This is a genomic window from Clostridium sp. AN503 (assembly GCF_040719375.1).
Classification (GTDB): domain Bacteria; phylum Bacillota; class Clostridia; order Lachnospirales; family Lachnospiraceae; genus Brotaphodocola.
In genome coordinates, this window is sequence record NZ_JBFDTP010000002.1 from 2,592,703 (window position 1) to 2,708,045 (window position 115,343).

The window sequence follows — 115,343 nt, forward strand, 5'->3', positions numbered from 1 at the left end:
TACTTCTGCCAAATCAAAGATATCTTTTCAATACCTCAACTTTATCCATTTTCTCCCACGGCAATTCCAGATCAGTCCTCCCGAAATGTCCATACGCCGCAGTCTGTTTATAGATCGGACGCCGCAGATCCAGCATCTTTATGATCCCCGCCGGTCTTAAATCAAAGTTCTCGCGGATGATCTCCACCAGCCTTTCATTCCCCAACTTCCCGGTTCCAAAGGTATCCACCATGATCGAGGTCGGATGCGCCACGCCGATCGCATAGGACAGCTGGATCTCACACTTGTCAGCCAGACCCGCCGCCACGATATTCTTTGCCACATAACGGGCAGCATAAGCCGCAGACCGGTCTACCTTTGTGCAGTCCTTCCCGGAGAACGCGCCGCCGCCGTGACGGGCATATCCGCCGTAGGTATCCACAATGATCTTCCGTCCGGTCAGGCCGCTGTCACCATGTGGCCCGCCGATCACAAAACGCCCCGTAGGATTGATAAAGAACTTGGTCTCACCGTCCACCATATCCTCCGGCAGGATCACATCAAAAACATGCTTTTTAATATCCTCATGGATCTGCTCCTGGGTCACATTCTCATCATGCTGAGTGGACAGAACCACTGCATCCAGACGGACCGGTCTGCCTTCAGCGTCATATTCTACCGTAACCTGGGTCTTTCCATCGGGACGCAGATAAGGCAGAGTGCCGTCCTTGCGCACCTTCGTCAGCTGACGTGCCAGCTTATGCGCCAGAGCGATCGGATACGGCATATACTCCTCCGTCTCATTGCTGGCAAATCCGAACATCATACCCTGGTCTCCCGCCCCAATGGCATCCAGCGCATCGTCGTCCATGGTATTCTCCTTCGCCTCCAGCGCCTTGTCCACGCCCAGCGCAATATCAGAAGACTGCTCGTCCAACGCCACGATCACACCGCAGGTATCACAGTCAAAGCCGTATTTGGCACGGTCATATCCAATCTCGCGGACCGTTTCACGCACCAGCTTCTGGATATCCACATATGCATTGGTCGTGATCTCACCCATGACCATCACAAGGCCGGTGGTAACACAGGTCTCACATGCCACACGGCTCATCGGGTCTTTTTCCATCAGCGCATCCAGGATCGCATCGGAAATAGCGTCGCACATCTTGTCCGGATGTCCTTCGGTTACAGACTCAGAAGTAAATAATAATTTCTCCACTTTAAATCCTCCTTCATTTCAAAACAAAAGAAAAGCCCGTAGCAATCATACTGCGGACTTGATCTATTCACTATATCAAATCCTCTTATTGCTCGATTTCTCGCTCAGGTTGGCACCTTCCGCCCGCTCCTGCCGACCTGGTATCGCACCAGGCACGCTGCATTCCGCTCGGGGTTGCCGTGACTTCACAGATCCTTTGTATCTCCATCACTCTGAATAAGGGATTACGCACTTTTCAATTGTTGGTTCTATCGTTGCATGAAATATACTAACAGATAACCCAAAACCTGTCAAGAAAAATATACCTTGGGTTTCCCCGAATATCCATAACGAATTGCCGGAATACTAATGCAGAAACCCAAGAAATCTATGATTGAAACGGAGGACTCCCATGCAAAATGAACCTTTATTTTTGACGGATAAGGAACGAACCACCATCATTGAAGTGATCTGCGGCTCCGCAAACGCCGCTCTCCCCGACTGTTTTAAGCCTTTTGAGCCTTTGACTCCCAATATCTCCGAAGGAGCTGCCGAAAAGCATCTCCCGGTGATCGAGACAGACGGCACCCACGTGACGGTCAAAGTAGGAAGCAATTTCCATCCCATGACGGAGGAGCACAGCATCGACTGGGTGTGCCTGGTGACCAAAGCCGGCTGTGTACAGAGGATCCATTTAAGCCCGGACTGTGAGCCTGTGGCTCATTTTTCCATCGAAAAAGGGGATCAGCCGAAGGCAGCCTATGCTTACTGCAATCTCCACGGCTTCTGGAAAACCGAGGCGTAGAGAGGGATGCGGGCTTAAGAACATGCATCCGCCGGACGTGCTTACAAAATGAAACAGCGTATATTTTGAAAATATACGCTGTTTCATTTTGTCATATCTGCGTTAAATCAAATCCACATCCCATCTGCTTACTGGATCCACACTCCGTTTGCATCCACCCAGTAACCATCCGGTGTCCTGGTGTTGGTCAGCATCGCGCCGCTGTTGGTATCACAGTAGTACCAGGCATTGCCGGACTGGATCCACCCGGTCCGCATATAACCCACGCTGTCAAAGCAATACCAGATGCCGCCAATCTGCAGCCAGCCGTTCGTCGGATAGGAACCATTCGCGTAACGGTACCACCAGCCCACATTGTCCTTGATCCACTGTGCAGTGGAGGTTCCCGGGGTTGAACTGGTGTTGGTGCTGTTATAGTCATTGCTCTTATAATTGTAGGTGCCGGACTGAATCTTGGAAAGCAGCTCATCATCTACATAAAGGTAATCAGACTCGTACCACTCGCCCTTTTTGTTGTTATTATTCACAACACGGACCTTGAAATAATACTCGCCGGTCCTTGTGATCCTGGAAGCGAAATTGTAATATCTGTTGGTGGTCGTCACCGACTCTCCCACGGAACTGCTGCCCCGGTACAAACGCACCTGATAGTTCTTGGCGCCATCCGTTTTCTCCCACTGAGCAATGGGTGTGGTCTCTTCCTCCCAGTAAACCTCGTCGATCTCCAGGCTTCCTTCCAGCGCGTCCAGCGTCAGCTTCACGATCAGGGTGGAACTGCTGTCCTCCCTGCGGGAGCCAGTGTAGCTGGCGTCATCGCCTCTCAGCTTCACCTTGCTGGAACTCATGGAATCAAAATAGTAATCAGAGTCCGCCTCAAGGGTCACTTCTATCTTCGGCTTATCTCCGGCGGTCCATTCACCGTCATCGTTCACAACTTCAACATCCGTCACGCGGTAGTTGCTGCCTTCTGTAGTTACAGACACGTCACCGCTGTCCTCTCCCGGCTGGATATCAGAGTCCACCGTCAGCTCAATTTTGCTGATCTTGGTCCTCTCCTCTTTCGCCATCGCCGATCCGGCAAATGCAGCCGTCATCAGGCCTGCACACATCGCAAGCGCCAATCCTTTTCTCCATAACTTCATATTCTTCTCCTCCTTTGATTCAAACCACCTGTTTTCTTTTTACGTTAACAGAAGCTTTTATTCTATAATAACATATTATCTGGAAATCGTGTCTAAAATATGGCCAGTTTTTAACAATTTGCTTACAGAAAGAATACGAATAATTTAAAAGGGTTGTTTCTCACCAGCAGCCAACACCACCTGTTAAAAAACAACCCTTTGATTCTCCATTTTCATCTGATTGGAAAAAGCCCTGCTAAAAGCAGTCTCAAACTCAGCCTATCTTCAACTTGAATTTCTGCGCTTCCTTCTCGGAATCCACAATCTCAATGGACGCGCCAAGACCCTGCAGCTTCTCCTCAAAGCACTCGTATCCGCGCTGGATATAGCCAATTTCATCCACCACCGTATAACCGCTTGCGGAAAGTCCTGCCAGCACCAGTGCAGCCCCTGCCCGCAGATCAGGTGACTCGACCTGGGCGCCGGTAAATCCCTTCACGCCGTCAATGACTGCAACATTGCCTTCCACCTTGATATTGCCGCCCATGCGGGCAAGCTCGTCAACATATTTAAAACGGTTCTCAAAAATACTCTCTGTGATCATGCTGGTCCCCTCGGCAAGGGCCAGGGTTACCGCCATCTGCGGCTGCATATCCGTAGGAAATCCCGGGTATGGCAGTGTTTTTATATTGGTAGAGCGCTGTTTCGGCCTTCCCACCACACGGACCTCGTCATCTCCCTCCAGCACCTCACAGCCAATCTCGATCAGCTTTGCAGTGATTGCTTCTAAATGCTTCGGTATCACATTCTTTACGGTGACGTCTCCGCGGGTGATCGCTGCGGCACACATAAACGTACCGGCTTCAATCTGGTCCGGAATGATGGAATACTCCGTGCCATGAAGCCTGCGCACGCCGCTGATGCGGATAATATCCGTGCCTGCCCCCTTGATATTGGCGCCCATGCTGTTTAAGAAGTTTGCCACATCAACCACATGCGGCTCCTTCGCTGCGTTCTCTATGGTGGTCTTTCCCTCTGCCAGGGCTGCCGCCATCATGATATTGATCGTAGCGCCTACAGATACCACATCCAGATAAATATGTCCCCCCACCAGATCGATCGCGTGTGCAACTACCGCACCGCGCTCAATATCAATCCTTGCTCCCAGCGCGCGAAAACCTTTCAGATGCTGGTCGATCGGCCTGCTGCCGATATTGCAGCCGCCCGGCAGCGGAACCTCCGCACTCTTGTACTTACCAAGCAGCGCTCCAATAAAATAATAGGATGCACGGATCTTACGGATGTACTCGTCATCCACCGATACTTCGCGGATCGTGGATGCATTGATCTTCGCCGTATGGCGGTCCAGACGCTCCACACTGGCGCCGATCTCCTGGATCGCTTCCAGCAGCACGTTGATATCCCGCACATCCGGAAGGTTCTCAATGATAACGTCATCATCTGTCATAATCGCAGCCGCCAGAATACCCAGCGCAGCATTCTTCGCTCCGCCGATCACTACGTCTCCAACCAGCGGGTTGCCGCCCTTCATAATATATTGATTCATCCCACACCTCAGCCAATTTCTATTCAAAATTTCCCATATATATGAATTTCTTTACAAAATCATTAATTTTCTATTTAAGTTTCTTAATGATTATACCACATATATCTGATTTGTAAAGTAAAACGCGCATTACTGGAGTTGAACCGCGCAGATAAAGTCATTCCCACGGAGCCGGAAAAACTCGGTGCTGTCGTTTAATCCCGCTTTGTAAATCTCACCGGTAGACGGGTTATAGACATTCACATTGTACTGGTCGAAACCACAGAGTATCAGGTATTCCCCCTCTCCCGTGTAGCCCAGCACCGGAATCCCCTGGTCGATGAAATACAGCATCTGCATCATGGAACAGCCCCTGCTGTCCAGAAGCACCACCCCGTCATTATAGGTCCTGCTCGAAGTAAATCCCTCCAGATGACGCTCCAGCGGCGCAAAGGCCGTGAGGGGATCGCGGATATTTTTGATCGTTCCCCGGTTCACCCGGTTCCACAGCATCTGACGGTTAGCATCCGTCACGAACCCCATTTTGTCATAGGCAAGCTGCACAGCCTCAGCAAAATCCATGGTGACCTTTAAAAGATGTCCGCTGCCATAAGCATAAAACTGCATGCCCTGTACCTGGTAATTGGACTTAAGCTCCAGGATATCTGCCTGGTCAAAGCTTACGCGCTTTGGCACTGACAGGCGGATATTCCGGCTGTTTTTCGTCTCCCCGTCCAACTGGACAAAGTACAGCTTTCCTTTATCCTGGGAAGCGTACCAGCCGATGCCGTCCAGCTTCCCCGGCCCCATATCCACGTTGCACACGATCGTATCTTCCTCTGCCTCCACATAGCTCTGCTCAGACAGACGGGTAACCCGCCTTAAATGGATACGGCTCTCTTCCACATGCACGCCGGAAACATAATAACCGCTCTTTTCGTAGCTGGTCTCCTCCTGCATCTGATCGTTTATGATCTTCACACTGTACATCGGCAGGTCTTCCACACGCCCATTGATCAGCCAGGCATCCGTCTCCTTCGCGATCCCGTATACCAGGTCACGTCCAACAAACCCGAGCGTCCTCACATACTCATCGTCAGCTCCGTGTATTTCCCGCTTTTCCCCGGTCTCTAAATCCATCAGATGCACCGTCTTCGACTCATAAAGCTTCCCGCCGTCCTGCCATGCGATCCGCTTTTTATCTGTGCTCACGGCATAGCTGCCCTCCGCGAGAGCGTCCGCCACGACCATATTCTCACGGCTCTTCAGATCAATCCCAAAAACTGCATGATCCACGAACAGATACAGCATATCTGCCTGGGTCCGGTACACCAGTTGTTCCAGATCATCCTCAAGAGCCTCATAGGAGCCTGAAAACGGAATGAAGAAAAGCTCTTCCAGCGCATTCTCCCCGGCATCGTAATGATATCCCACCACGCCTGTGCTGCCCTCATGGTTGCCTCTGTTCATATATCCGTACACCAGAAAATCCACATCTCCGCTGTCTGCAACAGACAGGATCTGCACATCATGCTGATCATAATTGCTGCGTACATCCGCCGTATTCCCGTCACGGAAGGAAAATACCTTGACCGCATGACGCTCATGTCCATCCTGCCGGTAGGTCCACAGATCACGGTTTACGCGATAAGCATACACCTTCCCGTCCAGACTGCGCTTCACTTCCACCCTGTCGTCATTTGTGATCCCCAGAAGGATGCGTTTACCGGAATAATCCGTGCGCTCCCCCTGAAAAACCTGGTTGACTTCCCGCTCATAATCCATCAGGTAGGTGCGAAGCTCATTCCACTTCATGGTAAAGTTCTCTTCCACCTCGTAAGTCTCCATGATGCCTTCCTCGCCCTCCCGGGATGCCAGGAAGTTGAGCTGAACGCTGCACATGATCCCATCCAGCTCCTTTAGCTTTACCTGGACCTCGCCCATCGGCTGCATCTTAAGCCTCCCCCATGTGAGCTGGGAAAAACTGGAGCGTATGGAGGTTTTCCCGAAAGTACTGTTATCCTCCGTGGCATTGGTCTCAAGATAAGTGACCAGATCCCTGGCCTGTTCATAGTTGAAGGTCTTTGCAGAAAAATCCACCGCCAGGTCTATCATGGACTGGATCGTGGCGTCCTCTGTCCACAGGATCCGGGTATAATAATAGACCGGACCATGCTGCTCCGTATTCAGTTCCAGCCGCAGCAGATACTGCCTGTCTCTTGCCAGAAGGTTCTGGATCGGCAGGACTACCCGGAGACCAGACTCTGTCTCCTCCCAGTCATCCAGCCGGGTCCGCTCCACCAGACGCTCCCGGTCCATGCTCCGGATCTCATAGCTGATCCCCAGCACCTTATCGCCTCCGCCGGTGATATCCAGCGCCAGCGCCCGGTCCTCCGGAATGATCGTCAGCACATCTCCCGCCACGGAATTGTCCATCTCACGGCAATATCCTGCCATACGGTTCATGCTCCGCCCGTACATCTCGGCGTTTACCACCGGCAAAGCTGCTTCTCCCATGGCTACATATACTTCATTGGCCTGCCCTTCGTTGTTTCTGGCCGCAAAAAAATATACCAGCAGTGCCGCTGCAAAAATTCCAAATAAAATCCCGACTTTCTTTATTATCTGACTCATATCGTCCGTATCCTTATATTTTCACTTATATATCCTGTTGGTTTCTTCAAATGCAGTTTTCATTTCTGTATGGACAGAATGTCCTGCACTCTCATATTCTATCTGGTTTCCATCGAAACTACAACAAAATCTTTTATTAAATTTATTTTCCGCTTGCACACCAGCCGGAAATCAGCTATAATGATGCTTACCATTTCTGGTATTCGGCATTCACAGGTTATCATTTTTCATCAGAATCATGTTCCCTGCATGTCACGCAACAATCTGATTTTCTACTAAAGGAGGTATACTATGGTATACGAGACATTTCTCACTACGGTCACCAGTCACTTACAGGCAGCTCTGGGAGAGGATTACCACATGACGATCCGCCCGCTTCCCAAAAACAACGGCGTCATACTGGACGGGCTTACGATCTGCGGTCCCGGCATCGATATGGCGCCTACCATCTATTTAAATCCTTATTATGAGCAGTTTAAACTGGGGATGAACATGGAGGAGGTCCTGGCTGACATCCTGAAGCTTTACCGTTCCACACCGGCGCCGGACTGTTTAAAAGAAGCAGACCTTTCGCAGTTTGAAGCCCTGAAATCCCGGATCATGTTCCGGATCGTCCACACTGCCTCCAACCAGAAGCTGTTGTCAGACGTGCCGAACCTGCCCTTTTTGGATCTGTCCATCCTGTTTTATCTTTTTCTGGAACGCAATGATTCCGGCCAGATGACCGCTCTGATCCACAACGACCATGTGAAGCGCTGGAATGTAACGGAGAAAGAATTGTGGAAACTGGCCCTTGAAAACACCCCCCGGGAATATCCTGCCCAGATCCAGAGTATGACCGACATGATGAAGGAGATCGCAAGGGAGAATCTTGCAGACGGCTTTGATGAGGAGCTGATCGAAGCGCTGTTGGATGACGAGGAGGGAGTCTCCCCGCTGTATGTGCTTTCTAATATAAACGGGCTTTATGGAGCCGGATGCATCATATACCAGGACGTATTAAAAAACTTCGCAGATACCCTGGACCGGGATTTGATCATCCTCCCGTCCAGTATCCACGAAGTTCTGATTACCCCGGATCTGTCCGGGACATCTTATGAAGATTTAAGTTATATGGTCACCAGCATCAACCGTCAGGAGGTCCCCATGGAGGACCAGCTTTCCAATCAGGTGTATCTCTACACCCGCGCGGACGACCAGCTCCGCATCGTATCCCACGCTGCCAAAACAGTCGGCGCGGCATCACTGAACTGATGGGATCACTCCCCAGTTCCCTTTATGCTCATAACCTGATTCCGATCTGATATACCAGCACCGCGGCTGTCCATGCCACCAGAAGCTGGAATGCCACCATGCCGAGCGTGAACCTCCAGGATCCTGTTTCACGCTTAATGGTGGCAACTGCCGCCACGCATGGGGAGTACAGCAGGCAGAATACCATGAGGGCATAAGCGCTGGCACTGCCAAAGCCCGCCACCGCAAGACCGGAGGTAAGCTCTGCCATACCGGCTGCGGAGTTGATATTGCTGATCCCATACAGTACGGAAAAGCTGGATACTACCACTTCTTTTGCCGACAGACCGGAGATCAGCGCCACGGCAATCTGCCAGGTTCCCAGTCCCGCCGGGTTCAGCAGCGGAACCAGTGCCTTCCCTACGATGGCAGCAAAGCTCTGGGTCACATCTGATATGTAACCGTGGATGCCAAAATTCATCACAAACCACAGGATAATGGATGCCACAAAGATCGTGGTTCCCGCTTTTGTGAGGTAATCCTTCACCTTATCCCAAACATAGATGAAGACGGTCCGCTTGTTGGGCGTCTTGTACTCCGGCAGCTCTATGAGCAGCGTGTCTTCCGTGCCGGACCTGTCCATCCTGCGGAGGATAAAGGCCACCAGAATGGCTACCGCCAGACCTATCACATACAGGGAATATGCCACCATAAGAGCCTTCCCCGGAAAGAACATCTCCGCAAACAACACATAGATCGGCAGCCTGGCAGAGCAGGACATGAACGGCGTGATCAGTATGGTCCGTCTCCGGTCCCGCTCACTTGCAAGCGCCCGGGATGCCATCACCGCAGGAACCGTGCACCCGAACCCAAGAAGCATAGGCAGGAATGCCTTGCCGGAAAGCCCTACCCGTCCCATGATCTCATTCATCACATAAGCTACACGGGCCATATAACCGCTGTCCTCCAGAAAGGCCAGCGCCAGAAACAGAATAAAAATATTCGGCAGGAAGGTAAGGATTCCGCCCACACCCGCGATGATTCCGTCCACCACCAGTGAGATCAGCCAGCCGGAAACCTGCAGCTGCTCCAACAGATTCAGTGCAGAACCGGAAAACCATTCCAATCCGATCTCAAAATATCCTTTCAGGAAATCGCCCACCGTAAAGGTCAGGAAAAATACCCCTGCCATAATGCCCAGGAAGATGGGGATCCCCCACACAGGATGGGTCAGCCAGCTGTCGATCCGGTCAGTGGCGGCGGCCTTCTCCTCCTTGTTGAACAGGCATTCCTGGATCACTTCCTCGATATAGTCGTATTTCTCGTTGATGATCTTCTTTTCGTAGCTGTTCTCAACAATATGGCTCAAATCCACCGGATGATCATTCATAACCTCCCGGTCTTCTTCTAAAAGCTTGACTGCATGCCACCGCATATTCTCCATCTCGCCGTACTTGGCCTTAAGGATATGCTCGATCCTGGTGATCTTCTGTTCAATCTCCTCATCATAGCGGATCACCACTCCCTGCGGCTCCTCCTCATAATGATGGACCACCGCATGCATCAGCACATCCAGCCCTGTGCGTTTCCGCGCAGACACAGGTACGACCGGAATGTGTCCCAGCATCTCAGGAAGCCGGTGCATATCGATCTCCATGCCGCGCTCCTCTACGATATCCATCATATTCAGCGCCAGGATCACCGGTTTTTTCAGTTCCAAAAGCTGCATGGTCAGATACAGATTGCGTTCTAAGGAGGAGGCGTCCACGACATTGATGATCACATCCACCTCGCCGTCCTCAATACAGCGCCTTGTGACGATCTCCTCTATGGTGTAGGAAGTCAGGCTGTAGATGCCCGGCAGATCGATGACCCGGATGGGGCGTCCCTTGTAGGTGGTAGTTCCCTCCACCCGTTCCACAGTCACTCCCGGCCAGTTTGCAACCTTTAAGTTCGCTCCCGTAAAAGCATTGAACAGGGTCGTCTTGCCGCAGTTGGGATTCCCAACGAAGCCTACGCGGATCTCCTGAGAGTCCGTTCCTCCCTGGATCCGCTGCTGTCTAGCGTCCTGCATCTGCCTGGCCCTCCTCTATCTGGATACCCTCGCTGATCCTCCCGCCTACTGCCAGGCGCGTACCGCGTACCTTAAAGATCACAGAGCCGCTGCCCTTCTTATTCAGAATCGTCACCGGAGTCAGTTCATTGACTCCAAGCGCTTCCAGACGCCTGGTGATCGTATCATCCACAACCACACTTTTCACCAGATAAGTGCAGCCTATCATTCCTTCATTCAGCTTCATCGGTTTCTCCCCTATCTTGATACCTGAGAAAAATATACCCTTATTGACTTCCTTTGTCAATAAGGGTACCCAAAACCATATGAGATAATTTCTCAATAAGCCCGGATGTCTTAAGACTCCACCTCCAGCAGCATCTGCTTCACCTGGAGCATCCGGTCACGCAGCATGGCAGCTTCCTCGAAGTTCAGCTCCGCCGCCGCCTGGTGCATCTTCTTCTGCAGTTCCTTCGCCAGCTTCTTGAGCTCTTTGGCATCCATGGACTCCATATCCTTCTCGTCCGCAGATGCATCCCGCTCCGCCGCCTTAGAGATCGCGATCAGGTCACGGACCGCCTTCTTGATGGTGGTCGGAGTGATCCCGTGTTCTTCATTGTATTTCTGCTGGATCTGCCGTCTGCGGTTGGTTTCGCTGATAGCGACCCGCATGGAATCCGTGATCTTATCCGCATACATAATGACATGTCCCTCAGAGTTCCGGGCCGCACGCCCGATCGTCTGGATCAGGGAGGTCTCCGACCGCAGGAACCCTTCCTTGTCGGCATCCAGGATCGCCACCAGCGTGATCTCCGGAATGTCCAGGCCCTCACGCAGCAGGTTGATCCCCACCAGCACGTCAAACACGTCAAGGCGCATATCCCGAATGATCTCAGCCCGCTCCAGCGTATCGATATCCGAGTGCAGATATTTCACCCGGATGCCGACCTCACGCATATAATCAGTCAGATCCTCTGCCATCCGTTTCGTAAGCGTCGTGATCAGGACCTTATGATGCCCCGCCACCTCCTTATTCACCTCGGAAACCAGATCGTCGATCTGCCCTTCCACCGGACGGACAGAGATCTCCGGGTCCAGAAGTCCGGTCGGCCGGATGATCTGTTCCACGCGCAGCAGTTCATGCTCCGACTCGTAGACATTGGGCGTCGCAGAGACGAACATCATCTGGTCGATCTTGCTCTCGAACTCTGTGAAATTGAGGGGCCGGTTGTCCAGCGCCGACGGCAGGCGGAATCCAAAATCCACCAGCGTAGTCTTTCTGGAGCGGTCCCCGGCATACATCCCTCTTACCTGCGGCAGCGTGATATGAGACTCGTCGATGATCATCAGGAAATCATCCGGGAAATAGTCGATCAGCGTCCACGGTGGTTCTCCCGGCTTCCCAAAAGTCAGATGCCTGGAATAGTTCTCAATGCCGGAACAAAACCCCGTCTCCCGCATCATCTCCACATCAAAATTCGTCCGCTCCGAAATCCGCTGGGCTTCCAGCAGCTTATCCTCGCTCTTGAAATACGCCACACGTTCCTTCAGCTCCTCTAGGATGTTCTCAGTGGCAAGCTGCAGTTTTTCCTTTGGCACTACATAGTGGGATGCCGGGAAGACAGCCAGATGTCCCAGCTGGAGCTTCCCTTCCCCGGTCAATGTGTCAATCTCGGTGATGCGGTCTATCTCATCCCCAAAAAATTCAATGCGGTACGCCTCGCTCCCGGAATACGCCGGAAATACCTCCAGCACATCTCCCCGCACCCGGAAGGTTCCCCGGTGGAAATCCATGTCGTTTCGGGTATACTGGATATCGATGAGCTTGTGTATGATCTCATCCCGGTCTTTCACCATTCCGGGACGCAGGGAGATCACCATCTCCTGGTAGTCAATGGGGCTGCCCAGACCATAGATGCAGGAAACTGATGCTACAATGATCACGTCCCTGCGTTCGGACAAGGCGGCTGTGGCAGAGTGGCGGAGCTTGTCGATCTCGTCATTGATGGCGGAATCCTTCTCAATATAGGTATCCGTGGACGGAACATAGGCCTCGGGCTGGTAGTAGTCATAGTAGGAGACGAAATATTCCACGGCGTTGTTGGGGAAAAATTCTTTGAATTCTCCGTACAGCTGAGCCGCCAGCGTCTTGTTGTGGGCGATGATCAGAGTTGGCTTGTTCAAAGCCTGAATCACGTTCGCCATGGTGAAAGTTTTACCGGAACCAGTGACTCCCAATAAAGTTTCGAACTGGTTACCTTCTTTAAAACCTTTTACCAGTTCAGCGATCGCCTGGGGCTGGTCACCGGTTGGGGCATATTCTGATACTAGTTCAAAATGATCCATACTCCCTACCTCCATTTGTGATTTTGAAGTATTTTTTTAAGCAGTTATTAGGGTGTTGCACCCATGTCATTTAAGCTGTTAAAAATGGCAAAAACTGCTGCGTACAGCGACTTTTATTACTGTCTTTGCTCTAATTTATTTTCTCTATGAATTGCCATGTGCATGTTTTCTTCTAATACTTCTTTGAACGGTATAGATGTGAGATATTGAGCAACTCTAATATCTCCCTGTTCTCCACAAATTATAACACACCCCCACCAAAAAGTATAGCCGCAAATCAGAACATTTGTTCTTTTTTTGCGACTATCTCTTCTGCGCCGGCCTTTCCCTTTTGCCGGCGCTTATGTATTTATTCATGATTCGTTGTCACAAGGCGTTGGTCCCCCTCTTTGCCGCCCCAGCACCCGGCCCAGGGTTCCCAGGAGCCTGGGGATATCGACGGGCTTTGCCACATGGGCATCCATACCGGCATCAAACGCCATCTGGACGTCCTCTGAAAAGGCGTTGGCAGTCATTGCGATGATCGGGATGGAAGCCGCATCCTTCCGTTTGAGGCTTCGGATGGCGCGTGATGCCTCGTAACCGTTCATCACCGGCATCTGGATATCCATCAGCACGGCGTCAAAGGTCCCCGGCCCTTCTGCCTGGAATAGCTCCACCGCCTGCTTTCCGTCCGTCACCACAACCGAATCGGCGCCGTGCATCTTCAGCAGCTCGCAGAGTATTTCCGAATTGATGGAATTGTCCTCCACCACAAGAAAGTGCCGGCCTTCGATCACATTTTCATCATAACCCCCCGTCCCGGCTGTCCGGCCTGGCTGAGCTGCCTGAGCAGCCAGCCGGACCTGCTCCGACATCTCCACAGACAGGTTCCGGGCGTCGTCCTCAAAGGCCGCCTCAAATTCCAGTCTCACCCGGAAGGTTGTCCCCTGTCCAGGCGCGCTCTCCACCGCGATCTCCCCCTCCATCAGATCCACAAGTCCTCTGGTTATGCTGAGACCCAGACCGGTCCCCTCCACATGTGCAGCCTTGCTGCTGCGGGTAAACGGCTCATAGACGTGCTCTAAAAAATCCGCCGACATCCCAATGCCCGTATCGCGTATGGTGAAACAGTAGCACACAACTCCTTCTTTTCCGTCAGGAGAAAGCTCTTCCGCCCAAAATTCTACGTTTCCGCCCGGAGGAGTGAACTTGACCGCATTGCCCAGGATATTGATCAGGATCTGGTTGACGCGCAGGGCATCCCCATAAAACCAGGGATGGCTGATGTTCTTCACGCCGCCCCTGAACTGCAGTCCGGCTTCCCCCGCCTGAGGCGCCATCATGGCTGACAGCTGGTCCACCAGTTCCGGGAGACTGACCAGCTCCCGGTTCAGGGTGATCTTGGCCCGTTCAATCTTACTCATGTCCAGTATATCGTTGATCAGGTTCAGCAGATGCCTGGAGGAATAGGTGATTTTCTGCAGACAGTCCTCCAGCCGTTCGGGATCATTGCGTTTTGCCTGGGCCAGCGAGGTCATCCCTATGATGGCATTCATGGGCGTACGGATATCATGGCTCATGGAGGATAAGAAACTGCTCTTTGCCTGACTGGCCTCCTCTGCCCGGTTCAGCGCCTCTCTAAGCGCCTCCTTCGTCTGGCGTTCTGCAGCCAGCATATCCGTCACATCAGCCCTCACCATACAGATCGTCCTGTGCATCTCGTCTCCCCACAGCACATTGACCTGTTTATACCGCAGTCCGTCCGCAGCCTGGTAAGGCGCCACAAAATCATAACCGGCCGGCTTCTCCTCCAGACGCTCCAGCATGGTTTCCAGAAGGAACTGCTTTTGTGTCTCCTCCCCTTCTCCTGCCAGCACATACGGCTCCGACAGACGTTTCACAGAAACATCCCCGTACTTTTCCACTGTAAACGGCGGCAGGTTCTCCAATACGACCTGGCGTGTGTACAGCATAAGGCTTCCCGTATCTATGTTGATAAATGCAAGCAGGTCGAAGGTATACGCGACCACATTGAGCAGACCCTGCTGTTCTCTCACAGATTCAGTAATATCCGTCCTCACAAGGCAGACCCGTCCAATCCGCAGATCAACCGCCGAAACCGTCATATTTTTCGTGCGGATATTCCCGTGTTCATCTGCCACGGAAAAGGAGAACGTATAAGAGCTGGTCTCTGCCAGCCTCCGGCGCACTTCTGCCGGATCAAGGGCTTTTATGTATTTCTCCCTGTCCTTGGGTAAGATCGCATTCTCGATCATGAACTCCATCTGTCCGGAGTAACTGTTTCCCTTTGGCAGGAAATCAATATTTGTATTCCCCGCCAGGATGTGGAAGCTGTCCTGATCCAAGTCCACATCGATCACAAAATCATAGCTGGAGATCGTGAGCTGATGCAGGATCCTGTCGGCGATCAGCTCTTTTGTAATATCCGTAACGGTCAGTATTCCGGTGATATCTCCTGTATCCGGCTCCTTTACCAGGTTCATCTTAAACTGCACATAACGTCCCCGCCTGTCCCTGGACATCTTAACAAAGCAGTTCTGGACGACTTCCGTGTCTCCCCGTTCAAAGGCTGCAAGAGTCGGCGCGTTCAGATACGTTTCCAAAAAGGCCTTCTTCTCGCTCTCCTCCACAATAAAACCTGAAAGGCCAGTAAAAAACTGTTCCCGCCTCATGCCAAAGGTCTGCAGCAGATGAGCTCCGGTCTGGTCATTGATCTCCTGGATCAGATTCTTTGTGACATTACAATGGCCCAGGATCAGAACATCCGGCCCCGGCGTCTTATAGTGCTGTATGATCAGTTCTTTATACCGGCGGCGCAGCTCCGTCTGTTCTTCCCGCTCCCTTGTGACGTCATGGTAATTTGCATAGATCCTGCTCTCCCCATCGGCGCTGTGTATGACGGAAAGGGTATTTCTGACCCACAGATAATCTCCGCGCCCCTTTCTGATCCTGTATATGATCTCGCCATGGCTGCTTCCGCCTGCCAGGAAATCCGAAAGATACCGCTCCACTAAAGCAGTATCCTCCGGATGAACGCCTGCCAAAACATCCTGCCTGTAAAGCTCCCAGGCTTCCTCCCGCGTCATGCCGGTCATTTTCATAAAACCTTCCGACAAAAATTCCAGCTGCATGCTCCCGTCCTGTTTGCAGCACACCACGGCGGCGCCGCCGGGCAGATTTTTGACCAGCGTCTCAAAATATTGCTCCAGACGCTCCTTCTCTCTGCGGAGCTTCACTTCCTCCGTTACATCCTGAATATATTTCACATAGGCCGGGATACCGTTCCAGTTTGTTTCCCTAAAGCTGGTACTGTAAAACTCTCCGGTCCCCTTCATGTTCATTTCATGGGGCCTGCCGTCCGCCTCGTGAGTCTTCAGCGTACAAAATTCACAGGGTTCCTCTTTTCCATGCAGGGCCTTGTAGCATTTCTGGCCCACACAGCCTGAGGAATTCTGGAACAGGTCCTTTGCCTCATTCACATAGAGCAGGTCATAATTCTCCTTGTCGATCACATAGATCCCATCCGCCATCTCATTGGCGATCCCCTGAAAGAGCAGGGCTTCCGCGGACATCCCGGTAAATACCGCATAAAACCTCATGGTTTCCGTAAGCGGCCCCATCCGCCTGCCATTCAAATGAACCCAGATCAGGCTCCCGTTCTTATGCCGCATCCTGTAGGAGATGTCCAGGGTGTCTCCGCTCTCCACAGCCGCCCTTGCCGCTGTCATTACACGGTCTACATCCGCCTCATATATGACGTCCAACGCATCTGCCTTCACCAGCTCTGCAAATTCCTCCCGGGTATGCCCTGAGAGAGCAAGCACACCGTCGGAATAAAATGTGGGGATGAACTTACCGCCCTCTATCCGGTAACTGGCTATCCCTCCCGGAATGGAATTGACCAGATGATCCAGTTCCAGCCGGGCCTCTTTCGAAGCAGTTATATTATGGAATACACAGTGGAGCAGCGGGCAGCCGCCCTCTTCCCCCAGCCATTTTACCTGTGCACGGACCCAGACGATCTCTCCGTTCCGGTGCTGCTTGCGGAATTCAAAGGTGGAAACACCACGGCCTTCGACCACCTCTTTCGCCTTCTCAGCCACCATCTTTCTGTCTTCCCAATAGACCAATCCCACTGCATCCCGCCTGGCCAGTTCCCGGTACTCCTCCACGGAATATCCGGTAAGCTCCGGCACCCCATCGGAAAAATACTGGGTCTCAAACATATCCGTGACCTTATAGATCGCAACGCCGCCCGGGATGGCATTGATGATATCCTGCATCTTGCTAAAGGTTTCCTTAAGCTCCCGGCTGAGCGCCTTTGTCCTCTCCTCCTCCGCATAGTTTTCTGTGATATCAGAGATATACTCGATATGCGCCTCCCTGCCGTCCCAGTCGATCAGCTTGCCGCTCAGACGGTAAATACGCCCGTTTGTGGGATGACGGAAATCACGGTCAAACAGCTCCGTCCGGTTCATCCGGTCTGCCCTGCAGAACAGGCAGGGCCTGTCAAAGCCTGCCGCCTCGTAACAGGTAATTCCCTGGCTGTAGGGCACAGAGAAGAACAACTCCTGCGCCAGTCTGTTGACATAAAGCAGCTCCCAGCTGTCAGCCGCACAGACATAAACAGCTACGGGAGCATTATCCAGTACAGCGGCAGTCTGGCTGGCTGAGATTGCAGAAAGCGGTCTTTGCTCTGTCATTTCCGTTTCCCTCCTTCTAAAAATAACTCACTATGTCTAATCTATCACGTTTTGCACATTTCAACAACCGGATATCTTGTATTTTATCCCGGTTCTGGTATAATTGGCTGAAACCTGCCGCAAACCTGATATGCAGCGGCGGCAGATAAGGAGGAGCCAATGGAACCATATTACTACGAGCAGATGACAAAACCACAGCAGGCTGTCTACAGGGCCATGAAAAACGGATTAAAGAACCTGGAGCCGTCTTTTTGGGTCCCTCTGTCTGACGGCAGGGAGCTGTCCGATATTTTCTTCCGCCTGCGGCTGGATTGCCCCGAGATCTTCTATGCCAGTGGATTCCGTTACCGGTTCTTTCCTGACGGCACAAACGCGGAGCTGATCCCGGAATACCTCTTTGACAAGAGTAAAATCCAGGAACAGCAAAAGATCATGGAGGCACGAATCAGCAAACTGGCCCGTCCGGCCCTGCACCTTGACGAAAAGGAAAAAGAATTGTATATCCATGATTTTATCTGCGGCAATGTCCGCTATGACAAACTGAAAAAAGCCTACTCTCATGAGATCATCGGCCCGCTGGGGCAGGGAGTAGGCGTCTGCGAGGGGATCGCAAAGACAGTCAAGGTCCTTTGCGACAGGCTGGGGATCTGGTGCATCATCGCCGTTTCCGAAGCTAATCCCCAAAAGAAGATCAAATACCGTCATGCGTGGAATGTGATCCGGACTGGCGGTGCTTACTACCACCTGGATGCAACCTTCGACAACAGTCTTGGCTGTGACAATGAGATCCGGTATGACTATTTCAACCTGGATGACGGGCGTTTTTTCCGGGATCATGAGCCGGTCATATACAAAATCCCCGCCTGCACTGACGGGGAGCACTCCTACTATCGGGAGAAAAAACTGTCTTTCACAAAACAGGAAGAGGTGGCAAAACGTGCGCTCCAGGCCGCAAAGAAGGGGCGCATGTTCACGTTCCACTGGCGCGGCGGTCATCTGACCAGGGAGTCGCTGGAGGAACTTCTGGCGCTGCTTAAACAGGCTGCCATTCAAAAAGAAAAACATGTCCTGGTGCGTTTAAACTGGCCTCAGGCGGTACTCTCCGCCTCTTTTGTAAAGGATTTGCCTTTTGATGAGTGTACCGTGCAGGAAGCCAATGAAGGAGAGCGCACAGGACAGGCGGAGGAATCGCCGGGATCTGCTATTCCGGGTTCTGTCCCCCGATCCGATGCTGCACCGTCCGGTACGCCGCCGTGCTGACCAGGACTGCCACCAGAAACCCCACAAGCACATCGGTCGGGTAGTGGACCCCAAGATAAAGGCGCGAGAAGGCGATCATCGCCGCCAGTACCAGCGCAGAGATCCCATAGCAGCGGGGAAGCATTCTAAAGTAAATGAAGGCTGCCGCAAACGAAGCGCAGGTGTGTCCCGAAGGAAAGGAAGAATCCACCGGCCGGGGGATCAGCGGTATGATTGCCGCCACGGTCTCATAGGGCCTGGTTCTGTCCACCAGGTTTTTCAGGGTCAGATTGGTGATCAGGACTCCTAACAGCAGGGAACAAAGTGCAGTCAATCCCACCCTGCGGGTCTTTTTAAATAAAAACAACAAAACCGACGTCAGGATCCAGAACCAGCCCACATTTCCCAGGGAAGTGACCGCTCTCCAGAAACCATTTAAGGCTTCTGTCCTCATATGTTCCTGTATAAATAATAATATGGCTGTGTCCATATTCTGGATCCATTCTATCAGCATAAGCATTCTCCTTACCAGTCTCTGTCCATCCGTCCTTGCCGGACTTTACACCATAGTATAAATGCTGTCCTGTTTTTCCACAAGTATCCTTTGGAAAATTCAGGTTTGTTAAATTCAGTTCGAAAAATTCGCCCCGGCGGACGTTGCATTTTCCATGATTCTGTTATATGATTTTAAGATACGACGCAGCTGTGAGGGTACCACACGGCTGCGATACGACAACAGGGAGGGAATGTTCCATGATTTACAGTTTTAATAATGATTACAGTGAAGGCGCCCATCCGCGCATCCTTCAGGCGATGATGGAAACCAATTTAGTTCAGAACAACGGATACAGCCTGGATGTGCACAGCGACCGCGCGAAGGAGCTGATCAGGAAAGAGATCCGCCGGGAGGATGCAGACATCCATATGATCGTAGGCGGCACCCAGACCAATCTCCTTGGCATCAGCTGTGCCCTTCGTCCGCACCAGGCAGTGATCTGCGCGGAGACCGGGCATATCAATGTCCATGAGACCGGAGCGATCGAGGCTACCGGGCATAAGGTCCTCGGACAGCCCACACCGGACGGCAAGCTGACTGTGGATGATATCAAAAAGGCGCTTGACTGGCACACGGACGAGCACATGGTACAGCCCAAAATGGTCTATATCTCCAACTCCACCGAGGTAGGCACCCAGTATTCCAAAGCCGAGTTAGAGACGCTCTCTGCTTTCTGTAAGCAGCAGGGACTCTACCTGTTCTTAGACGGCGCGCGTATGGGCGCGGCGCTGACCAGCCGGGTCAATGACTTAACCCTGGCGGATATCGCGCGCCTCACCGATCTATTCTACATCGGCGGCACGAAGAACGGCGCGCTGTTCGGCGAGGCGCTCATCATCAGCCACCCGGACTTGAAGCCTGATTTCCGCTATCTGATCAAACAGAAGGGCGCAATGCTGGCAAAGGGCTGGCTCCTTGGCATCCAGTTTGAAGAGCTGTTCCAGAACAATCTGTTCTATGATATGGCCTCCCACGCCAACGAGATGGCCGACCAGCTCCGCAGAGGGCTTTCAGAGTGCGGCTATCCGTTCCACTGGGATTCCACCACAAACCAGCTGTTCCCGGTGCTTCCAAACGATAAGCTGGAAAAGCTGGCAGTGGACTTTCTGTTTTCCAAACAGGCAGTTATCGACGAAGACCACACCTGCATCCGTCTCGTGACCTCCTGGGCCACCAGGCAGGAGGGCGTGGACGCATTTCTGGATGCACTGAAAAAACTGTAACACCAGTGATCAAAACCTGACAGGCGGTGTGCCGCTCTTTTCTTGATAAGCGGCATACCGGATCTGTTTTCCCTGCCCCTTACTGTTCATCTCCTGACCCGCGAAAACGTGTGATCGCTGCCTCCACTGCAGCTTCCTCTACCTTCGTACTGTATTCCAGGGACAGGATCCTTTTGCGGTCCGAGATCACAAAGAGATCCCGTTCATTGCTGTCCCATTCCTCCATATACATCATATAACCGCTCTCTACCTGATATCGGTAATGTTCCACGGTCACCCCATCTTCCCCCACATGTTTTGACTTCGTGACTTCCCAGACATTGCCGCGGTCGATCGGGTACCTGCGCTTTGACCCTGCTATGATGGCCGGGACAGGGCTTTTATAATAGGTCATGGTCAGATGGCTCTCCTGCCCATCTTCATCCTGGCGCACTCCAGTTTCCGTCTGATAAAAAGCAAGAAAGGTCTCCTCGCTCTCCCTGTGCCATTCTTCTGTCACCTCATAGCCAAGCTCCTCAAAGGTCACCGGAAACGGTTCCTTTCTCACATAAGCTTCCGGTTCTCCCCCGCCTCCGTCTGGCAGGAAACGCTCCATCACCCCCGTTACCAGTGTGAACATCAGAAAAATAATGATAAAAGATCCCACAGCATATCCAGTGGCAGCCTCTCTCCTGTCCCCTGAACCATGCTCCTGGACCCAGGTGAGGACCGCAACTGCGATCAGGACTGCAAGGATCGATGCCCCCAGAAAGATCACTGCCGTCAAAGCAGATATCCCGGAACTCCAGAATATCGATATGATCAGGACAATCGCCGCCAGCGACCAAAGGCCGTTCCGAAGCTTCACTCTCTGCAGGGTCGGCACAGGCACAGGCCGCCCCTGCTCCAGGCAGCGCCTCGCCCTCTTATACCAGAACCATATGTACAGCATTCCCGCCGGAAATATCACCGCCAGCACAAGATGCACGATCATGCTGCGCAGTGTCAGAGGCGACGCAAGGTATCTTCCCGGATCTTTCAAAGCGGAAAGCTCCGAAAGTAAAAACAGGCCCGACAAAGCCAGGACCGCCGCCCATTTGCCCAGGGAGAGGGAATTCCCCTCCTGTGTTGTGAGCTGCAAAAACGGGTCTGTCTCCAGGGGCAGGGGGTTCACTTTCTCACTGTAAAACACCTGCCACAGCGTTCCCCCGTACTGAAGCTTCCACCCTGCCTCCTGGCAGAACTCCCGGAACTGGACCGCCTCCTCCCGGTACGGGCTGTCGAAACCGGAGCTGTCCGGCAGGACCGCCACGGAAAAGGTAAGACGGCGCGGCTCCCCGCGCTCAAAACAGAGAACGCTGTTACTGTAAATCTTCTTTAAGTACCAGCCCTTCCCGGCCATCTCTTCCAAATATTCTGCAAATGCCGCTGTCTCATACTCACGGAACAGCATGAGACGGATCGTTCTCCTCACCTTCATGTCATCACCCTCCTGTCTCTTTCAGATATCTGCTGCCTTCCTCCACCAGCCGGTTCAGCCGCCGGAACTCCTCCTTAAGCATCTCCCTGCCGCGGGGCGTCACCTGATAGTACCGTTTCCTCTTTTCCCGGGCAGTCTCCCGTATCATGCCCTCTGACTCAAACTTCGCCAGCAGTGTATAAAGGGTACCCGGTCCGATCTCCAGCCGTCCGCCGGATATCTCCGACACCTTCTGAGAGGTATCCACGCCGCAACGGGGCTCCAAAAGAGCCAGCAGGATATAGTACATCTGCTCTGTCAGGCTCTGATACGGTTCTCTCGCCATCGTCAACAACTCCTTTTCCTGATTGCGGCAGCCACTGCCCCCATGCCTCTTCCACCCAAATATCAATATTCGATATTTCTAATTTAAGTATACGGAAAAGGCCCGGGAAATACAAGAAGGGAACCATTACAGTTCCCTTACATTTTTCTGACCGTTTTTCCGATGCGGCCTCTGTTACTTGATATATCCCAGCAGCCCCGGCAGCCACAGGGACAGCCCCGGCACGTAGGTCACAAACATCAGCACCGCAAAGATCGCTGCAAAATACCAAAGAAGCGGCCCGACCACTTTCTCGATGCTGGTCTTTCCCACCTTCACGCCCACAAACAGCGTAGTGCCTACAGGCGGCGTGATCGTGCCGATACACAGGTTAAAGATCATCATAATACCGAAATGCACCATGTGCATCCCAAGCTTCTGGCAGACCGGCAGAAAGATCGGCGTAAAGATCAGCGTTGCCGGGGTCATGTCCATAAAGGTCCCCACCACCAACAGGATCACATTGATGATCAGAAAGATCACGATCCGGCTGTCGCTGATGCCGAGCAGCGTATTCGCCACCAGGCCGGGAATTCCGGTAAATGCCATGACCCAGGACATGATGCTGGAAACCCCGATCAGGAATATAATGATCCCGGTCATTTCCGCGCTGTCCAGAAAGATCCCCGGCAGTTCTTTAAAACGGATCGTCTTATAGAAAAACAGCGACAGGATCAGCGTATACACCACTGCGACCACAGATCCTTCTGTGGCGGTGAAGATCCCCCCAATGATCCCTCCGATGACCACCACGATCAAAAACAGGCTCGGCACCGCATCCAGCACCACCTTCCACCGCTCTGACCGCTCAAAGGCGCGTGTACTCAAATAGCCTTTCTTTTTCGCAAAGAAAAAAATGACTGCCATACAGGCAAGTCCCCAGAGGATGCCCGGCACATAACCCGCCATGAAAAGAGCCGCCACTGAGGTCCCTCCGCTGACCAGGGAGTATGTGATCATCACATTGCTGGGCGGGATCAAAAGGCCTGTGGGTGCGGTCGCAATATTTGCCGCAGCCGAGAACTCCCGGTCGTAGCCCTCCTCCTCCTCGATCGGCCCGATGATGGACCCCATGGCAGACGCCGCAGCCGTGCCGGACCCGGAAATGGAGCCAAACAACATATTGGCCACCGCATTGGTATGGGCCAGCGCCCCCGGGATCCGCCCGGTCGCCAGTTTTGCCAGATTGATCAGACGGACTGCGATGCCGCCCCGGTTCATGATATTTCCCGCCAGGATAAAAAACGGGATTGCCAGCAGGCTGAACACAGAGATCCCGGAGAAGATCCGCTGTGCGCCTGTGACCACCGCTGCCCCCCGGTCCAGGATCGGCAGGATAGCCAGGATCGAAGATACCCCCAATGATATGGCGATCGGAACTCCCGCCAGCAGCATGACAAGAAGCACTGCAAAGATGATCAGGCCCGACAATAATGCAATATCCATACGCTTACGCCTCCTTTTCTGAAAAATCATCCGTAAAATTTGCCGCCAGCGTATCCATGGCATTCACCAGACTGAAAAACATAATAAGAAAGCCCGTTACCGGCAGGACCACATATACATAACCCATGGGTATCTGCAGAGATGCGGTCACCTGGGTCATGGTCAGCTTCGTGATCTCCACACCGCCATATGCCATTACCACCGCGGCAAATGCAAAGGAAAACACCTCGCCCAAAAGCTCCAGGAACTTCCGCGCGCCTCCATGAAACTTATTCGCTAAAAATGCCATCCTCATATGCTCCCGCCTGCCAAATACATAAGCGGAGGACAAAAGCGCCATCCAGGCAAAGGAATAGGTCAGAAGCTCCTCCGACACGGTGCTGGGGCTGTTGAACACATACCTGGAAACGATCTGCCAGGTGCCCACCACAGTCATAACTGCAAAGAGGAAAATGGCTGCTGCTCCAAGTATGCGCATCAGACCGTCCCGGACCTTATGAAGTACATTCATTGCTCCACCTCCGTTCCCTGTTCATTTGCTCTCTGTGCCTGCTCATAGATCAGGAGGATTTTTGGATTCTCCCTGATCATTTCATTCTGGAGGGCCTTTACCTTCTTCTGAAAGCTCTCCACATCCACGTCAATAAACGTCACGCCCATATCCTCCGATGCCGTCTTCTTTGCCGCTTCCACAGACTTTTCCCATTCTGTAAGTTCCACCTCCGTAGAAAGCACCGCCGCATCCTTAAATATCTGCAGCTCCTCCTCACTCAATCCCTGCAGGAATTTTAAGTTTCCGATCAGCATATCCGGAACCATCTGGTGCATGTCATAGCTGAAATATTTTGCCACCTCGCCGTGTTTGTTGTTGGTCAGCGCCAGCTCATTGTTCTCCGCCCCATCGATGACCCCCTGCTGGATCGCAGTATACACCTCGCCAAACCCCATGGGAGAAGCCGCCGCGCCAAATGCCCTGACCATGGCCACGCTTGCCGGACTCTGCTGCACGCGGATCTTCATTCCCTTTAAATCCTCCGGGGAGCGGATCGGTTTTTTAGCGTAAAAATTCCGTGTCCCCGCATCGTACCAGGTCAGCACCCGCAGACCCGACTCATCCGTAGACTCATAGACCTTCTCCATGTACTTCCTGTCATTCATAAAATCCTGGTATATTTGCTCAGAACGGAACAGATAAGGCATACTGAATATCTCGTAGGTTTTATCAAACGTCTCCAGGTTCGCCGTCCCCGCCACCACAAAATCGATGGCTCCCGTCTGGGTCAGCTCGATCGCCTTCTGGGCAGAGCCTAACAGCTCGTTGGGATATATCTGGATCTCGTATCTGTCTCCCAGCCGTTCCTCCACATATTCCTTGAATGCCAGCAGCCCGATATGTTCCGGATGCTCCTCCGACTGTCCGTGGGCGATCCGCACGATCCGTTTTCCGGTCACCGCAGTACTGCAGCCTGTCATGGCAGACGCCGCCAGACATGCCGCACACAGAAATGCAATCTGCCGTTTTATTCCCGGACCCTTAAATATTCTCTGAATCTCCATGTCTCTCCTCCTTTACATTTTCCTGTTTAGTATGCCACGGAGATACATTTTTTATGAACAAACAAAAGAAAGCCTGTTTCTGAGTAGAACAAAAACAGGGAAACCGTACAATCCGCAGACTGTACGATTTCCCCATGTTCCAGGCTTTTTAGTTTAAACTAGATCAGGATATACTTCAGGATAAACACCCCTGCCAGCACATAGAGCAGCAGGCTCATCTTCTTCTCCTGTGCTTTCCCGGCAATTAAGTTCATCACCACATAGGAGATGATCCCCATGGCAATGCCTTCTGAAATGCTGTACATAAACGGCATGGCAATGATCGCAATGTAAGCGGGAATTGCCTCCGTATAATCGGAAAAATCAATCTTCGTAACCGAAGTCATCATCAAAAATCCAACCACGATCAATGCGGGCGCCGTTGCAAAGGACGGGATCGCCAGGAAGATCGGTGACAGGAACAAAGACAGTCCAAACAGAATCGCCGCCACAACAGAGGTCAGGCCGGTCCTCCCGCCTTCCGCAACACCGGATGCGCTCTCCACGAATGTGGTCGTCGTGGAAGTACCCAGGACAGCGCCCACAGAGGTTCCGACTGCGTCTGCCATAAGCGCGCCGCGGATGCGGGGAAGCTTGCCGTCCTTATCCAGCATGTCCGCCTTGGATGCAACACCGATCAGCGTCCCAAGAGTATCAAACATATCCACAAACAGGAATGCAAACATCACTACCAGGAAATCCATGGTCAGTAGGAAGGTAAAATCCATCTTCATAAAGGTCGGCATCAGGCTCGGAACGGAGATCCCTTTGGAGAAATCCGGCAGCAGGCTGTAAAATCCGGCTTCCGGATTGATCTGGTACAGTCCGGTGACCTGGCAGATGATCCCCAGCGCCCAGGTGATCAGGATACCCCAAAGGATATTCCCCCGCACGCCCTTTACCAGCAGGATGCCCGTGACCAGGATCCCCACAAGCGCCAGCACTACCGTGATCCCCTCGCTGTGGAACATCCCGTTGGCAACAGAGGTTTTAAAGGAATATACGGAAACCAGGGTTGCGCTGTCCACCACGATCTTGGCGTTCTGCAGGCCGATAAATGCGATAAACAGGCCGATACCCGCAGAGACCGCATATTTTAAATTCACAGGGATCGCATTAAAGATGGCTTCCCGGACATTGGTCAGGGACAGAACGATAAAAATGATGCCTTCCACAAATACCGCTGCCAGCGCCATCTGCCAGGTGTATCCCATCTGCAGGACCACCGTGTAGGCAAAGTAAGCGTTCAGGCCCATACCGGGCGCGAGGACGAACGGATAATTGGAAAACACCGCCATCATCAGCGTCGCGATCAGGGATGCCAGCGCCGTCGCTGTGAACACTGCGCCGCTGTCCATACCTGTTTTCCCCAGAATATCGGGATTGACCGCCAGGATGTATGCCATGGTCATAAATGTTGTGATACCGGCCATGACCTCCGTCTTGACATCCGTGTGGTTCTGTTTCAAGTGAAAAATCTTTTCCAAGCTCATATCTTTCCCTCTTTTCCTAAAAGTAAAAACTTAAAAGTAAAATCGATTTCATTCTATCATCTTTCTTATGATTTTTCCATACAATATTCCTTTTATTTATCATTTTGCAGATATCTTGTGACAGTTCCAGGCAGCGGGAACTATTACCCTATCTTCTCACCTTCTCCGGCATGTCCCCCGCTACCGCCGCACACAGGATAAGAACCGCCCCGGCCATCTGTGCAGTTCCCATGCGCTCATTTAAAAACAGGGCGGACAAAAGGATCGCCGTAACCGGGTCAATGTAGCTGAACAGAGCCACCGTCTGCGCTCGCAGCGCCTTCATGGAGCCAAAGTACATCGCATACCCGATCCCGGTGTGCACCACCCCCACGATGACCAGCAAAAGCCCCACCACCGGCGTCAGGCGAATGGCAGAGATGTCTTCCGTGAACCAGGTGTAAGGAAGCAGTACCACACCGGCAGCGGCAAGCTGCACCACGGTCTTGTCAATGGCAGGAATATCCCTGATCTTTTTGTTCAGGATCATGATCGCCGCATACAGGGCCGCCGCCCCCAGTCCAAGAAGGATCCCCTTCCACTCCGAACTCCCCACTCCCTCTGTGACGTCTGACCCAGCCACTCCGGAGACCAGCACCATACCTGCCAGCGCAGCCGCCACGCAGACCAGCTTTTTTCCAGTAAGCTTCTCTTTCAAAAAAACGGGTGAGACTAAAATGACCAGGACCGGCGCCGTATAGTAACACAGGGTAGCCACCGCCACCGAGGTATACTGGTATGCCTCAAACAGCAGGATCCAGTTGAATCCGATCAGTACCCCCGAAACCAGGAGCGCGGGAAGATTCGCCGTCACAGCTTTCACCGAAGGCCGCGAACCTTTTACAGCCATTAAAAACAGCAAAAACAACGTCCCCAGGACCGCCCGGGCAAGCGCGATCACGCTGGAGGACAGAGGGATCTGCCTCCTGAATATGCCAATCGTTCCAAACATAAGCATGGATCCTACGAGCATCCATTTTGAATTTCTCACACTGTTTTCCATAATTTTATGACTCCTGAGTATATGATTTCTTCTGCAAAATAAAACAAGAGAGCGATGTTCTCACTCTCCTGCTCTTTTCCATCTGATACACACTTCCGTGTGGACAACGCTCCGCCTACAGTACTTAAATACTAACATGTCCTGTATAAAAATGTCAATCACCATTTGAATTTTCCTGATCTGCGGCTCCCATTTCCTCACCGGTTCCCATATCCTGCCGGATAGACAATCTTCTGATTAGAATATTCAAACGGCCACACAGTCTTATACTCGCCGTCCTGGATCTGGGCGATGGCCACGGAAGCATAGATATTGTTGTTGTAGTGCCGTACCCCGTCAAATTCATGGTCCTCGAATTTGATCCTGTCATACGGCAGGATGATCTCCGGGCCGTCAGGGAAGTTCCCCTGGATATCAAGACCTGACAGCACATCCTTCACCGCCTCGCCGTCATCCGTCCCGGCCTCTTCAAATGCTGTCTTGAAGGTCCAGACGGCAGTATAGGATTCTGCTGAATGACCGTTCATATCTACGCCAAATATCTCCTTAAACCGCCTGTTTATCTCCTGTCCTTTTGTCATATCCGGATTCCATTCCACCACAGAAGTGACGCCGCCTGCCATGCCCCTGGTGGCAGGGATAAAACTGGGGTCTGCAAATCCGTTTGCCTTGGCGATGAGGATCGGCGGGTGGTAGTCCTGTTCATGCATGGTCCTCATGAGCAGGCTGGCGTCGGAGACATAGCTCTCTGCCAAAACCGCATCCGCTCCTGCCTTTTTCAGTTCCAGGATCTCATCTGTCAGATCCGCCGCCCCCTGTCTGTACTGGATCTCTTTTACGATCTCCATCCCATACTGTGGGGCATACAGCCTTGCACACCGGATCGCCTCCTGCCCGATCATGCTGTTATCCGCAAACACCGCAATGGTCTTTACTTCTTTTCCGGTCTGCTCCGCCTGCTCCCGCATGTACATGAACATATTTTCCAGATACAGGGAGTTCATGGGACACAGGCGGAAAAAATACTCATTGTGGTGGGTGGAAATGCTGTCTACCGTAGAGATCGCCGTGATCATGGGAATCTTATATTCCTCACACACCTGGGAAACGATCTCCGTCAGGGTACTCTGATGGCAGCCCACGATGGCGTGTACCTTCTCCTGTATGATCAGACGCTCCGCTACGGACCGGGCCACATTCTCGTCCCCCTGCGTATCCCCCCGGACAATCTCAATGGGACGTCCATCCACACCGCCCGAAGCGTTGATATCCTCCGCTGCAAAATCAATTCCACGCAAAATATTCGTCCCGATGGCTGCATTATTGCCGCTCAACGCATAGATCGCGCCGATTCGGATCGGTTCACCGGTCAACTCCTGTCTTTCCTCTGGCTGTTCGGCATATTTTGTCCCGCGGTCAGCACGGGCCGATTCCGTTTTCGTTTCCGATCCGGGGATGCTTACTTTCCCTGCCGCACAGCCCGCCGTGAAACATGCAGACATGATACAGGCAAGGATCAATGCCGCCATTCTGTTCCAATTGATAGGGTTCTTCATCTTTATCTCCCCTGTTTTTCACTTCCTACTTAAGCAGTATACAAAAAACCATATTGAAAATCCACCCTTTTACACGCTTTCCCATCATACCAGTCCAAATACCCGGAAATCAGCCTGCCGCAAACGCAGCAGGCTGTCATGTTCCTGGCAGTTAAATTTTCTTTTTAAATTACTGTAACGGAGCCGGATAAGCAATCTTGGTATCCGTAAAGCTGAACGGCCATACGGTCTTCCATTCGCCGTCCTGGATCTGGGCGATCGCTACCGATGCGGCGGTGTTGTCCCTGTAATGGGTCTCACCGGCCAGATCATAGTTTTCAAATTTGATCTGGTCATACGGCAGGATGATCTTGCGTCCGCCCGGGAACTCGCCCTGGATGTCCAGCTCGGCAAGGGCGTTCTTCACAGCCTCGCCATCGGTGCTGCCGGCGGCCTCGATGGCGGTCTTGAACAGCCATACTACAGTATAGGACTCTGCGGAGTGACCGTTCATGTCAACACCGTACTCAGCCTTGAACTCTTTGTTGATCTCAACGCCATTTACCAGATCCGGGTTGAACTCAACAACGGAAGCAACGCCGTTGGAGATCGCGCCTAAGTTGGTGATAAAGGACGGATCGGTAAAGCCGTTTGCCTTTGCTACGATCATCTTCGGGCTGTAGTTCTGCTCCTTTAAGGTCTGGATAAACAGGGTAGCGTCGCCGATATAGGAATCACACAGGATCGCATCCGGATCAGCCTGCTTTAATGCAAGCACCTGGGCGCTCAAGTCAGTTGCATTGCTGGTGTAGTCGACAGTTGCAACCAGCTCAATGCCGTACTCGTCCTTGAACAGCTCCACGCAGCGGATCAGCTCCTGTCCGATGGCCGCTCTGTCAGTAAAGATCGCCACGGTCTTGATCTCCTCGCCGGTCTGCTCTGCGGAATCCTTCAGATACATCAGCATATTTTCCACATAGACAGAGTTTAACGGGCACAGACGGAAGAAATAGTCCATATCCTTGTGCTCCTCATTGGACAGCCTGTCCAGGGTAGAGATCGCGGTGATCATCGGAACGCCGTACTGCTGGCATACCTGAGCCACAACTTCAGTCACAACGGACATATGGCAGCCCATCATCACATCTACTTTCTCCTGGGAGATCAGGCGCTCCGCCTCAGATCTGCCGGTAGCGGCATCCCCTGCATGGTCGCCGCGGACGACCTCTAAGGGACGACCGTCAACGCCGCCTGCCGCATTGATCTCTGCCACTGCAAAGTCAATACCGCGCAGGATATTGGTGCCAATGGCGGCAGAACCGCCGGACATGGCATAGATCGTACCGATCTTGATCGGCTCGCCGGTCAGGTCAGCGCCGGCCTCCGCCGCTTTCGTATCAGCCTCTGCGGCTGCCTCCGCTGCCTTCGTAACGGCCTCAGTCACTGCTTCACTTCCTGCTGCCGCAGGCGCTGCAGTGGTCGCCGATGCTCCCGAACCTCCGGAACACCCTGCCAGCATGGACATGGCCATGGCTGCAACACACAATACAGAAGTAATTTTTTTCAATTTCATGATCTTCCTCCTTTTTTACTGTTCCGGAATCCCCGGAACTGTCTCTATTTCACACCAGACTGCCAGCGGTGTAAAAATCTTTTCCCAAATCGGTTTCTAAATGCCAAGGTATGCTTTCTTGACGTGTTCATTGGCCTGCAATTCAGCGGAAGTTCCTTCCAGGGCAATGCGGCCGTTCTCGATCACATATCCTCTATCCGCCGAGGCCAGGGCCTTGGTGATATCCTGCTCTACCAAAAGCACCGAGATGCCGTCGTTTTTCGCCAGGGTGGACGCCACATTCAGGATATCGTCCACGATATTCGGCGCCAGTCCCAGGGACGGCTCATCCAGGATCAAAAGCTTCGGCTCGCCGATCAGCGCCCGCGCCACGGCCACCATCTGCTGCTCGCCGCCGGATAAGGTGCCCGCGGCCTGTTTGGCCCTCTCCTCCAGCTTTGGAAACCATCCGTAAGCTTTCTTTAAATTCGCCTGGAAATGGGCCTTTGTCTCCTTATTGAACGCGCCCATCTGCAGATTCTCCAAAACAGTCATCTCCGTGAAGAGCTGACGTCCCTCCGGCACCTGCACAATACCGCTGTTTAAGATCACCCTGGAATTTTTCTTCGCCAGGTCCTCCCCGTTAAACAGGATCGTTCCGGAGGAGGGTTTTAACATTCCCGTGACCGCCCGCACCATGGTAGTCTTGCCTGCGCCGTTGGACCCCAGGATCGCTACGATCTCCCCATCTTCCAGTGTAAATCCGATGTCCCACAGGATATTGACGGAGCCATACCCTGCATTCAATCCTTCGACCTTAAGCATGTGCATCCTCCTTCTTCATACCCAGATATACTTCCATTACATAGGGATCATTCATCACCTGCTCCGGCGTGCCTTCCGCGATCTTCTCGCCGTGATGGAGCACGATCACTTCTTCACACAGGCTGACTACCGCCTGCATGATATGCTCGATCAAAAAGATCGTCACGCCGGATTCATTGATCTTACGGATCAGCCGGATGGCCTCCTCCGTTTCAGCCGGGTTAAGGCCTGCCATGTTCTCGTCTAAAAACAGCATTTCCGGCCTGGTAGCTAAAGCTCTTGCCATCTCCAGCCGCTTCTGGTCAGGCGTTCCCATGTCCTTGGAGAGCACATGGCGCTTCTCATAGAGGCCGGTGAACTGCAGCACCTCCATGGCCCGCTCCCTTGCCTCCTTCACACTCTTCGCTCCGGCATGGCCGAAATAGGAAGACGCCACCACATTATCCAGCACACTTAAGTTCTTAAGCGGCTTCATGATCTGGAAGGTCCTGGCGATCTTCATATTGGTGTACTCAAAGGCTTTCTTGTCGGTAATGTCCTTCCCCTTATAGAAGATCCGGCCCTCCGTGGGAGGATAATACCCGCAGATCATATTAAAGGTGGTGGACTTTCCCGCGCCGTTCGGCCCGATCATGCCCGTGATGCCGCCCTCTCTAATGGAAAAGGAAACGTCCTTCACGGCTGTCAGTCCTTTAAAACGCTTGGTAATATTCTGTACTTCAATAATCGGAGATTCCGCCATCTCTACGCCTCCTTCCTCTCATATTCCATCAACTCCACTTCCTCCAATATTTCCTGGGAAGGTTTCTTTAAGATCTTTTCATCGATAAACTGTTTCGTCTTGCTGTGCATATACCAGCCAAGAACGCCGGACGGGCGGAACCGGATGACCGCCAGCAGCACCACCGCGTACATCAGCATGTTAATGCCCGGCAGCACGGCGCTGAAATTAGCTCTCAAATACTCGGAAAGCGGGATCATGATCAGACCGCCCACGATCGGGCCTTCCACAAAGGCCGCGCCGCCCACGACCGCCGGGAGCACCGACTCGGTGGACTTGGCCTGGATCATCAGCTCCGGATCAATATAGCGGATATAGCTGGCATAGAAGAAGCCCACCAGCCCCGCCACCATAGCCGAGATCACAACCGCCATGATCTTATATTTGGTTGGATTGATCCCAATGGCCGCAGCCGCGTCCTCATCCTCACGGATGGTCTTTAAGGCAAATCCCATTTTGGACCGGTCGATCTTTTTCAGGACCAGGTAGATACCCACCATCATGATCAGTCCCACGTAGTAATAAGGCACCTTGCTTCCGAACCGGAAGTTCAGCCAGGAATCCTGACCGAAGGGCAGGCCCACGCCGCTGGCCCTTCCGAAGAACTCCGAGTTGATGATCAACTGACGGATGGATTCACCAAAGGCAATGGAGACCAGGGTGAAATACGGTCCCCGCAGAATAAAACAGGGATAAAACACAATACCCGCGACCAGTCCCACCACCACCATGCCGAAGATCGCAGCCAGCCATGGGTTGGCCCCGGTCTTTACCACCAGCAGGCAGCAGGCATAGGCGCCCAGGCCCATATAGGCCGCATGGCCAAGGGAGTTCTGCCCCGTCATGCCGCCCAACAGGTTCCATGCCATGGACAGGGTGGACATATAAAAGGTCAGAACGAAAATATTTAACATGTACGGCGATTTCACCATGGTGGGAATCAGGATGAACGCCAGCAGAATCAGGCCGATCAGGATGGCAAGATTCCGATGGTAAATGCGTACCGCTTTCTTACTATCCATATTATTTCCTCCTCGCTATCACGGTCTGGCGTACAACCAGGATCACGATAAATGTCATAAATACGATCAGGTCGCTGTAGGACGGACTGATAAACAGCGCGCTCATGGTCTCCAAAAGCCCCAAAAAGATTCCCGCCAGAAACGCTCCCGGAATGGATCCAAGTCCACCCACAACCACCACAATCAGCGCCCGGAATCCGAAGCTGGCCCCCGCCGTCGGGAAGATCGTGTAAAACTGGGTCAGCAGCGCCCCCGCGGTACCCGCAAGCGCAACGCCCAGACCGTAAGTCAGAAGATAGATCTTCTTTACATCGATGCCCACCACCTCAGCGCCTACCGGGTTCTGGGATACGGCGCGGATCTGCTTGCCTATGGTGGTATACTTTAAGAACGCGAAAAGCGCGATCGTGACCACGATCAACACACCAAAGCTGATCATCCTGGGCAGGGATATGGTCACCGGCCCCAGCGGTATGTAGGTCTGGGAATAAGCGGTGCGGATCGAGCGGTACTCCGAACCGAAGATCACCAGCGCTCCGTTAGAAAGCAAAAGTCCCAACCCCACTGTCAGAAATAAAAGGTTCGTGAAGCTCTTGGTCCCCAGGGACGGCGTGATCAGCGTATGCTGGATCCCCGCGCCCAGGAAAAACATAACGGCCGCCACCAACGGAACCGCCAGATAGGGATCGATCCCGAAAAAGGTGTAGAGTATGAACGTTAAGTACATACCCACCATCAGCATCTCTCCATGGCAGAAGTTTACAATTTTCATAACGCCAAAAATAATGTTTTGCCCCATGCCCATCAGGGAGTAAAAGCCTCCCATCAGAAGTCCATTGACACAAGCCTGCAAAAACATGTCCATGAACGTAATCCTCCTCTCTCAAATTCTTGTATTTGATATAACGCTGCCATGGTCACTAAATTCGACCTTCGCCTACGGCTCGCTCTCATTAAGTGTCCAGGCATATATTCACACTAACCTCGCCCTGCGCCTTACGGCTTGGCCTCGCTAAGTGTTCATATGATACCATGGACCTAGTTTAGCATAAAAAAAATAGCACTAACTTGCGAGATGCTGCACATTTTCATTTCTGTTCCGGAAATATTCTAAATTGTGTAGCATTATTTTGCTGCAAATTTGTGCTATTGTGGTTTAGTTTGCTTGGGAGTTGCTATTTAGGGAACTTTTTACTCTTATTTCAACAAAAAAGTCCCCTAAAAAATAGACACAACATATTTACGACAACTTTCACAAAACAAAAAAATCGACAAATAAATAGCAAAAACAAGTACCATAACTCAATCAAAAATGATATAATTATTTCTACAAGGATTAGCTGGTTTAATAAAGTACCGCCAAGAAGGAAATCAGATTTTTTCTAAAAGCAACTTATGTCCAAAGCATTAACCGTCATTATTGTTATAGCCATCTTAATTATTGCCGCTATCGGGTTTAAAAAATTCAACACATCTGAAAGCAAAACCACAAAAATAGGATTTGAAGACATAAAAGCCGGCTTTAATTTTGAGGTTATTGAATGGAGCATTGTCGGACTTAAAGCAGAATGCTGAAAATAATGCCATAGCAAATGTCTATGATATGAATGAGTATGAAATGAAATTTATCCATAATATAGGAGAAGAAATTGCCCAATAACATGGCAGATGTGGCGAAGAGGTAACGCGGTGGCGGGTTCGAGATTGTGCATATTCAATGGGGTATCTGCGACGATTTCGTGGGTTCGATTCCCAGCATCTGCCCGGATTTGCATAGCGATAAATTCCCTCATTTGAGAAGCCAAACAAAACATCCATTTCTAAAAGGAGATGCCTATATTTCTTTAACGGATATTGCAAAATACAAAAATCCGGATAATGCCTTTATTGTAGTCGCAAACTGGATGCGTAATCATTCTACCATTTCTTTTTTGGGTTTATGGGAACAGATTCACAATCCGAATTTTAAACCTATCGAATTCGATAGGTTTAAAACAGCGTCTGGCGATAATGCATTTACATTGACACCGCAGCAATGGATACAGGCGACGGATGCAATAGGTATTGTGTCCAAATCAGGAAGATATGGAGGAACGTATGCTCATACAGATATTGCATTTGAATTTGCATCCTGGATTTCTCCCGAATTTAAACTCTATATTATTAAAGATTATCAAAGATTAAAAAAGGATGAAGCAGGCAGACTCGCGATTGGATGGGATGCCAAAAGAGAACTTTCAAAAATAAACTATCGTATTCATACAGACGCCGTAAAAGAATTTCTGATAACGCCTACATTATCTCCTCAGGAAATGGCTTATACATACGCATCAGAAGCCGACATTCTTAATATGGCATTATTTGGAAAAACAGCAGCACAGTGGAGAAATGAAACAGGGACAAGTGGGAAATCGCCTAATATTAGAGATTTTGCCTCGGCAGAAGAATTAGTCGTACTCATCAATCTGGAAGATACGAACGCTGATCTGATACGGCAAAAGATTCCTAAAATTGAACGGTTGAAAATATTGAGAGAGAAAGCATATCGGCAGCTTGAACTTCTAAAAAAGAATCAGGGAATTATTAGCTCATTGAGGAAAAATCTTATTGAAGAAACTGATAACGCAGGGAAAATCGAGCGCAAAGATAAATAACCGCTATATCAGCCATTTATCTCTGCGCGGCTGCTCGAGAGGGTGCACAAGCTCCCTCTTTATGTCCTCCATTTACGAATTCCCCTCACCCATCCCGTCCCGGAATTCCGTAGGCGTGATCCCCACCCACTTCTTAAAAATCCGGCTGAAATAATTGGGATTGGCATAGCCGGAATCCACGCAGACCTGCTTGATGCTTAAGGTCCCTTCTGAGAGCAGCCTTTTTGCCGTCTCGATCCGGATCCCGGTCAGATATTCCGTAAAGTTCATCCCCGCTTCTTCCTTAAACAGCTTACTGAAGTAATAGGGACTGATGCCTACGGTCTGAGCCACCTCCTCCAGGGAGATATCCTTGCGGAAATTCTGCCGGATATATTCCTGGGCCCTGGTGATGATGCCGTCCTGCTCCTGATTTTTAATGACCACAGCCTGGGCCAGTTCCACCATGGCCGCCACGAACTTCTGGCGCACCGTCTCCTCATCCTGAGCTGCAAGAAGCGCACCTAAAAGCTCCTGATCCTTAAGAGGCGAGCCTCCCTGGTCCTGCACCATCCGCCTGCCCAGAAGCAGCATCTCCATAAGCTGTAATTTTTCTTCCTCCAGGCTGCTGTCCTGGTTTTTCAGCACCCAACTGGCAAATACCGTAGCCTCCTGGCGTGCGTCGTGCTCCACTCCCATGGAAACCGCCTTCAACACCATCTGCTCCATCAACTGTTTCTGTTTTTCCCGGTTGTCCTTCACCACCAAATCGTCAATGTGGTTCACATTCCGCATTCCGTGCCGGAGCGCATTGAGCGCTTCCTGGTAGGAATCAAACATGTCCTCCCAGGGCCTGACCGTCCCGATCCCAGCTTTAAAATCAATCCCCACTGCATGCTTCAGCGAAGTGACCAGGCTCCTGGCCTTCTCGATCAACTGGAGCCTGGCTCCGTACTCCAGATCCGGTTCCACCGAAGGAATCACGCAGATCAGCTTATTCCCCATGATCCCGCTGACAAAAGCCCGGAAATACACCTTCACAAGCTCCGACATTTTCCCATAATACTTATGAGCCAGGACACCGGAGCCTACCGGATTGCCCATAGCCGCGCCTTCCCGGGCATTGCCCCATTCCAGAGCCATGATGATGCCGTAGTCCTCCTCCAGATTTAGCAGGTTCCGGTACTGCTGCCCGCTGTCCTCATACTCATTCTGGATGATCAGGCTGATGACAAATCCATTTTCAATAATGGGGATCACTGCCTCCATCTTTTCCTTCACCAGAAGATCGTCCCTGCGCTTCTGCCGCTCCTGATCGATGGTGTGCATCATGCCGGTCAGGCGCTCCACGATCGCTTTTTTGTTGATCGGCTTCATCAGATAATCCACAGCCCCCAGGCGCAGCGCCTCCTTGGCGTAATCAAAATTGTCATAGGCCGTGAGGATCAGGGTCTTGATCCTGGGGTTCTGGGCGCGGATCTCCTCTAAAGCCTTCAGCCCATTGATGCCCGGCATCTGAATATCCAAAAGAGCGATGTCCGGCTGAAAGCTCTCCGCGGTCTCGATCGCCTGCCGTCCGTTCTTGGCAATGGCTATCTGGCATTCGCTGCCGAAATTTTTTTCTATGATAAACTGGAGGGAGTCGGTGACGATCCCCTCGTCATCTGCTATCAAAATCTTGTACATGGTTGAACTCCTTATCTTATGTTATGGGAAGGATCGGCACCCGTATGGTGACGGCGGCTCCTTTTCCTTCCCCGCCACTCTCCACAGTCATCACATCAACCCGGTCAAAATACAGCCGCAGCCGTTCCCGGACGTTTGCCAGGCCCACGCCGTTGCCTGAATCCTGCTTATCCTCCTGAGGCGGGATATTGCCTGAGTTTAAGTTCTCAAGGGTCTCCTGCGATATACCCATGCCATTATCGCGGATGCAGATTATGGCCTCCCCATTCTCCTGACTCACAGAAAACCAGATCCGTTTCTCCCACTCCACACCGCCAAGCCCGTGGCGCAGGGCGTTTTCAATCACCGGCTGCAGCACCATGCCAGGAAAACGGATATCTAAAAGCCGGGCGTCGATCGCCTTCTTAAGATGGATCTCATTGGAATACCGCACGTTCATGATGTACATATAACTGTCGATCAGCTCGATCTCCTCCCGCAGTGTGGAGACCTCCCCGTTGCTCTTTAAACGGTACCGGAAGAACGAGGCCATATTTTCGATAAACGCGTAGGTGCGTTCCGCATCCTCCATCATGGCTAACTGCTGCCCTGCATTAAGCGTATTGAACAGAAAATGCGGGTTGATCTGCGCCTGGTAATATTTAAGCTGGGCGTCCTTCAGCAGGTTTTCCATCGCCAGCTCCCGTTCCTTCATCCGGATCTCCGTCTCCATGCTCTCCCGGATCCGCCGGATATAGTCGTTGATGCTGACGATCATCTGGTTAAATGCCACCGTCACAGTACCTACCTCATCCCCGCTCTCCGGCTCCTCCAGGATGATACCAAAGTTCCCCCGGCCCACTTCCTTTGCCTTCCCTGCCAGTTTCTCCAGCGGCCGCGTAAAGTTTCCGATAATGCCATACAAAAGCACCATCAGACAGCAGGTGACCCCCGCCAGCACCGCCACCATAAACACCTCCAGATATCGCAGATACTGGTAAAGCACGTCATAATTCTCCGAATTGGCCTTGAACCGCAGGTCATCCAGCCCGCGTATGTATGCCAGAAGGTAGGTATAAAGCTTCTGGATCTCCACAAAGCTCGCCTTGTAAGCAGTCACGTCATGGCGCTGCTTGGCCTGTATGGCCTCGTCGGTCAGCTCCAGCCAGGAAATGGCAAGGCTGCGGATATTGCGCTCCATGCGCCGGGCCGGATGATCGGTGATCGTATCGTCAATCTCATAAACCATGGCCTCAAACGTTTCCCGATTCCGGTCAAACGCATCTAAGGCATCCTGGCTCTGGATATTCAGATACTGGTATACATCGCTCTCCAGCTCCGTCAAAAGCCCTTCCAGCTCCCCCAGGCGGATATTGGTGGCATACACCTGATCCATATTTTTCACGATCGTATCGATCCTTCCAAACAGGATGAGATTGATCCCAAGTGAGACTGCCATGGTGATGATGACCGGGAGGATCAGCTTGGTCCGCAGGGACTGGTTTGAAAAATATTTATTTTTCCATAACCGGTTCTTCTCCATCCCGCTCCTCCCTTCTGTACGCCGCAGCCATGGACCGGTCCACCAGCATCGTGTCCACCTCCGTATAATAGCTGACCATGTGGTAGTTTATGTACGTCATAAGGGCATCAACGCTCATGCGTCCCATAGCTTCCGCGTCGATGGTGATCGTGGAATCGATATACCCCTCCTCGATCCCCTCCAGGATCGCATCCGTTACGTAACTGCCGATCACCTTGATCCGGTCGGACAGCCCTCTGTCGTAGATCATCTGACAGGTGGACTGGGTGATGACCTCGTCCAGACAGATGACCATGTCCGGCTGCTCCACCATCCCCTCCACGATATCGTGGATCACATCCTCTGCATTATTAAGCCCCTTATCATCACGGATGATCCTGAAATCAAACCGGATCTGCTCTTTTTGCACCGTATTCTGGATTCCCTGGCGAAACCAGCTCCGGCTGGTCTCATTAAACCTGGCCCCAGGGAACAGCACCGTCACCAGGCGGGTATTCTCATCCGCCAGCTTAAGCACCCGTTTTCCAAATTCCTGCCCGAGGAAATAATCGTTGATCCCCACAAATCCCTGCCGTCTGGAGTCCTGCACATCCTTCTGCATGGTGATGACCGGAATTCCGAGGCTGTAGGCCTTGTCGATCATCTCCTCACTGACTTTCCCTTCCGTAGGACGAAGAAGGATCCCATCCACCCCTTCATAGATGGCAACATTGATGGCATCCTCCATGGAAAACCGGTCTACCAGCCCCTCGTCGATCTGCTCCACATAAGCCCCATACTCCCTGCCTTCCGCCACAGCACCTTCATAAACATCCTTCCAAAAAGAATTGTCTGTATCGTCGGATATGATAGCGATATGATAATCATAGGAGCTGTAATCCGCGTCCACCGCCGCATGGTTTTCCAGCAGCAAAAAATAGCCGGCAAACATGGCGGCAACCGATGCCGCCAGGAGAATGCCCGCTGCTGCGTATAATTTTTTTGAAAGGATTGGTTTCTTATTGGGATCTGGTTCCATAGTCTTTACTCCTGTGGGCTTTTCTGCTGCAATTCAAAAATGGCTTTCTGGCTCTCTATCTCAGCACGCAGTTCCTCTTCTGTCGGAAGATACAGCTTATATTTTGAAGCAAACAACTGCTCATTTCCATGTAGTATTGAGTACCGGGCTATATCTTCGTCTGTCTCAGTACAAAGGACAATGCCCAGTGTAGGATTATCTCCTTCACTCCGTTTCATTTCATCATACATACGGATGTACATATCCATCTGCCCTACATCTTGGTGAGTGATTTTGCTGGTTTTCAGATCGATCAGCACAAAGCACTTTAAAATATAATTATAAAAAACCAGGTCGATAAAATAATCTTCTTTTGCTGTTTTGATGTGCTGCTGACGGGCCACAAAAGCATAACCCTTTCCCAGTTCCATAAGGAATTTCTGCAAATTTGTTATAATGCTGCCTTCTAGCTGCGTTTCCGTAAAGGACTCCTGCGCTGAGAAGCCCAGAAACTCCGCCACTACAGGATTCTTGATAAATTCCAGCTTATCCGTCTGGTAGTCTGCCGTAATCGCTCTCATTTCCCGCTCAACAGGCACAGGATTTTGACTTGCAAGCAAACGATAATAGTACTGAGAATCTATATTTCTCTGTAAAGTCCGAACACTCCAGGTCTGATCAACGGCTTCTTTCTCGTACCAGTTACGGGCTTTTTCGTCCTTTACTTTTATCAGGATTGTATAATGACTCCACGATAACAGTATTTTAGATTTTCCAGACAGTGTCTGGAAAATCTGAGGATAACACTTATAAAAAGAATAAAAACTATACAGGTTCGTTTTTGTAAACCCTTTCCCATAAATTTTAGTCAGTTCCTTTGACAGCCGCTTTATGACACTCAAACCATATTCCGCGCGATCTTCTCCCTGTAACTCCTCCTCAGCTATACGGTATCCGATCAGCCAGTTCCGCCTGACCAAAGCAACATTTACAGCCTGAAGCGCCTGTTTCTGAGAGGCATTGATGATTTCCTGCATATCAGAAACAATATCATCTGATCTTTTATAGTTTTTCATAATGTCAGTATTTACGTCTTTTATCAATCCATTCATACCTCTGCCTCCCTGCAAACCTGAATCAGTTAAGTACAAGTATAACATGAATCAGCTAAAATCAAAATAGCTTGAATCTACAAAAAGCGCCACCCAAAAAGCGCCACAGCCCGCCAGGCATCTCTGCCGACAGTCTGTGACGCTTCATTTGCCTCTCAATAAACCTGTTCATAAAACTGAACATATAAAGAATTTCCGACCTACACAATCACCTTCGCCGGACACTTCACCGCGCACTTCCCGCAGTTGGTGCACTTCTCATAATCGATCACGGCCACGTTGTTGTCCATATGGATCGCATCGAACTCACACTGCTTGGTGCACAGGGTACATGCGATACAGCCATTGTCACATTTGGCCTTCACGTCCTTGCCCTTGTCGTGGGAAGAACACTGCACCAGGTGCTTTGCGGAATACGGAACCAGCTCGATCAGACGGTTCGGGCAGGCTGCCACGCACTTGCCGCAGGCCACGCATTTTTCCTTGTCTACCACAGCCACGCCGTCCACCACATGGATCGCGTCGAAGGCACATGCCTTCACACAGGAGCCATAGCCCATACAGCCGTAGGTACATGCCTTCTCGCCGGAACCCGGTACCACTGCCACCTTGGAGCAGTCGTCGATACCGAAGTAATTGTACTGCACCCTGGTCTTGTCGCAGGTACCTTTACACTTTACAAATGCCACCTTCTTGTCGGCAGCGCCGCTCTCCACACCCATAATGGCTGCGATCCGGTCTGCCACATCCGGACCGCCCACCGGGCAGGCATTGACTGCCGCCGTACCTGCCGCAATGGCGCTTGCCAGGCCGTCGCAGCCAGGGAAGCCGCAGCCGCCGCAGTTGTTGCCCGGCAGCTCTGCACGGACCAGGATCTCTTTTTCATCTACCTCTACTTTAAATGCTTCGCTGGCTATCCCAAGGAGCACACCGATGATAATACCGATGGCGCCAATGATGACCGCCGCCAAAAGCAAACCTGTCATATTCATCTCTCGCTCCTCCTCTTAAATCAGACCGGAAAAGCCCATGAAGGCAATCGCCATCAGACCGGAGGTGATCAACACGATCGGTGACCCCTTGAAGGTATATGGGATATCATTGTCTTCAATGCTTTCACGGATACTTGCCAGCAGCACGATCGCGATGGTGAAGCCGACCGCAGTACCAAAACCGTTCGCTACGCTGAAAATAAAGTTGTACTCCTTCTGAACGTTGGTCAGAGCGGAACCCAGCACTGCGCAGTTGGTGGTGATCAGCGGCAGGAATACACCCAGCGCCTGATACAGGGACGGTACATTTTTCTTGAGGAACATCTCAACGAACTGAACCAGCGCAGCGATCACCAGGATAAAGGCGATCGTCTGTAAGTAGGTCACGTTAAGCGGTACCAGGACAAACGTATAAACCAGATTCGTCACGATGGATGCAAGCACGATAACGAAGATAACGGCTCCACCCATACCCAGTGAGGTATCTACCTTCTTGGAAACACCAAGGAACGGGCAGAGACCCTGGAACTGACTCAGGATGATGTTATTCACCAGAGCAGCGCCTACAATTACTAAAATCAATTCTTTCATCTACTCAGCCCCTCCTATTCGTCTTTCTTTTCCATCTTGGCTTTCATCTCAGCCTCTTTTTTCGCCAGAGCCGCTTTCTTTGCCGCCAGGGCTTCCTCCTCCGCCTGGATCCTTAAGGACTCCAGCGTAGTGTGATTGGCCATGCAGGCAGAACCGGTACAGTTCATGCAGTTTCCACCGCAGGCAAGCTTGGACTGGGGTACAGAACCATTGGTCGCGGACGGTGCCTTAAAGTAGTTCTGCAGTGCGGTCAGGATCGCCAGCACGAAGAATGCGCCGGGAGCCAGGCCGAAGATCGCGATCCGGAAATTCTCCGGGATGAACTCGATTCCGAAAATGGAACCTGCGCCCAGGATCTCACGGAAAATGGCGATACAGGTCAGGCCTACGGTAAAACCAAGGCCCATGCCGATGCCGTCAAATGTGGATTCCAGAGGACCGTTCTTTGCCGCATAAGCCTCGGCACGGCCCAGGATGATACAGTTCACCACGATCAGCGGGATGAAGATACCCAGAGACTCATACAGGCTCGGGATATATGCCTGTAAAAGCAGCTGAACGATGGTAACCAGGGATGCTACGATAACAATATACGCCGGGATACGGACCCGGTCCGGAATGATCTTCCGCAGTGCGGAGATAATTAAGTTGGAGAAAACCAGAACCGCCGTGGTGGACAGTCCCATGCCGACGCCGTTGATGGCGGAGGTCGTAACCGCCAGGGTCGGACACATACCAAGCATCAGGACGAAGGTCGGGTTTTCTTTGATGATACCGTTATAAATACGCTCGATACATTTATTCATGATTTCCCACCTCCTACTGTGCCAGGCAGTTCTTTGCAAAGAAAACTGCCCCGTTCACCGCACCGGTGACTGCGTTTGATGTGATCGTTGCGCCACTGATCGCGTTGATCTCGTTGTCTGCGGATGCGCCGTTCTTTGTCACGGTAAATGCATCCACGTTCTTGCCGGCATACTGGCCCTTCCACTCCGGTTTCTGGGCGTTCATGCCAAGACCGGCTGTCTCAGCCAGGGTTAAGAACTCTACGCCGGCCACAGTGCCGTCAGCCTGGATACCGACGGAAACAGTGATATTGCCGCCGTAACCATCCTTGGAGGTAGCCGTCACTACATATCCCACTAAAGCGCCGGAAGCGTCCAGCCCGGTGACTGCCTCGTCCACAACTACGTTGCCGTAGCCAAGACCGGCAATCTCTTCATTGCCCGTTGCAAGAAGTTCCGTTAAGTCATCAGTCTCGAAAGAAGCCGCATCTGCCAGAACCGTCCGGTAAGCCTCCTCCTTCGCGTCCTGTTCCCTCTGTGCAATGACCGATTCCGTCATGCCGTATACGCCGCCCAGACATGCGCCTGCAACCAGGGTGATCGCAAACAGGACCAGGGCGTCTTTCATAAATCCACCTTTACTCATGCCTTTTTGCCCTCCTTTCCAAATGCCTTCGGAAGGGTTACTTTCTCGATCAGCGGAACCAGAAGGTTGCTGATGATGATCGCATAGGAAACACCCTCAGCGGAGCCTCCGAACAGACGGAACAGTCCGGTCAGCACGCCTAAGAGGATACCGAACACAATCTGTCCCTTCGGGGTGATCGGGCTGGTCACATAGTCGGTCGCCATGAAGAATGCGCCGAAGATCAGGCCGCCGCCGCAGATATGAGCCAGAACAAAGTTCATATCCTGCTGTCCGAAGATAAATACGAACACAGCAACCGTTACAATATATGTAACCGGGATCCGCAGGGAGATCACCTTCTTAAATACCAGGTAAGCCGCGCCGATCAGCAGTGCGATCACGGAAACCTCACCGATGGTACCCGGGATCTTACCGATAAACATAGCCGCCACATCCACAGAACCGCCTGCCTTTAAAACTGCCAGCGGGGTAGCGCCGGTCCAACCGTCCAGGGTGAAGGTGGACATCTTGCCTGCAAAGGAGATCAGCAGGAAGCATCTGGCCGCCAGGGCCGGGTTCATGAAGTTCTGTCCCAGGCCGCCGTACAGCTGCTTTACAATGATGATCGCAAAGATGCCGCCAAGCACCGGGATCCACAGCGGGATATCCGCAGGCATGTTAAGCCCCAGGATCATACCGGTCACCACGGCGCTCATGTCCGCGATCGTAACCGGCTTTTTCATAATCTTTTCAAATACCAACTCACTCAGCACGCAGGCCGCAACCGTGATAAGCAGGACCAGCAGCGCGTTCACGCCAAACTGGAATACACCGAAGGCGGCTGCCGGAAGCATGGCGATCGCCACATCCATCATGATGCTCTGGGTGGTCTCATTGCTCCGTACGTGCGGGGAGGATGATACGTTTAATAATTTGCTCATTATTTTTTCCCCTCCTGCGCTTTCTTTCTGCGGTTTGCCGCAACCGTTTTTCTCATCTCTTTAAATGCCTGGGTCAGAGGCCTCTTCGCCGGGCAGATAAAGGTACAGCTTCCGCATTCCATACATTCCATGCCGTCGATCTTCTCGAATGCATCGCAGTCGCCCTTTAAGGCGGCCTTCATCATCATGACCGGAACGATATGGCTCGGGCACACGCTGACGCACTTGCCGCAGCGGATACACGGGGTCTCTGCATTGGCCGCCACTTCATCCCTGGTAAAGCAGGTTAAAGCAGAACAGGTCTTGGTCACCGGGATATCCAGGGTGAACAGGGCCATACCCATCATCGGACCGCCCGCGATCAGCTTCTCCGGCTCGGTCTTAAAACCGCCCGCCGCATCTACCAGTTCCTGGAAATTGGTTCCGATCTTTACATTATAGTTCTGCGGAGCCGTCACTGCGTCTCCGGTCACGGTCACGATCCGGCGCATCAGAGGCGTCGTCTTGCACACCGCCATGTAAACGGCGATGACCGTGTCGATATTGTCCACGATACAGCCTGCATCCGCCGGCAGCATCGAAGAGTTCACCTTTCTCCCGGTGATGGCGTTGATCAGGGAACGCTCGCCGCCCTGCGGGTATTTGGTCTGCAGCGGGCATACCTCGATCCGCGGCTCGTCCTTCACTAACTCCGTCAGCTTCTTGATGGCTTCCGGCTTGTTGTTCTCAATACCGATCACGCCCTTGGCCTTGTCAAAAAGCTGTAAGATCACCTTCAGCCCGCCTACGATCTTCTCCGGCTCCTCTAACATCATCCGGTAATCGGAGGTCAGATACGGCTCACACTCCGCGCCGTTCACCAGTATGTAGTCGATCGCATTCTCGTCCTTCGGAGTCAGCTTCACATGGGTCGGGAAGCCTGCGCCGCCCAGGCCTACAATACCTGCCTCCTTGATAATGTCACGGATCTCCTGTTTGGAAAGCTTCGCAGGATCCCGGTCTGTCCCCAGACCCTCTACAGACGTGTACTCACCGTCATTTTCCACGATGACGGAATTCACCATCGCACCATTTGCAACCCGCCTCGGCTCAATCGCCTTTACGGTGCCGGAAACGGAACAGATGACATTTGCGGAAATAAATCCGCTCGCTTCGCCAATCTTCTGGCCTGCCAGAACCTTGTCGCCCTTTGCTACAAGTGGTGTAGCCGGGGCGCCGATATGCTGGGACATCGGATAAACCATATCCCCCTTCGGCATCAGGACCTGTACCGGCTTGTTCTCGGACAGTTCTTTTCCCTCGTAAGGATGAACGCCGCCTTTAAATGTAGCCAATCCCATCTACCTTTACCCTCTTTCTATACATTTTCAACTGCTATCGACAAAATCTCTCGTTTTGCCATCCCCATCAGTATAACATAATTAAAGAAGCCGCACAATTCTATTTTTAACATTGTATACAATATTTTTATAGTTTTTGCTGTCAAAAAACCCACGATTTCACAGTTTTTAGGCAGTTTCCTCGTTATTTTTTAAACGAGATTCTTTCTTTGTCAAATTACCTTGTTTTTACAAAAAAACAATCCAAATCCAACAGACGGAATTCCTCACGGGAACATCGGTTTTTACAGCCAGCCCCCCGGAGAACAGGATTTTTCGCCTCAACCAGATTGTGAAAATTTTATTTAAATAATATGGTCTTTCTGCTATTTTATGAGAATACATGATGTTTTATAGTTTTTACTTATTAATACTTATAAGTTTTTCGTGATATCTGTGAGATTTAAAAGTTTTGAAATTTTTTTTAATCTTTTGCAATAAAACATATCCGTACTGCATTAATCTATTGAACGGATGAAAAGAGTTAAGTTCCGCGACAGAAAACAAGGCAAAAAACATATCAAGAAAAGAAAACATGAAACTTTTTCGAAATCCCTTGATGCATTACACTCTATCACACCCGCCGCGTTATCCGTCAAGGAGCGAGACCATTTTCAAAAGACCTTAAAAATTAGGGTTGCAACCAAAAGAAGCACTGTATGTATGCTAACATGCAGTGCTTCTTTTTATGTACCTCCGGCGGGTATCAGCCCCAGCGGGTGTCAGCCCCAGCGGGTGTCAGCCCCAGCGGGTATCCGCTCCGGCAGGTATCAACCTTTGTCGGGTATCAGCCCCTGACCGTCATCCCAGCATTCTCTCCACTTCCCGCTCTGTCGGGATCGCCGGGATCCCGCCGCGCTTCTGTACGCAGAGGGCGGCAACCGCATTGCCGAACCGGGCAAACCGGGTCAGATCATCCTTATCAAGTTCTTCCGGACGTTTTTTACAGGTTATATACCGGCTCAGAAATCCTCCCCAGAAGGAATCCCCCGCCCCGGTGGTATCGACCGCATCCACCTGAAAGCCCGGCACCTGCACGCAGCCTGTACGCGACGCCACATAGACGCCGTCACCTCCCAGGGTCACTGCCACCAGAGCCGGCCCCTTTGTTAACAGCTTTTGCGCAGCCTTCCGGTAATCACCCAGGCCGGTAAGCAGAAAGCTCTCCTCATCAGAAACTTTCATCATATCCGCGTGTGTCACCATCTTAAACATCTCCGATACAGCCGCATCCCTGCCCCGCCAGAGTGACTCCCGGTAGTTGGGATCATAGGATATAACGGCTCCTCCGCTTTTTGCAATGCGAACCGCCTCATAGGTGGCGGATCTGGAGGGTTCGTCCGTCAGGGAAAGAGAACCGATATGGAATACTGACGCTGACTTAAGCAATTCCGGTTTCAGCTCCTCCGGCTTCAGCATGGTGTCCGCCCCCGGCTTTCTGGCGAAGGCAAATTCCCGCTCTCCGTTTTTCCCGATCCCCACAAACGCCAGGGTCGTGAAGACCTCCCGGTCCAGGATCAGGCCCGAGGTATCGATCCCCTCCCCCTCCAGCGTCTCTTTCAGGAATTGTCCGTGCATATCGGCGCCCACCTTCCCGATAAAAGCAGTCCTGCCTCCCATATGACTGACCGCCGTCAAAAGATTGGCCGGCGCACCGCCCGGATTCTGTTCAAACAGCCTCTGGCCTCCGGCGCTTTTTCCCGCGTCGGTAAAATCGATCAGCAGTTCGCCAAGTCCGATCACATCAAATCTTTTTTCCATTCTATGCCTCCAGCTTCTGGCAGAACTCAATCCGCTCCCTGTTTGGCCCCTGGATCATAAAAAATCTTACCCCATGCTCCCAGAACGGCAGAAACATGATCCCGGGTGTCAGGCACGTGTATCCGTTTTCTTTTATGTATCCGTACATGGTGTCGATGTCCGCCACCTCCAGGGCTACATGCTGGTATGCGCCGTCCGCCATTGCCGCAGCACCGTTTTCAAAGGTCTCTATGCAATAATTGCCCATCTGCAAAAATGCAACGTCCTCCCCTGCTTCCTCATTGGGGGTCTTTAGAATCACCTCAAACCCAAGGGCCTTATAAAAATCCACGGTTTTTCCCAGATCATTGGTGGGTATCCCCACATGAGCAAGTCCCAAAATCTGTTTTTTTAGTTCCATATTCTCACTCCTGTACGTTGATCAGAACCTTCATGGTGGTTTCCCGGTTATCGTCGATATACTCATACGCTTTTTTGTAATCACGGAACGCGAATGCATTGGAGATCAGGGGCCGCAAATGCACACGCCCTTCATTGACCAGGCGGATCGCATCCACATAGTCGTCGTGACGGTACATCATCGTACTCTTGATATCCAGCTCATGATCGTTGGCAACCGCCAGATCCACCTGGGCCATACCTGCGAACACAGCCACCAGGACGATAATGCTGCCTTTTCTTGCGTACTTGATGGCCTGGCCCATGGTAATATTATTCCCGGCGCAGTCGTAGATCACATCCGCCTTGTCAGGCCCGAACGCCTCCGTCATGGCCTCTCCAAAATCGGTGTTCCTGGTGTTAACGCACGCGTCGATTCCACATTCCTTCGCTTTTTCCAGCCGCAGATCACTGACATCGGTGATCATGACTTTCGCCGCTCCCATGCCCTTCGCCGCCTGTGCCACCAGGTTGCCGATCGGACCGGCGCCGATGACCGCAATATTCATGCCAGCTACATTTCCCACCTGCTTTACCCCATGTACGGCTACGGCAAGGGGCTCGATCATCGCGCCCTCCTCAAAGGACATCTCCTCTGGGATCGGCGTCACCTTAGAAGCGTCTACGGCGAAATACTCCGACGCGGTACCGGTGGTCTGGAACCCCATCACCTTCAGCTCCTCGCAGAGATTGTATTTCCCATGACGGCACGGATGGCAGTTCCCGCAATACACCTGCGGCTCTATGGTCACCTTCTGTCCCACCTTTAAATCCTCCACGCCTTCTCCCACAGCCGTGATCTGGCCTGACACCTCGTGCCCCTGTGTGACCGGGTAAGAGGTAAACGGGTGCTCCCCGTGATACACATGGATATCGGAACCACAGATGCCGATATTCATGATCTTGACCAGAACCTGCCCGGCTTTCACCTCCGGCACCGGAACCTCCTGAAACATAATCTCACCTGGTTTTGTCATAACCTGCTGCAACATAGTCATATCCTCCTTATTTTTAAATTGTCCAATTGGTTTACCTTGTCTTTTCTGAAACACAGGCAGGTATCCTGCCTCCCGTTATGCTTTCTGGGTCCGGTTCAGCTTCTGATAGCAGTCGAAGCCCACCGCCAGCATCAGGATCACGCCCTTCACCACCATCTGGGCATAGGAGCTGACATCCATGAGCACCATGCCGTTGCTCAAAAAGCCGATGATCAGCACGCCGGCAAACACATTGGATATCTTCCCGGAACCTCCGGTAACGCTGACGCCGCCCAGTACGACTGCTGTGATCACATCGAACTCATACCCCTTGCCTGCCGTCGGCTGCCCGGAGTTGGTCCTGGACAGCATGACGATACCGGCAATACCCGCAAATAACCCGGACAGGGCGTAAACCATGTATTTGATATTCTTTACCCGGATGCCGGACAGCTCCGCCGCCTCCTCGTTGCCTCCCACCGCATAGATATATCTGCCAAAATAGGATTTCACCAGTATAAACGCGCCGATCAGGAATGCGATCACAAGCAGGATGACCGGAAACGGGATCACGCTCATATATCCCTGGCCGATAAAGGAAAAGGCTTTGGAGAACCCGAAGATCGGGATACCGCCGCAGATTATGTAGGCCAGGCCCTCAAAGATCGTCTGCGTGGCGAAGGTCACGATCAGAGCCGGCATCTTTAAGTTTGCGATGATGACGCCGTTTAAGAATCCGATCAGTGTGCTTGCCATCATGGCGATCAGGATGGCCGCCCACATGTTCATCCCCAGCTTGACCATGAAAAACGCCGCGATGATATTAACAAAGGTAATGACCGAGCCGGTGGAAAGATCGATCCCCCCGGTCAGGATCACCATGGTCATGCCCACCGACGCGATCCCCAGCACCGCCACCTGCCTGGCTATGTTCAGCAGGTTCTTCATGGTGCAGAAGGTATCGGTCGATATGGTAAAAAACAAAAACAATGCGATCATTACTACATAAATGGCTCTCTCTTTCAAAAAACGAACTGCTCTATCCATTACACTCCCTCCACTTTCGACGCAAACGCCATAATCGTTTCCTGCTTAAACTCGGACTTGCCAAGCTCCCCTGTGATCCTGCCCTCCGACAGGACAATGATCCGGTCCGACATGCCCATCAGCTCCTCCATCTCAGAGGAGATCAGGAAAATGGTCTTTCCGCTCTCCACCATCTCGTTCATCAGCTTGTAGATCTCGTACTTTGCTCCAATATCGATGCCTCTGGTGGGCTCATCAAAAATGATGAACTCCGAATTAGCCGCCATCCATTTGCCCAGGATCACCTTCTGCTGGTTTCCGCCGCTCAGATTTTTCACAAGCTGTTTCACGGTGGGCGTTTTGATCCTTAGGTCGGCCCGGTACTTTTCAGCGATCCGTTCTTCCTCCCTGCGGTTTACCACGGTGCCTTTTGATATCCGCTTAAAGATCGGCATATTGATGTTGGTCTTGATATCCATCTCCAACAGCGCGCCCTGCTGCTTCCGGTCCTCCGGCACCAGGGTGATCCCCAGGCCAATGGCTTCTCTGGGGCTTTTGGGGCGGATCTCCCTGCCCTTAAAAAGGATCTTTCCCTTTTTCACGCGGGCGGCTCCGAACATCATCTGAGCCAGTTCGGTCCTTCCGGCTCCCACCAGTCCCCCTACTCCCAGGATCTCCCCTTTCCGCACAGAAAAGGATATATCCTTATCTCCATTACCCGTGACGTCCTGAAACTCCATCACGATCTCATCCTGAATGCAATTCTTCCGCTTGGGATAAGTCTCCGTCAGTTCTCTGCCCACCATCAGGGCCACCAGCTCATCCACGCAGGAATCCTTCGTGATCAGGGTCGTCACGTACTCCCCGTCCCGCAGCACCGTGATCCGGTCCGACAGGCGGAAGATCTCGTCTAAGCGATGGGATATGTAGATGATGGAAACCCCGTCGGCTTTCAGCTTCTCCACGATCTTCATCATGCTCTCCACCTCCGCTTTCGTGAGGGGCGCGGAGGGTTCATCCATGATCAGGATATTGGCATTCTGCTGGATCGCCTTGGCGATCTCAACCATCTGCTGGTAACCTACCGTCAGATCTTTGACCATGGCCCTGGGATCGATCCTGATGTTAAGCTGCTCGAATACCTTGCGGGACTCCTCCTCCATGCGCTTCCGGTCGATGACGATCCCGTTCCGGATGGCTCTGCCTAGAAAGATATTCTCTGCCACAGACAGCTCCCCCACATTGTTAAATTCCTGGTAGATAATGGCGATCCCGTTCTCCGCGGCAAGCTTCGGCGTCATGGCTTTAAACCGTTTACCATTTACCACGATCTCTCCCTCGGTGGGAACCACCGCGCCGCTGCAGGTCTTGATCAGCGTGGATTTCCCTGCCCCGTTCTCTCCGATCAGCGCGTGGATCTCACCCGGCCTCACCTTCAGGCTGACCCCGTTTAGGGCAGTGACGCCGGGATATTTCTTCACGATGCCGTTTAGCTCTAATACATATTCTTCCTGTCCCATGTTTCCCCTCCATTCTGTGGTTCTGCCGGATTATTTGGAATAGAATTCATTGACATTCTCCATGGTCACCGGGAAAATGTTTCGATATACGTTCTTGCCCTCCATGGTCTCTCCCTCGGATAAATCGGCTTCCGTAAAACCCTCTGCCGTGCCAAGCTTTGCCAGCATGTTATATACGGTCTCCCCGATCTTCTTCGGTGTGCCGGTGATGATCACGGACATCCGGTTGGCCTCCCCGTTTACCATGGCGGACAACTCCTCGTTGGTGGCGTCAGCCGCGAAGATGCCAATATCATCTGTGATCTCCCCATTGGCCTTAAACGCTTCGTTAGCTCCCACCGCTCCGCCTCCGCCGATGCAGCAGACTACCCTGGTATCCGGGTTTGCCTGGAGGATCGTCTCCATGGCCGCCAGTCCTTCGTTTGCATCTATGGCCGGCTGCTGGGCCACTACCTTCGCGTCTGGTGCCAGTTCCTTTAAGGCAGCCAGAATCCCGTTCTCACGCTCTAAAAGGATCTGGGTCTGGGGGTAATCCAGGACCGCCACATCACATACCCCGTCCGGGAACTTCTCCTTTATGAAGAGGGACGCCTGCTCACCGATCATATACCCCAGCGCTTCGTTGTCGATGATCCAGTTTAAATCTGTGTTCTCCATCTCATTGTCCCAGCACATCACCTTGATCCCCGCGTCCCGCGCTCCGGCGCAGACCGTCTCGATTGCGTTGGGATCTGATGGATTCACCATGATCACGTCGCAGCCGCTGCTGATATAGTTTTCGATCTGCTCGATCTGCTTCGCCGAATTGTCCTCGCAGGACATGTAGGTCAGTTCGTTGCCCTCCGCCTTTGCCAACTCCTGCATGGTGGAGCAGGCGCCTGCCCATACCTGGTTGCTGAGGCTCTGGACCGTGACCCCGATCCGGATGCTGCCGTCCTCTGCTCCTTTCCGCTCTGTCTGGGCGCCTGCCGCCCCCGCCGGTTCCGGTCCGTAGGAACACCCGCTCAGTGCCGACACCGCCAATACCCCGCTCAAACATAATACTGCCAGACTTTTTTTCATGTGATCACCCTCCGCTTTCTTGATTTGTTAAATACTTTTATAAATCTTTTTATTAAAGTGTTCTGTGATGTTGATATTAGCACACTTCATAAGCAGTGTCAAGACACTTTTTGACATCTTGTCTGGTTTTCACAAAGATACTTTTCTTTTTTAGATGATTTGCACAAAAAAATGTCCGTATTGTTTTCAAACCTCCAATACAGACATTTCTATACTATTTTTGCTGTTTTATGTTCTATCTCAACTGTCCTACAAACTTATCAATAAAATGCCAGGCGGCTCCCACAGCCGATCCCTCTTTTTTATAAATGCAATTCTTTAAATAACTGACATCGCTGTCAAACAGATTATAGGCCAATACCTTTTTTCCAAGTTCAAACATATGGCCTTCCATATATCCGCCCACATAACCGCCCAGTATGATATTGGTATCATAAGCCATGCGAAGATTGGTGATCACTATGGCCAGATAGTCCAGATATTCTTCCCATACAGAAAGCGCCTGTGACTCACGGCGGTTTACCCGTTCCATAAAGCTCTCCAGGGTGTCTCCTGTAGCGGAGGTCAGGACCAGCGGCGAGCAATAGGCGTCGGCACAACCCTTCTTGCCGCAATAACAGGGTCTGCCACCGGGAACGATGATCATATGGCCGAACTCGCCTGCCTTCTGGCTGTTTCCGCGGAACAGAGATCCGTTCATGCAGATGGCGCCGCCCACCGTGTTGCTTAAGGAGAGATAGACCGCATCCTCCTTTAAATGATTTTTCTCCGCCACCATGGCGGCGTTGGCATCGTTTTCAAAATACGCCGGAAACGGCATCAACTGCTCCATGATCCTGAGACTGACATTCTCCAGTTTCAGAGCATGGGATTTTAACAGGACCTTATTCTGATTGTCCACAATTCCCGGAAGGGAGATACCGATCCCCAGGATCCGCTCCGAAGATACCCGGCTGACCGCGCAAAAGTCATCCAGCTCTGTCGCCAGCTCCCGGTAATAATCCGGACTGTTCTGGAACGTCTTACGCTTCCTCTGGCTGTTTAGAACTTCTCCCACCAGGTTCACAAACACCAGGCTGATATGGTTCGCAGTGATATCCAGCCCCAGAGCATATGCGGCATCGCCGTGTATTACAAGGGATTTGGCTTTTCTCCCGCCTGTGGATTCGTATTCGCCGGCCTCCTCCACAATCCCCTGCTCCAACAGTTCTTTTGTGTTCTGAAGTACGGTTGGCATACTCAGATTGAGGACTTTCGAGATCTCCACCTTGGAGGCGTTGCCATTTTCCTGAATATAACGCACGATCTGCGCCTTGCTGTTCTCCCTGCTGTTTCCTGTCCTCTTCATATTTACCACCATTGATAAAAGTTTTTATTAAACTTATCATAGACCAGAAACCGTTTAATTACAAGCTATTTTTTTGAAGAAACAGTTTTTCTATCTAAGCCTATAAAATACAGCCGGACACCAGGTATTCCTGACCGTCCGGCTGCATCCTTTCTCTATTCAGATATCCCTTTATTTAAACAAACCTTTTTTCTTAGGCTTCTCGCCTTCCGGTGTTTCACCGCGCATCACTGCATCAAAATTGCGCAGCGCTTCCTTCTGTGCCTCGTTCATGCGCTCCGGTACCTGGACTACCAGGGTCACATAGTGGTCGCCGCGGACATTGCGGTTCCGGAGGGACGGTACGCCCTTGCCGCGCAGACGCACTTTGGTATCAGTCTGGGTTCCGGCCTTGACCTCATACTCCACCTCGCCGTCCACCGTCTTGATCCGGATCGGCGCGCCGAGAGCTGCGGTCGCAAATGAGATCGGTACTGTAGAGAAGATGCTGGTATCCTGACGCTTGAAAACAGGATGCTGGGACACTACTGCCTCTACTAAAAGGTCGCCGCGCTCGCCGCCGTTCACGCCCGGCTCGCCGCCTCCGGCACAGCGCACGCTGAGACCATTGTCGATGCCTGCCGGGATCGTAACCTTGAATTTCTTTTTCCGCGTCACATAACCTGTGCCGTAGCAGTCCGGACATTTTTCACGGATGATCTTGCCTTTACCGCCGCACTCGGGACAGGTCTGGACATTCTGGACCTGGCCAAAGAAGGACTGCTGGGTATACATGATCTTGCCCTTGCCGTTACATTTCGGGCAGGTTTCCGGAGAGGTGCCCGGTTTTGCACCGGTTCCGTGACACTTCCCGCACTCCTCCTTGAAGTTGATCTCGATCTCCTTTTCACAGCCAAATACCGCTTCCTCAAAGGTGAGACGGATGGAGGTCTTTACATTGGCTCCGCGCATGGGACCATTGTACTGGCTGGAGCGGCTTCTGCCGCCGCCAAAGATATCTCCGAAGATATCTCCGAAAATATCTCCCATATCCGCACTGTTGAAATCAAAACCACCAAATCCACCGGCGCCTCCGCCGGCTCCTCCCTCAAAGGCAGCGTGGCCGAACTGATCATACTGTCGTCTCTTGTCCGGGTCACTTAAGACGCTGTATGCCTCCGATGCCTCCTTAAACTTGCGCTCTGCCTCCGCATCGCCCGGGTTGCTGTCCGGGTGATATTTCTTGGCAAGGGTACGGTATGCTTTTTTGAGGGCAGCGTCATCCGCATTTTTCGGAACGCCTAAGACTTCATAATAATCTCTCTTACTCTCTGCCATGATAGTTCCCTTTCTTTTATATACACCGAAACGGCTGTCGCTCTCTTAAGAGGGCTGTCAACCAGCCCTCCAGATTGCGCCAGCCTTTCGCTGCTGTATGCTGGAAAGCCCGGCTGGGCTTTCCTCTGAGTATTTTATACCTCTTTAAAGTCTCCGTCGATGACGTCGTCGCCTGCCGCGCCAGAAGCGCTGCCAGCACCTGCTGCGCCGCCCATGTCAGGACCTGCGCCCTGAGCGCCTGCCGCACCCTGAGCCGCCTCATATACCTTTGCGAACAGAGCCTGCGCGCTTGCCATCAGCTTCTCCTTGCCTGCCTTGATATCTTCTACCTGTGCGTCGGTCATGGAATCGATCGGAGCACGGTTGATGGCTTCCTTCAGTGCATTTAAGTCAGACTCAACGGCAGCCTTGTCGTTGGCATCGATCTTATCGCCAACCTCTTCTAAAGCCTTCTCTGTCTGGAATACGATCGCATCCGCGTCATTTCTGGCATCGATGCCTTCTTTTTTCTTCTTATCCTGAGCCTCGAACTCAGCTGCTTCCCTCACTGCTTTGTCAATGTCTGCATCAGACATATTGGATCCGGAGGTGATGGTGATATGCTGCTCTTTGCCGGTTCCCAGATCCTTTGCGGATACATTCACGATGCCGTTGGCATCGATATCGAAGGTAACCTCGATCTGCGGAACGCCTCTGCGTGCCGGCGGGATTCCGTCCAGACGGAACTGGCCGAGGGTCTTATTGTCGCGGGCAAACTCGCGCTCGCCCTGTACCACATGGATATCCACTGCAGTCTGGTTGTCAGCTGCGGTAGAGAAGATCTGGCTCTTCTTGGTCGGGATCGTGGTATTTCTCTCGATCAGTCTGGTAGCGATGCCGCCCATGGTCTCGATGGACAGAGACAGCGGGGTTACATCCAAAAGCAGGATATCGCCTGCGCCCTCGTCGCCTGCCAGCTTGCCGCCCTGGATCGCCGCTCCGATCGCTACGCACTCATCCGGGTTTAAGGACTTGTTCGGCTCTTTGCCGGTCAGCTGTTTTACTTTCTCCTGTGCAGCCAGCATACGGGTGGAACCGCCGACTAACAGCACCTTGCCAAGCTCCGCTGTGGTCACTCCGCCGTCCTTTAAGGAATTCTGCACCGGGATCGCGGTCTTCTCAACCAGGTCATGGGTCAGCTCGTCAAATTTCGCTCTGGTCAGGTTCATATCCAGATGCTTCGGGCCTTCAGAGGTTGCAGTGATGAACGGCAGGTTGATGTTGGTGGTGGTAGCTGTGGATACTTCCTTCTTCGCCTTCTCAGCCGCCTCTTTCAGTCTCTGCATTGCCATCTTATCTCCGGAAAGGTCTACACCCTCGGCTTTCTTAAACTCATCTACCAGCCACTGGGTGATACGGTTATCAAAGTCGTCGCCGCCCAGACGGGTGTCGCCGTTGGTGGATAATACTTCGATCACGCCGTCGCCGATCTCGATCAAGGATACATCAAAGGTACCTCCGCCCAAGTCGTATACCATGATCTTCTGCTCTTTTTCATTGTCCAGGCCGTATGCCAGTGCAGCTGCGGTCGGCTCGTTGATGATACGTTTTACATCCAGGCCCGCGATCTTGCCGGCATCCTTGGTTGCCTGACGCTGCGCGTCGTTGAAATATGCCGGAACGGTGATAACTGCCTCGGTTACCTTTTCGCCCAGGTAAGCTTCTGCATCTGCTTTCAGCTTCTGAAGGATCATCGCGGAAATCTCCTGCGGGGTATAGCTCTTGCCGTCGATGGTTGCCTTGTAATCGGTGCCCATATGTCTCTTGATGGAAGAAATGGTGCGGTCTGCGTTGGTCACTGCCTGACGCTTTGCGGGTTCGCCGACCAGTCTCTCACCGGTCTTGGTGAATGCCACCACAGACGGGGTAGTGCGGGAACCTTCCTGGTTCGGGATCACTACCGGCTTTCCGCCTTCCATAACAGCTACACAGCTGTTGGTTGTTCCTAAGTCAATACCAATAATCTTGCTCATAGTTTTCTCCTCCTAAATTTGTTGTTTGCCGCTGCGTGTTCCACTCGACTAAGCTCATAGTTGCCAAGTGCTCAATGTCAATTTGCTACCTGCACCATGCTATGCCGGACGACTGTCCCGCGGTACTTGTAACCTTTCTGCATCTCCATGGAGATCTCATTCTCTCCGTATTTCTCATCCTCCACATGCATCACTGCATTGTGCAGGTTCGGGTCAAACTGCTGGCCCACAGCTTCAATTGCTTCCACACCGGCATCTTCCAGCGTTTTCACAAACTGCTTATAGATTTTTTCTACGCCTTCCGCAAAGGCGCTTGACTTCTCGCCCTGCGGCATGACTGCCAGACCCCGCTCGAAATTGTCCAGCACCGGGAGGATCTTCTCAATCATATCCCTGGCTCCGATCTCATACATAGCGGTCTTTTCCTTTTCCGTGCGTTTACGGAAATTATCAAACTCTGCCATCTGGCGTTTCAGGCGGTCCTGCAATTCCTCGATCTGCGCATCCTTCGGGTCCTTCTTCCTGTCATCCTTGTGACTGCTGTCCTCCCGTCCGTTTTGCTCCTCCTGGTTTCCCGCCATGCCTTCACCAGCAGGCTCTGCTGCCTCCTGACCGGCTGGATTTGCTTCCGTGGTGTCTATATCTTCTGCCTCCTGCCGGCAGGCGCTCGTGTCTTTCTTATTGTCCTGGCTCATGGTCTATCACCTTTCTTCATTTTTAAACGTGGCATCCAACTGCTTCATGAGATTCTTTAAGGTGGAAAGCACCTTTTCGTAATCCATGCGCTTGGGACCGATGATACCGATCGTACCCCGGATTCCCTCGCCCAGCTCGTAGTTGGCTGTCACCACGCTGCAGTCCTTCATGGTCTGAAGCGGTGTCTCATCCCCGATATACACCTGGATCCCGGTATTTTCCTCCGATGCATTCACATCGTCGATCAGCTCCTGGAGCATCTCCTTCTGTTCGAGGGTACTGAGCAGCTGACTGGCCTTTTCCCCATCGCTCAGCTCCGGGTATTTGAAAATATTAGTGGCTCCGCTGGTATATATCTGCAGGTCCTCGTCATCCGCCCGAATGGCTGCCGCCACCGCATTGAGCACCAGGTCTACCACATGGCTGTGCGGCCCGGCCTGTTCCTTTAAACGGCTGATGACATCCAGATTGATTTCCGCAATGGTCAGCCCGTTGAGCGCGCTGTTCAGCAGGATATTCAGATTGAGCAGTTCCTCCCGGGTGATTTCATCCGGCACATCCATCATGGTATTCTTGATCAGATTCCCTTCTACCACAATGACTACCAAAAGCTTTCTCTCATCCATCTGGGACAGCTGGATGAATTTCAGCTTGTTGTGATGATACTGGGGACCGCTGATCATGGCTGCATAATTGGTGTTGTTCGCCAGAAGCTGTGCCAGCTTTTTCAGTACCAGCTCTACCCGGTCCACCCGCTGGATCATCAGCTCCTTGACCTCAGTCACTTCCTGCTCTTTCTCCTGCATGATCTGATCTACATAGAACCGGTATCCCTGATCAGATGGGATCCGTCCAGCAGAGGTATGAGGCTGTAGGATGTAGCCCAGCTCCTCCAGATCAGACATCTCATTGCGGATGGTCGCGGAACTCAGCTTTAAGTCCGTATACTTGGATATGGTCCTGGACCCAACCGGTTCACCTGTCTCCAGGTATGTCTTGATGATGGCTTTTAATATTGTAACTTTTCTATCATCCAGTTCCATTCGGCGACCTCCGTTTCTGGTTTTGTTAGCACTCGTTGTTGAGGAGTGCTAACATTCTGTGATTAATATACTTTACTGCATCCGTTTTGTCAAGACTTTTTAAAAAAAACTTTTCTTTTTCTATATTAAGAGACACATATTACGTTCCTTTCTTGACATTTAACATTTTTGTAATATAATGGAAATTGGTACCCCCTAAAAAATGATTGAGAGGTAACATATGAACAAAAGAGATTTCCATAACACGTTTCGATTATTTCTGACTTTAATATGCATTTTATCCCTTAGCCTGCCTGTATGGGCAGCCGAAAGCGGCCCGGGTTCAGACATCGGCGTTACCATCGTAACAACTGGAAAGTCCGCTGATGAGGATGCTGACGCACAGTCACAGGTCATCACCTGCGGCACCGGCGAAGCCTCTGACGTGGGCGCTGTTTCCAGGCAGCCTGAGGCCGCACCGAAGGAATCCGGTTCAAAAGGAGCTTCGCTGGGGATGTTTACGACTACCGGCTACTGCAATTGTTCTGAGTGCTCCGGCGGCCACAGCCTTACTTACTCCGGAACCGTACCGAAAGCCAATCACACTGTCTCCGCAGATCTGTCAGTCTTTCCGATCGGGACCCGGCTGATGATCGGTGACGTCATCTACACGGTGGAGGATATGGGCTCCAGCGTAAAGGGCAATTGGCTCGACATCTATTACGACAATCATGATGCTGCCGTAGCTCACGGGATGAAGACTCAGGAAGTTTTCTCAGTTGAGCCGTAGCGCTATCTTTCTAATTTGCGTTTTTTTAATAACTACAATATATTGAGAGAGCAGATACTATATATAGTGTATCTGCTCTTTTTTACGATTTTTTCTTGACAAATTGGAAAAATAATGTAAAATAGGGACTTGTCGCTCATATATTACGAAATTGTTACATATATTTAGAATGTGTGAATGTTTTGTTGATTTTTTGCACAGTAACAATTTTGTTGAAAGAAAGGACAAAAAATATGATGAAAAACAAAACACTTTTTGCAACTCTGATACTGATGATAACCATGCTGCTGGGCAGCGCCATGACCACATATGCAGGGCAGCAGTCCGGTTACTTTGATGAATTTGAAGGCGGCACCATCGTCGGATGGGGATGGGACCCTTCCACGCCCAACACAGCAGTTCCGGTCCGTGTAACCGTAGTGAATAAAGATACCAACGAACTGGTTGGCGATTTCCATCCGACCGCGGCAGTTTACCGGTCTGATTTAAAAGACAACGGGATCGGAAACGGAAAGCATGGATTCCGTATCAATATGGACTGGGATTCCCTGCCGGACGGCACCTATCTGATCGAAGGCTGGACAGACTCCCGCGAATTTGGCAACAGCAGGACCTATGTAAAAGGAGCGGCAAAAGCTGCAGCAGACACATCCAGCCAGGCTGCACCGGTGTCCACTGCAGGTATGCGTTCTCTGGGCATGTTCCGCACCACGGGCTACTGCCCCTGCTACCAGTGCTCAGAAGGCTGGGGACGGCGCACTTCCACCGGCGCAACCGCACGTTCCGGACATACCATCGCTGTGGACCCACGGGTGATCCCCTACGGCAGCAGGGTGATGATCGGCGGCGTGGTATACACCGCAGAGGACCGTGGAGGCGGCGTCAAAGGCAACCATATCGATATCTTCTTTGACAGCCATTCCCAGACCCGTCAGCATGGTTCCCGTTCAGAAGAAGTATTTTTATTGACCAACTAGACGTGCAGATGACTGCAAAAACGGAGCACAGGCCGCCGGCATATCCGGTATCCTGTGCTCCGTTTTATTCTTTATTCTATCTGTTCCCGGTAGATCTCGATCACCTTCCGCATGGCCTCCTGTCCGGGCGCGCCGATCGTCATCCGTTTCTCCACGCAGGTCTCCATGCTGATGGCCTGGTAGATATCCTGCTCAAACACCGGGTTGATGGCTTTAAACTCCTCTAAGGACATATCGTCCAGGGCAATCCCCTTATCAATGCAGTAGAGCACCAGCTGCCCTACGATCCCATGGGCATCCCGGAAAGGCACGCCATGATTCACCAGATAATCCGCCGCATCCGTGGCGTTGGTAAAGCCGTTTTTCGCACTCCTTTCCATCACCGCTTTGTTGAAGGTCATGGTGGCGATCATCCCGGTAAACAGCGCCAGGCTCCCTTTGACCGTATCGATGGCGTCAAAGGTCAGCTCCTTGTCCTCCTGCATATCCTTGTCGTAAGCCAGCGGGATCCCCTTCATGGTGGTCAGGATCGCCATCAGCGCCCCGTAAACACGCCCTGTCTTGCCCCGTACCAGCTCCGCGATATCCGGGTTCTTCTTCTGCGGCATGATACTGCTGCCCGTGCTGTAAGCGTCATCCAGCTCCACAAAACGATATTCATTGCTGTTCCAGATGATGATCTCCTCACTGAACCGGCTCAAATGCATGGCGATGGTGGAGAGAGCCGACAGAAGCTCGATCACATAATCCCGGTCTGAAACAGAATCCATGCTGTTTAAGGTAGGGCCATAAAAGCCCAGCAGCTCTGCCGTGTAATCCCGGTCCAGCGGATAGGTTGTCCCCGCCAGCGCCCCGGAACCAAGCGGACAGTAGTTCATCCTCTCCCGGATGTCATGCAGCCGGCTGCGGTCCCTGGAAAACATCTCGAAATATGCCCCCATATGATGCGCCAGCGTCACCGGCTGGGCCTTTTGGAGATGGGTAAAGCCCGGCATGAAGGTATCTACATGCTCCTCCATGATATTTAAAAGCTCGCGCAAAAGTTCTTTTACCAGACCGTCGATCTCCTCGATCTCATCCCGGCAGTACAGCTTCATGTCCAGAGCCACCTGGTCATTGCGGCTGCGCCCTGTGTGAAGGCGTTTGCCCGCCTCCCCGACCCTTTCGATCAGATTCGCTTCCACAAAGGAATGGATATCTTCATGCTCCTTTGAAAATGTCAGTTTGCCGGATTCAATATCCTGAAGGATCCCGTTTAAGCCGCCGATAATAGTTCTTTCGTCCTCCTCCGATACGATGCCCTGCTTCGCCAGCATGGTCACATGGGCAATGCTGCCCTGGATGTCCTGGCGGTAAAACTTCTGGTCAAATGACAGGGATTCATTAAAATTGTGTACCAGCTGGTTTTCTTCCTTTGTAAATCGTCCGCCCCATAATTTCATAATGCTTCTCTCCTCTTTCTGGAATCATAAACTATTTTGTCTCATAACTGTTCAGTATCCTCACAGTCCCCTTGTCTCCATCTCTGAATCCTGGATCTCGCCGCGGTATTTCCTCCAGTAACGTCCTCCCAGGGCAATGAACAGCAGCATCACCGTGCTCCCTGCCGAGATCATCCAGCCCAGGTTCAGGCCCTCCGGCCGGTAACTCATCTCCACCGTGTGGCTTCCCGGCGTCAGCCTTACGCCGATGAAGGAATCAAGCATCTTCGCCGCCGGCTGCTCCACTCCGTCCACCAGGATCTTCCACCCCTTGTCATAAGGAATGGTCGTCATCATCATGCCGTTTTCCTGACATGCGATCGTCCCCTTCAAATAAGTATCGCCTGTCCAGTTGCTCAGCTTCCATGGCGTCTCTGACAGCTTGTCATATACTGCCGCCAGGCCTTCCTCCGAGAACCGGTAGACGTCCGCCCACATGGATTCTTCCGTGTTTTCAGCTGTCAGGCTCACTTCCTCGCCTGCGGTACAGTAGCCCAGCTCCAAAAGGTAACCGCGGTCCACATTATTCCAGGTCTTTGTGCCCTTCCAGGTGTTGACCGTCACCTTCTCGATCTTTTTATTGCCCACATAGGCGTAGTACTCTCCGCTTACCTCCGGGTAGAACGTAAGCTTCTTCCCATCCGCCCGCGCATCCAGCACCATGCTCATCACATGTTCCGTCTCCAGGCTGTCTGTCAGGCTGTTCTGTACATCTGCCGGATTGCCGGTCTCCAAATCCCAGCGCTCTTCAAAATCCGGAGCCACAAAAAATCCAAGCGGCAGAGCGTATTTATTCTGGTACAGTAAGATTTCTTCCTCCTGGGCTAAAAACTCCCGGATGCCCGAAGGATCCGGCTCCTCAGAAAAAAGCGCGTATTTGACAGCAAACAATGCATCGATGAGCGGCGTGCTCCCCGTGATGCTGTAGGCATTGGTGGAGCTTTCGCAGCCAAGCCGCTTAAACAATTTAGAAAGATCCGCATTTGCCGTGGAGGAGAACAGCGATACCGACGGGAAATGCATCCATGCACCGTCATTTTTCGTCTTGCGCGTCACCTTTTCCACCCGGTAAAATGTCTCATTGGGCAGCAGGGAGCCCACCAGACGTTCCACAGCCTCATTGTCCGCTGTGTAAGCAGTGCGGCTGGTGGTCGTCACGCTGGTCACCGTGGTATTCACCGCAGACTCGATGGAGACCACCGCCAGCGCAAATAAAACCGCCCCATTAGCAAATTTCGGCCCCTTCCGGTACAGGGCAATGGCTGCCAGATACAGCGCAAGGAACAGGATCGCCACATAGAACACGATAAAGTGGAAATGTTCCTCCGTCACCAGCTTCTGCGCCAGCAAAACAAAGACCACCGCCGCCGCAAACGACAGCGTCACATGATGCCAGGGCGTCTCACGCAGATGCATATATGCCCGGTAACACACCAGGAGCACCAGGAATATATAGATGTAGGACTGGCGGCAGGGCAGGCTGTTGGGAAAATGGAAGCCGTGCCACAAAAAGTTCATCACATTGAAGGAAAAACTCGCCATGAAGAACAGCAGCAGGATACAGTACACCGCCTTTTCCTTTGCAGATATCTTCCGGTTCGCCAGGTACAGCGGGAAAAACATAAGCACCGCCACGCCGCAGTAGATATTGGGCCAGTGATCCAGCCCGATCTCCGTCTCCACATTGCCGATATGGCGCGCGATCATGTCAAATATGGGGAAATACTGGGTAAAGGTTTTCGGGAAGGTGGAATCCGCCGACGCCGTCATCTGCAGGGCGTAGATCTCTGGTATGAGGACCACCGCCGCCAGACCTCCCGCCAGCAGGGAATACAGCGCAAACTGAAAACTCCGCCCGACGAATTTCTCCCATGTCATACGACCGTCCAGGATCAGCAGCGCAATGAAATACATCACCATGAAAATGCAGGTCATGATGGAAATATAGTAGTTGGACAGGATCGACATCCCCAGGGCAAGGCAGTAAAGCATCCCTTTTCCGTCTTTCACCAGCCGCTCCAGGCCAAGAACGATCAGCGGGAACAGGATGATACAGTCCAGCCACATGATGTTCCAGCTGTAAGCCGCCATATATCCCGAAAGCGCGTAGAAAATGCCGAAAAAGGCGATACCAAAATCACAGGTCTTACAGTGCCTGCGCAGATAGTACGCCATGGAAAGCCCGGACAGGCCGATCTTTAACACGATCATATAGGTCATAAACTCAATGACCAGATTTTTCGGGCACAGCACCAAAAGCCAGTTGAGCGGGCTTGCCAGATAGTAGGCGTACAATGCAGAAAAGTTCACACCCATTCCCACATCCCAGCTGTAAAGCAGGCTGCCGCCGTGAGTCAGTTTATTCTGAAACTCCGAGAAAAACGGCGCATACTGATGATACATGTCTGTCCGCAGAAAGGATTCCTCTCCAAACGGAAAGATCCCGCGCTGGGCAAATATGATCAGCATGATAATGACCGGCACGATAAATGCCGCCGCCAGTCCGTCATAAGGCCGCACAAGGCTCCAGCCTGAAAATCTGCTTCCACGCCCGTCCGTCCTGCCTCTGAAGACTTTCGCACCGGGCCATCCATGCATCTTCGCCTGCCTGATCCTGCGGGCCGGGTTCTTCCTGCCGGGAATTTCCTCACCACGATCATTCTCGCACGGTTCTGCATCCGTCAGAGGCTCAGCTGCATCTTTCGCGGCATCCGGCAGCAGTCCGGTCCTGCTCCGCTCTGCATCGTCTCCCCGCAGCAGCGTATCCTCCGACCGGACAGCTTGTCCCTCAATATCTGTCACCGCCGATTCCATCTCCGCCAAAAGCCCTTCTACAGGATCGTCCTGGGCTTTTGTCTCTTTGTCTTTTATTTCTTCTGTCATTAGTAAGTCCTCTAATTCTTTCGTAATCCGGGTGATCTCTCCGTTATACATATCCGGCTCTCCTTGCTTACGATACCTTTGTTTCCTTTTCCTTTTTAAATATGAAAAGCTTGCTGAACAGGTAATTGAGTACCAGCGAGATCGCAGATACGACCACTTTACAGATAAAATCCTGCTTGATCCCCAGCCCGTCCACCATCACGATCATCGCCACCATGGTGAACACACCGGTAGCTGCCCTGCATATGACAAACGGTACAAATTCCTGCCACACCTTTTTTGGGTGCAGATCCCAGCTGTTAAACACAAAAAGCTTGTTGGTGACAAATGCAAACAGCACTGCCGCCGCCCAGGACCCCGCCGTGGCGATCCGGTAATCGATCCCCAACTGTCTCATATACCAGTAGCTGATCCAGTCCACCAATGTGGTCAGCACACCGAATATCAGATAGGAAATCGTCTCACGGTTCACAAATTTCTTCCACAATCGTTCTATCATCACTTATTCTCCCTATACATAGTCTATTGTATTATAGGGCAGGAACCGCAAAAAGTAAAGGTTGAGTAACAGTTCAGCGCGGGGGAGTTTGCTGGCAGAGGAGAAGGAGGGGCCAGTCTACCTCTGAAGCCGATACAACACATTCCCTTCCTTTATGGTCTCCGCCACTGCAATATCCTTCAGCTCCATTTTTCCTGCTGTCAAAGGATTTTTCTCCAGGATCACCATGTCGGCAAGTTTTCCCGCCTCTAAAGTCCCTTTCCGGTCCTCCTCGTGATAGGCATACGCTGCGTTTATGGTAATGCCCTTCAGCGCTTCATACACGCTCAAACACTGATCCACCCCAATCTTTACGCCGCTTCTGGTCAGGCGGTTCACTGCACACCACACGGTCCGCATCATGTCCGGAGGCAGTACCGGACAGTCCTGGTGGAAATTATACCGGAGTCCAAGATCCGCTGCCGCCTTCGCCGGGCTGATATGAGATCCGCGCTCCGGACCCAGGTTCTTTAAATGTACATCTCCCCAATAATAGGTATGCGCCACAAAGATCGACGGAATCATGCCGATACGCTTCATCTCCTCCAGCTGGTCGTCGCGGACCGTCTGGCAATGGATCATCACAGGCCGGAGATCCCTCCCGGAATCCAGTTCCTGCTCCAGGGCCTTTTTGTAGCACCGGATATACTGACCGGAAGCCGCGTCTCCGTTGGCATGGGCCAAAAGCTGGTAACCGTGCCTGAGTGCGCACCGGGCGGCCGCCACCACCGCATCATCTTCCTGAGTCGGATACCCGCAGTAGCTTTCCTCCCCTTCATAGGGCCGGGTCAGCCATGCCGATTTGCCCTGGGGCGATCCGTCCAGAAAAATCTTCGCCCCATCCACCTTTAAATGATTCCAATATTGTAAAAACAGCTCCGGATGCTCTGCCATAAGCATTTCCGGCTCCTCGTTAAACATCAGATACGACACCACGTCCAACCGAAAAACATTCTGCCCCGCCATTTCAAGCATTTCCTCAAAAACCTGGCGGCTTGTTCCCCCGTCCTGTACCGTAGTGATCCCGTATTTCAGATAAATATCCTGCACCCGCCTCATCTGCTCCACGGAATCCGCCTGCACCCTGGAAAATGCGGTCATCAAAAGCGGGCCGAACGCTGCCAGCTCCTCCGCATAACCATTCAGCCGTCCGTCCTCGTATCTTCCATAACGCCCGCCCTTCGGGTCCTTTGTCTCATCCGTCAGACCTGAAATACGAAGAAGCGGCGTGTTCGCAACTCCCATATGCCCGGAGGAATGATACAGATAGATCGGAATCTCATTTGACACCGCATCCAGGATATCCCGTGTGGGATGGACTCCTTCCTTCAGGAAATTGTGGTCATACCCAACTGCGATCAGGACGTCCGCCCCGGTCAGCTTATGTTCCTTGAGATATGCCTTTAAAGCCTCCTGGATCTCTGAAAAGGACGTGCAGTCCGAAACGTCCGGGAACGCGGAAAAACGGGAGTACATGGAGATGTGGCTGTGACCGTCAATAAAAGACGGCATAAGCGTTCTCCCCTTTAAATCTATCAGCTCCGCATCCGCGCCGCACAGTGCCCTGGCCTCCTTTAAGCTGCCCACAAACCGGATCTGCCCGTCTTCGGTGAGCACCGCCTCCGGCGCATCCTCTTCCCGCACCATGGTAACAATATCTCCGCCATAATATAATTTCTGCATAATTCCCTCCACTGCAATTCGTCCATCAGTTACCGGTCACTCTGATCCCAGTATACCCAGATCTCCGCATTTTTGTCAACGCCGCCTTGTAACGTCCCTTCCATTGTGCTAAAATGTATGGAGAACAGAAAGCACTACACATCAGAAAAGAAGGGTAACCTAATATGTTTGAATTTCTTAAAAAAAATACCGTACGGGAATTAAGAGCCATGGCCAGCGGAAAAGTCATCCCGGTCTCTGAAGTAAAGGACGATGTATTTTCCTCCTGTATGCTCGGCAATGGTATCGCGGTCCATCCCATTAACGGCACCGTTGTATCGCCGGTGAATGGCGAGATCAGCGTTACGATGGACGGTTCCAACCACGCTGTGAGTATTAAGGCCGGACCTGGCTTCGACCTGCTGATCCATATTGGCCTGGACACCGTATCCCTGAATGGAAAAGGCCTTACCTCCCATGTCAGCATGGGACAGAAGGTCAAGGCGGGCGATAAACTGATCACATTTGATAAAGAATACATTGAATCCATGGGGCTCTGTGCCGATGTGATCCTGGTTGTCCTGGACAATCCTGAGCTTCCTGCCATCAGCTACCAGACAGGCATGGATGCAGTTGCCGGGGAGACCATCGTCGCCACCTGGTAGGAAAGGAACACTTATGGCAGGACCGGGTATCGATCAGATCAGAAGCTTCCGGCTGCATTCCCATCATCTGGATGCAGCTTATAAAAAATCAGACATTTTCCGGGCTGCCGGCGCCTGCGGACTGCAGAATACGCCGCCCGGCGCCTGGGAGACAGCGCTTCACAGCCGTATCCCAGGCTGCAGCACACTGGACATGGAGCAGTTTCTTTGTAAAGACAGGTCGCTTTTGCAGGCCTGGAGCATACGTGGGATTCCCGTCGTGTTCCCGGCCTCTGAGAGCGATATTTTTTTATCTTCACTGATTCCTGCGGACGGGGAGCCCTGGATCTATACGCGGGGGATTGCCCTGGCGCTTGATTTGCTTCAGATGACATTTGAGGAATTGCTGGATCTGCAAATGCAGGTCATGCCAAAGCTTGACGACACCCTGATCATCAGCAAAAGTGCTCTGGATCAGACGATCGCCGGGTGGATGCTCCCTCTGCTGCCCGCTGCCAAACGCGGGCTGTGGAATCAGCCATCCATGTATGGCAGTCCTGACATACAGACTGTGGGCGGCGCTGTGGTATCCTTCCTGCTCAGGCCATGCGCGTTCTGCCAGCTGGTTGTCTTTGGAGAACGGGACGGCATCAGCCCGTCCTTCACCTCTTACAAAAGCTGGACCGGACACGCAGCGGCCTCCGGCGCCGGCATCGATCCTGCCATCCATATGGATGCTGTTAAAAAGCTTGTCCGGAAATACCTGCACTGCTACGGTCCTGCAACAGTTGACGGGTTCACAAGCTGGCTTGGCTGTTCCGGCAAACAGGGACGGCGTATGTGGAAAACAGTCTCCCAGGAGATGGAACCGGTAACTGTCTTCGGGAAAAAGGCTTTTATCCTGTCCGAGGACCGGGAAAGATTGTTTACTCCCGCTTCTTTCGACCGGGAACTGCTGCTTCTCGGCGGTCACGATCCCTTTCTTGATCAGAGAGACCGGATCATCCTTCAGCCGGAAAAAAACCTTCACAAGCAGATCTGGAGGCTGGTGTCCAATCCGGGGGCAATTGTATACCGGGGAGAGATCATCGGAATCTGGAACAGCCGGAAGAAGGGCATGGGCATGGATATTACCGTAAAGCTTTGGGTACAATCCCACACAAAAGCAGATAAGCACAGGCTTGGCATGCTTGCCGAAGAATATGCCGCTTTCCGCCAAACTGAACTATCCGGATTTCAGATCCATACAGGTTAATAATAAATGAAAGTATATTGCATAGAATGGAGAACAAAGAATGCTGAAAAAGATATGCCGCACCTTCCTGTTCCTCCTGATCGCCTCTGCCTGCATCACAGGCTATGCGCGGTATATCGAACCGGAACTGCTGACCGTCAGATCTTACACGGTTGAAACTGAAAAACCCATAAGCAGCTGCAAAGCTGTTTTCTTCACAGACACCCATTTTGGAAAGCTGTATGGCGAAGAACACGCCGCAAAGATCGCAGATAAGATCAACGCCCTGAATCCGGATATCGTGATCTTCGGCGGCGACCTGCTGGACAATTATGCCCGTGACAGAGAAACGCTCGACCTTGACCTGTTAAAGAAGGAACTGGGCCGCATGAAAGCAAACGCGGGTAAATACGCGGTCTGGGGCAATCACGATTATGGTGGCGGCGCCGTCCGCATCTATGAAGATCTGATGACTGCCTGTGGGTTTGAGGTGTTGGACGACGAGAGCCGCACACTGGACGACTACGGAATCAAAGTGATCGGATATGATGACTATCTGATGGGCTGGACCGATCCATCCCTTTATACAGTAAAAAGCGACTTATTTAACATCATCGTGGCCCATGAGCCGGTGATCGCCCAGTCCATCAAAAGCCACAGTGACAATTTTATGCTGTCCGGCCACACCCACGGCGGACAGGTCAGTATCCCCTTTCTCACTGCAAAGATCGTACCGCCCGGCTCCGGGGCCTTTATAAAAGGCTTCTATGACGCCGGAGAGATCGGAACTGATTCATCTATAAATATGTACACCAGCAGCGGGATCGGCGTGACCAAATACCCCTTCCGCCTGTTCAATATACCGGAGATCGTGGAGATCCAGTTCCGGCAGGCCGGAGAATGAGCAGCAGGCCGCCTGATTTATTTTCCCAGCGTCATCATGAGCAGGTTATAGCCCAGGATCGCATATATGATGACGGTCACTCCGACAAACATCTTAGCCTGCTGCTTTGCCCCCTTGTCGTACTTCTCCTTGGCGCTTGCCAGCATGGTCAGCCCCAGGAATAAGAACATGACCGGCATGATGATGTCATAGGAAAGAACCCCCATCAGCCCCAACGCACCGGACAATATTGTGATCGCTGCAAAAATAAGTGCCAATCCTCTCATCGTAACTTCCTCCTGATCCATTCTATAGTCAAACCCCATATTTCCTGTTAGAGGCAGCAAGTAACCTGCTGCCTCCCAAAACTCATTATGATAACTGCCTTATCTTATGCTTCCCCACTGGCCTTGCGGTCAGCCATGATCTTATCAATGCTCACAATCTTTACACACAGGGCAAACAGTTCCATCGCCACGATCAGATCACCCAGAGGCGGATAGGACGGTGCGATGCGGATGTTGCTGTCCTGCGGATCTTTGCCGTATGGGTAGGTGGCTCCGGCGCCGGTCATCACCAGGCCCGCTTTCTTGCATTTCGCCACAACGGTCTTCGCACAGCCGTCGAGAGAATCAAAGGAGATAAAATATCCGCCCTTCGGGGAGGTCCAGCTTCCGATGCCCAGGCCATCCAGCTCCCGCTCCAGGATACTGGTCACCGCCTCGAACTTCGGACGCATGCTGTCCGCATGCAGGCGCATATGCTCCACCATGCCATGGATGTCCTTAAAGAAACGCACATGGCGCAGCTGGTTCACCTTGTCATGGCCGATGGTCTGATATTTGAGCTGCTTTAAAATGTCCTCCAGGTTGTTGCGGGAGGTTGCGATCGCCGCAATACCGGAACCTGGGAAGCTGATCTTGGAGGTGGAGGAGAACTTATAAACCAGATCCGGGTTCCCCGCGCGCTTACACTCTGCCAGGATCTCGATCAGATGATCCTGATCATGGTCGTATAAATGATGGATCCCGTAGGCATTGTCCCAGTAGATCCTGAAGTCAGGAGCCGCCGGTTTCAGTCTCGCAAAGCGGCGCACAGTCTCGTCAGAATAGCTGACTCCGGTAGGATTGGAGTACTTCGGCACACACCAGATCCCTTTGATGGAATCATCATTTGCCACCAGACTCTCTACAACATCCATATCCGGCCCTTCGGCGTTCATCGGCACATTGACCATCTCGATGCCGAAATATTCGGTGATGCCAAAATGGCGGTCATAGCCCGGCACCGGGCAGAGGAACTTCACTTTGTCCAGCTTGCTCCACGGAGTGGAACCCATCACGCCATGGGTCATGGAACGGGATACGGTATCGAACATTACATTTAAACTGGAGTTTCCGTAAATGATGATGTTGTCAGGGGATACCTCCATCATATCGCCAATCAGCTCTTTCGCCTCTTTGATACCGGTCAGGACGCCGTAGTTGCGGCAGTCGGTACCATCCTCACAGATCAGGTCCTCATTGCTGCTTAATACGTCCATCATGCCCATGGACAGATCAAGCTGCTCTGCGCTTGGCTTGCCGCGGGACATATCCAGTCTCAAATCCCTGGCCTGGAATTCCTTATACTGGGCGGATAACTGTTTCCTGAGTGCCTGCAATTCTTCATTGCTCATTTCTGCATATGGCTGCATTTTCTTCTTCCTCCTCATTCGATATAATCTCCTTTGTTTCCTCAGCGACGAGATAAAATACCTGTCAGGTCGTTTTATCCTACATTCTACACGAAATTACTCTGTATTACAATCAGGTTTTTCAAAATACCTGAAAATAACCTTCTTGTGTCCTGTCCGCCTCTGCCTTCGGGCCTCAGTCCTTTACCGGCCCATCAGCTCCCGGACCAGCGCATTCACCACCGCTGGATCTGCCTTTCCTTTCATGGCGCGCATAGTCTGCCCCACGATAAATCCCATGGCCTTTTCCTTTCCTGCTTTAAAGTCTGCGGCGGACTGCGGATTCGCCAGCAGAATCTCTTCTATGATCTTTTTTAAGGCGGCCTCGTCGTTGACAACCTTCAGCCCATTCTCTTCCACATAAGCCTCCGGGTCCACATCCTCCGCAAAAACCGCCTCAAATACGTTCTTTGCCACAGTACGGCTGATGATATTTTTATCTACCAGGGCCACCAGCTTTGCCAGATTCACCGGTGAAAAATCCATGTCCTCCACGTCCTTTTCATGCTCCTTTAATAAACGCATCCCATCGGTCATCAGCCAGTTGGAAACCTCTTTAGGTTTTTTGCACAGCTCCACCGTCTGCTCGAATATATCTGCCAGATGCCTGGAGGATGTCAGGATATCCGCATCGTACTGGGGCAGGCCGTACTCCTCCTGATACCGTCTCACCTTCTCTGTCTGGAACTCCGGCTGTGCCGCCCTGATCCGCCCGATCCATTCATCACTGATCCGTATGGGCGTCAAGTCCGGGTCCGGGAAGTAGCGGTAATCCTGTGCGTCTTCCTTGGAGCGCATGGCATGGGAGGACTCTTTGTTGTCGTCCCACCTTCTGGTCTCCTGGACCACCTTTTTTCCATCCTCCAAAAGCTCGATCTGGCGGGCGCGCTCCCCCTCGACGGCACGCGCGATCGCCTTAAAGGAGTTTAAGTTCTTCATCTCTGTCCTGGTACCGAAATCCGGCGCTCCCACTTCTCTCACAGATAAGTTCACATCCGCACGCATGGAGCCTTCCTGGAGCTTGCAGTCGGAAGCCCCCAGGTACTGGATGGTCAGCCTCAGCTTTTCCAGGTATGCGATCACCTCATCGGCATTTCGCATATCCGGCTCCGACACGATCTCGATCAGAGGCACGCCGCTCCGGTTATAATCCACCAGAGAGCAGTCCTCCCACTCGTCATGGATCAGTTTCCCCGCATCCTCCTCCATATGGATCTCATGGATTCCGATCTTTTTTCTTCCCGCAGCCGTCTCGATCTCCACCCAGCCGTCGTGGCAGATGGGCAGATAGAGCTGGGAGATCTGATAGTTCTGCGGATTGTCCGGGTAAAAATAGTTTTTCCGGTCAAATTTGCAGTACTGGTTAACGCTGCAATTGGTGGCAAGTCCTACCGCCAGGGCATATTCCACTACCTGCCTGTTGAGGACCGGAAGCGCTCCCGGCATACCGGTGCACACCGGGCAGGTGTGGGTATTTGGCGCTCCTCCGAACTCTGTGGAACACCCGCAGAATATCTTGGTTTTCGTCGCCAGCTCCACATGGACCTCCAGGCCGATGACGGTTTCATACTGTCTGTTCATCACGCATCACCTCCTGCTGCACCAGACGCCAGCTCCGGCATCTCATAGCTGCGGCTGCACTCATAGGCGTATCCGGCGCGGATGATATTTTTTTCCTTGAAACAGTCCCCGATCAGCTGCAGCCCGACAGGCAGGCCTTTTGAGTCCATCCCGCAGGGCACAGTCATGGCAGGCAGGCCCGCCAGGTTTACAGAAACCGTATAGATATCTCCCAAATACATTTTTAAGGGATCGCTCAAAGACTCCCCAAGTCTGGGCGCTGTTGCGGGGGCCGCCGGTCCCAGGATCACATCGTAGGTTTCAAAAGCCCGGTCAAATGCATTCTTGATCAGCGCCTTCGTCCGCAGCGCTTTTAAATAGTAGGCATCATAATAGCCGCTGCTGAGAACAAAGGAGCCAAGCATGATACGGCGTTTTACCTCCGCCCCAAAACCTTCAGACCGGCTCTTTTTATACATGCTGTGAAGTCCATCGTATTCCTCTGCCCGGTAACCATACTTTACGCCGTCAAATCTGGACAGGTTAGAGCTGGCTTCCGCAGATGCGATCACATAGTATGCCGGGATCGCGTATTCCACCAGGCTCAAGTCAAACTCCTCCACCACGGCGCCCTTTCCCTCCAGTACCTTTGCCGCCATAAGGACCGCTTCCTTTACCTCGGGATCCAGCCCATCTCCAAGATAATCCCTCGGAATGCCGATCCGCATTCCCCTCACGTCATCCGCCAGGGCAGAGGTGAAATCATAATCCTGCCGGGCCACGGAAGTACTGTCCTTTCTATCATAGGAAGAAACAGCTTCCAGAATCACCGCACAGTCCGTCACATCCCTGGCTATGGGACCGATCTGGTCCAAAGAAGAGCCGTAAGCGACCAGACCATAGCGGGACACCGTACCGTAAGTGGGCTTTATTCCGGTCACCCCGCAGAGAGCGCCGGGCTGGCGGATGGAACCACCTGTGTCGGAACCAAGGGCATAAAAACACTCGTTTGCCGCCACCGCTGCACAGGAGCCGCCGGAGGAGCCGCCAGGTACATGCTCCACATTCCAGGGGTTTTTTGTTGCCCCATAAGCGGAGGTCTCTGTGGTACTCCCCATGGCAAATTCATCCATATTGGTCTTTCCAAGGATCACCGCGCCCGCCCGTTCCAGATTTTTCACCGCCTCCGCGGTATAGGCCGGGATAAAGTTGTGCAGGATCCTGGAACCGCAGGTGGTCCGCAGTCCTTCTGTACACAGGTTATCCTTGACCGCCACCGGCACGCCGGCCAGCGGTCCGCTCAGAATACCGCGCTCAATCTGCTCCTGCACTTCTCCTGCCTGTTTCAGAACACGCTCTTCATCTATGGTCACATAACAGTTTAAGACCGGTTCCAACGCTTTCATCTGCGCCAGAGACGCCTCTGCCGCCTCCACGGCTGTAATCTCTCCGGCTTTTATTTTTCTGCCCAGCTTGACGGCAGTCAATTCCAGTATGCTCATGTTGCCCCTCCTTTCGTTCCGGTTCCCTATTCCACGGTCTTCGGAACCTTGAAAGCTCCGTCCTTCTGCTCCGGTGCATTTTTCAGGATCCGGTCTCTGTCATCCCCGCCTGTCACTACATCCTCTCGGAACACATTGTCCACCTGAAACAAGTGGGACAGAGGCTCCACGCCGGTTGTGTCCAGCTCGTTCATCTTATCGATATAGTCCAGCATTCTGTCCATATCCTTTTTTGCAGCTTCCTTTTCCTCGCCGGATAGCTCCAGCTTTGCCAGGACCGCAACATAATCAATGGTATCGCTGCTGATCGTATTTGCCATGTTTTTCCTCCTTTTTCTGCCATGCGGCACTGTTTGGGGGCGCAGTTTCGTGCCGCTGTTTTAGCTCGCTGCGCCGATAGCCTACGGTTCCAAACGGGTCACGTCTCTGGGGAACAGGGATGTCTCACGGACGTTCTGTTCATCCAGAAGCCGCATGGTCAAACGCTCCAGGCCGATGCCCAGGCCTCCATGGGGCGGCATGCCATATTGAAAGATCATCAGGTAGTCCCTTATATCTTCCGGGTCCATGCCCCTCTTCTCCATCTTCTCAAGGATCGCATGGTAGTCATGGATGCGCTGGCCTCCGGTCGTGATCTCAAGCCCCTTGTACAGCAGGTCAAAGCTTAAGGTGAACCGCTTATCTTCCGGGTCGTCCATGGCGTAAAAGGGACGTTTTTTCGCAGGATAATGAGTGATGAACACAAAATCGCTTCCATACTCCTCTTTGAAATACTGTCCGATCAAAAGCTCCTCCTCCGGCTCTAAGTCATACGGGTTGCGGATCGCTCTGCCATATTTTTCAGCCGCCAGCTCTTTTGCCCGGTCAAACCGCACCTGCGGGATCTTCTCAATGGACGGTAAGTCCACTCCCAAAAGGTCCAGCTCTTTTTTATATTCCCGCCTGAGCAGCTCCACTGTATATTTGAGAAAACCGGTCTCCATCGCCATCACATCCTCAAAACTGTCGATATAACCCATCTCAAAATCCAGGCCGATATACTCGTTTAAATGCCGGGTCGTATTATGCTTCTCGGCCCGGAACACAGGAGCCACCTCAAATACCCGGTCAAATACGCCGACCAGCATCTGCTTGTAGAACTGCGGGCTTTGTCCCAGCTCAGCCTTTTTGTTAAAGTAATTCAGCTTAAATACATTGGCGCCGCCCTCAGCTCCCCGGGAAACGATCTTCGGGGTGTGCACCTCCGTAAATCCCTGACTGCTCAAAAACTCCCGAAATCCCCGGACCACGCCCTCCTGCACCTTGAACCTGGCGCGTTCCCTCACATTCCGCAGGGACACCGGGCGCAGCGCCAGCCGGGTCTCTAAGGACGTATTGAGCTTCCACTTGTTGACGGCTAACGGCAGGCTTTCCGCCGGTTCCGACAACACCCGGATCTGCCTGAGACGAATCTCGAACCCATGAGGCGCCCGTTCTTCCAGAGACACCGTCCCGGTTACCTCCACAGCGGATTCCTCCTTCAGCGTTTTTAGGTCAAAACCGGTTTTCCCCTCCTCATACACGCACTGCACCAGGCCTTCCGCCCTGCGCAGGATGACAAAGGCAACCTCGCCCATGGTGCGGATATTGTGCACCGCACCGTTCATCTTTACCGTCCTGTCCACATAATCCCCATCCAGGATCTCCCGCACCCCTACGGTCTCCTTCTCCCTGACGCCTGATAAAAATTCCATACTGCTCACTCCTTACCTGAGTGCTGTGAATGCCGGCTCAGGAAATGCCGCATTCACACTCACCTCGAAAAATGCCATGTATCCCGGGAAACCGGAAGCTTTCTGAAAATGAAAAAAGCCCCGCCCCGGAATACTGTTACATATTCCGGGACGGGACATGAAGTTCATGTTCCGCGGTACCACCCGCATTGAGACCGGTCCAGTGCAAAAACCGGTGCTCCACTCTCGGCGCGTAACGAGCGCCAGACGGATATCCCTACGCCTCCTGTAGTTTCAGGATACCAGCTCCGGAGTGTTCCCTTTCGCCCAGTCCAACGTAACAGCGCTCTCAGTCGGTGACGCCGTCTTCCTGTCGAAGTCCTGCTGGCAAGAGTCTCCTTCTCAGCCATTCAAATGCTTTGCCGCACTAAATTGGTTATTATATTAGCACAACGCTTTTTTATTTGCAAGACCTAAAATTTTATTTGAAAATTTCCATTGACATAATTTTTTTATCCATGTATGATTGTTAACAGACCATTAACGCAGTATTTTTGTCACTAAAGAGGGGGTTCTTTTTTTTATGTCTGAAATCAATACAAAACCAGAGCAGAACAAGATGGGTACTATGCCCATCAACCGGCTGCTCATTTCCATGTCCCTGCCCATGATCATTTCCATGCTGGTGCAGGCGATGTACAACATTATTGACAGCGTTTTCGTTGCCCAGATCGGTGAAAATGCACTGGCCGCCGTTTCCATGGCGTTCCCGATCCAGAGCCTGATGATCGCGGTCTCCTCCGGAACCTGCGTGGGCGTCAATGCCCTTTTGTCCCGGTCCCTGGGCGAACGCCGGCCGGAGGATGCGCGGCTGGCTGCCATCAACGGTATCTTCCTTGCGATGTTAGGCGCTCTTGCATTTGCACTGTTTGGCCTTTTTGGGTCCCGCATGTATTTTGCAAGCCAGACCTCTGACCCGGAGATCATCGAATACGGAGTACAGTACCTTCGGATCTGTACCATTTTCTCCTTCGGTATATTCGGAGAAATGATGTTTGAGCGGATCATACAGTCTACCGGCCGCACCATCTACAGCCTGTTTTCCCAGGGGATCGGGGCTGTCACCAACATCATCCTGGACCCGATCATGATCTTTGGCCTGCTGGGATTCCCGGCGCTGGGAATCCGCGGCGCGGCGATCGCCACGGTGATCGGACAGATCTTTGCGATGCTCATATCCCTGTTCTGCAACTTAAGATGGAACCCGGATGTCAGCATCAACATGCGCGGCTTTATGCCCCATGGTCATACGATCAAAATCATTTATGCTGTAGGGATCCCGTCCATTATCATGCAGGCCATCACCTCCGTGATGACCTACGGCATGAACCTGATCCTGATCGGTTTTTCCGCTACCGCTGTAACCGTGCTTGGTATCTATTTCAAGCTCCAGAGCTTTATCTTCATGCCGATCTTTGGCTTAAACAACGGTATGATCCCGATCATCGCGTACAATTACGGCGCGCGGAACAAGAAGCGCATCATGTCTACAGCGAAGCTGAGTATCGGCATCGCGGTGGGGATCATGCTGGTGGGACTGGCGATCTTCCAGCTGTTCACCCCACAGCTTCTCCTGATCTTCAACGCCTCCGACCACCTGCTGGAGATCGGCGTCCCGGCACTGCGGCTCATCAGCTTAAGCTTTTTATTTGCCGGCTACTGCATCATCGTCAGCTCCGTATTCCAGGCCTTGGGCAATGGCGTCTACAGCCTGATCATCTCCGTGGCAAGGCAGCTTCTGTGCATCCTGCCGCTGGCTTACGTTTTCGCCAAGTTCTGGGGACTGCACGCCGTATGGTACTCCTTCCCGATGGCGGAGATCATCTCTGTGGTGCTCAGCTCGATCCTGTTTAAACGGATCTATGACAAGAAGATCAAAGTGTTGAAATAATCCTGCTATTGTATATTGCTTATTAAATAACCCTGTGTAAGAGGTGAGATTTCCGCCGTTTGCATGGGGTTATTTTTAAGTTCCGGCCCGAAACCAGAACAAAAACCATGCTGTCCGACCGCCCGCCTGCTACTGCTGCAAAATGCGGAAATTCAAGTTCAACTCGTTCTTGACAGTGCCAGAATCATATTGTATAGTATAGACAATTTCCTGTGGGATTCTTCCCGCAGCAATTTCCGGGATCTTTTGTTATATCGGCAGTTCGTCAAAGATTTCCAGTTTTATGCAGCACTTGGCGGTATGCAACAGTATGCGACATTTCGTTTTTTGTATCACAAGGGTATCTCTTTCGTCACGATTCATTTCTCTTATCCCAGAGAATTTCGTGATTGAAAACACATCTAAAACATCTTATAATGGAGGTAGCAGTAATGAGAAGAAACAGAGAACACAAGGACAAGGTATTTATCATGGCATTTCAGAGGCCGGAGGATCTGCTGGATCTGTACAATGGTCTGAACCGCAGCCACTACACCAATCCCGACGACCTGGAGATCACAACACTGGAGGATGCCATTTACATCCACATGAAGAATGATGTATCCTTCCTGGTTGACAACACGCTGAACCTGTGGGAACACCAGAGCACTTACAATCCCAATATGCCAGTGCGTGGGCTTTCCTATTTTGCGAAGCTGTATCAAAAGTACATCGATCAACATCGGATCAATGTGTTCAGCAGCAGTTTAAAACCGCTGCCGTTCCCGCAATATTTTGTATTTTATAATGGTCTGCGGGAGGAGCCGGACAGAAAGGATCTGCTGCTTTCAGACGCATTTATAAAGCCTGACAGCAAACACTTGGAAAATCAGGAGAGTTTATCCAGAATGCCGTGTCTGGAGGTCCGTGCCACGATGCTCAACATCAACAGCGGACACAACCGGGAGTTGATGGAAAGCTGCCGGCGCTTGAGGGAATACTCCCAGTTTATTGAGAAGATCCGGTTTTATCAGGGAAAGGGACTTCCTGTAGAGCAGGCATTAGACCAGGCAGTTAATGACTGTATCCACGAGGAGGTATTAGCGGATATCCTGTCCGTACATAAAGCGGAGGTGATAGCAATGTTTCTGACAGAATATGATGAAGAACGTCATATGGAAATGGAGAGAGAAGAATGGGAAGCGAAAGGCGAGATCAAAGGTCTGATAGAAACCTGCCAGGAACTTGGCGTTTCCCGCAGATCCACAGGGGAGAAGCTCCAGACAAAGCTTTCCCTGGATGCTGATGCCGCCGAGGAATATTTGATAAAGTACTGGAAATGAATTCCTCACAGATCATGGAGCTGTTGTAAAATGATATTTTATACAAGATATCGGTGTTATTTGATAGATCAAATATGATATCCTGCTGGATTTTTCATTTTGCAGCAGCTCCATTACTATAGCTTATTTACAGTCATCAGCAGGAGCAGAAGACCAGAATAAATTTCCGGCTACCGTTTTCCGTCCAGCCAGCCCTTACAAACTCCTGGATAATTGCTGATCACGCCTTCGACCCCATACTCATACATCTGCTCCAGGGTACCCATATCATTGACAGTCCAGACATTGAGCGGGATATTGTGCTCCTTACAGTTTTTAACATCCTCAGCGCTCATGCACTTCCAACCCGGATGAAAATACTGGAAATCATATTTCTCACAATAATATCCAGCGTTGCCCAGACCCTCGTGCTCCACCAGCGCCCCGCACGGAATATCCGGCGCCAGCCTGCGCAGCAGAATGATGGATGTGTGGTTGAAAGAAGAAAAGATGATCTTCTTCTCCAGTCCATATTTTCTCACCATCGCAAGAGTCTTCTCCTCCAACTCCTCATAGTAGTAAACACCGGACTTGATCTCAATATTGGTCACAAGATCTGTGTCCTTCACCCACTGACAGTACTCCTCCAGGGTCGGGATCGGCTCAAATCCATATATACCGCCCTTAATGGCGCTGGCGTTGAATTTCCTGATCTCTTCTAAGGTATAATCCTTCACATACCCGCAGCCGTCGGTGGTCCGGTCGATCTTCTCATCATGGATGATCACAATCTCTCCGTCCTTTGTCAGCTGTACATCCAGCTCAATCCCATCACATCCGGTCTTTTCCGCCTCGCGAAAAGCCAGCATGGTATTCTCCGGATATTGACCGCTGTAACCTCTGTGCGCATAAACTTTCATCGATCCATCCTCCACTGTTTTATGTCTTATATGCAGCTGCATGCCACAAAATGATCCGGTTCCACCTCGCGAAGCTGCGGATTCCCGTTCCTGCAGCGTTCCTGGGCGTCGTTGCAGCGGTTGCAGAACCGGCACTCGTCCGGCAGGTTCACCGGGGAAGTGATCTCTCCCTTGATGAGCTGGCGCGCCGGTTTTTCTTTTCCTACGATCGGCAGCGGAATTGCAGATAAAAGAGCTTTTGTATAGGGATGGATTGGATTTTTAAACAGGATATCCGCCGGAGCTTTCTCCACCATCTGGCCCAAATACATCACCGCAATATCATCGGAAAAATATTTTACAACAGAAAGATCATGGGTAATGAAAATATAGGTCAGCCCCATATCCTGCTGCAATTTTTTTAACAGGTTAAGTATCTGCGCCTGGATCGATACATCCAGAGCAGATACCGGCTCATCACATACGATCAGCTTCGGCCTCACTGCAAGGGCCCGGGCGATCCCGATACGCTGGCGGCGTCCGCCGTCCAGTTCATGCGGATATACATTGATATAGCGCTCCGCAAGGCCAACGGTCTCCATCAGCTCCAGTGTACGCTCCTCTATCTCTTTCTTGGTCTTTAACAGCTTGTGCTCAATGATCGGCTCGCTGATCAGCTGCATCACAGTCTGGCGCGGGTCCAGAGAGGAGAACGGGTCCTGGAACACCATCTGCATCTCCTGGCGCAGGCTGCGCATCTGCTTCCTGCTGTAGCCTGTGATATCTTTCCCATCAAATATAATTTTCCCGCCGGTTGGCTCTAAAAGCTTTAAAATGGTTCTTCCGGTGGTGGATTTTCCGCAGCCTGACTCCCCCACGATTCCCAGCGTCCTTCCCGCCTCAATCTTAAAGTTCACTCCATCCACTGCATGAAGCTGTCCGGCCGGAATCGAAAAATATTTCGTCAGGTTCTGAACCTCAAGTATCGTCTTATTCTCCATCCCTGTTCCTCCTCAAGCAAAATTCCGGGTCCTCATAAGCTCTGCATGCCACAAAATGCGTGCTGCTGCCATTCACAGGCCTCAGTCCGGGTATGGCTTTTGAGCAGGCTTCCGTCGCATAGGGACATCTTGGGGAGAAGGAACATCCCGGCGGCAGATCCGACGGATCCGGCATCAATCCCCGGATGGGTACCAGTTCCTCGCCCCTTTCCTTAAGGTTCGGCAGCGAATCAAACAGTCCTTCCGTGTAGGGATGCCGCATATGATTGAACACGTCATCCGCAGTCCCCTTCTCCACGATACGGCCTGCATACATGACCGCTACATCCTCACAGACCTCTGCCACCACGCCCAGGTCGTGGGTGATCAGCAGCATGGACATCTCTTTCTCACGGATCAGCTGCTTCATCAGCTCCAGCACCTGTGCCTGGATCGTCACATCCAGAGCAGTGGTCGGCTCGTCTGCGATCAGCAGCAGCGGATTGCACGCAAGCGCAATAGCGATGACCACGCGCTGCTTCATCCCGCCGGAGAACTGATGCGGATAATCATAGGCGCGGGACTCTGCGATGCCTACCATCTTGAGCATCTCCTTTGCCTTCTCAAACGCTTCTTTCCTGGACATATTCTGGTGGATCTCGATACTCTCGCCAATCTGGTCGCCCACTGTCATAACCGGGTTTAAGGCAGTCATCGGATCCTGAAAGATCATCGCCACATCGTTGCCGCGCATCTTTTCCAGTTCGGCAGGCGTCATTTTCAGAACATCCTTGCCCTCCAGATAGATCTCTCCGCCCTTTATCACTCCCGGCGGATTGGGAATCAGATTTAAAATAGACAGGGCAGTGGTCGTTTTCCCCGCCCCGGTCTCTCCTACCAGGCCGAGGGTGCGTTTCTTACCAATCTCGATATCAATGCCATTTACCGCATGGACATCGGCGTCCTCCGTCTCATAGTGTACCACAAGATCTTTTATGTTTAATACCAACTCGTCAGCCATACTACTATCCTCCTATTTTTTCAGCTTCGGATCCAGTGCATCACGAAGCCCGTCTCCCAGCAGATTCAGGGCAAGCACCGTAAACATGATCGCCAGGCCTGGGATGATGCACATATAGCTGGCATCCCGGATATGACCGCGGCCTGCCGAGAGCAGCGCTCCCCACTCAGGTGCAGGCGCCGGAACGCCGATCCCCAGGAAGCTTAAGGAAGATGCTGAGATAATCGTGGTTCCGATTAAAAGCGTAATCTGTACAATGATCGGTGAGAGACAGTTGGGCAGGATATGCTTCACAATGATCTTCCAGGTAGGAAGCCCCATCGCATAGGAAGATTCCACGTACTCCTGGTCCCTGATCGTCATAACCGACGCCCGGACAATACGGGCAAAGCTGCTGGCACAGGAAAATGCCAGGGCGATCATCAAGTTCACCGTACTGGTTCCCAGCAGGGATACGATGACAACTGCCGTCATAATATTGGGAATCGAATAGAAAATATCAATTCCACGCATGATGAGCGAGTCCACAGTGCCGCCGTAGAAGCCTGCGCAGGAACCGAGTACCGTTCCCACCACCAGCCCCAGCATGACCGATCCGACTCCGATCATCAAAGAATAGCGTGATCCATAAATTACACGGGCGAACAGATCCCGTCCGTATTCATCCGTGCCAAACCAATGGCCGATACCAGGCGCCAGCAGCCTTTCCTGCATGTTCTGCCCGATCACATCCTCAGCGTAGTCAAACATCAGAGGGCTGAATACTGCCGCCGCAACTAACAGTACCAGGAAGATCATTCCGATAACAGCGCCTCTGTTGCGGATCAGATGCCGCCAGGTTTCCTGAAGCATCGTGCGCCGTTTTACAGGTTTTTTCGCGTTTTCCATCTGTGCCATACCATCACCCCTTCTTGCTGTATTGTGCCTTAATACGTGGATCAAAGAATGCATAGATCAGATCCACGACCAGATTGATGATACACATCAAAATGGAACACATAATGATAGATCCCGTTACCATCGGCGTATCCCGCTTGGAAATGGAATCATACACCAGCCTTCCGATACCCGGCCAGGAGAATACTGTCTCCGCCAGTACCGACCCGGTAATCACAAGCGACATCTGCAGTCCGATCGCAGTGATAATAGGGATCAGGGCATTCTTAAGCCCATGGGTAAAAATAACACGCTTCTCAGGACATCCCTTTGCCCTTGCCGTAGTCATGTAATCCTGCCGCAAAACGTCCAGCATAGAGGACCTGGTCGTTCTGGTGATCAGCGCTGCAAGGCCGAACCCAACCGTAACCGCAGGCAGGATCAAACTGCTGAAGCCGGTTTTGCCTCCTGTAGGCAGCCACCCAAGCGTCAGTGAAAATATAATGATCAGCATTAGCCCCAGCCAGAAGTTGGGCATGGAGGTCCCAAACAGGGCAAATATCATCCCCGCCGTATCCTTCCAGGTATTTTGGTGAATCGCAGTGTATATCCCCAGTGGAACCGACACCACTACAGCGATCAGTACGGCCGCGCCGCCTAACATCAGTGTGTTGGGCAATCTGTCCATAAAGGTCTTAAATACGTCCCTCTTGGTAACATAGGACTGGCCCATATCCCCGGTCAGCATCCCCTTCATGTAATTGGCATAGCGCACGATAAACGGGTCGTTCAGCCCCAGCTCCTCCCGGATCTGCTCGATCTGCTCCGGTTTTGCATTGTCCCCTGCCAGCATCAGGGCAGGATCTCCTCCCGTCAGGCTCATGGCCCAGTAGATCAGAAATGAAGTGACCAGGATAACCGGTATCAGCATCACCAGACGTTTCACTATGTATTTAATCATCTGCCACTCTCTCCTTTATTCCGTCATAACAGCCAGTTCTCACATCCCCGGCTGCCTATATAAGAACTTGCGGGCGCAAATGCATCCCGCAAGTCCCTTTACTCAATTCTATTCCCTGATATCTGCCGCAGCCTGTTTATTCTGCAACATAAGCGTGGCGCCAGTCATGGTTGCCTCCGCCATAGAAATACTGGCCCTGCAGATTCTTGTTATATGCAACCACCAGATTCGCGATATAGAGCGGCACCTGCGGGCAGGCATTTACCAGATACTCCTGCAACTCCTGTGCATACGCAAGACGCTTCTCCTGATCCTTCTCGGTAGCCACAAGGTCTACCAGCTCGTCCGCCTTCGGATCAGAGTAGTGGTGGTAGTTGGAACCGGAACCGGTGTAGAACAGGTCGCGGTATACGAAATCCACCTTGGAATCCTCATTCCATCTCCAGAGGAACAGCTCCTGGCTTCCATCAGCGCATGCAGAACGCAGGGTAGCGGTCTCCATCGGCTCAAGGGTCACATTGACACCGATCTCTGCCAGATTGGCCTGGATCACAGTTGCGATCTGATCGTAAGGCGTACCAGTCGCATAGCTTAAGGTGGTGCTCACACCGCCGTCCGGATAACCGGCATCGGCCATCAGCTTTTTGGCGCGCTCCACATCATAAACAAAGCCTTCCATCTCATCATAGAAGCCCCACAGACCGCGGTTTAAGATGGTATTCTGCAAGGTCCCCTTACCGTATACGGCCGCTTCCAGGACTGCGGAACGGTCGATCGCACATGCAACAGCCTGTCTTAAGGTTTCGTTATTCCACGGCTCCTTCTCCACATTGAACCCAAAGTAGAAAAGACGGGTTCCGGTCTGCTCATAGACAGTGATATTCTCATTCTCCTCCAGGTACTGCAGCTCGTTGATCGGAGGGTTGACGCAGACATCGATCTCGCCTGCCTCAAGCGCCATCACACGGGCCGAAGCCTCGATGTACGGGCGGAATTCGATGGTATTTACCACACCCGGCGCAAGGTTCTCTCCTGCCGGAATGTCATTGCCCCAGTAATCATCTACTTTTACCAGTCGGCAGTACTCACCCTCAACCCACTCGTCAAACTTGTACGGGCCGGTGCCGATATAGTAAGGGTTCTCCACTCCGTCATCATAGGCTTTCTTAGACTGGATCGCCAGCGGCAGGGAAGCTAAGGACTGCACAAATTCGTTGTTGTAGCTCTCAATCTCGATCTCGATGGTATGCTCGTCCTTCACCGTACAGGCTACATAGCCTGCTAACGCGGACGCCACCATGTTATCCATAGCCATATCCAGGGTGAACTTTACATCCTCCGCCGTCATGGGTGTCTTGGCACCATCGTTGAAATATACATCATCTCTCAGCTTCATCTCAATATGGGTATCGTCCGTAAACTCCCATGAGGTTGCAAGGCAGGGATCAAAACGCACATCACCTGATGAACCATTATTAAAGAATACCAGCGTCTGATGTGTATTTTTTAAAATAATGTTGTTGGTAGCATTCTGCTGCTTCTGCAGATCCAGATTGTCAATATCTGCATCTGTACCGATTAACAGGGAGTCTTTGTGCGCAACGCCAGACGCAGCGCTTCCGCCCTCTGCCGCCGCCTGGGTGCTCCCGCCTGCGGAACCGCCTGATGATGAGCCTGATCCGCCACACCCCGCCAGCGTGGTCGCCAACATGGCAACGCTTAATACTAATGCAATTCTTTTTTTCATGTACCTTTCCTCCATTTTATTTTTCTGTTTGCATAAAAACCAGCCACAGACATCAGTAAAAGAACAGAAAAAACATCGCATAATAAAAGCGCATAATGTAATCATATAAATGTTTTTTATAAAAGATTACATCACTGCGCTTCTCTCATTCTCTATGCAATGTGTATATTCGCTTACTGAATATGGTATCATTATAGCATAATCTGCACAAAACACAAGTGTTAATTTTTTAACGCATATGGCAATATTGCTTAAGGCCGGCCGCTTCCTGTGCTGCCGGAAAAATTCCGCCAGGTTAGAACGATACCGGCTCCGATACCGCCACATCTGCTGCCGTAAATGCCCCGTCTCCCATGCCGGCTGCCATTCCTCCGCCGGGGATCATATCCATGCCGGCTGCACCATACGGCACAGTCTCCTGATCCTTATCATCATAAAACTGCCATTTTCTGTTGGCCTCATCGAGCAGTCCCTCGGTTCTCAAAGCGCTGTCAAAGGTGTAACGGACGCTTCGCTTTTTCTGCAATTCCTGTTTGAACCTTCTGGCTTTTTTCATATGGCGCTGTTTCTTCGCACGGTTCCTGCGGATCTTCAGCAGGGTTTCCTCATCTAACTTCTTAAGCTTTTTGCTGCCGCGCACCAAAAGCTTTTGCAGGGAGCCGACGGCGGCGCGCGCCTTCGCTTTTTCCCTGTCATCTCCAAGGGCGATCACCATGCGCAGAGAAGCGATGCTGCGGTGGGCCTCTCCCATCACGGTCCTCACCTGCCCCTTCGTGAACGCGCCAGCCAGCCTGGCATAACTGAATGCCGACGAACAGGCTGAAGAACCGGCTTTCATTTTGATATCACTTTGCAAGCCGGTATCCGGGATTCCATAATCCGGCGCTGACTGTACTGACTTAGACGGAAACGCCGGGGGCTGTATTTCCGGGACCGGGACTGACCAGTACGACGCAGTATGCTCACCCAGCACAGCTCCGTTTGCCAGGTTCTTTCCCGAGTCCCTTAAAAGCTGTCTCAGAATGGATTCCATAACGTTTCTGCACGCCAGATAATCCTCTCTGCTGCTGCCCATCCGTTCCAGAAAATCGCGGCTCACGATCAGATATGTCCCGTTTCCCAGATCTTCCGCCATCTGTGCCACAGAACTCCCGCAAAACGGGTCAGACGGGTCCTGTATGCGAATATGGACGCCCCGGTACTCCTGCTTCATCTGCTCCAGAAAATCCTGAGCCTCTTTTGCCCAGTCTGCAGAGATATCCACCACATCACAGTTTCTGGAACCTCCGGTCTCCTTCAACAGATTGGAACTCACGTTTTTACCCGCTGTCCCATAAGACGGAATCGCTATATCATATATTTTCCCATATGGATTCGTCGTGCTGCTACACCTCATACGCTTCTCTCCTGACCTGATGCCGTCCACCGGCTGACCACAGCCCACAAAAAGTCCTTATATAATATCAGTATAGCAGACCATTGCCGTAAAATCCATACCCCTGAACCGTAAGTTTCCATATTTTACTGACATTTTGCACCTGGGTCTTTGAGAAGTCCAGACTGCGGGAAAATCAGCTCAGGTCAGTTTACTGAGGCGACCGCCTGCTTCATCTCCTGAACATAGGCTCCCAGCGCGTCACCCGCTCCCGCCCCATACTTCTCAATGATCTTCACGATCGCGCTTCCCACGATCGCCCCGTCGGACAGCTCCGCCATGTGAGCGGCCTGCTGCGGCGTATTGATCCCAAACCCGATGGCTGCCGGCGTATCGCTCACCTTCCGTATGGCTTCCACGATCTTTCCCAGATCTGTTGTGATCGCGCCGCGCATGCCGGTCACGCCCATGGACGATACCACATAGATAAATCCCGTGGCATCCTTCGCGATCGTCTGGATCCTCTGCTCAGAGGTGGGCGCGATCATGGAGATCACATCCACATCGTGAGAAGCCGCAATCCCCGAAAGCTCCGCCTTCTCCTCATAGGGCAGGTCCGGTATGATGATACCGTCCACCGAAAGCTCCTGGCATCTGGAAAAAAACGCCTCGTATCCATAGTGGAATACCGGATTTAAGTAAGTCAGAAATACTAATGGAACCTGGCTCTTTTCCCGCACCCGGCGCACGATCTCGAATACGCCGTCCGTCGTCATCCCTGCACTCAGCGCCCGGATATTGGCGTCCTGGATCACAACGCCCTCCGCCGTCGGGTCCGAGAACGGGATTCCAATCTCGATCAGATCCGCCCCGGCCTCCTCCATTTTCAAAATATACTCGATCGTCGCCTCCGCATGCGGATCGCCCGCCGTCAAAAAAGCAATGAACGCCTTGCCGTCTGCAAAGGCCTGTTTGATCCTGCTCATAATTTATCTCCTCTCCTGTCTCTTTTTGCACAACTGCGTCCCGGCTCCATCACTCGTGGATGTCCTTCCCGCGGTATCTTGCAATCGCCGCCACGTCCTTGTCACCTCTGCCGGACAGGCAGATGATGATATTCTCGTCCGCCTTCATGGACGGCGCCAGCTTTCTTGCATGGGCGACCGCATGGGCGCTCTCTATGGCGCAGATAATGCCCTCCGTCCGCGCCAGGTATTCAAAGGCATCCACAGCCTCGTCGTCTGTCACAGGCACATAGGATGCCCGCCCGATATCGTGAAGATGGGCGTGTTCCGGACCGATCCCCGGGTAATCCAGCCCTGCGGAAATCGAATAAACAGGTGCGATCTGTCCATTTTCATCCTGGCAGAAATAAGATTTCATGCCGTGAAATACCCCGATGGAGCCTTTTGCTATGGTTGCCGCATGTTTATCCGTGTCAACACCCCGGCCCGCCGCCTCACAGCCGATCAGCTTCACTCCCTCATCCTTTATAAAGTTGTAAAACATCCCCATGGCGTTGCTGCCTCCGCCCACGCAGGCGAGTACTGCCGATGGAAGACGTCCCTCTTTTTCAAGGATCTGTTCCCGTGCCTCCCGGCTGATCACACTCTGGAAATCCCGCACGATCATCGGGAACGGGTGCGGTCCCATAACGGAGCCAAGCACATAATGGGTATCGGAAACCCGGTTAGTCCATTCCCGCATGGTCTCGTTGACCGCGTCCTTTAAGGTCTGCGTGCCGCTGGTCACCGCGTGTACCTTCGCCCCTAAAAGCTCCATCCGGTATACATTGAGCGCCTGGCGGTCCGTATCCTCCTTCCCCATAAACACTTCACATTCCATGCCCAAAAGCGCAGCCGCGGTGGCCGTCGCAACGCCGTGCTGTCCCGCTCCGGTCTCAGCGATGACACGGGTCTTGCCCATCTTTTTTGCCATCAGCACCTGGCCCAGCACGTTGTTGATCTTGTGGGAACCGGTGTGATTTAAATCCTCCCGTTTCAGATAGATCTTCGCGCCGCCTAAATCCTTCGTCATCTTCTCCGCGTAATACAGAAGGGACGGTCTTCCAGCATATTCCTTTAAAAGCTGGTCCAATTCCGCATTGAACTCCGGGTCGTTTTTATAAAACTCGTAGGACTCCTCCAGACGGATCAGCTCATTCATCAGCGTCTCGGAAATATACTGCCCTCCATGGATTCCATATCTTCCTTTACTCATCTCGTACACTCCTTATCATGCTCTCTATTTTTCGTTCATCCTTTTTGCCGTCTGTCTCCACGCCGCTGCTCACATCGATCCCAAACGGATGAAACCTCCGGACGGCTTTTGCCGCGTTGGCAGGATTCATTCCACCTGCCAGAAACCAGGGCTTTGTAAGGCCTCCCAGATCTTCCAGCAGGCCGTGGTCAAACATGGTCCCGGTCCCGCCCGCCCCCGCATCCAGGAGCAGATAATCCGCCGCGCTCTGCTGCCATTCATCCAGGCGGTGTCCTGGCTCCATGCGGACCGCCCTGATGACCGGAACCGACGGGACACGGTCATGCAGGCGCTCGATAAGCTCCGGTGTTTCCTGTCCATGAAGCTGTATCATCCGGATGATCCCCTGCTCTGCCAGCCTTGCTACATCGTCCTCCGGCGCATTGACAAACACGCCCACCGGGCAGATCTCTTTCCGCAGCATCCGGCTTAGATCCGCCGCCTGTGCAGCCGTAACCTGCCGCCTGCTGGGCGCAAAGACAAATCCCACATAGTCCGGAAGAAAATGGTTCACCGCCGCGATATCCTCCTGCCGGGTCAGGCCGCAGATCTTGATCCTCGTCATAATGCCCTCTGACGCAGACTGTCGAGCGCGGCTTTTTTATCTGCGCTGCGCATCAGCGTCTCACCGATCAGCACCGCATCCGTGCCATTTTCATAGAGCTTCTTCGTGTCCTCAGATCCGCGGATCCCGCTCTCCGAGACAAATACCACATCGGACGGCACCAGGTCTCTCAGCCGCACGGAATTGTCCACATCCACCTGAAAGGTCCTTAAATCCCGGTTGTTGACGCCCAGGATGCGCGCGCCCGCCTTCAGTGCCCGGCCGACCTCAAGTTCATCGTGGGCCTCCACCAATGCCGACAGACCAAGGGACTCTGCCCGGGCCAGATATTCTTCCAGTTCCCGATCCTCCAAAATCGCGCAGATCAGAAGCACCGCCGAGGCCCCAAGCACCCTTGCCTGGTCTATCATATATCCGTCCACTGTAAAATCCTTCCGCAGTACCGGAATCCGTACCTGCGCCGCGATCTCCTCCAGATACCGGTCCTGCCCCAGGAAACGGGTCGGCTCCGTCAGCACCGATATGGCTGACGCTCCCGCCTGCTCGTACTCCCGTGCGATCTCCAGGTAAGGGAAATCCGCTGCGATGACCCCTTTGGAGGGAGACGCCTTCTTCACCTCACAGATGAAGGACAAGCCCGGCCTCCTTAAGGCTTTCTCAAAAGGATAACCGGTTTCCGCTGCGATGTCTTCCGCCATCCGGCGCATGGTCTCCGGAGAGATCTTCTTTTTTCTATCCGCACCCGATCTCTGGCTGCGTCTGCAAGTTCGTTTAAGATCATGGCCTATTCTCCTTATGCGCTTTCCCTGCCGTCTGCCGCCTGATTGGAATACTCTGCAAACTTTTCAAGCTGCTCCCTGGCCTCGCCGCTGTCCAGGATCCGTCTCGCCTGCTCAATGCCTTCCCGGATGCAGGTGGCTTTCCCTGCCAGATAGATGGCGGCTCCTGCGTTCATCAGCACCGCGTCCCGCTTCGGCCCCTTTTCCCCATTTAAGATCCTGAGAGTGATCTGGGCATTTTCCTCCGGAGTCCCGCCTGCCAGGTCCTCCTTATTGCAGCGGGTAAATCCAAACTGCTCCGGAGTGATCTCATAAGAAATAAAATCACCGTCCTTCACCTCGCACACTTTGGTCGGCGCACTCATGGATATCTCATCCAGGCCGTCGGTCCCATACACCACCATGGCCCGCTTTACCCCCAGGTTTGCAAGCACCCGGGCCAGCGGCTCCACAAGAGCTCCATCGTAGACGCCCATCAGCTCCATATTGGCCCCCGCCGGGTTTGCCAGCGGCCCAAGGATATTGAAGATGGTCCGGATGCCAAGCTCTTTTCGCACCGGAGCCACATATTTCATCGCAATATGATAGTTCTGGGCGAATAAAAAGCAGATGCCGATCTTCTCCAGAAGCTTTGTGCTTGCCTCCGGGGATACGGAAATGTTCACACCCAGAGCCTCCAACACATCTGCCGCTCCCGACCGGCTGGAAGCGGCGCGGTTCCCATGCTTCGCTACCGGAACTCCTGCCGCCGCGATCACCAGCGCGGACGTGGTGGAAATATTGAAGGAATTGGCTCCGTCGCCGCCGGTCCCCACGATCTCCAGCACATCCATATCATGGAGCAGCCTCACGCAGTGGGAACGCATCCCCGCCGCAGACGCGGTGATCTCATCCACCGTCTCACCCTTCATGCTGAGCGCCGTTAAGTAGGAACTCATCTGGACCGAGGTTGCCTTCCCCTCCATAATCTCATCCATCACCTGCTCCGCCTCTTTATATGATAGATCCTCTTTTCTGAATACCTTTAAAATCGCTTCCTTGATCATTTCTGCTCTCCTTTTTACTTTCTTTTATAGTCTGCCGCCCGGAAGAAATTTTCCAGGATCGTTTTGCCGTCCGGTGTCAGTATGGATTCCGGGTGGAACTGGACTCCATACACCGGGAAGCTTTCATGCTCCACTGCCATGATCTCCCCGTCAGCAGTTTTGGCAGTGACCTTCAGTTCCTTCGGCATCGTCTCCAGCACTGCGGCAAGGGAATGATATCTGCCCACTAAGATCGGATTCTCCATCCCCTGAAACAGCAGGCTCTCCGGGTCCGTCTCGATCTCTGAGACTTTTCCGTGCATCAGCTTCTTTGCATAGGATACCTCTGCGCCGTAGGCTTTACAGATGGACTGGTGTCCCAGGCACACCCCGAAGATGGGGATACTGCCACCCAGCTGCCGGACCGTCTCAATGCAGATTCCCGCATCCTCGGGCCTTCCGGGTCCCGGAGAGAGGATCACCGCCTCCGGCTTTAAGGCCTGAAGCTCCTCCACGGTGATCTTGTCATTGCGGATGACTCTCACATCCGGCCGGATGCTCCCCGCAAGCTGATATAAGTTGTAAGAAAAACTGTCATAATTATCAATCAGTACGATCATCGCTCCATCCCCTCCTGCGCGGTCTTCACGGCAAGCACCACCGCCTTTGCCTTGTTTAAGCACTCCTGATGTTCTGTCTCTGCCACGCTGTCCGCCACGATACCTGCTCCGGAGCGGGCGTACACTTTCCCGTTCTTCGCATAGGCGATCCGGATCGCGATGCACACGTCCAGGTTCCCGGAAAAGTCCAGATATCCGACTGCTCCTCCGTAGATCCCCCTGCGGCCGCCCTCCAGTTCCTGGATGATCTCGCAGGCCCGGATCTTGGGCGCTCCCGACAGGGTTCCCGCCGGAAGGACCGCATCGATGGCATCCAGCCCGTCACACTCGGGACGGATGGTCCCGCTCACGGTAGAACCGATATGCATCACATGGGAATACCGCTCCACTGCCATGTATTTTTCCACCTGCACACTGCCGATCCGGCTGATCTTCCCGATGTCATTTCTTCCTAAGTCCACCAGCATATTGTGCTCGGCCCGCTCCTTCTCGTCCGCCAGAAGCTCCCGCTCCAGGCATTCATCCTCCTCATCCGTCGCCCCCCTCGGCCTGGTGCCTGCAAGAGGGTAGGTAAAGAGTCTGCCGTCCTCCAGCTTCACCAGGGTTTCCGGAGACGCTCCGGCCAGCTCGATATCGTCACTGGAAAAATAAAACATATAAGGGGAGGGATTGGTGGTCCGCAGGACCCGGTAGGCGTCTAAAAGGCTCCCCTCCATATCCGCTTCCAGCCCATTGGAAAGCACCACCTGGAAAATATCTCCCTCCTGGATATAATGCTTTCCTTTCTCCACCATCCTGCAGTATTCTTCCTCCGAAAACATGGGCCGGAAATCACTTAACAGCTTCAGCGGCTTCTCCGGCGCCGGGGTCCCGTGCCGGATCAAATGGACCAGTTTATCCAGTTCCAGTTCCGCCCTGTGATACTCTTCCTCTGGGGCGTCGGTTTTCATATTGACGATCAGGATGATCTTCTGCCGGAAGTTATCAAAGGCGATCACCTTGTCAAACAGCATTAAATCCACATCCTGAAAGGAGTCCTCATCCGCATCGCCCAGCTTTATGGACGGCTCCGCGTACTTTAGGTAATCATAAGAGAAATATCCGACCAGGCCTCCGGTGAAGGCAGGCAGCCCGTCAAGCCTGGGGCTTTTATTTTCTGCCAGGATCTTTCGTATGGCATCCCCGGGATGATCTGCCTTCTGTTCCACGACCGTCCCGCCTTTTATACGCAGGTTTCCGTCCGTGCAGGTCAGCTCCAGCACCGGGTCAAACCCCAGGAAGGTGTACCGGCCCCATCGTTTGGATTCCTCCACACTCTCCAGCAGGTAACAGTGCCTGCTCACCTGTTTGAGTATCCGGAGGACTTCCATGGGGGTCCGGATATCGGAGTAAATCTCCCGGCTCAGCGGGATGCGTCCATAACCGCCCTCCGCTGCAAGTATCTTCGCCTGCTCTAATGTCATCATGCTGCTGATCCTCCTTTTTGAGTGGATAGGGTGCTCTGCCTGTAGACAGGATGGGGTAAAAAACCAACAAAAAAGTCCCGTCCAAGACAGACCTCTAATCATAGTAAGTCTGTCAAGGACGGGACGATATGTCAATCCATCACATACCGTGTCACCCGCGGTGCCACCTTGATTCACGCGCCGGAAGCATCAAAAAACAAACTCCGGCTTCCGTGCTCTTTACGGAATACCATCATATTCCCGGCAACTGACGTATGCCCACACGTCACAGAATACTCAGCCGGAACATCCGGCCTTTGACTGCGCCCTCCGCGGTCCATTTAACAAGCTGCGTTCTGACGGTTCTCAGCCTCCCGTCTCTCTGTAAGTGCACGATTTGTTTTTATCTCCGCTTCATCGGTTTAAATTGCTGTTACATTATCAAATTTGTTTTATTGTAACCACTTATTTCCGATTTGTCAATCCCTTTTTTCAAAGTGAACCAGAATTCCACGCCATCCTCCCGGTTCGCCACGCCACAACTCTGGTGATGGGCGTCCATAATGGCCTTGACGATCGAGAGTCCGATGCCGCTGCCCCCATATGCGCGGGTCCGGGCTTTGTCCACCTTAAAGAACTTGGTCCACAGATTCGGCAGATCCTCCTCCGGGATCGGGCTTCCGGAGTTGAACACACAGACCCTGACCTGATCCTCCGCCTGCTCCGTGCGGATGCGGATGATCCGTTCTCCATCTAAATGATTCATGGCGTTGGTCAGGTAATTGGTCAATACCTCCTCAATCTTGAACTCATCTCCCACCACATAAAGGGGACGTTCTGTCTCTACCTCCACCCGCGCCTGGTTCTGCTCCGTCAGGATGCGCGCAGATTCTAAAAGATCATCGATCAGCTCCGCCAGATCAAAGGTCTCCATCATTGGCGTGTCATTTCCAAATTCCAGGGCCGTCAGGGTCAGAAGCTGCTTCACCATCTTGTTCATTTTCCCCGCTTCATCCATAATGACCTCGCAGTAGTAGCTGCGGCTCTCCGCGTCCTCGCACATGCCTTCATTAAGCCCCTCCGCATATCCCTGGATCAGCGCAATGGGAGTTTTCAGTTCGTGGGACACATTGGCGATAAACTCTTTCCGCATCTCATCGATCTGGATCTTCTCCTCGATGTCGTGCTGCAGCTGCCTGTTGGCCTTCTGAAGCTGCCCAATCGTCTGTTTTAACTTGTCCGACAGGGTATTCATACTGTGTCCAAGGACGCCGATCTCATCCTCCGCGTCTCCTTCATAGCTGGCTTCAAAATCCAGGTTGGACATCCGTTCGGAAAGGGCTGCCAGGCGCATCAGCGGGTTCGTCACCCGCCTGGTGACAAAATACATGAGAACGCTTCCAAGCGCCAGCGCCACCAGTCCCACATAGGTCATGAACCGGTTGGACAGCACCACGCTCTCCCGGATGCTGGCAAGGGGCATGGACATGATAAACAGCGTGCTGTTGTCCGAGAAAAATCCCCAGCTCTCCATGTAACTGGAATTGCTGCGGAAATCCATATTGGTCTCCACCACATAATTGTCGTGTTCCTTTAAGGTTTTTGCGTGATTCCCGCCCTTGCCCAGCACATAGCGCTGCACCTTCTGCGCAAGAAAATCACTCTCCCGGCCGGAGCTTAAAAGAGCCTTTCCTGTATTGCTGTCAATGAGGACCGTGGTGATATTGTTCTGGTCCCCATAGGCGCGGATGGTCCCCAAAAGGGTCCCGTCGCCCCCGGCAGAATATGGTTCTTCCTTTTCGGTATCTTTAGTTTTTCCTGTGTTCTCATCGGCAGGCCGTTCCTGCTGCCTCGCCTCTCCCGTGTCCTTTGGAAGACGCCCCCACAGCTCCCATTCCTCCGCCACCTCTCTGGTGATCGTATCTCCGATACTCTCTCCGGATTCCACTTTTTCCATGACCACCGCGTTAATATCGGCATAGGCCTGTTCCATGACCTTCAGCTTCTGATTCACATAGAATCCTTCCAGCCACCAGTTGTTGATCGCCCAGATGGTCAGGAGCATCGCAGCCATCAGACCCACAAAGATCAGCATGATCCGGTGGCGGATAGAGTGGCGCAGGAACTTACGGGCCTTGACCCGTTCTCTTAAGTTTCCGTATTTCATTCATCCACCTCGAATTTATAGCCCATGCCCCAGATGGTCTTGATGTAATTGCCCTTTTCTCCCATCTTGCTTCTCAGCTTTTTCACATGGGTGTCTATGGTCCTGGCATCCCCGAAATAATCATAATTCCACACATGATTCAATATCTTCTCCCTGGAAAGGGCGATCCCCTGGTTCTCCATAAAATACGTGAGAAGCTCAAATTCCTTGTAGCTCAACTCGACCGGTTCCCCGTCTATGGTCACCTGGTGGGCCGCTTTATCCACACAGATCCCGCCAACCTCCGAAACATCTGACGCTGCCACATTGCTCCTGCGCAGGATGGCCTCCACCCTCGCCACCAGGATCTTGGGGCTGAAGGGTTTGGAGATATATTCATCCACACCCAGCTTGAAGCCCTGCAGCTCATCACGTTCTTCACTCCGCGCCGTCAGCATGATGATCGGCACCTGGGAGTACTGGCGGATGGTCTTACACACCTCCCAGCCGTCCATCCTGGGCATCATCACATCCAGGATGATCAGGGCGATATCCTTCTGCTGAAAGAAAATATCGACGGCCTGTTCCCCGTCCTCCGCCTCGATCACCTGGAATCCCTTTACGGTCAAAAAGTCCTTTACCAGCTTCCGCATCCTCGCCTCATCGTCCACCATAAGCACTTTTAAATTGTCCATACTCTGCTTTTTGCTCCTCTCTGCAATCTGTTTTCCGGTTTTGTTTCTGATTAACCATATTGTAACAAATAATTGCGGGGTCCGCTACGTTTTCACAGAGTTTTCACAGTTTGGGGGCGGGGAATTCATAATCTGCCGATTCTTTCTTTCAATTTCTTTCCAGATATAGTATAATTCACTTGATATTTTAGATTTAATGGGACTTAAACCTATTTTAAAGCAAAAATATAACTGATAGCAAGGAAAATCCAATGAAAAAACATCCACTTACTATAAGGTATCTATCTCCATTATTTTTTATTTCAACAATTACAATATTGGTAATTTGCGCAATATTGTATGGTATGAGCAACTGCTATTTCAATTACAAGCAACAAACGACTGGGGAAATTCAAAATGGAGGTGTATATGAGGAGTCCGTTAGAGTAATACAAATTTTTTGTGCAATGATACTATCTAATATATGCAGTACAAGTGCCTATCTCATTTATACGGTAGGTGATAACCTTTTTGGCGAATATAATTTTTGGCATCAGTGCAGTGGATATATCCTGCTTATAGTGATAGGGTTATCTGTTATTGCAAATAATCTGCTAGACAGCAAGTTTAACCAAAACTATCTGGACCAAAACAACACATCAGACATACGCCTCCTCAGCAGTATAACTGTAATGGGTATGTTTGCTCTCCTCATGAAAAAATCACCAATCGCGGGAGCTGATAAGCTCTTTACCGGGTATACAGCCTTAGTCCTGGGACGATTTCTATATTTTGATTTTACCAAACAACAGTTTATTGACAGCATAAAAGCCATCTTTAAATATAGTTATTTGGCTATCCTTTTATTAATCTATTTTGGGATATTAATTCATTATATGTTTGAGCTTTATATAATGGATAATATTCGGCCCACTTTTATTTGTACGATTGCCGGTGGTGCTATGCTATTTGGAGTCCATATGTTACATAGGTTTATTTATTAGATGGCCATTGTTAATTATACATTTTTGAACACAGAAAATATTTAGATGATGATTTGTTGTATGTATGATTACTCAAAAAAATATAAGCAACTAAAATAAAAAGTGCGCTGAAAAAGTATGATTGAATATTCTGTAAGAAATCTTAAGACAAAACCCATGGTTTGATCCCACCGCGTCGTGATATAATATTTTAAAATTATCTGTCATTCCGGTCGGCAGCGCATACTTCCATTAAGCTTACCGGACAGAAGGGAACCGTCATGAAAAAAATATGGATGATTTTACTGTCTATCGTAATCTTTAGCATATTGATATCTGCCTGTAATGTAAGCAAAACAACCCAGGGAACCGTGTCTTCTACCGAATATCCGTCGGTAGTAATCCCGGTTTCCGAACCTGTCAGCGAGACAACAAAGGCAGCTGTCTCGCAAAATGAAGAAATCTGGTCCATCCCGGAGGATTATGCAGGAACCTGGCGCCTGGACGCAGCAAAAACAGAGCAGAACCTGCAAAACCACGCCTCTCTCATGGAGATGTTCGGCTCCGGACTGGGCGCCTATGGCGCATCCATAGAGATCAGCGAGGATGGCGCCTTCTCATATTTTATCGGAATTGGGACCGGCGGCTCCGGACAGTGTGAAAAAGACGGTGAAGGCATCCATGTATCCATCACTCCGTTTCAGGATACGGGAGATTATGAAAAAGATCTGTATTTAAAAACGGTTACAGATCATGAAACTATTTATCTTGTCATGAGATACGGCCAGGAGGAGCTTTACTGGATCCCGGATACAGATGGGCTGAATTTTGGCCAGGTCTCCCCGGAGGATGGGACAATCCATGAAAAAGTCAGGGACCTCTCTGACGGCTTCTATCACTGGGCCAGCGTCCTCACCGCAGGCGATCCGGTACTTGATGACCACGGTCACGAAACTACGGATTACAACACACAGAAACGGAGCTTTGTTTGTCTGGACAACGGACGCAGGCTGGAGGTGCGCCGCTGGGACAATCTAAACGGCTCCGCAGGAGATTATCTGATCTACGAATACGACGGCATTACCCATATTTCAAAAAGCCATGACTTATACCATCCGGTTTTGAGCCTGAAAGACAGTTCTTTTGGGACAATGGATGCCGTACCTGACGGTTATATGATCGCGGGCAGCCGCCTGAATGAAAATAAGCGGGAGTATACCGTCTCCTTTTATGATAAAGACTTTCAGCCCGTCCGGGTGATCGAAGGATACCGCACCATGGAAAACGGACATTTCTACGAAGATGGGCTGATGGCAGTGAGGGATATGGAAACCGGACTCATGGGCTTTATGGATCAAAAAGGTGATCTTGCGATCCCCTGTCAGTACGGTTATGTCAGTGATTTCTCCAACGGTTATGCATCTGTATTGACAAACGCCAGCCTGGTCCCTTTTACAGAGGATTCCGGGACAGTTCCCATGTTCGATGCCGTGGGCGGGCAGTGGGGGATCATCGATATCCATGGCTCCTTTGCAGTAGCGGCCTCGGAGCAGTTCGCCAACCAGGAACCGGAAAATCCATATGAAGACTGGTTCTGCGGCACAAGACGGTTTTCTCCGGTGAGAAATGACAAGACAGTTGATTTTCTGGCCTCTGATGAGAACGACCGGATCCTGGAAACCATACAGATCCCATAACTATAACCCGCTCCGCCAGACATACAGCAAACGGGCGCTGATTGAGGCGCCCGTTTTCCTGTTCACTCATATTCCGTCAAGATTTCTAAATGCTCCGGCAGTTCAAATATCTTCTTTTTCAAAAATACCGGATAGAAATACTCTGATTCTAAGCGGCCAAGCTCCAGCCATTCAAATTCGTGGGTATGTTTCCCCTCGTACAGAACGAATTTCTCTCCCCTGGACAAAAGATCCGTCCCGGATATATCCACCAAAAAATAAAGGCAGATCTCATGATACTTCCTGTGATTCACATCCTCCACGAAAAATCCCTGGTTCAGCCACAGGGGGCGCAGGATCTCAGCTTCAATCTCTAACTCCTCCCTGACCTCACGAAGCACGGCGTTTTCTGCTGTCTCGTGCAGCTCCACGCGTCCGCCGGGAAGATAATAGTATGGGGAGCGCTCGTCATGCATCGCCAGGATCTTCCCCTCATGCACGATCACGGCACAAACCCGGTAATTAAAAATGCCTTCTTCTGTTTTAAACGAAATATCCATAAGCCTCCTTCGTCTCTCAAACTCCAAAGATTTCCTTCAGGACCACCAGCACCCCTTCTATGGCACCACGCCACAATGCAGCCCTGTCTGCAAAAAGGCAGCTTCCGCCATGCTGCCATGACGGACGCCACCTTGATTCGTCTAAATATAAAACTTTTATTCTTTCTAAGCCTCGTCCTGGGCGCTCACCTCAATGCCCAGCTCCAGAAGCTGCTTTTCGTCCACCGGAGTCGGAGCCTCTGTCATCAGACAGGATGCATCCTTCACCTTCGGGAATGCGATCACTTCGCGGATGCTGTCACAGCCGCCCATGAGCATTGCCACACGGTCCAGGCCATAGGCCAGGCCTGCGTGCGGCGGAACACCGTACTTGAACGCCTCAAGAAGGAAACCGAACTGCTCCTGCGCCTTCTCCGGCGTAAAGCCCAGCACCTCAAACATCTTGGACTGGATGTCACTCTGGTGGATCCTCACAGAACCGCCGCCCAGCTCGGTGCCGTTAAGCACGATATCATACGCCTTCGCGCGGACTGCGCCCGGATCACTGTCGATCAGATGCCAGTCCTCGTCCATCGGCATGGTGAATGGATGGTGCTTCGCCACGAAGCGCCCCTGCTCCTCCGAATACTCAAGTAACGGGAACTCCGTTACCCAGAGGAATTTGAATTCATCCTTCTTAAGCAGGTCCTGCTGTCTGGCAAGCTCCAGACGCAGATTGCCCAGCACATCCCATACCACTTCATTCTTGTCTGCCGCAAATAAAAGCAGGTCGCCCGGCTTGCCGTCCATAGCAGCCATCAGGGCAGCCATCTGCTCCTCGGTCATGAATTTGGCAAAGGAAGACTTGTAGGTGCCATCCTCCTGGATCGCAACATAAGCCAGCCCTTTGGCTCCGAAACCTTTGGCAAACTCCACCAGCGCGTCGATCTTCTTGCGTGGCATGCCGCCCTGGCCCTCGGCGTTGATTCCCCGGACGCTTCCGCCGTTCTCCAGCGCGCCCTTGAATACAACGAACTCACAGTCCTTTACCACATCGGATACATTTTTCAGTTCCATCCCAAAACGCAGGTCCGGCTTGTCGGAGCCAAAACGGTCCATGGCCTCCTGCCAGGTCATCCTCGGGATCGGCTGCGGGATCTCAACATTCAACAGTTCCTTAAACAGCTTGTACAGAAGACGCTCGTTTACGTCCAGCACATCCTCCACATCCACAAAGGAAAGCTCCATGTCGATCTGGGTGAATTCCGGCTGACGGTCTGCACGCAGATCCTCATCCCGGTAACATCTTGCCAGCTGGAAATAGCGGTCATAACCAGAACACATAAGGAGCTGCTTAAACAGCTGCGGTGACTGGGGCAGTGCATAGAAGGAACCCGGATGCACACGGCTCGGCACCAGATAGTCTCTTGCACCCTCCGGCGTACTTTTGATCAGGGTAGGCGTCTCGATCTCCAAAAAACCTTCCTCCGCCAGAAACTGTCTGGTCAGGATCGCGATATTACTTCTCAGCATTAAGTTCCTCTGGATATCCGGTCTTCTAAGATCCAGGAAACGGTATTTCAGACGCAGCTCTTCCTTGGTCTTGGAATTCTCCTCGATCGGGAACGGCGGGGTCTCAGACTCAGACAGGACGCGCAGGGAGTTCGCACGCACCTCGATCGCGCCCGTAGCCAGGTTTTCATTGACCGCGCCGGAGCGGGCCTCCACTCTGCCGGTCACCGCAATAACGAATTCACTTCTCAGCTTCTCCGCCTTTGCAAAGCTCTCCGCGCCGCAGTCGCTCTGCTCAAAGATCAGCTGCAGGATCCCGGAACGGTCCCTTAAATCCACGAAAATGATTCCGCCCTTGTTCCTGCTTTTCTGTACCCAGCCCATAACCGTCACTTCCTGACCGATATTGGCTGTACCAAGTTCCGTACACCGATGGGACCGTTTCAGTCCCAGCATTGACTCTGCCATGATTTTATCTCCTTATGCTTGTATGCGGCCTGGGCCGCAGTTTTCCATTCCTTAAACTACTTCAGCGCTTCTTTGTAAAACTCCACGAATTCCTCGTAGCCTTCTTTGTTCAGCTGTTCCTTCTGGAACTTCTTGTTCTTGTTCATCTGGGACACCAGCACCTGGGTTCCAGCTTTCCGCTCGGACATGGCCTGTTTCATGATCTCGGCAAAGCGCGCCGCGCCCATGCCCTTCTCCACCAGATAGGCTTTCTTTAAAGCCGCATTCTGCACGCTGGCGCCCTGGTCCATCAGGATCGTGACGATCCGCTCAAATCCGATGGAAAATCCGCAGGCCGGAGTATCCACTCCTGTGAACTTGCCGATCATCTTGTCGTAGCGCCCGCCGCCTGCCACGGAACCGCCGAAGCCTTCCATGGAGACCTCAAAGATCGTGCCGGTGTAATAGGACATCCCCCGCACGAGAGTGGGATCGAACTGCAGGGTAAACTCCGTCTCGGAAACCTCTGTCACCGTATCCATAATGTGTGCCAGGTTGTCCGTCACATCCTTCGGCAGCACGTCTGCCAGGGTATCCCCCAGGCTGCGCACGCCCGCCGCATCCGGCGTCACGCTGCCAAGCAGGCCGGCATACTTCTTCACGCTGTCTTCTGCAAATCCCAGTTCTAAAAGCTCCCGCTCCACGCCGTCCGCGCCGATCTTGTCCATCTTGTCCAACGTGATGAACACCTGATCCAGCTGATCCTCCGGGAATCCACAGTAAAGCGCCATCCCCTTTAAGATCTCGCGGTCGTTGATGCGAACTACGAAGCTGTTATCGGGACAGATCTTCCCAAGGGCCGTGGTGGTAGCCAGGATCAGTTCGATCTCCGCTAAAGAGGTCGCATCTCCCAGAATATCGATATCACACTGGGTGAACTGGCGGAAACGCCCCTTCTGCGGACGGTCCGCACGCCATACGCTGCCCATCTGCAGTGCTTTAAAAGGCGCCGGAAGCTGCGCCGCATTATTAGAATAATATCGTGAAAGAGGCAGGGTCAGGTCATAGCGCAGTCCGCTGTCAGTCAGATCCTGCTCTGTCTCCGCCGTCTCCAGGTTCAGCTTCTCGCCGCGTTTTAAGATCTTGAAGATCAGCTTTTCATTGTCCCCGCCCTGCTTGCTGGTCAGATTCTCAATGTGCTCCACACAGGGAGTCTCGATCTGGGTAAAACCAAAGCTCTGGTAGGTCTCCTTGATCTGGTTTGTCACAAAGCCCCGGATCTGCATCTCCGCAGGCAGGATATCTCTCATGCCGGTCACCGGCTTCTTTTTCAGTGCCATGTCCCACTCTCCATTTTCTGTTCTTGCTTTTAATTGCTTTTGCTTTACGATTATACTATTGTCACAAATAAAATGCAAGCGGCTTCTGCATCTACAAAAGCCGCTCTTTCCTCTCGATCATCTCATCGACCCGTGCGATATACTGCTCCACATCCTTCACATTCTCCGCCCGCTCGATCCGGTTCTCCTCCGGGAACAGCCGTTTGGTTGTGGTTCCCGCGCCACATCCGATGATGGTCTGCTGCTCCTCCATGATCAGGACATTGTAGATACAGGCCTTGCCAGGCGCCGCGTAGCCCACATTCTCAAAATTGCCCGCCATATTCTTCTGGCGGTAGAGATAGTACGGCTCCAGACCCATCTCCCGGGCGTACCGGGCCGTTAAGTCGATCATCTCCTGGGTATTGGTGATCTTTAGATCCTTATAGACTTCCTTCATGGTATTGAGCCTGGCGGCCCGCTTGATCGCCAGGGAATGGACCGTCACGCTGTCCGGCGCCAGCTCCTTCACGGCCTCCATCGTCGCATGCACATCCGAGATATCCTCCTCCGGCAGCCCTATGATCAGATCCATATTGATATTGTCAAAACCGGCCTCTCTTGCCAGATGGAACTTCTCCCTCACATCCTCCACCGTATGGCGGCGTCCGATGAGCTTTAAGGTCTCCTCCTTCATGGTCTGGGGATTGATGGAAATACGGGTGACGCCGTGTTTTTTCAGCACCTCAAGCTTTTCCCTGGTGATGCTGTCCGGCCTTCCCGCCTCCACGGTAAATTCCTGTACAGCTGAAAAATCAAAGGCCGCTTTCAATTTGGTGATAAGCCGGTCCAGATCCTCCGCAGAAAGAGAGGTCGGCGTCCCGCCTCCAAAATACACCGTGTCCAGTGTACAGCCCCTTTTCTTCTCCGCCACATAATCCATCTCCCGGTACAGCGCATCCAGATAGAGCTGTGTGCGGCCCTGCCACCTCCCAATAGGATAGGAGGTGAAGGAGCAGTACAGACAGGTGGTCGGGCAGAATGGAATCCCCACATAAAGGCTGTAACCGTTCTTATAGTCTATAGCCGACAGAAGTTTCCGCTCCCGCATGGCGATCTCGATACTTAAGTTGATCTTTTCATCGCTGGTGAAGTAGGTCTTCTTCATATAATCAAAGATCTCCTGCTCACTTTTCCCTTCCTCCAGCTTTGTCATGGCGATCTTCGTTGGACGGATGCCAGTCAGGGTACCCCATGGCAGATGTTTCCCGGTCAGTGATTTGAGGATCACATACAGCCTGCGCTTTAACTTGTTCTTCGTAGCAAACCGGTCCTCGTAATCCACCGGGATCGGCTCGTCAAATATCTCCAGCTCTTTCCGTTCCTCCGGAGTCGCCTTCCATGGATGGAATTCCTGCGGTCCCCGTGAGATCGCCTGGATCGTAAAAAACCTGCGGTCCTCGCTCAGCACGCCCCTCACGCAGAAATCCAGATCCTCTCCCACTTCATGGGTAAATGTCTCCCCTGGAAAAAACGCCATTAAAAGCTCGCGGATATCCTGCTCGTAGGCATTGTCATTTAATATAATTCCTGTCATATTCTGCGTCCTGACTACCGGTTTAAATACGGCACAACCGGATTGTATTGTTTTTCATGTCCGATAGTGGTCTGTTCCCCGTGCCCCGGATATACCATGGTATCCTCAGGCAGCACGAACAACCGCCTGGTGATAGAGCGGATGATATCAGAAACATTGCCCGTAGGGAGATCTGTCCGTCCTAAAGACTCTGCAAACAGAGTGTCTCCGGAAAACAGCACCTCCTCGGATTCTACATAATAGCAGACAGAACCAACTGTATGGCCCGGCGTTGCAATGACCTGCCAGTCACAGTCCAGCAGATGCATCACTTCATTGTCCCGCAGCAGGTAGTCCGCGATCAGCCCCATCTGTTCCGTGCCCAGGGTTCCGGAGAGGTTCAGCGAGGAATCCTTCAGGATCCGCTCCTCGTCCATATGGGCGTACACCGGACAGCGGAATGCCCGGCGGATGTCATCCACCGCCAGGATATGGTCAAAATGACCATGGGTCAGAAGAATAGCCTCCGGCACGACCTGAAGCTCCCTAAGCTTGTTGAGCAGATATGCCCCATTGTCCGCCGGGTCCACGAGCACTGCTTTCTTGGTATTTTCCCGGTAAATGATATAGCAGTTGGTGCTGACGTCCCCCAGCACACAGGTGTAAATCCTTAAATCACTCATCTCTTCCTAACCTCCCAGGCGCTATCCTGCCGTCCTTTCAATATCTAATACGCCTTCTATCTGTCTTAATTTGTCAGTCAGCCGGTTCAGTTCATCAATGCCATGAATATCAAAAGTCATGATGATCGTAGCCTTCCCCTGCTTGCTGGTGCGCACATTCATGGATGTGATGTCGATCTGGCGCTCCGTAAATACCTTGGAAATATCCACGAACATGCCGATCCGGTTGTTTGCATAGATCTGGATCTCGGTGGAATAGCGCTCCTTGCTCTCCCCCGTCTCCGGCTGCTGCCACTCCGCATCGATCAGACGCACCCGCTCGTCCTCCGGCAGGTTTATGATGTTGACGCAGTCCGTCCGGTGTATGGACACGCCGCGGCCTCTGGTGACGAATCCCACGATCTCGTCCCCCGGCACCGGGCTGCAGCAGCGGGAGAACCGGACCGCCACATCGTCGATCCCCTTAACCATAATGCCGCTCTTGGACTTTTTGGACACCGGGACCTTGTTGGTCATCTCCTCGATGCCGTCCAAGATATTCTTGTCAGTGACTTCCTTCTTCTGCTTTTTGGCACGCTCCTCGACCATCTTGTTGATGACCTGGCCCTCCTTGAGGCCCCCGTGCCCGATGGACGCAAGCACCGAATCCCAGTCCTTGAACGCATAGCGCGCCATAACCTTTTCCTGGAATTCCGGTTTGTTGATATCCGGATAGTTGATGCCTTTTGCCTTGCAGTAGCGGTCGATCAGCTCCTTGCCGCGGAGGATATTGTCCTCCTTAAGCTCTGTCTTGAACCACTGGTTGATCTTGTTCTTTGCCTGAGTGCTCTTAACTAAGGACAGCCAGTCCCGGCTGGGGCCCTTGGAATTCTGGGACGTGATGATATCGATCCGGTCCCCGTTCTGGATCACATAGTCGATATTCACCAGCTTGCCGTTCACCCGGGCGCCTACCATCTTGTTGCCGACGGCACTGTGGATCGCGTAGGCAAAATCGATGGGCGTGGAACCGCTGGGCAGGGTCTTTACGTCCCCTGTGGGCGTGAAGCAGTACACATTGTCGGAAAACAGGTCCAGATCGCCCTTGACCATGCTTAAAAACTCTTTGGAGTCGTCCGTATCCCGCTGCCACTCCAGGATCTGGCGCAGCCAGCTTAGCTTCGCCTCCTCGTCGCCCGCCGCTATCTTGCCGCTTCCGCTCTCCTTGTACTTCCAGTGTGCGGCAATACCGTACTCTGCCGTCCGGTGCATATCAAAGGTCCGGATCTGGATCTCAAAGGGCTGTCCGGTGCTGCCGATCAGCGTCGTGTGCAGGGACTGGTACATATTGGGCTTGGGCATGGCAATATAATCCTTGAACCGTCCGGGAATCGGTTTGTACAGTTCATGGATGACGCCCAGTGCCGCATAACAGTCCTTGACCGTCTCCACGATGATCCGGACTGCAAACAAGTCATAGATCTGATCCAGGGTCTTGTCCTGGTTCACCATCTTCTTATAAATACTGAAGAAATGCTTGACGCGCCCGTCTACCTTGGCGTCAATGCCCGCCTCACGCATATGCTGGGAGACCTCTTCCACGATCCCCTGGACAAACGCCTCTCTCGCATCCTTGCGCAGGGAGATCTTCTCCGCCAGGTCATAGTACACATCCGGCTCTAAATATTTTAACGACAAATCGTCCAGCTCTACCTTGATCTTGGAAATACCAAGACGGTGGGCAATGGGCGCATAGATGTCCATGGTCTCCCGTGCCTTTTCCTTCTGCTTCTCCGGCTTCATATACTGGAGGGTCCGCATGTTGTGCAGACGGTCCGCCAGCTTGATCAGGATCACACGGATATCCTTTGCCATAGCCAGGAACATCTTGCGCAGATTCTCAGCCTGGATCTCCACCTTATCCATGGACCAGGAGAGCTGTGTCAGCTTGGTGACGCCGTCCACTAAAAGGGCTACCTCGGAACCAAACACCTTCTCCACCTCATCCAGGGTCATGATGGTGTCTTCCACCACGTCGTGCAGGATACCCGCCACGATCGTCTCTTTATCAAGCTCTAAATCCGCCAGGATAATAGCAACACAAAGAGGGTGAATGATATAAGGTTCACCCGACTTGCGCTTCTGTTCCTTATGCGCTTCATTTGCGATCGTATATGCTTTTTCAATCATGGAAATATCGTCCGATGGATGGTATTTCCGAATACTTCGGATCAAATCCTGATATAATTCTTCCGGGCTGGTAAAATCTGCAGGGTTCTCCAGCTCGATATCCACTTTCTTGTCCGTCTCTCCATTCGCCATAGAAAAAGCCACCTTTTCTGAGCATAGTTATTTAAACATTATAATTATTTTTGTCGGAAATTGCAAGCGGTATCAGAATTCCTCAAATATTCCTCAAATATTCACCAGATACAAAAGCGCATTACAGATCGCGGCAGCAATATCGCTGCCGCCTTTTCTTCCCCTGGCTACGATACAGGGGACCTCTGTCCGGCAAATCAGCTCCTTGGACTCCACCACATTCACAAATCCCACAGGCACGCCGATGATAAGCTCCGGCTTCACAGTGCCGGACTCCACCAGCTCATACAGACGGATCAGCGCGGTCGGGGCATTGCCGATGGCGAAGATCACCGGGCCAGGAAGCCCTGCGGCCCGCTCCATACTGACGATCGCACGGGTCACGCCCCGTTTTTTTGCCTCCGCCGCCACGTCCGGCTCCGCCATAAAACAGCGCACCGTGCCGCCCAGTTTATCCAGCGCCCGCTTATTGATCCCGGCAGCCGCCATATTGGTATCGGTAATGATCGTAAATCCACTCCCACCGGATAACAGCTCCAGTGCATGCTTTACAGCCCCGTCCGAAAAATACAGGTTCTCTGCATAATCAAAATCCGCCGATGTATGGATGCAGCGCTTCACCACCGCCAGCTCTCCCGGCTCCCAGGTTCCCCGGGGCATCTCGCTTTCGATGATCTCCATGCTCCTCGCTTCGATCTCTTCCGGTTTCACCCAGTCCATGTTCTCAATCATATCTGTCCATCCTCTTTGCATTCTAAAATTTCATAGATCCTGTCCATATCCAGCGAACGGCGCACCAGGTCAGCCAGTTTGTCGTACTGCCGCTCCTTATAATCGGAGCGGCTTTCCGTCTGGATCTCCAGACAAATCCCCTTTTTATCAGCCAGATAGTTTAAAAGCTCCCGGGTCAATGGTTCATTGTCGAACAATCCGTGCAGATAACTGCCGAACACCCTGCCGTCTTGCCGCATCAGGCCATCCATCCGTCCATCTGCCAGCCGGATTGCAGGCGCTGCATCCTCTGTGGCTCTGGTCACACCCATATGGATCTCATATCCAGTTATATCCATGCCCCGGCAAAGTCCGCACCATCCTTCCGCCGCCAGGACGGCGCCGCTTATCTGCGTGCGTGTTTTCTGAGGGGTAAACACTGTTTCTGCCGGCAGCAGCCCCAGCCCCCGCATGCTCATGCCGGCAGCTCCCTCCACACCGTCCGGGTCATACAGGCTGGTACCCAGCATCTGATACCCCCCGCAGATACCGATGACCGGAACGCCGTCTCCTTCGACCAGACGCAAAAGGGCCGCCTCCATCCCGCTTTCCCGCAGCCAGGCCAGATCTGCCATAGTATTTTTCGTCCCTGGAAGGATCATAAGATCCGGTCTTCCGAGCTGCGCCGCCCTCCGCACATAGCGCAGGGACACTCCCGGCGTCTGCTGCAGGATATTGAAATCCGTAAAGTTGGAAATATGGGGAAGATGGATCACCGCAATGTCAAGCTCCGGACCCTGACGCCCCACCGCATCCAGCCGCTCTGCAAGGCTGTCCTCATCATCCAGATCGATGTCCTCCATGGGGATCACCCCCACCACCGGAATATGTACCAGCTCTTCGATCATCTGAAGCCCCGGCTCCAGGATCTTCACATCACCGCGGAATTTGTTGATAATAAGCCCCTTGATCCTCGCCCGCTCCGCCGGCTCCAAAAGGGCGACCGTTCCGTAAAGAGATGCAAATACGCCTCCCCGGTCTATATCCCCTACCAGCAGCACCGGCGCATCCACCAGCTCCGCCATGCCCATATTGACAATATCATTGTCCCTCAGATTGATCTCCGCCGGGCTTCCCGCCCCCTCCAGTACAATGATGTCATACTGCTCCTCCAGCTTTGCAAACGCCTCCCGGATCACCGGGATGAATTCCGGTTTGCGCCGGTAGTAATCCATGGCCTTTAAATTGCCATAGACCTCGCCGTTTACAATGACCTGGCTGCCCATATGACTGGTGGGTTTTAAAAGGATCGGATTCATCGCCACTGTGGGGGCGATGCCCGCGGCCTCCGCCTGCATGGCCTGCGCCCGCCCGATCTCCAGGCCGTCCGCCGTGATATAAGAGTTCAGCGCCATATTCTGGGACTTAAACGGGGCCACCCTATAACCATCCTGATGAAAGATCCGGCACAATGCCGCCGCCAGAAAGCTTTTCCCCGAATTTGACATGGTGCCCTGAATCATGATTTTCTTTGCCATTTTTATTCTCCGTATGCAATCGCCTGCTTCGCTGCCCTGAACTCGTGGCTGAAATTCTCATCATATAACCTCGAAAGTTCAAAATCATCCCCCAGGAAGCCGCCCACGGTCACCAGGGCCGTCTTCGTGATGCCCGCGGCTTTCGTCTTTTCCGCAATGTCGCTTAAGGTCCCCCGCACGATCCGCTCATCAGGCCAGGAAGCTTTGTAGACCACAGCCGCCGGTGTTTGGGCGGGATAACCTCCCGCCTCAGCCTTCCGGCCAGTTCTTCGATCCGTCCGGCGCTTAAAAATATGATCATCGTGGCCCCGTGGGCAGCCAGTGCTTCCACCCGTTCCCGCTCAGGCACCGGAGTCCTTCCCTCCATCCGGCACAGGATCACCGTCTGGCTGACGCCGGGAAGAGTATACTCCCGCTTCAGGCTGGCCGCCGCCGCAAGGAATGAGCTGACCCCCGGGACCACATCATAACTGATCCCCAGTTTGTCCAGCTCCACCATCTGCTCCCGGTGCGCACCGTAGATAGAAGGGTCCCCCGTGTGGACCCGCACCACCTGTTTCCCGGCGCTCTCACCGTCCTGCATCACCCCGATCACTTCCGGCAATGTCATCACAGCGCTGTTATATATCTCCGCATCTTTTTTTGCCCAGTCCAGGACCGCCGGATTGACCAGGGACCCTGCATAGATGATCACATCCGCTTCCCCGATCAGACGTTTCCCTTTCACCGTGATCAGCTCCGGATCGCCGGACCCGGCTCCTATAAAATGTACCATTGCTTATACCTCACCTGTCTTCCTCAAAATGCTCATACGCCTCAATCTGGATATCTGCAAACGTACTGTTCTCCTGATACACCTCATATGCCATATCCAAAAGCGGGAACAGCATCACCGCCCCGGTCCCTTCTCCCAGCGCCAGCTGTCCATGGATCACCGGCTCCAGCCCCAGTTTTTCCATCACCAGCGCACAGGCCGGCTCCTTGCCAAGGTGGGACGGCAGAATATAATCCGTCACCCGCGGGCAGAATGCCTGCGCCAGCAACGCCGCCACAGCGGATATCATCCCGTCCAGCACCACCGGGATCCCGTAGACGGCTCCGCCCAGTAAAAGCCCCGTCATCCCCGCAATATCAAAACCGCCAAGACAGGACAGGACCTTAAGCGGCTCGTCCGGCGACGGCTGATGCAGGGCTATTGCTTCTTCGATCACCTGGATCTTCCGTTTTAGCCCCTCTCCGGAAAGCCCTGCTCCCCGCCCGGTCACTGACTCCACAGCAGTATTCAGCAGTACGCTTGCAACGGCGCTGCTGGTGGTCGTATTCCCGATCCCCATCTCGCCGAGAGCCAGGAGCTGATACCCGGAATCCTTAAGCTCTCCTGCAAGGGCGATCCCCGCATGAATGGCCTCTAAAGCCTGCTCCTCACTCATAGCCGCTTCCCTGCGCAGATTGGCGGTGCCGGAGGCGATCTTTAAGTTCCTCACTCCCGGCTCCCGGATCTCGCCCGCCACCCCCATATCCACAGGGATCACATCCGCTCCCGCCACAGCCGCCATGCGGTTGACACTGGCGATGCCTTTGGCAAAATTCTCCGTCACCACCGCTGTCACACTGCTGTCTGTCTGGGTGACTCCCTCCGCTACCACGCCGTTGTCCGCACAAAACACCACCACCGCTTTCCGCTCCAGCTTCACATCCTCCGTGCGCTGGATTCCGGCAACCTTTATCAGCATATCCTCAAAATGCCCCAGTCCCTCAAGCGGTTTCGCGATCCTGTCCCAATGACATTTGGCTGCTGCCATAGAATCTGCATCAGCCGGTCTTACACTCCTGCAGAGGCAGCTTAACTGCTGCCGCAAATATTCTTCCATCCGGTCTTATACCCCCTTACTTTCAGATTCTGTTTCCGCTGGTCAGATCTTGTATCCACGGGGCGTCACCATACGCCCATGGATCACTTTCGTCTGCGAATTCCCTATAAACACCGTAGTGAACATGTCCACCTGGCGGTCCCGCAGTTCCTTCAGCGTCATCACCTCTGCCCGTTCCCCGTCCCTGCCGATCTGGGAAACAATACCGCACACCAGTTCCTCCGGAAGCTCCTCAAGCAGGATGTCACAGGCGCGTTTTAAATAATCAGCCCGCTTTTTGCTGGAAGGATTGTAGATACAGATGGCAAAATCCGCTGCCGCCGCAAATCTCAGCCGCTTTTCGATCTTCTCCCACGGAGTCAAAAGGTCGCTCAGGCTTACAACGGCAAAATCATGCATCAAAGGCGCCCCAAGCACAGCCCCGCCGGCCAGCGCCGCAGTCACGCCGGAAACCACCTGGACCTCACAGTCCGGATAGTCACCGCCAAGCTCAAGCATCAGCCCGGACATGCCGTATACTCCGGCATCCCCGCTGCATACCATAGCAACCTTTTTCCCCTTCTGCGCCTCCTCAAATGCCATGCGGCACCGGTCCGCCTCCCTCCGCATGGGGGTAGTCAGATATTCCTTGTCCGGAAATGCATCCCGGAGCAACTCCACATAGACTGTGTATCCTACGATCGTATCGCAGGACTCAAGGGCCTGCTGCGCCTCCAGCGTCATCTGCCGGACACTCCCCGGCCCCATTCCTACTACATAAACCAGATTCATACCATCACCCTTCCCTGCCAGTTTCCATTTCTATCTCTTTGCCGCCGTCCCTATGCTCCTTCACGATCAGCAGAGAGTAATATCCCGCATCCACGGGGATCTCATCTACAGACCTGCAGATCCGCTGCCCCGGCAGCCCGCAGTTTTCCACCATCATGGCGTCCATGCCCGCGTCCCGGATCCAGCCCTTCACCTGCTCAATATTCTTTCCCATCTTCATGATGACCTTGGTTCCCGGAAGCTTTAGGCCCGCCTCCACCTGTCCGGGCTGGGACAGGATGTGGAACTGGTCTGCGCTCTCCGCCAGACCGGTGTTAAGCTCCGCCGCCACCGCACAGAAGGATGGGATACCGCTCACCAGCTCTGCCCGGTATCCCCGTTCCATCACCAGGCGGTGTATGTAGAGATAGGTCGCATACAGTGTGACATCGCCAAGATTTAAAAATCCAACCTGTTTCCCCTGGTCTAAATATCCGATCACAGTCTCCGCCGCCCGCTCATGGCAGGCTTTCAGCACCGCCTTATCGCGGGTCATTGGCAGAGCCACACCGATGCACTCCTTTTCCTCCACTACCGGGACCGCCCGCAGGGCGATCTGCCAGGCAATGCTGCTGCGCCAGTCCTCGCCCGGGACTGCGATCACGTCGCATTCCTTGATCAGCCTTGCAGCCTTTAAAGTCAAAAGCTCCGGATCTCCCGGCCCTACTCCGATACCGTACAGAGTGCCGCACCGTTCCGCATTCCGCCGGCCCATCGCTTCTGGCTTCCGGGCAGCATCCTGCCGGTCCATCTCTTCCGCTTTCCGGGCGGCATCCTGCGCATGGCGCACATACAGCCTGCGGATATCCGCGTACTCGCCCATCCCCTTCATGACGCACTCCACCTGATACCCCATCGCGGCAAACCGGGATCTCCAGGAGTCCTCGCCGTCTCCCGCCATGTCGTTAGACGCATGGTCCCCGGCCACCACCATAAGCGGAGCCAGCACC

95 protein-coding genes, 1 tRNA gene, 1 pseudogene and 1 riboswitch (1 of these 98 running past the window's edge) are annotated in these 115,343 nt (G+C 52.4%); of the genes and pseudogenes, 16 read left to right on the top strand and 81 right to left on the bottom strand.

Annotated elements, in window-relative coordinates; genetic code table 11:
* Positions 1-13: 13 nt before the first annotated feature.
* Positions 14-1,201, bottom strand: coding sequence for a methionine adenosyltransferase (gene metK, locus AB1I67_RS19420; RefSeq protein ID WP_367031783.1), 1,188 nt, complete (start codon positions 1,199-1,201; stop codon positions 14-16).
* A gap of 82 nt (positions 1,202-1,283) precedes the next feature.
* Positions 1,284-1,424: riboswitch (SAM riboswitch) on the bottom strand.
* A 168-nt stretch (positions 1,425-1,592) separates the two neighbouring features.
* Between metK and AB1I67_RS19425 the strand changes: the two genes are divergently transcribed.
* Entirely contained in the window at positions 1,593-1,985 is a 393-nt protein-coding gene (locus AB1I67_RS19425) for a desulfoferrodoxin family protein (RefSeq protein WP_367031784.1), read from the top strand.
* Between the two features lie 128 nt (positions 1,986-2,113).
* Here the strand turns inward: AB1I67_RS19425 and AB1I67_RS19430 are convergent, their stop codons facing one another.
* From AB1I67_RS19430 to AB1I67_RS19440, 3 genes are all read right to left on the bottom strand, one after another.
* Entirely contained in the window at positions 2,114-3,127 is a 1,014-nt protein-coding gene (locus tag AB1I67_RS19430; protein WP_367031785.1) for a hypothetical protein, read from the bottom strand.
* 253 nt (positions 3,128-3,380) lie between these two features.
* Positions 3,381-4,673 carry a UDP-N-acetylglucosamine 1-carboxyvinyltransferase gene (locus AB1I67_RS19435; RefSeq protein WP_367031786.1) on the bottom strand — a complete coding sequence of 431 codons (1,293 nt, stop codon included), beginning with the start codon at positions 4,671-4,673 and terminating at the stop codon, positions 3,381-3,383.
* A 129-nt stretch (positions 4,674-4,802) separates the two neighbouring features.
* Entirely contained in the window at positions 4,803-7,286 is a 2,484-nt protein-coding gene (locus AB1I67_RS19440; RefSeq protein WP_367031787.1) for a hypothetical protein, read from the bottom strand.
* 291 nt (positions 7,287-7,577) lie between these two features.
* Here AB1I67_RS19440 and AB1I67_RS19445 point away from each other — a divergent pair, with 291 nt between their 5' ends.
* Positions 7,578-8,540, top strand: a complete 963-nt coding sequence (locus tag AB1I67_RS19445; RefSeq protein WP_367031788.1) for a DUF5688 family protein — start codon at positions 7,578-7,580, stop codon at positions 8,538-8,540.
* Positions 8,541-8,568: 28 nt separating this feature from the next.
* Here AB1I67_RS19445 and feoB read toward each other — a convergent pair whose 3' ends face one another.
* The 4 genes from feoB to AB1I67_RS19465 all read right to left on the bottom strand — a co-directional run bounded on the left by feoB (position 8,569) and on the right by AB1I67_RS19465 (position 17,624).
* Complete coding sequence (gene feoB / locus AB1I67_RS19450) at positions 8,569-10,593, bottom strand: ferrous iron transport protein B (protein ID WP_367031789.1); 2,025 nt, start codon at positions 10,591-10,593, stop codon at positions 8,569-8,571.
* Positions 10,580-10,819: a FeoA domain-containing protein gene (locus tag AB1I67_RS19455; RefSeq protein ID WP_367031790.1), complete on the bottom strand. Its 240-nt coding sequence runs from the start codon at positions 10,817-10,819 to the stop codon at positions 10,580-10,582. Before AB1I67_RS19455 ends, feoB begins: the two co-directional genes overlap by 14 nt.
* A 110-nt stretch (positions 10,820-10,929) precedes the next feature.
* Positions 10,930-12,918: an excinuclease ABC subunit UvrB gene (gene uvrB / locus AB1I67_RS19460; RefSeq protein WP_367031791.1), complete on the bottom strand. Its 1,989-nt coding sequence runs from the start codon at positions 12,916-12,918 to the stop codon at positions 10,930-10,932.
* Positions 12,919-13,271: 353 nt separating this feature from the next.
* The gene (locus AB1I67_RS19465) at positions 13,272-17,624 is read right to left on the bottom strand and encodes a PAS domain-containing protein (RefSeq protein ID WP_367031792.1); all 4,353 of its coding nucleotides are present in this window, start codon (positions 17,622-17,624) and stop codon (positions 13,272-13,274) included.
* A 159-nt stretch (positions 17,625-17,783) separates the two neighbouring features.
* Between AB1I67_RS19465 and AB1I67_RS19470 the strand changes: the two genes are divergently transcribed.
* A complete protein-coding gene (locus tag AB1I67_RS19470) occupies positions 17,784-18,884 on the top strand; it encodes a transglutaminase domain-containing protein (protein WP_367031793.1) in 1,101 nt (366 codons plus the stop codon).
* Here the strand turns inward: AB1I67_RS19470 and AB1I67_RS19475 are convergent.
* Entirely contained in the window at positions 18,826-19,377 is a 552-nt protein-coding gene (locus AB1I67_RS19475) for a phosphatase PAP2 family protein (protein ID WP_367031794.1), read from the bottom strand. The two genes, AB1I67_RS19470 and AB1I67_RS19475, sit on opposite strands and share 59 nt — an antisense overlap.
* A gap of 242 nt (positions 19,378-19,619) precedes the next feature.
* On the opposite strand from AB1I67_RS19475, the gene AB1I67_RS19480 reads away from it, so the two are divergent.
* Positions 19,620-20,642 carry an aminotransferase class I/II-fold pyridoxal phosphate-dependent enzyme gene (locus tag AB1I67_RS19480; protein WP_367032669.1) on the top strand — a complete coding sequence of 341 codons (1,023 nt, stop codon included), beginning with the start codon at positions 19,620-19,622 and terminating at the stop codon, positions 20,640-20,642.
* A 79-nt stretch (positions 20,643-20,721) separates the two neighbouring features.
* Here AB1I67_RS19480 and AB1I67_RS19485 read toward each other — a convergent pair whose 3' ends face one another.
* The 13 genes from AB1I67_RS19485 to AB1I67_RS19545 form a co-directional block, all read right to left on the bottom strand.
* Positions 20,722-22,101 (bottom strand): DUF2812 domain-containing protein, encoded by a 1,380-nt coding sequence (locus AB1I67_RS19485; RefSeq protein ID WP_367031795.1) that lies wholly within the window; start codon positions 22,099-22,101, stop codon positions 20,722-20,724.
* A 4-nt stretch (positions 22,102-22,105) separates the two neighbouring features.
* A complete protein-coding gene (locus AB1I67_RS19490; RefSeq protein WP_367031796.1) occupies positions 22,106-22,426 on the bottom strand; it encodes a helix-turn-helix transcriptional regulator in 321 nt (106 codons plus the stop codon).
* A 174-nt stretch (positions 22,427-22,600) separates the two neighbouring features.
* On the bottom strand, positions 22,601-23,911 hold the full coding sequence (locus AB1I67_RS19495; protein ID WP_367031797.1) for a TRAP transporter large permease: 1,311 nt from the start codon (positions 23,909-23,911) through the stop codon (positions 22,601-22,603).
* A gap of 4 nt (positions 23,912-23,915) precedes the next feature.
* Positions 23,916-24,422 (bottom strand): TRAP transporter small permease, encoded by a 507-nt coding sequence (locus AB1I67_RS19500; protein ID WP_367031798.1) that lies wholly within the window; start codon positions 24,420-24,422, stop codon positions 23,916-23,918.
* Positions 24,419-25,468 carry a TRAP transporter substrate-binding protein gene (locus AB1I67_RS19505; protein ID WP_367031799.1) on the bottom strand — a complete coding sequence of 350 codons (1,050 nt, stop codon included), beginning with the start codon at positions 25,466-25,468 and terminating at the stop codon, positions 24,419-24,421. The genes AB1I67_RS19500 and AB1I67_RS19505 overlap by 4 nt, the downstream gene beginning before the upstream one ends.
* A 158-nt stretch (positions 25,469-25,626) precedes the next feature.
* On the bottom strand, positions 25,627-27,000 hold the full coding sequence (locus AB1I67_RS19510) for an NCS2 family permease (RefSeq protein ID WP_367031801.1): 1,374 nt from the start codon (positions 26,998-27,000) through the stop codon (positions 25,627-25,629).
* Positions 27,001-27,148: 148 nt separating this feature from the next.
* Complete coding sequence (locus AB1I67_RS19515) at positions 27,149-28,042, bottom strand: EamA family transporter (protein ID WP_367031802.1); 894 nt, start codon at positions 28,040-28,042, stop codon at positions 27,149-27,151.
* Positions 28,043-28,239: 197 nt separating this feature from the next.
* Complete coding sequence (locus AB1I67_RS19520; protein WP_367031804.1) at positions 28,240-29,598, bottom strand: ABC transporter substrate-binding protein; 1,359 nt, start codon at positions 29,596-29,598, stop codon at positions 28,240-28,242.
* Between the two features lie 169 nt (positions 29,599-29,767).
* Entirely contained in the window at positions 29,768-31,150 is a 1,383-nt protein-coding gene (locus AB1I67_RS19525; RefSeq protein WP_367031805.1) for an ABC transporter substrate-binding protein, read from the bottom strand.
* 96 nt (positions 31,151-31,246) lie between these two features.
* Entirely contained in the window at positions 31,247-31,954 is a 708-nt protein-coding gene (locus AB1I67_RS19530) for an ABC transporter ATP-binding protein (protein WP_367031806.1), read from the bottom strand.
* Positions 31,947-32,696 carry an ABC transporter ATP-binding protein gene (locus AB1I67_RS19535; RefSeq protein ID WP_367031808.1) on the bottom strand — a complete coding sequence of 250 codons (750 nt, stop codon included), beginning with the start codon at positions 32,694-32,696 and terminating at the stop codon, positions 31,947-31,949. The genes AB1I67_RS19530 and AB1I67_RS19535 overlap by 8 nt, the downstream gene beginning before the upstream one ends.
* A 2-nt stretch (positions 32,697-32,698) precedes the next feature.
* The gene (locus AB1I67_RS19540; RefSeq protein WP_367031809.1) at positions 32,699-33,757 is read right to left on the bottom strand and encodes a branched-chain amino acid ABC transporter permease; all 1,059 of its coding nucleotides are present in this window, start codon (positions 33,755-33,757) and stop codon (positions 32,699-32,701) included.
* 1 nt (position 33,758) lies between these two features.
* Positions 33,759-34,622 (bottom strand): branched-chain amino acid ABC transporter permease, encoded by an 864-nt coding sequence (locus AB1I67_RS19545; protein ID WP_367031810.1) that lies wholly within the window; start codon positions 34,620-34,622, stop codon positions 33,759-33,761.
* A gap of 530 nt (positions 34,623-35,152) precedes the next feature.
* Here AB1I67_RS19545 and AB1I67_RS19550 point away from each other — a divergent pair.
* The 3 genes from AB1I67_RS19550 to AB1I67_RS19560 all read left to right on the top strand — a co-directional run bounded on the left by AB1I67_RS19550 (position 35,153) and on the right by AB1I67_RS19560 (position 36,411).
* Positions 35,153-35,332, top strand: coding sequence for a hypothetical protein (locus AB1I67_RS19550; protein ID WP_367031811.1), 180 nt, complete (start codon positions 35,153-35,155; stop codon positions 35,330-35,332).
* Between the two features lie 89 nt (positions 35,333-35,421).
* A tRNA-Ser gene (locus tag AB1I67_RS19555) sits at positions 35,422-35,521 on the top strand.
* Entirely contained in the window at positions 35,497-36,411 is a 915-nt protein-coding gene (locus AB1I67_RS19560; protein WP_367031812.1) for a KilA-N domain-containing protein, read from the top strand. Before AB1I67_RS19555 ends, AB1I67_RS19560 begins: the two co-directional genes overlap by 25 nt.
* Positions 36,412-36,483: 72 nt before the next feature.
* Here AB1I67_RS19560 and AB1I67_RS19565 read toward each other — a convergent pair whose 3' ends face one another.
* The 21 genes from AB1I67_RS19565 to hrcA form a co-directional block, all read right to left on the bottom strand.
* Positions 36,484-38,076 carry a response regulator gene (locus tag AB1I67_RS19565; RefSeq protein WP_367031813.1) on the bottom strand — a complete coding sequence of 531 codons (1,593 nt, stop codon included), beginning with the start codon at positions 38,074-38,076 and terminating at the stop codon, positions 36,484-36,486.
* Positions 38,077-38,092: 16 nt separating this feature from the next.
* Positions 38,093-39,598 (bottom strand): histidine kinase, encoded by a 1,506-nt coding sequence (locus AB1I67_RS19570; protein WP_367031815.1) that lies wholly within the window; start codon positions 39,596-39,598, stop codon positions 38,093-38,095.
* On the bottom strand, positions 39,570-40,616 hold the full coding sequence (locus AB1I67_RS19575; RefSeq protein ID WP_367031816.1) for a substrate-binding domain-containing protein: 1,047 nt from the start codon (positions 40,614-40,616) through the stop codon (positions 39,570-39,572). Before AB1I67_RS19575 ends, AB1I67_RS19570 begins: the two co-directional genes overlap by 29 nt.
* A gap of 5 nt (positions 40,617-40,621) precedes the next feature.
* Positions 40,622-41,707 (bottom strand): PDDEXK nuclease domain-containing protein, encoded by a 1,086-nt coding sequence (locus AB1I67_RS19580; protein ID WP_367031817.1) that lies wholly within the window; start codon positions 41,705-41,707, stop codon positions 40,622-40,624.
* 200 nt (positions 41,708-41,907) lie between these two features.
* Positions 41,908-42,699: an RnfABCDGE type electron transport complex subunit B gene (locus AB1I67_RS19585; protein WP_367031819.1), complete on the bottom strand. Its 792-nt coding sequence runs from the start codon at positions 42,697-42,699 to the stop codon at positions 41,908-41,910.
* Between the two features lie 15 nt (positions 42,700-42,714).
* The gene (gene rsxA, locus AB1I67_RS19590; RefSeq protein ID WP_367031820.1) at positions 42,715-43,290 is read right to left on the bottom strand and encodes an electron transport complex subunit RsxA; all 576 of its coding nucleotides are present in this window, start codon (positions 43,288-43,290) and stop codon (positions 42,715-42,717) included.
* 14 nt (positions 43,291-43,304) lie between these two features.
* Positions 43,305-44,096 carry an electron transport complex subunit E gene (locus tag AB1I67_RS19595; RefSeq protein ID WP_367031821.1) on the bottom strand — a complete coding sequence of 264 codons (792 nt, stop codon included), beginning with the start codon at positions 44,094-44,096 and terminating at the stop codon, positions 43,305-43,307.
* A gap of 13 nt (positions 44,097-44,109) precedes the next feature.
* Entirely contained in the window at positions 44,110-44,721 is a 612-nt protein-coding gene (locus AB1I67_RS19600) for an RnfABCDGE type electron transport complex subunit G (RefSeq protein WP_367031822.1), read from the bottom strand.
* Entirely contained in the window at positions 44,718-45,644 is a 927-nt protein-coding gene (locus AB1I67_RS19605) for an RnfABCDGE type electron transport complex subunit D (protein WP_367031823.1), read from the bottom strand. The genes AB1I67_RS19600 and AB1I67_RS19605 overlap by 4 nt, the downstream gene beginning before the upstream one ends.
* Complete coding sequence (gene rsxC, locus AB1I67_RS19610) at positions 45,644-46,984, bottom strand: electron transport complex subunit RsxC (protein ID WP_367031825.1); 1,341 nt, start codon at positions 46,982-46,984, stop codon at positions 45,644-45,646. The genes AB1I67_RS19605 and rsxC overlap by 1 nt, the downstream gene beginning before the upstream one ends.
* Positions 46,985-47,824: 840 nt before the next feature.
* Entirely contained in the window at positions 47,825-48,784 is a 960-nt protein-coding gene (locus AB1I67_RS19615; protein WP_367031827.1) for a carbohydrate kinase, read from the bottom strand.
* A 1-nt stretch (position 48,785) separates the two neighbouring features.
* Positions 48,786-49,184, bottom strand: coding sequence for a VOC family protein (locus tag AB1I67_RS19620; protein ID WP_367031828.1), 399 nt, complete (start codon positions 49,182-49,184; stop codon positions 48,786-48,788).
* A gap of 4 nt (positions 49,185-49,188) precedes the next feature.
* Positions 49,189-50,214, bottom strand: coding sequence for an alcohol dehydrogenase catalytic domain-containing protein (locus tag AB1I67_RS19625; RefSeq protein ID WP_367031829.1), 1,026 nt, complete (start codon positions 50,212-50,214; stop codon positions 49,189-49,191).
* 81 nt (positions 50,215-50,295) lie between these two features.
* Entirely contained in the window at positions 50,296-51,246 is a 951-nt protein-coding gene (locus AB1I67_RS19630; protein ID WP_367031830.1) for an ABC transporter permease, read from the bottom strand.
* Positions 51,246-52,745: a sugar ABC transporter ATP-binding protein gene (locus tag AB1I67_RS19635; RefSeq protein WP_367031832.1), complete on the bottom strand. Its 1,500-nt coding sequence runs from the start codon at positions 52,743-52,745 to the stop codon at positions 51,246-51,248. The genes AB1I67_RS19630 and AB1I67_RS19635 overlap by 1 nt, the downstream gene beginning before the upstream one ends.
* A 30-nt stretch (positions 52,746-52,775) precedes the next feature.
* Entirely contained in the window at positions 52,776-53,807 is a 1,032-nt protein-coding gene (locus tag AB1I67_RS19640; RefSeq protein ID WP_367031834.1) for a sugar ABC transporter substrate-binding protein, read from the bottom strand.
* A 235-nt stretch (positions 53,808-54,042) separates the two neighbouring features.
* On the bottom strand, positions 54,043-55,155 hold the full coding sequence (locus AB1I67_RS19645; protein ID WP_367031835.1) for an ROK family transcriptional regulator: 1,113 nt from the start codon (positions 55,153-55,155) through the stop codon (positions 54,043-54,045).
* 171 nt (positions 55,156-55,326) lie between these two features.
* A complete protein-coding gene (gene dnaJ, locus AB1I67_RS19650; RefSeq protein ID WP_367031836.1) occupies positions 55,327-56,472 on the bottom strand; it encodes a molecular chaperone DnaJ in 1,146 nt (381 codons plus the stop codon).
* Positions 56,473-56,606: 134 nt separating this feature from the next.
* Positions 56,607-58,484, bottom strand: a complete 1,878-nt coding sequence (gene dnaK / locus AB1I67_RS19655; RefSeq protein ID WP_367031838.1) for a molecular chaperone DnaK — start codon at positions 58,482-58,484, stop codon at positions 56,607-56,609.
* 77 nt (positions 58,485-58,561) lie between these two features.
* On the bottom strand, positions 58,562-59,179 hold the full coding sequence (grpE, locus tag AB1I67_RS19660; protein ID WP_367031840.1) for a nucleotide exchange factor GrpE: 618 nt from the start codon (positions 59,177-59,179) through the stop codon (positions 58,562-58,564).
* 6 nt (positions 59,180-59,185) lie between these two features.
* Entirely contained in the window at positions 59,186-60,223 is a 1,038-nt protein-coding gene (gene hrcA / locus AB1I67_RS19665) for a heat-inducible transcriptional repressor HrcA (RefSeq protein ID WP_367031841.1), read from the bottom strand.
* A gap of 220 nt (positions 60,224-60,443) precedes the next feature.
* Between hrcA and AB1I67_RS19670 the strand changes: the two genes are divergently transcribed.
* Both AB1I67_RS19670 and AB1I67_RS19675 read left to right on the top strand, forming a co-directional pair.
* Positions 60,444-60,992: a 3D domain-containing protein gene (locus AB1I67_RS19670; protein ID WP_367031843.1), complete on the top strand. Its 549-nt coding sequence runs from the start codon at positions 60,444-60,446 to the stop codon at positions 60,990-60,992.
* 233 nt (positions 60,993-61,225) lie between these two features.
* Positions 61,226-61,969, top strand: a complete 744-nt coding sequence (locus tag AB1I67_RS19675) for a 3D domain-containing protein (RefSeq protein ID WP_367031844.1) — start codon at positions 61,226-61,228, stop codon at positions 61,967-61,969.
* Between the two features lie 71 nt (positions 61,970-62,040).
* On the opposite strand, the gene argH is transcribed toward AB1I67_RS19675, so the two are convergent.
* The 4 genes from argH to AB1I67_RS19695 form a co-directional block, all read right to left on the bottom strand.
* Positions 62,041-63,411 (bottom strand): argininosuccinate lyase, encoded by a 1,371-nt coding sequence (argH, locus tag AB1I67_RS19680; RefSeq protein WP_367031845.1) that lies wholly within the window; start codon positions 63,409-63,411, stop codon positions 62,041-62,043.
* A gap of 60 nt (positions 63,412-63,471) precedes the next feature.
* The gene (locus AB1I67_RS19685) at positions 63,472-66,384 is read right to left on the bottom strand and encodes a YfhO family protein (RefSeq protein WP_367031846.1); all 2,913 of its coding nucleotides are present in this window, start codon (positions 66,382-66,384) and stop codon (positions 63,472-63,474) included.
* A gap of 16 nt (positions 66,385-66,400) precedes the next feature.
* Positions 66,401-66,832, bottom strand: a complete 432-nt coding sequence (locus tag AB1I67_RS19690; RefSeq protein WP_367031847.1) for a GtrA family protein — start codon at positions 66,830-66,832, stop codon at positions 66,401-66,403.
* Positions 66,833-66,949: 117 nt separating this feature from the next.
* Positions 66,950-68,554 carry an amidohydrolase gene (locus tag AB1I67_RS19695; protein ID WP_367031849.1) on the bottom strand — a complete coding sequence of 535 codons (1,605 nt, stop codon included), beginning with the start codon at positions 68,552-68,554 and terminating at the stop codon, positions 66,950-66,952.
* A 209-nt stretch (positions 68,555-68,763) separates the two neighbouring features.
* On the opposite strand from AB1I67_RS19695, the gene AB1I67_RS19700 reads away from it, so the two are divergent.
* Genes AB1I67_RS19700 through AB1I67_RS19710 form a run of 3 tightly spaced genes read left to right on the top strand, consistent with a single transcriptional unit; the run spans position 68,764 to position 71,315 of the window.
* On the top strand, positions 68,764-69,198 hold the full coding sequence (locus AB1I67_RS19700; protein WP_367031851.1) for a PTS glucose transporter subunit IIA: 435 nt from the start codon (positions 68,764-68,766) through the stop codon (positions 69,196-69,198).
* A 13-nt stretch (positions 69,199-69,211) separates the two neighbouring features.
* Positions 69,212-70,432, top strand: a complete 1,221-nt coding sequence (locus AB1I67_RS19705) for a winged helix DNA-binding domain-containing protein (RefSeq protein WP_367031853.1) — start codon at positions 69,212-69,214, stop codon at positions 70,430-70,432.
* Positions 70,433-70,472: 40 nt separating this feature from the next.
* Positions 70,473-71,315 (top strand): metallophosphoesterase, encoded by an 843-nt coding sequence (locus AB1I67_RS19710; RefSeq protein ID WP_367031854.1) that lies wholly within the window; start codon positions 70,473-70,475, stop codon positions 71,313-71,315.
* A 17-nt stretch (positions 71,316-71,332) separates the two neighbouring features.
* Here the strand turns inward: AB1I67_RS19710 and AB1I67_RS19715 are convergent, their stop codons facing one another.
* The 6 genes from AB1I67_RS19715 to aspS (AB1I67_RS19740) form a co-directional block, all read right to left on the bottom strand.
* Positions 71,333-71,581: a hypothetical protein gene (locus AB1I67_RS19715; protein ID WP_367031856.1), complete on the bottom strand. Its 249-nt coding sequence runs from the start codon at positions 71,579-71,581 to the stop codon at positions 71,333-71,335.
* Between the two features lie 104 nt (positions 71,582-71,685).
* Complete coding sequence (locus tag AB1I67_RS19720; RefSeq protein WP_367031857.1) at positions 71,686-72,990, bottom strand: aminotransferase class I/II-fold pyridoxal phosphate-dependent enzyme; 1,305 nt, start codon at positions 72,988-72,990, stop codon at positions 71,686-71,688.
* 183 nt (positions 72,991-73,173) lie between these two features.
* Complete coding sequence (gene gatB / locus AB1I67_RS19725) at positions 73,174-74,610, bottom strand: Asp-tRNA(Asn)/Glu-tRNA(Gln) amidotransferase subunit GatB (RefSeq protein WP_367031858.1); 1,437 nt, start codon at positions 74,608-74,610, stop codon at positions 73,174-73,176.
* Positions 74,610-76,091 (bottom strand): Asp-tRNA(Asn)/Glu-tRNA(Gln) amidotransferase subunit GatA, encoded by a 1,482-nt coding sequence (gene gatA, locus AB1I67_RS19730; protein ID WP_367031859.1) that lies wholly within the window; start codon positions 76,089-76,091, stop codon positions 74,610-74,612. The genes gatB and gatA overlap by 1 nt, the downstream gene beginning before the upstream one ends.
* A 26-nt stretch (positions 76,092-76,117) precedes the next feature.
* On the bottom strand, positions 76,118-76,411 hold the full coding sequence (gene gatC / locus AB1I67_RS19735) for an Asp-tRNA(Asn)/Glu-tRNA(Gln) amidotransferase subunit GatC (RefSeq protein ID WP_367031860.1): 294 nt from the start codon (positions 76,409-76,411) through the stop codon (positions 76,118-76,120).
* Positions 76,412-76,492: 81 nt separating this feature from the next.
* The gene (gene aspS, locus AB1I67_RS19740) at positions 76,493-77,824 is read right to left on the bottom strand and encodes an aspartate--tRNA(Asn) ligase (RefSeq protein WP_367031861.1); all 1,332 of its coding nucleotides are present in this window, start codon (positions 77,822-77,824) and stop codon (positions 76,493-76,495) included.
* A 562-nt stretch (positions 77,825-78,386) separates the two neighbouring features.
* On the opposite strand from aspS (AB1I67_RS19740), the gene AB1I67_RS19745 reads away from it, so the two are divergent.
* Together AB1I67_RS19745 and AB1I67_RS19750 are read left to right on the top strand one after the other, a co-directional pair.
* On the top strand, positions 78,387-79,754 hold the full coding sequence (locus AB1I67_RS19745) for an MATE family efflux transporter (protein ID WP_367031862.1): 1,368 nt from the start codon (positions 78,387-78,389) through the stop codon (positions 79,752-79,754).
* 431 nt (positions 79,755-80,185) lie between these two features.
* Positions 80,186-81,076 carry a hypothetical protein gene (locus tag AB1I67_RS19750; protein ID WP_367031864.1) on the top strand — a complete coding sequence of 297 codons (891 nt, stop codon included), beginning with the start codon at positions 80,186-80,188 and terminating at the stop codon, positions 81,074-81,076.
* Positions 81,077-81,246: 170 nt separating this feature from the next.
* Here AB1I67_RS19750 and AB1I67_RS19755 read toward each other — a convergent pair whose 3' ends face one another.
* The 16 genes from AB1I67_RS19755 to AB1I67_RS19830 form a co-directional block, all read right to left on the bottom strand.
* Positions 81,247-81,975 carry a glycerophosphodiester phosphodiesterase gene (locus tag AB1I67_RS19755; protein ID WP_367031866.1) on the bottom strand — a complete coding sequence of 243 codons (729 nt, stop codon included), beginning with the start codon at positions 81,973-81,975 and terminating at the stop codon, positions 81,247-81,249.
* A 26-nt stretch (positions 81,976-82,001) separates the two neighbouring features.
* Complete coding sequence (locus AB1I67_RS19760) at positions 82,002-82,955, bottom strand: oligopeptide/dipeptide ABC transporter ATP-binding protein (protein WP_367031868.1); 954 nt, start codon at positions 82,953-82,955, stop codon at positions 82,002-82,004.
* Positions 82,945-83,955: an ABC transporter ATP-binding protein gene (locus tag AB1I67_RS19765; protein WP_367031871.1), complete on the bottom strand. Its 1,011-nt coding sequence runs from the start codon at positions 83,953-83,955 to the stop codon at positions 82,945-82,947. The genes AB1I67_RS19760 and AB1I67_RS19765 overlap by 11 nt, the downstream gene beginning before the upstream one ends.
* Before the next feature lie 12 nt (positions 83,956-83,967).
* Positions 83,968-84,852 (bottom strand): ABC transporter permease, encoded by an 885-nt coding sequence (locus tag AB1I67_RS19770; protein WP_367031873.1) that lies wholly within the window; start codon positions 84,850-84,852, stop codon positions 83,968-83,970.
* 4 nt (positions 84,853-84,856) lie between these two features.
* The gene (locus tag AB1I67_RS19775) at positions 84,857-85,792 is read right to left on the bottom strand and encodes an ABC transporter permease (RefSeq protein ID WP_367031874.1); all 936 of its coding nucleotides are present in this window, start codon (positions 85,790-85,792) and stop codon (positions 84,857-84,859) included.
* 136 nt (positions 85,793-85,928) lie between these two features.
* Positions 85,929-87,539: an ABC transporter substrate-binding protein gene (locus AB1I67_RS19780; protein WP_367031876.1), complete on the bottom strand. Its 1,611-nt coding sequence runs from the start codon at positions 87,537-87,539 to the stop codon at positions 85,929-85,931.
* 295 nt (positions 87,540-87,834) lie between these two features.
* Positions 87,835-88,935 (bottom strand): hypothetical protein, encoded by a 1,101-nt coding sequence (locus AB1I67_RS19785; protein WP_367031877.1) that lies wholly within the window; start codon positions 88,933-88,935, stop codon positions 87,835-87,837.
* Positions 88,936-89,120: 185 nt separating this feature from the next.
* Complete coding sequence (trpA, locus tag AB1I67_RS19790) at positions 89,121-89,900, bottom strand: tryptophan synthase subunit alpha (RefSeq protein ID WP_367031879.1); 780 nt, start codon at positions 89,898-89,900, stop codon at positions 89,121-89,123.
* A 49-nt stretch (positions 89,901-89,949) separates the two neighbouring features.
* Positions 89,950-91,134: a tryptophan synthase subunit beta gene (gene trpB / locus AB1I67_RS19795; protein ID WP_367031880.1), complete on the bottom strand. Its 1,185-nt coding sequence runs from the start codon at positions 91,132-91,134 to the stop codon at positions 89,950-89,952.
* A complete protein-coding gene (locus AB1I67_RS19800) occupies positions 91,127-91,738 on the bottom strand; it encodes a phosphoribosylanthranilate isomerase (protein ID WP_367031881.1) in 612 nt (203 codons plus the stop codon). Before AB1I67_RS19800 ends, trpB begins: the two co-directional genes overlap by 8 nt.
* Entirely contained in the window at positions 91,735-92,436 is a 702-nt protein-coding gene (gene trpC, locus AB1I67_RS19805; protein ID WP_367031882.1) for an indole-3-glycerol phosphate synthase TrpC, read from the bottom strand. Before trpC ends, AB1I67_RS19800 begins: the two co-directional genes overlap by 4 nt.
* A 95-nt stretch (positions 92,437-92,531) precedes the next feature.
* On the bottom strand, positions 92,532-93,563 hold the full coding sequence (trpD, locus tag AB1I67_RS19810) for an anthranilate phosphoribosyltransferase (protein WP_367031884.1): 1,032 nt from the start codon (positions 93,561-93,563) through the stop codon (positions 92,532-92,534).
* A gap of 14 nt (positions 93,564-93,577) precedes the next feature.
* On the bottom strand, positions 93,578-94,162 hold the full coding sequence (locus AB1I67_RS19815; protein WP_367031885.1) for an aminodeoxychorismate/anthranilate synthase component II: 585 nt from the start codon (positions 94,160-94,162) through the stop codon (positions 93,578-93,580).
* Entirely contained in the window at positions 94,159-95,628 is a 1,470-nt protein-coding gene (gene trpE / locus AB1I67_RS19820; protein ID WP_367031886.1) for an anthranilate synthase component I, read from the bottom strand. Before trpE ends, AB1I67_RS19815 begins: the two co-directional genes overlap by 4 nt.
* Positions 95,629-96,040: 412 nt before the next feature.
* The gene (locus AB1I67_RS19825) at positions 96,041-97,774 is read right to left on the bottom strand and encodes an ATP-binding protein (protein ID WP_367031888.1); all 1,734 of its coding nucleotides are present in this window, start codon (positions 97,772-97,774) and stop codon (positions 96,041-96,043) included.
* A complete protein-coding gene (locus AB1I67_RS19830; protein WP_367031889.1) occupies positions 97,771-98,448 on the bottom strand; it encodes a response regulator transcription factor in 678 nt (225 codons plus the stop codon). Before AB1I67_RS19830 ends, AB1I67_RS19825 begins: the two co-directional genes overlap by 4 nt.
* Positions 98,449-98,699: 251 nt before the next feature.
* Between AB1I67_RS19830 and AB1I67_RS19835 the strand changes: the two genes are divergently transcribed.
* Both AB1I67_RS19835 and AB1I67_RS19840 read left to right on the top strand, forming a co-directional pair.
* Complete coding sequence (locus tag AB1I67_RS19835; protein ID WP_367031891.1) at positions 98,700-99,431, top strand: hypothetical protein; 732 nt, start codon at positions 98,700-98,702, stop codon at positions 99,429-99,431.
* Positions 99,432-99,691: 260 nt separating this feature from the next.
* Positions 99,692-101,107: a WG repeat-containing protein gene (locus AB1I67_RS19840; protein WP_367031893.1), complete on the top strand. Its 1,416-nt coding sequence runs from the start codon at positions 99,692-99,694 to the stop codon at positions 101,105-101,107.
* A 62-nt stretch (positions 101,108-101,169) separates the two neighbouring features.
* Here AB1I67_RS19840 and AB1I67_RS19845 read toward each other — a convergent pair whose 3' ends face one another.
* The 12 genes and pseudogenes from AB1I67_RS19845 to cobI form a co-directional block, all read right to left on the bottom strand.
* A complete protein-coding gene (locus AB1I67_RS19845) occupies positions 101,170-101,646 on the bottom strand; it encodes an NUDIX domain-containing protein (protein WP_367031895.1) in 477 nt (158 codons plus the stop codon).
* A 165-nt stretch (positions 101,647-101,811) separates the two neighbouring features.
* Positions 101,812-103,605, bottom strand: coding sequence for an aspartate--tRNA ligase (gene aspS, locus AB1I67_RS19850; protein ID WP_367031897.1), 1,794 nt, complete (start codon positions 103,603-103,605; stop codon positions 101,812-101,814).
* Positions 103,606-103,661: 56 nt separating this feature from the next.
* On the bottom strand, positions 103,662-104,924 hold the full coding sequence (gene hisS / locus AB1I67_RS19855) for a histidine--tRNA ligase (RefSeq protein WP_367031898.1): 1,263 nt from the start codon (positions 104,922-104,924) through the stop codon (positions 103,662-103,664).
* 91 nt (positions 104,925-105,015) lie between these two features.
* Positions 105,016-106,500, bottom strand: a complete 1,485-nt coding sequence (hemZ, locus tag AB1I67_RS19860) for a coproporphyrinogen dehydrogenase HemZ (protein WP_367031900.1) — start codon at positions 106,498-106,500, stop codon at positions 105,016-105,018.
* 14 nt (positions 106,501-106,514) lie between these two features.
* Positions 106,515-107,162: an MBL fold metallo-hydrolase gene (locus AB1I67_RS19865; protein ID WP_367031902.1), complete on the bottom strand. Its 648-nt coding sequence runs from the start codon at positions 107,160-107,162 to the stop codon at positions 106,515-106,517.
* A 21-nt stretch (positions 107,163-107,183) separates the two neighbouring features.
* Positions 107,184-109,463: a bifunctional (p)ppGpp synthetase/guanosine-3',5'-bis(diphosphate) 3'-pyrophosphohydrolase gene (locus AB1I67_RS19870; protein WP_367031903.1), complete on the bottom strand. Its 2,280-nt coding sequence runs from the start codon at positions 109,461-109,463 to the stop codon at positions 107,184-107,186.
* A 93-nt stretch (positions 109,464-109,556) separates the two neighbouring features.
* Entirely contained in the window at positions 109,557-110,195 is a 639-nt protein-coding gene (locus AB1I67_RS19875; RefSeq protein ID WP_367031904.1) for a precorrin-8X methylmutase, read from the bottom strand.
* Positions 110,192-111,712, bottom strand: coding sequence for a cobyric acid synthase (locus AB1I67_RS19880; protein WP_367031905.1), 1,521 nt, complete (start codon positions 111,710-111,712; stop codon positions 110,192-110,194). Before AB1I67_RS19880 ends, AB1I67_RS19875 begins: the two co-directional genes overlap by 4 nt.
* A gap of 2 nt (positions 111,713-111,714) precedes the next feature.
* Positions 111,715-112,487, bottom strand: a pseudogene (gene cobM / locus AB1I67_RS19885) (precorrin-4 C(11)-methyltransferase).
* A gap of 10 nt (positions 112,488-112,497) precedes the next feature.
* Positions 112,498-113,583: a nicotinate-nucleotide--dimethylbenzimidazole phosphoribosyltransferase gene (gene cobT / locus AB1I67_RS19890; protein WP_367031906.1), complete on the bottom strand. Its 1,086-nt coding sequence runs from the start codon at positions 113,581-113,583 to the stop codon at positions 112,498-112,500.
* A gap of 42 nt (positions 113,584-113,625) precedes the next feature.
* On the bottom strand, positions 113,626-114,354 hold the full coding sequence (cobJ, locus tag AB1I67_RS19895; protein ID WP_367031907.1) for a precorrin-3B C(17)-methyltransferase: 729 nt from the start codon (positions 114,352-114,354) through the stop codon (positions 113,626-113,628).
* 4 nt (positions 114,355-114,358) lie between these two features.
* Positions 114,359-115,343, bottom strand: the 3' portion of a protein-coding gene (gene cobI / locus AB1I67_RS19900; protein ID WP_367031908.1) for a precorrin-2 C(20)-methyltransferase. The gene runs 593 nt beyond the window's last position; the window shows 985 of its 1,578 coding nt (coding positions 594-1,578); its start codon lies off the right edge, out of view — the gene reads right to left on this strand; it ends in the stop codon at positions 114,359-114,361.

Bases quoted from the DNA above. Each gene is read 5' to 3' on its own strand.
- uvrB (WP_367031791.1), bottom strand. From the start codon at position 12,918: ATGGATCATTTTGAACTAGTATCAGAATATGCCCCAACCGGTGACCAG.
- AB1I67_RS19565 (WP_367031813.1), bottom strand. From the start codon at position 38,076: ATGTACAAGATTTTGATAGCAGATGACGAGGGGATCGTCACCGACTCC.
- cobJ (WP_367031907.1), bottom strand. From the start codon at position 114,354: ATGAATCTGGTTTATGTAGTAGGAATGGGGCCGGGGAGTGTCCGGCAG.
- rsxC (WP_367031825.1), bottom strand. From the start codon at position 46,984: ATGGGATTGGCTACATTTAAAGGCGGCGTTCATCCTTACGAGGGAAAA.
- trpC (WP_367031882.1), bottom strand. From the start codon at position 92,436: ATGGCGGAAGACATCGCAGCGGAAACCGGTTATCCTTTTGAGAAAGCC.
- AB1I67_RS19490 (WP_367031796.1), bottom strand. From the start codon at position 22,426: ATGGCGAGAGAACCGTATCAGAGCCTGACAGAGCAGATGTACTATATC.
- AB1I67_RS19870 (WP_367031903.1), bottom strand. From the start codon at position 109,463: ATGGCGAATGGAGAGACGGACAAGAAAGTGGATATCGAGCTGGAGAAC.
- hemZ (WP_367031900.1), bottom strand. From the start codon at position 106,500: ATGACAGGAATTATATTAAATGACAATGCCTACGAGCAGGATATCCGC.
- AB1I67_RS19635 (WP_367031832.1), bottom strand. From the start codon at position 52,745: ATGGGACAGGAAGAATATGTATTAGAGCTAAACGGCATCGTGAAGAAA.
- AB1I67_RS19770 (WP_367031873.1), bottom strand. From the start codon at position 84,852: ATGGCACAGATGGAAAACGCGAAAAAACCTGTAAAACGGCGCACGATG.
- AB1I67_RS19485 (WP_367031795.1), bottom strand. From the start codon at position 22,101: ATGAAGGTGAGGAGAACGATCCGTCTCATGCTGTTCCGTGAGTATGAG.
- AB1I67_RS19815 (WP_367031885.1), bottom strand. From the start codon at position 94,162: ATGATCGTACTGATTGATAATTATGACAGTTTTTCTTACAACTTATAT.
- AB1I67_RS19745 (WP_367031862.1), top strand. From the start codon at position 78,387: ATGTCTGAAATCAATACAAAACCAGAGCAGAACAAGATGGGTACTATG.
- gatA (WP_367031859.1), bottom strand. From the start codon at position 76,091: ATGAGCATACTGGAATTGACTGCCGTCAAGCTGGGCAGAAAAATAAAA.
- trpA (WP_367031879.1), bottom strand. From the start codon at position 89,900: ATGAGCAGGATCAAACAGGCCTTTGCAGACGGCAAGGCGTTCATTGCT.
- rsxA (WP_367031820.1), bottom strand. From the start codon at position 43,290: ATGAAAGAATTGATTTTAGTAATTGTAGGCGCTGCTCTGGTGAATAAC.
- AB1I67_RS19840 (WP_367031893.1), top strand. From the start codon at position 99,692: ATGAAAAAAATATGGATGATTTTACTGTCTATCGTAATCTTTAGCATA.
- AB1I67_RS19880 (WP_367031905.1), bottom strand. From the start codon at position 111,712: ATGGCAAAGAAAATCATGATTCAGGGCACCATGTCAAATTCGGGGAAA.
- trpE (WP_367031886.1), bottom strand. From the start codon at position 95,628: ATGATGACATTAGAGCAGGCGAAGATACTTGCAGCGGAGGGCGGTTAT.
- aspS (WP_367031897.1), bottom strand. From the start codon at position 103,605: ATGGCAGAGTCAATGCTGGGACTGAAACGGTCCCATCGGTGTACGGAA.
- AB1I67_RS19825 (WP_367031888.1), bottom strand. From the start codon at position 97,774: ATGAAATACGGAAACTTAAGAGAACGGGTCAAGGCCCGTAAGTTCCTG.
- AB1I67_RS19700 (WP_367031851.1), top strand. From the start codon at position 68,764: ATGGCCAGCGGAAAAGTCATCCCGGTCTCTGAAGTAAAGGACGATGTA.
- AB1I67_RS19435 (WP_367031786.1), bottom strand. From the start codon at position 4,673: ATGAATCAATATATTATGAAGGGCGGCAACCCGCTGGTTGGAGACGTA.
- AB1I67_RS19630 (WP_367031830.1), bottom strand. From the start codon at position 51,246: ATGGATAGAGCAGTTCGTTTTTTGAAAGAGAGAGCCATTTATGTAGTA.
- AB1I67_RS19470 (WP_367031793.1), top strand. From the start codon at position 17,784: ATGGAACCATATTACTACGAGCAGATGACAAAACCACAGCAGGCTGTC.
- AB1I67_RS19640 (WP_367031834.1), bottom strand. From the start codon at position 53,807: ATGAAAAAAAGTCTGGCAGTATTATGTTTGAGCGGGGTATTGGCGGTG.
- AB1I67_RS19585 (WP_367031819.1), bottom strand. From the start codon at position 42,699: ATGAATATGACAGGTTTGCTTTTGGCGGCGGTCATCATTGGCGCCATC.
- AB1I67_RS19495 (WP_367031797.1), bottom strand. From the start codon at position 23,911: ATGGATATTGCATTATTGTCGGGCCTGATCATCTTTGCAGTGCTTCTT.
- AB1I67_RS19505 (WP_367031799.1), bottom strand. From the start codon at position 25,468: ATGGAGATTCAGAGAATATTTAAGGGTCCGGGAATAAAACGGCAGATT.
- AB1I67_RS19475 (WP_367031794.1), bottom strand. From the start codon at position 19,377: ATGCTGATAGAATGGATCCAGAATATGGACACAGCCATATTATTATTT.
- trpD (WP_367031884.1), bottom strand. From the start codon at position 93,563: ATGATCAAGGAAGCGATTTTAAAGGTATTCAGAAAAGAGGATCTATCA.
- AB1I67_RS19750 (WP_367031864.1), top strand. From the start codon at position 80,186: ATGAGAAGAAACAGAGAACACAAGGACAAGGTATTTATCATGGCATTT.
- AB1I67_RS19775 (WP_367031874.1), bottom strand. From the start codon at position 85,792: ATGATTAAATACATAGTGAAACGTCTGGTGATGCTGATACCGGTTATC.
- AB1I67_RS19455 (WP_367031790.1), bottom strand. From the start codon at position 10,819: ATGAAGCTGAATGAAGGAATGATAGGCTGCACTTATCTGGTGAAAAGT.
- AB1I67_RS19550 (WP_367031811.1), top strand. From the start codon at position 35,153: ATGTCCAAAGCATTAACCGTCATTATTGTTATAGCCATCTTAATTATT.
- gatB (WP_367031858.1), bottom strand. From the start codon at position 74,610: ATGAACAGACAGTATGAAACCGTCATCGGCCTGGAGGTCCATGTGGAG.
- gatC (WP_367031860.1), bottom strand. From the start codon at position 76,411: ATGGCAAATACGATCAGCAGCGATACCATTGATTATGTTGCGGTCCTG.
- AB1I67_RS19425 (WP_367031784.1), top strand. From the start codon at position 1,593: ATGCAAAATGAACCTTTATTTTTGACGGATAAGGAACGAACCACCATC.
- AB1I67_RS19595 (WP_367031821.1), bottom strand. From the start codon at position 44,096: ATGAATAAATGTATCGAGCGTATTTATAACGGTATCATCAAAGAAAAC.
- AB1I67_RS19760 (WP_367031868.1), bottom strand. From the start codon at position 82,955: ATGGAGAATAAGACGATACTTGAGGTTCAGAACCTGACGAAATATTTT.
- AB1I67_RS19625 (WP_367031829.1), bottom strand. From the start codon at position 50,214: ATGTTGCAGCAGGTTATGACAAAACCAGGTGAGATTATGTTTCAGGAG.
- AB1I67_RS19570 (WP_367031815.1), bottom strand. From the start codon at position 39,598: ATGGAGAAGAACCGGTTATGGAAAAATAAATATTTTTCAAACCAGTCC.
- AB1I67_RS19690 (WP_367031847.1), bottom strand. From the start codon at position 66,832: ATGATAGAACGATTGTGGAAGAAATTTGTGAACCGTGAGACGATTTCC.
- AB1I67_RS19445 (WP_367031788.1), top strand. From the start codon at position 7,578: ATGGTATACGAGACATTTCTCACTACGGTCACCAGTCACTTACAGGCA.
- cobT (WP_367031906.1), bottom strand. From the start codon at position 113,583: ATGGAAGAATATTTGCGGCAGCAGTTAAGCTGCCTCTGCAGGAGTGTA.
- AB1I67_RS19765 (WP_367031871.1), bottom strand. From the start codon at position 83,955: ATGGCTGACGAGTTGGTATTAAACATAAAAGATCTTGTGGTACACTAT.
- AB1I67_RS19500 (WP_367031798.1), bottom strand. From the start codon at position 24,422: ATGAATGTACTTCATAAGGTCCGGGACGGTCTGATGCGCATACTTGGA.
- AB1I67_RS19465 (WP_367031792.1), bottom strand. From the start codon at position 17,624: ATGACAGAGCAAAGACCGCTTTCTGCAATCTCAGCCAGCCAGACTGCC.
- AB1I67_RS19525 (WP_367031805.1), bottom strand. From the start codon at position 31,150: ATGAAATTGAAAAAAATTACTTCTGTATTGTGTGTTGCAGCCATGGCC.
- AB1I67_RS19835 (WP_367031891.1), top strand. From the start codon at position 98,700: ATGAAAAAACATCCACTTACTATAAGGTATCTATCTCCATTATTTTTT.
- AB1I67_RS19755 (WP_367031866.1), bottom strand. From the start codon at position 81,975: ATGAAAGTTTATGCGCACAGAGGTTACAGCGGTCAATATCCGGAGAAT.
- dnaJ (WP_367031836.1), bottom strand. From the start codon at position 56,472: ATGGCAGAGAGTAAGAGAGATTATTATGAAGTCTTAGGCGTTCCGAAA.
- AB1I67_RS19600 (WP_367031822.1), bottom strand. From the start codon at position 44,721: ATGAGTAAAGGTGGATTTATGAAAGACGCCCTGGTCCTGTTTGCGATC.
- AB1I67_RS19645 (WP_367031835.1), bottom strand. From the start codon at position 55,155: ATGAAGAGGACAGGAAACAGCAGGGAGAACAGCAAGGCGCAGATCGTG.
- argH (WP_367031845.1), bottom strand. From the start codon at position 63,411: ATGAAATTATGGGGCGGACGATTTACAAAGGAAGAAAACCAGCTGGTA.
- AB1I67_RS19575 (WP_367031816.1), bottom strand. From the start codon at position 40,616: ATGGAACCAGATCCCAATAAGAAACCAATCCTTTCAAAAAAATTATAC.
- dnaK (WP_367031838.1), bottom strand. From the start codon at position 58,484: ATGAGCAAGATTATTGGTATTGACTTAGGAACAACCAACAGCTGTGTA.
- AB1I67_RS19675 (WP_367031844.1), top strand. From the start codon at position 61,226: ATGATGAAAAACAAAACACTTTTTGCAACTCTGATACTGATGATAACC.
- AB1I67_RS19430 (WP_367031785.1), bottom strand. From the start codon at position 3,127: ATGAAGTTATGGAGAAAAGGATTGGCGCTTGCGATGTGTGCAGGCCTG.
- AB1I67_RS19785 (WP_367031877.1), bottom strand. From the start codon at position 88,935: ATGAGGTGTAGCAGCACGACGAATCCATATGGGAAAATATATGATATA.
- grpE (WP_367031840.1), bottom strand. From the start codon at position 59,179: ATGAGCCAGGACAATAAGAAAGACACGAGCGCCTGCCGGCAGGAGGCA.
- AB1I67_RS19875 (WP_367031904.1), bottom strand. From the start codon at position 110,195: ATGATTGAGAACATGGACTGGGTGAAACCGGAAGAGATCGAAGCGAGG.
- AB1I67_RS19620 (WP_367031828.1), bottom strand. From the start codon at position 49,184: ATGGAACTAAAAAAACAGATTTTGGGACTTGCTCATGTGGGGATACCC.
- hrcA (WP_367031841.1), bottom strand. From the start codon at position 60,223: ATGGAACTGGATGATAGAAAAGTTACAATATTAAAAGCCATCATCAAG.
- AB1I67_RS19580 (WP_367031817.1), bottom strand. From the start codon at position 41,707: ATGAATGGATTGATAAAAGACGTAAATACTGACATTATGAAAAACTAT.
- trpB (WP_367031880.1), bottom strand. From the start codon at position 91,134: ATGAGTAAAGGAAGATATGGAATCCATGGAGGGCAGTATATTTCCGAG.
- AB1I67_RS19710 (WP_367031854.1), top strand. From the start codon at position 70,473: ATGCTGAAAAAGATATGCCGCACCTTCCTGTTCCTCCTGATCGCCTCT.
- feoB (WP_367031789.1), bottom strand. From the start codon at position 10,593: ATGCAGGACGCTAGACAGCAGCGGATCCAGGGAGGAACGGACTCTCAG.
- AB1I67_RS19535 (WP_367031808.1), bottom strand. From the start codon at position 32,696: ATGGCGGAATCTCCGATTATTGAAGTACAGAATATTACCAAGCGTTTT.
- AB1I67_RS19845 (WP_367031895.1), bottom strand. From the start codon at position 101,646: ATGGATATTTCGTTTAAAACAGAAGAAGGCATTTTTAATTACCGGGTT.
- AB1I67_RS19605 (WP_367031823.1), bottom strand. From the start codon at position 45,644: ATGAGCAAATTATTAAACGTATCATCCTCCCCGCACGTACGGAGCAAT.
- AB1I67_RS19615 (WP_367031827.1), bottom strand. From the start codon at position 48,784: ATGGAAAAAAGATTTGATGTGATCGGACTTGGCGAACTGCTGATCGAT.
- AB1I67_RS19545 (WP_367031810.1), bottom strand. From the start codon at position 34,622: ATGGACATGTTTTTGCAGGCTTGTGTCAATGGACTTCTGATGGGAGGC.
- AB1I67_RS19440 (WP_367031787.1), bottom strand. From the start codon at position 7,286: ATGAGTCAGATAATAAAGAAAGTCGGGATTTTATTTGGAATTTTTGCA.
- AB1I67_RS19830 (WP_367031889.1), bottom strand. From the start codon at position 98,448: ATGGACAATTTAAAAGTGCTTATGGTGGACGATGAGGCGAGGATGCGG.
- AB1I67_RS19780 (WP_367031876.1), bottom strand. From the start codon at position 87,539: ATGAAAAAAAGAATTGCATTAGTATTAAGCGTTGCCATGTTGGCGACC.
- AB1I67_RS19705 (WP_367031853.1), top strand. From the start codon at position 69,212: ATGGCAGGACCGGGTATCGATCAGATCAGAAGCTTCCGGCTGCATTCC.
- AB1I67_RS19515 (WP_367031802.1), bottom strand. From the start codon at position 28,042: ATGGAAAACAGTGTGAGAAATTCAAAATGGATGCTCGTAGGATCCATG.
- AB1I67_RS19715 (WP_367031856.1), bottom strand. From the start codon at position 71,581: ATGAGAGGATTGGCACTTATTTTTGCAGCGATCACAATATTGTCCGGT.
- AB1I67_RS19540 (WP_367031809.1), bottom strand. From the start codon at position 33,757: ATGGATAGTAAGAAAGCGGTACGCATTTACCATCGGAATCTTGCCATC.
- AB1I67_RS19685 (WP_367031846.1), bottom strand. From the start codon at position 66,384: ATGTATAACGGAGAGATCACCCGGATTACGAAAGAATTAGAGGACTTA.
- AB1I67_RS19510 (WP_367031801.1), bottom strand. From the start codon at position 27,000: ATGAGCTTGGAAAAGATTTTTCACTTGAAACAGAACCACACGGATGTC.
- AB1I67_RS19530 (WP_367031806.1), bottom strand. From the start codon at position 31,954: ATGCTTAAGGTCGAAGGATTGAATGCAGGGTATGGCTCCGTCAATATC.
- AB1I67_RS19520 (WP_367031804.1), bottom strand. From the start codon at position 29,598: ATGAAGAACCCTATCAATTGGAACAGAATGGCGGCATTGATCCTTGCC.
- hisS (WP_367031898.1), bottom strand. From the start codon at position 104,924: ATGGCACTGAAAAAGAAGCCGGTGACCGGCATGAGAGATATCCTGCCT.
- aspS (WP_367031861.1), bottom strand. From the start codon at position 77,824: ATGGAATTTTTATCAGGCGTCAGGGAGAAGGAGACCGTAGGGGTGCGG.
- AB1I67_RS19800 (WP_367031881.1), bottom strand. From the start codon at position 91,738: ATGACGAGGATCAAGATCTGCGGCCTGACCCGGCAGGAGGATATCGCG.
- AB1I67_RS19670 (WP_367031843.1), top strand. From the start codon at position 60,444: ATGAACAAAAGAGATTTCCATAACACGTTTCGATTATTTCTGACTTTA.
- AB1I67_RS19695 (WP_367031849.1), bottom strand. From the start codon at position 68,554: ATGCAGAAATTATATTATGGCGGAGATATTGTTACCATGGTGCGGGAA.
- AB1I67_RS19720 (WP_367031857.1), bottom strand. From the start codon at position 72,990: ATGCAGCCATATGCAGAAATGAGCAATGAAGAATTGCAGGCACTCAGG.
- AB1I67_RS19865 (WP_367031902.1), bottom strand. From the start codon at position 107,162: ATGAGTGATTTAAGGATTTACACCTGTGTGCTGGGGGACGTCAGCACC.